The sequence below is a fragment of the Microbispora hainanensis genome, assembly GCF_006874475.1.
Lineage (GTDB): Bacteria > Actinomycetota > Actinomycetes > Streptosporangiales > Streptosporangiaceae > Microbispora > Microbispora hainanensis.
Window position 1 is genome coordinate 114873 of record NZ_VIRM01000003.1, and the last position, 111123, is coordinate 225995.

Genomic DNA, 111123 nt, shown 5'->3' on the forward strand with positions numbered 1-111123 from the left:
GCCGCCAGATGGGCCGACACGTAGCGGTCCGCGGGGGTGGGCCCGACGGTGGCGTCCGCGAGGCATGCCCTGGCGTCCGCGAGGTGTGCCAGAACCGCCTGCGAGAGCCGGGGCCCGCTCTTCTGATCGTCGTTCTGCTCAGTCATGCCCGCCTCCTTGAGTCGTGGCACTCCGGCGAAGGTTGCCGGTGACCTCACAGTCGCAGACCGCACCGACAATTTCGCCGGCCGGAGATCCCGCGAACCGCTCGAGATCGCCCGGCGCTTTCCCAGGCTCCCGTGGGCGGCCGGACGAGGAGCTTCCCCTCTCCCCGTCCGGCCCACGCCGCGGGCCGTGCCGCATTCGTCTCCGCCGACGACGAAGGCACGAATCCAACGGGGTGGGCGCGAGCCGCGAGTCCCACGCCCACTCCATCGAACATAGATTCGATCATGTCCCCTGTCAAGGCTGTCAACGAAAACATGTTCGAGGACCGCGTTCGAAACGGGAGCCGGCAGACGACGGAGGGGCCCCGCGCGACCATCTCGCGCGGGGCCCCTCCATAAAGGGAATCAGCGCCGGAAGGCGCCCCTGACGTGCACCGGAACGCCCTTGCCGAGCATGCGCGGCAGGATCTCGGCCACGCTCATGGGCAGACGTACGCAGCCGTGCGAGGCCGGATAGAGCGGCACCGACAGCGCGCCGTGGAGCGCGATGCCGCCGTTGAAGAAGATGGGGTTGTAGAGCTGCCCCAGGTAGGACCGGTGCCAGCCCTTGACCCGCCAGGTGGTCCTGTAGTCGCCGGTCGGCGTGCGGGCGCTGCCGGAGAACCGCTGCCGCTTGCCGTTCCAGGTGGCGTACTCGGTGTAGGGGATGCCACTGCCGCTGGAGATGTGGCTGATCAGCACCGGCACGCCGCCCCGATACAGAACCATCACCTGCTTGGTCAGGTTCACCTCGACGCGGCTCGCCCTGCCCCTGGGCACCAGGACCTTGGGCGCCCGGGGGTTCTCGAGCGCCCTCCAGGTGCGGGCGGCGATCGTGCTGGTCGGCGTGATCCCCTGCACCTTCTGGAACGCCCAGACCGCCATCAGCGTGGCCCCGCCATACCGGCCGTCGACGCTGCCGGGCACATACCCGAGCTCCTTGAGGCGGGCCTGCAGCGCCTTGACGGCGGAGCCCTTGGCGCCGAGCTTGAGCGTCTTGCCCGGGGCGGTGAACGGCGCGTAACCGGCGGCACGTGCGGGGACGGCGCCCCGCGCCGGAAGCGCCGCAATCGCCGGGAGCGCCGGGAGCGCCGAGGACGGCGAGAACGCAGGAAGCGCCCCAAGCACGGCCCCCGTGGTCACGGCCCTCGCGGGCACGACGGTGCCCGCCTGCGCGGTGCCTGCGGCGCCGGTCGCCGCGAAGGCCGTCGCGAACGTCACGACCCCGGCCGCGACGAGCAGTCTCCGTCGACCCCTCATCATGACCAACCCCCTCATAAGCCGGTTTCTCGATCAAAGGACTCACCTTACGGTCCGATTGTGAGCCGCGTGATCGTAAGTGGCCATAATCCGCCGCGCATGTCCTGGCAATCCGTTTAGAGTGACCGGGTGGCAGAAAAGTTGCATCCGAACGTCGTCCGGGTTCAGGAGGCCCTGCGGGCCCACGCGGTGACGGGCGAGGTCGTCGTGCTCGACGAGGCCGCGCCGACGGCCGCCACGGCGGCGGCCCAGCTCGGCTGCGAGGTCGGCGCGATCGCCAACAGCCTGATCTTCGACGCGGACGGCGCGCCGCTGCTGGTGCTGACCAGCGGGGCCCACCGTGTGAACACCGATCTGATCGCGCGCCTCGTGGGCGCGGCGAAGGTGCGGCGGGCCACGCCGGAGTTCGTCCGCGAGCACACCGGGCAGCCCATCGGCGGCGTCGCCCCGGTCGGCCACCCCGCGCCCGTACGGACGCTGGTGGACACCTGGCTGAGCAAGCACGACGTGGTCTGGGCCGCCGCCGGGCACCCCCACACCGTCTTCCCGACGTCCTATGACGAGCTGCTGCGCATCACCGGGGGCACGGCCGCGGACGTGGAGTGACGCCTGCCGAACCGGCCCGGCGTCGTTTTGCTAGTGTGCGACGAGTGATCCGACTGCGACGGGTGGGGCCCGACGAGTTCAGGGCCGTGCTGGACACCGTGCTGGAGATCTACACGGTCGCCATGCGCCCGCCGTCGGACCAGCTCGCGGGGCGCATGGCGATCATGCGCAACCACGCCACCTATCCCGACTTCGACTGTGTGCTCGCCGAGGACGCGCAGGCCTCCGTCATCGCCGGCTTCGCGTACGGCTTCCACGGCGGCCAGGGGCAGTGGTGGCACGACGTCGTGCGGGGGGCGCTGCAGGACCGGGCCGGGCCGCTGGTGGCGGACGACTGGTTCGGCGACGCCCTGGAGATCGCCGAGATCCACGTGCGCCCCGAATATCAGGGCCGGGGCGTCGGCCGGCGGATGATCCACGCGCTGTGCGAGGGCCGCCCGGAGCGTACGGCCGTGCTGTCGACGCACGACGCCCCCACGGTGGCCAGGCATCTCTACCGGGACGTCGGGTTCGCCGACCTGATGACCCGGTTCGTCTTCCCCGGCGGCTACGAGGAGTACGTCATCGCCGGCGTGCGGCTGCCACTGGCCGTGCGCGAAGCCTCCAGGGCCGGGGAAGGCTGACGGGACCGGCCGGCTCAGCCGGCCACGGCGGCGGGCACGCTGTGCAGCGCCTGGAACACCTCGCGGGTCGCGCTCGACCGGTTGAAGGTGATGAAGTGGATGCCGGGCGCGCCCTCGTCGAGGAGCTTGCGGCACAGCTCGACGGCGTGCTCGATGCCGAGGCGGCGGACCGCGGCCGGGTCGTCGGCGACGGCCTCGAACCGCTCGGCCACCTCGGGCGGGAACGGCGCGCCGGACAGCTGCTCCGACCTGGCGATCGTGCTCATCTGCGTGACGGGCATGATCCCGGGGATGATCGGGGTGTCGCACCCGTGGGCCGCCACGCGGTCACGCAGCCGCAGGTAGTCCTCCGCCCTGAAGAACATCTGGGTGATCGCGTAGTCCGCGCCGGCCCGGCACTTCTGCACGAAATACTTCGTGTCCGACTCGATGGTCGCCGACCTGGGGTGCTTGTACGGGAAGGCCGCCACCCCCACGCAGAAGTCGCCCGCCTGGCGGATCAGCCGCACCAGCTCCTCGGCGTACAGCACGCCCTCCGGGTGCTTGACCCACTCGTCCAGGGGGTTGCCGCCGCGCGGGTCGCCGCGTACGGCGAGGATGTTGCGCACGCCCGCGTCGGCGAACCTGCCGACGAGGTGGCGCAGCTCGCGGATCGAGTGGTCGACCGCGGTGAAGTGGGCGACGGGGGTCAGCGTGGTCTCGTGCGCCAGCCGCTCGACGATGTCCACCGTGCGGTCCCGGGTCGAGCCGCCGGCGCCGTAGGTCACGGAGACGAACGTCGGGCGCAGGCCCTCCAGCTCACGGATCGCCCGCCACAGCTGCCGCTCCCCCTCGTCGGTCTTCGGCGGCATGAACTCGAACGAGAACGAGCGCTCACCCGCGGCCAGCAGTTCGCGGACCGTCGGGACGCGATCAGGAAGCCGCGAGGGCAGACCGAGAGCCATACCGGCAAGGGTACAGCGATGGTGGTTTTGACGGCCGTCACAGTCTTGCAATGTGGACATTTGCCCTATCAGAGCGAGATGACACGCTTGGAGGGGATCTGCTGATGGGTGTCTGGATCAACCCCGGTTAGTCTCGGAACATGACCGCTTCCGCCGCCTCGCTCGATTCCATCCGTACGGAGGTGGACCTCGCACTCCGGGAGTTCCTCGACCGGCAGCGACCACACTTCGGTGACCCTCATCTGGCCGCCCTGCTGTCCGCCGCGGAGGACTTCCTGGCCGGCGGCAAAAGGCTGCGGCCCGCCTTCTGTTACTGGGGCTGGCGCGCCGCCGGAGGAGGCGACGAGCCGGGGCTGCGCTTCGCCGCCGCCTCGCTGGAACTCCTCCAGGCCAGCGCGCTCATCCACGATGACGTCATGGACGCGAGCGACGTGCGCCGGGGCATGCCGTCGGCGCACCGCCGGTTCGAACGCATGCACGCCGAGGCGGGCTGGCACGGCTCGGCGCCGCAGTTCGGCGAGGGCACGGCCGTGCTGCTGGGCAACCTGCTGCTGGTGTGGTCCGGGGAGATGTGGCGCACCAGCGGCCTTGCGCCCGAGGCGATCGCCGCCGCCCAGCCGATGCACGACTACATGCTCACCGAGCTGATGTGCGGGCAGTATCTGGACCTGCTCGAACAGGCACAGGGGGAGAGCACGTTCGACAGCGCGCTGCGGGTGGCGCTGTACAAGAGCGGGAAATACTCGGTCGAGCAGCCGCTCCGGCTCGGGCTCGTCCTCGCCGCCCGGGCCCGCCACGCCTGGATCGACCGGCTCTGCGTGCAGTACGGCCAGCAGGTGGGCATCGCCTTCCAGCTCCGCGACGACATCCTCGGCGTGTTCGGCGACCCGGCGGAGACCGGCAAGCCCGCCGGTGACGACCTTCGCGAGGGCAAGCGGACCGTCCTGATCGCGCGTGCGCTCGCCTCGGCCACCCCCGCCCAGACGGAGGTCGTACGGTCCCTGCTCGGCGACCCCGAGCTGGACGCCGAGGGGATCGGGCGGCTGCGCACGGTGATCGAGGAGACCGGTGCGCTGACGGCGTGCGAGGACATGATCAAGCGCTACCTCGACGACGCGCTGCACGCCCTCGACCAGGCGCCGATCGAGGACGAGGCACGCGCCGCACTGGCCGCACTGGCCGTGGCGGCCACCTCCCGCCGCACCTGACGACGGGCATTCCTCACCTGGCGCGGGCGTTCCGCCCCACCGGACGGCGAGCCTCCCGCTCCGCCTGACGCGGACGTTCCGCCGCGGGTGACGGGCGGGCGGCTCGCCGTGCCCGACGGCGGGCGCTGCGCTCAGAGCGGGACGGCGGACAGCCGTGCCTTGAGCTCGGCGGCGGCGGCGCCCGGATCGTCGGCCTCGGTGATCGCGCGGACGACCACGGCGCGGCGCACGCCGTGCGCCATGACCTCGTCGAGGTTGCCCAGGTCGATGCCGCCGATGCCGAACCACGGCCGGTCGGCGCCCAGGCTCGCGGCGTGCTCCAGCAGCGCGGGGCCGGGCGCCGGGCGGCCGGGCTTGGTGGGCGTGGGCCAGATCGGCCCGCAGCAGAAGTAGTCCACGCCCGGCTCCACGGCGGCGGCCGACGCCTCGGCCGCCGAGTGCGTCGACCTGCCGATGAGCACGCCGGGGCCGAGGATCTCCCGCGCCACCGGGACCGGGAGGTCGTCCTGGCCGAGGTGCAGGATGTCGGGCCGGGCCGCGTAGGCCACATCCGCCCGGTCGTTCACCGCCAGCAGCGCACCGTGCCTGTCGCAGGCCGCGCGGAAGACCTCGAGCAGCTCCAGCTCCTCGCGCGCCTCCAGGCCCTTCTCCCTGAGCTGCACGATGTCCACCCCGCCGGACAGGACCGCGTCGAGGAACTTCTCCAGATCGCCGCGGTCCCTCCTGCCGTCAGTGCAGAGGTAGAGCCTGGCCTGCGCGAGCCGCTGTCGCCGGATGTCGTCCACCCGACCACAATGCCATGCGACGGCGGGGTCAGAAGCCCAGGGCCTGGGCCCTGCGCTTGACCTCCGTGTGCCGGCCCTTCACGATCGCGTCGATCGGGGCCCCGGGCAGCGAGTCGTCCGGGGTGAACAGCCACCGGATCGACTCCACCTCGTCGTATCCGGCGTCGGACAGGACCGTGAGCGTGCCGGGCAGGCCCTTGAGCACCTCACCGTCCGCGATGAACACCGCCGGGATCTGCGGCTCGCCGCCGCCCCGCCGGACGCCGACGAGCTTCTTGTCCTTGAGGAGTTGCTTGGCGCGGCCGACGCTGAGCCCCAGCTTCTTGGCGGCCTCCGAGATGGGGAGCCACTCCCCTACGAGCTGGTCGGTCTCCCGGTCGATCTGCGCAACAGTAAGCGTCACGGAACCACCATTACCACAGGCGGGCCGCCAGGAAACACCTCGGCTACGCCATAATGCAGTCGCGTAGCGGCTGGGCCGAATCCGCCACCCGCAGGGAATCGAGCCGCCGGCCGCTCTCAATGATCTTCCGGCCCTGCACCACGTCGCGCGGGCGGTCGACGGTGAGCACCGCGGCGAGCCGGTCGTCGGCCGTCAGCCAGCACACCGCCCACTTCGCGTCCCTGCGCGGGTCGCCGCGCAGCACCATGCGGTCACCGGCCTCCCGATGACCGGCGAACTGCACCATGTGACCGAACTGCTCCGACCAGAAGTACGGCACCGGGTCGTAGACCGCCTCCTCGCCCAGCAGGGTGGCGGCGGCCACGTCGGGGGCCTGCAGCGCGGTGTCCCAGTGCTCGACGCGCAGCCGGGTGCCGAACCTGCGCGACCACCAGCTCGCGCAGTCGCCCACCGCGACCACGTTGGACAGCGACGTGCGCAGGTGCTCGTCGACCACGACCCCGTCGTCGACCCGGACCGCCGACCCCTTCAGCCAGTCGACGGCCGGGCGCACCCCGACGCCGGTGACGACCACGTCGGCCGGCACCCGGGCGCCGGACATGAGCGTGAGGCCGTCGGGGTCCACGGTGCCGACCAGCGCCCCGAGGCGCAGCTCGACGCCCGCCCGCGCGTACCAGCCGGTGGTGTGGCTGCCCACCTCGGGCCCGAGGGCCACGGCGAGGGGGCTCTCCCCCGCCTCCACCACGGTCACCGCGCACCCGGCCCTGGCCGCCGCGGTGGCGACCTCGGCGCCGATCCAGCCGGCCCCGACGACGGCCACGCGGGTGCCGGGGACCAGTCGCTCGCGCAGTGCGAGCGCGTCCTCGATCGTGCGCAGCACGTGCTGACGGCCCTCGCCGCGCAGGCGGATCGGGGTGGCGCCGGTGGCGATCACCAGGCCGTCGTACTCCAGCTCTCCCTCGGTCGTCTCCAGCACGCCCTCGCGCAGGCCCTTGGCCGCCGTGCCGAGGCACAGCCGTACGTCGAGGGCGTCGAGATCGGAGTCGACCACGGTGGAGTCGGTCTCTCCGAGCAGCACCGCCTTCGACAGCGGCGGCCGGTCATAGGGGCGATGGTGTTCCTCGCCGATGAGCGTGATGCGTCCGGTGAACCCACGGAACCTCAACGCCTCGATGCTTCGCACGCCGGCCAGGCCGGCACCCACCACCACGACGTGATCCACAGCTCGACCATAGATTGCCGACAGGGGCCCTGGCCAACGGGGCCCCCATAACGAGTTGGGCAATTGACGCGCACTCGAACAGGCCCGCGTTGTGAGGCCCACAAGCGCCCTCCGCCGGACTCATCGGTCCGCCGATCGGCCGTTGCGGGCGGCGTACTACCCTTGGGGACGTAAGACGCGCGGGAGCCCGGCGGACCGGGCTGAGAGGAGAGCGTGAGGCTCTCGACCGCCCCGACCTGATCCGGGTAATGCCGGCGAAGGGAGCGCTGTGTCCCGCACACCGCCACCCGGCGTCCAGTCCGGCTACGACGTCGTGATCGTGGGCGGCGGGGTGGAGGGCCTGGCCTCGGCCTGGCGCACCGTCCGGCGCGGCCTGTCGGTCGCGGTGGTCGACCCCTCGCCCGGAGGCGGCGCCACCCACGCGTCGGCGGGGATGCTCGCGCCGGTCAGCGAGGTGACCTACACGGAGGAGCCGCTGCTGCGGCTCGGTCTCGCGTCGCTGGCGGCGTGGCCGGCGTTCCGGGCGGAGCTGGAGGACGAGACCGGCGCCGACCTCGACTACCGGACCGAGGGCACGCTGGAGGTCGCCCGCGGCGCGGACGACATGGCCGTCCTCGACGACCTCGCGGCCTTCGAGCAGACGCTCGGCCTGCGGGTCGAGCGGCTCACCGGGCGCGAGTGCCGCTCCTTCGAGCCGATGCTCTCCCCCTCCGTACGCGGTGGGCTGCTGGCCCGCGACGACGCCTGGGTCAACCCCCGCAGGGTCGTGCGCGCCCTGCTCACGGCGTTCGAGAAGGCGGGCGGCACGCTGGTCGCCGAGCGCGTCACCGGGATCGACGCCCCGGAGACGGGCAGGCCGTCCGTACGGCTGGAGTCCGGCGAGACCGTCGCGGCCGGGCAGGTGGTCGTGGCGGCCGGGTCGTGGTCGGCGTCCCTGCTGCCCGGCCTGCCGGTGCGCCCGGTCAAGGGCGAGATCCTCCGGCTGCGCGGGCCCCGGGGCTTCCTCACCCGGTGCGTCAGGGGGCTGGTGCACGGCTCCCCCGCCTACCTGGTCCCGCGGGGCGACGGAGAGATCACGCTGGGCGCCACCACCCAGGAGACGGGGTACGACGCGCGGGTCACCGCCGGAGGCGTCTACGAGCTGCTGCGCGACGCCCGCGAACTGGTGCCCGGCATCACCGAGCTCGAACTGGCCGAGACGACGACCGGCTTCCGCCCGGGCACGCCCGACAACCTGCCGCTCATCGGCCCCGCCGGGCCGCCCGGCGTGCTGGCGGCGACCGGGCACGGGCGCAACGGGGTGCTGCTGTCCCCGGTCACGGCCGACGCCGTCGCCGCGTTCCTCACCGGCGACGAGGTGCCCCCGGTCGCCCGGTTCTGCGATCCAGGGAGATTCAGCCGATGAAAGTCACGATCAACGGAGGCGCGGCCGAGCTGCCGGACGGCGCCACGGTCGGCGACGCCGTACGGACCCTCACGGCCCTGACGTCGGGGGTCGCGGTGGCGCTGAACGGCGAAGTCGTCAGCCGGAGCGCCTGGGACTCCACCCAGGTCGCCGACGGCGACGGCGTCGAAGTGCTCACGGCCGTGCAGGGAGGGTGAGCATGACCGACGACGTCCTCGTGCTGGGCGGGGAGAAGTTCACCTCGCGGCTCATCATGGGCACCGGCGGCGCGCCGTCGCTCGAGGTGCTCGACCAGGCGCTCGAGGCGTCCGGCACCGAGCTGACGACCGTTGCGATGCGCAGGCTCGACCCGCGGTCGCGCGGCTCGGTGCTCGACCTGCTGCGCGCCCGCGGCATCAAGGTGCTGCCGAACACGGCGGGCTGCTTCACCGCCGGGGAGGCGGTGCTGACCGCCCGCCTGGCCCGCGAGGCGCTGGAGACCGACTGGGTGAAGCTGGAGGTCATCGCGGACGAGCGGACCCTGCTACCCGACCCGATCGAGACCTTCGACGCCGCCGAGCGGCTGGTCGCCGACGGCTTCGTGGTGCTGCCGTACATCGGCGACGATCCGGCGCTGGCCCGCAGGCTCCAGGACGCCGGGTGCGCGGCCGTGATGCCGCTCGGCGCCCCGATCGGCTCCGGGCTGGGCATCCGCAACCCGCACAGCATCGAGCTGATCGTCGAGGCGGCCACGGTGCCGGTGATCCTCGACGCCGGCATCGGCACGGCCAGCGACGCCGCGCTCGCGATGGAGCTGGGCTGCGACGCCGTGCTGCTGGCCAGCGCCGTGACGCGGGCGCACCGGCCGGACCTGATGGCGGCGGCCATGCGGCAGGCGGTCACGGCCGGGCGGACGGCCCGCCTCGCCGGGCGCATCCCGCGCCGCCGCTACGCCGAGGCGTCCTCGCCCGCCCGCGCGTCCTGAAGTCCGCCACACAGTCCGGCACCGCGGTCCGGCCGCCACAGTCCGGCCGCCACGGTCCGGCAGCGCCGCGACCAGCCGTCCTCCCCTCGCCCGCCGGTCCCGGAACGTCCGCGCGGGCGGGGCGGACGGCGGCCGATTCCGCGTCCGGTAAGCCTGCTTTTCGGAATCGGTATGGCTTTTCGGACGGCGCGCGAGGCTGCCGAATAGATCTCGGTTTGGGATTCGGGAACACGCCCGGCGGCAAATCACCCGTAAACTCTGGCGAGTGGACACGACGCTAACCGACCCGCTCGTGGGGCAGTTGCTCGACGGGCGCTACCGCGTCGAGTCCCGGATCGCCCGGGGTGGCATGGCCTCCGTATACCTGGCTCTGGACGTCCGGCTCGACCGCACGGTCGCCGTCAAGGTGATGCACCGCTCGCTGGCCGAGGACCCGCAGTTCGTGCGGCGTTTCATCGGCGAGGCCAAGTCGGTGGCCAGCCTCTCGCACCCCAACATCGTGCAGGTCTTCGACCAGGGCACCGACGGGGCGCACGTCTACCTGTCCATGGAGTACGTCCCCGGCCGTACGCTGCGCGACGTGCTGCGCCGGCGCGGCCACCTCCCGGCCCGCGAGGCCCTGGAGATGGTCATCCCGGTGCTCGCCGCCCTCGGCGCGGCCCATCACGCCGGGCTCATCCACCGCGACGTCAAGCCCGAAAACGTGCTGCTCGCCGACGACGGCCGGGTGAAGGTCGTGGACTTCGGCCTGGCCCGCGCGATCGAGGCGACCAACCAGACCAAGACCGGCATGATGATCGGCACGATCGGATACATGTCGCCGGAGCAGGTCACCACTGGCAACGCCGACGCGCGCAGCGACGTGTACGCCGCCGGGATCATGCTGTTCGAGCTGATCACCGGGCGGCAGCCTTATTCGGGTGAGACGCCGATGTCGGTCGCCTACCGGCACGTGCACGAGACCGTGCCCGCGCCGTCGTCGATCGTGCCCGACGTGCCACCGGTGATCGACGCGCTCGTCGCCGCGGCCACCGACAAGGACCCCGCCGCACGCCCGTCGGACGCGACCGCCATGCTCGTCGCCGCCGTCGAGATCCACCGTACGCTGCCGAAGACCGGGCACACCGGCGCGCACGCCTCCCGCCACGGGGCCCCGGACACCGGCGCCCACACCGGCGCCCACACCGGCGCCCACAGCGGCGTGCGTACGGGCGCCCACCGGACCATCCCGCCGGCCGGCGGGGCCTCGTCGTTCGGCACCGGGTCGCATGGCACGGGGTCGCACGGCACCGGCTCTCCTGTCACGGGGTCTCCTGGCACCGGGTCGTTCGGCAGCGGGTCGTTCGGCATGGGGTCGCACGCGCTCGCCGAGCCCGAGTCGCCGCTCGGCCACACGATGATCCAGCCGCGCTCGGAACTGCTGACCGACCGGGCCGAGACGGGACGGCGCAGGGGACGCGGCGGGATCAGGCCCGTCTGGTTCGTCGCCGTGCTGGCCCTCGTCATGCTGGCGGGCGTCGCGTTCACCGGCTGGTGGTTCTCCCAGGGCCGCTACACGAAGGTCCCCGACCTGGTGAACAAGCCCGTCACCGTGGCCAGGCAGATGGCGCAGCAGGCCGGCTTCGAGGTGCGGATCGGCCAGGCGCGGTTCGACGACAAGGCGCCGAAGGACATCGTTCTCGACACCGAGCCGGGGCTGGGCGCCGAGGTGGTCAAGGGCTCGGTGCTCACCCTCATACCGTCGGCCGGCCCGGAACTGGTCGCTGTGCCGCTGGTCGAGAAGCTCAGCCTGGCGGACGCCCGGGCGAAGATCGCCGATGCCGGGCTCACCCCCGGGCGGGTGAGCAAGAGCGCGAGCGACACCGTCCCCCGCGACCAGGTCATCCGCACCAACCCGCCGGTGGGCAAGCGCGTCAAGAAGGGCAGCACGGTCAACTTCGTCGTCAGCGCCGGACTGCTGATGCCGGACGTCACGCAGATGATGCGCGACCAGGCGGAGAAGTTCCTGCGTGAGAAGGGCTTCAACGTCCAGATCGACGAGACCACCGACGACGCCCCGCCGGGCACGGTGATCGCCCAGGACCCGGCCGGCGGCGCCGAGGTAGTGGCCGGGGCGACCGTCCACCTGACCGCCTCACGCGGCCCGGACCAGGGCTTCCACTGGCCGTGGGAGGTCAACCCCGCCGATCCCGGCCAGACCCCGCCCGTCGTCGTGAACGTCCCCAACGTGATGTTCAAGTCCGTCAAGGACGCGGCCAACGAGCTGAAGCAGGCCGGTTTCAAGGTCAACGTCCGCAAGGTGATGGGCACCGACCGCGTGGTCGGTGAGAATCCGCTCGGCCAGCAGCCGCCGGGCACCACCATCACCATCTGGCACTGACGTCCTCGCCGGGCCTCCGGTCGCCTGCGTGCACCGGGGTGCGCAGGCTCAGGGGATGAGGGTGCCGAGGAGGCGGAGGCGGGCGAGGCCGCCGTCAGGGTAGATGTCGAGCCGGGCGTGGGTGATCCGGCGGTCGTCGTCGAGGCGGAAGCGGTGGCGGGTGTCGGGCTGCAGGCGCGTTCTGGGCAGCAGCGGGAACCAGGCGTCCTCGTCCTCCAGCGGCGCGCGGTCCGCGTCCGCGCCCTTCAGCGACGCCCAGCCGGGGGCGTTGAACACCAGGTTGGTCGTGTCGATCTCGGCGACGGCCACCCGGCCGGGCCCGGCCAGGGCGACGACGAGCCAGTCGTTGCCGCCGTCGCGGCGGCGGGCGGTCTCCCAGCCCTCGGACTGGTTGCGGGCCAGGCCAGGCGCGATGACGTTGTTCGGCGAGGAGTAGAACTCGTTGGAGCACGCCGCGACCAGGCCGCCGTTCTCCAGCGCGGCGAGGTCGATGGTGAGTCCCTCCAGGAACGCCCGGTCGGGCACGACCCGCCCGTGGACCCGCAGCCGTGCGACGCCGCCGTCGGGGAAGATGTTCAGCCGCACGTGGGTGAAGCGGCGGGGATCGGTCACGGCGAACTCGTGGACCGCGTCGCCCTTCAGCGGGCTCTTCGGCACGATCTCCACCCAGCCGTCCAGCTCCTCCGGCGAGGGGTGGCCCTCGACCGCGCACGCCTCGACCGACGCGTACGGCGGGTAGTTGCCGCGGAACCACGCCGTGTCCACCACGACGCCGTGGACGACCCCCGGCATGCCGAGCCGGACGATCGCCCAGTCGTGGCCGGGCTCGCGCCGCCGCCGGGTCTCCCAGCCGTCGTAGACCTGGCCCTTGGCCCCGAAGGTGTGGGGCCGGAACTCGGCCGGTCCCGGCCGGATCAGGGCCTCCCGTGCGGCGAACGACTCGTCGTTGGCGGCCACGACCGACCCGCCGTACGTACGGAGGGCGAGGTCGGGCAGGCGGGTGAAGCCGGTCATCGGGATCCTCTCGTCAGCAGCCTGCCGCGCGGGGTGGCGAAGTCGACGGGCGTGCCGCGCAGCCAGGTGGTGCGCACCACGCCCGCGAGCCGCGCGCCGTGGTAGGGAGACACGGGGTTGCGGTGGTGGAGCTCCGCGACGTCCACGGTGAACTCGGCGTCGGGGTCGAAGGCGACGAGGTCGGCGTCGTTGCCCTCCCGGATCGCCCCCTTGCCGGGCAGGCCCGCCAGGCGGGCCGGTCCCTCGGCCATCCAGCGCGCCACATCGGCCAGGCCGTGGCCGCGGGCGCGCGCGGCGCTCCACACGACGGGCAGGCCGACCTGGAGCGAGGAGATCCCGCCCCAGGCGGCGGCGAAGTCGGGCACCTTGAGGTCGGGCGTCGACGGGGAGTGGTCGGAGACGATCCCCATGAGCACGCCGTCGGCGAGCGCCCGCCACAGGGCGTCGCGGTTGGCGGCCTCCCGGATGGGCGGGCAGCACTTGTAGGCGGGCCCGGTGACCTGCTCGGCCGCCAGGGTCAGGTAGTGAGGGCAGGTCTCGGCGGTGACGCGCACCCCGGACGACCGGGCGGCGCGCAGCGGTTCGACGCAGGCGGCGGCCGACACGTGCACGATGTGCGCCCGCGCGCCCGTCTCCGCCGCGAGCGCGATCACCTGCTCGACGGCCCTGCGCTCGGCCTCCTGCGGGCGCGACCCGAGGAAGTCGCCGTACGCGGGACCGCCGGGCTCGGTCAGCAGCCGGGGGTCCTCGGCGTGGGCGATCAGCAGGCCGTCGAACGCCGCCACCTCGGCCAGCGCGGCCCGCAGCCCGTCGCGGTCGAGCGCGGGGAACTCGTCCACGCCGGACGGCGACAGGAAGCACTTGACGCCCGTCACGCCGGCCTCGTGCAGGGGCCGCAGATCGGCGAGGTTGCCGGGGATCGCCCCGCCCCAGAAGGCCACGTCCACGTGGCACCGGCCCTCGGCGGCCTTCCGCTTGACCTCGAGCGCCGCCACGTCCACGGTCGGCGGCAGCGAGTTGAGCGGCATGTCCACGATCGTGGTCACGCCCCCGGCCGCCGCCGCCCTGGTGGCGGTCGCGAAGCCCTCCCAGTGGGTGCGGCCGGGCTCGTTGACGTGCACGTGGGAGTCGACCAGCCCGGGCAGCAGCGGCAGGTCGCCGAGGTCGGCCGACTCCTCGGCCGCCGGCGGCTCGTCGTAGGGGCGCAGGGCCGCGATCACGCCGCCGCGCACGGCGACGGCCAGCGGCCGCTCCCCCTCCGGGGTCACGGTCCGCCGGGACCTCACCACCACGTCGTACGGTTCTCCCACGCGCCGCTCCTCATGTCATGAGATGTCCGGCGGCAATCCGCGCCGCCAGCCGCTCCAGCAGCGGCGCGGCCTCGGCCATGCACCGCCGCACGTCGGGCTCGATATCGGTCAGCGCGTACGCCGCGTCGATGCCGGCCGCCCTCAGCTCGTCGTCGCCGACGGTGCGCCGCCCGCAGACGGCCACGACCGGCACGCCGTGCTTGGCCGCGGCGGCGGCGACGCCCACCGGGGCCTTGCCGCGCAGGGTCTGCTCGTCGATCGAGCCCTCACCCGTGATCACCAGGCGGGCGCCCTCCAGGTGGCGGTCGAACTCCACGAGGTCGAGCAGGTAGCCGATGCCGGGCCGGGTCTCCGCGCCGAGGAACGTCAGCGCGCCGAAGCCCACCCCTCCTGCGGCGCCCGCCCCCGGCCGCCCGGCCACGCCCATCGCCCGCACCACGCCGTCGTGCTCGGCGGCGCCCGCCAGGCCGTGGGTGTGCGCGGCGACGGCCGCCAGCCGGGCCAGCCCGGCCTCCAGCACGGCCACGTCCTGCGGGCTCGCCCCCTTCTGCGGGCCGTACACCGCCGCCGCGCCGTACGGCCCGAGCAGCGGGTTGTCCACGTCGCTCGCCACGATCACCTCGAACCCCCGCAGGAGGCCGGAGGCGTCGATGGTGTGCAGGTCGCGCAGCGCGGCCCCGCCCGGGGGCAGGTCGTTTCCGGCCGCGTCCAGCAGCCGCACGCCGAGGGCCTGGACCATGCCCGCGCCGCCGTCGGTGCAGGCGCTGCCGCCCAGGCCGAGCACGATCCGCGTAGCGCCGTGCCGTACGGCGTGGGCGATCAGCTCGCCGGTGCCGCGGCTGGTGGCGGTCAGTGGCACCGCGTCGCCCGGCAGCCGGCGCAGGCCCGAGGCCTCGGCCAGTTCGATCACGGCGACCCGGGCGCCGGGCTCGTCGCGCACGGCGTAGCTCGCCGTGACCGGATCGCCGGCCGGCCCGGTCACCTCCGTCTCGACCCGGGTGAACCCGCTCGCCACGACCGCGTCCACGGTGCCGTCGCCTCCGTCGGCCACCGGCAGCCGGACGACGGGAACGTCCCCCGACCCTGCGGCGCGCAGCCCGGCGGCCACGTGCGCGGCGACCTCGGGTGAGGTGAGCGAGCCGCGGAACTTGTCCGGTGCGATGACGACGTGTCCTGTCATGGTGTGGCTCACCTGTGGCCCTTCGATCGTGTCCGGGAACGCCTCAGACATGATCCATCGTGGTGAGCCTGCGGTGGGCGGCGACCCCGGCCCGCGCGGCCTCCTCCCCCGGGACGGTGCGCAGCTCGCCGTCGTCCACGACGGTCCGGCCGCCCACGAGCAGCCGGGCGAGCGGCGGGGTCGCGCCGAACGCGAACGCGATCACGGGATCGTCGATCGCGGCGTGGAAGCCGCCGAGCCGCCACAGCGCGACGTCGGCGAGCTTGCCGCGCTCCAGCGAGCCGATCTCGGCCTCCCTGCCGAGGCAGCGGGCGCCGCCGAGCGTGGCCATCTCCAGGGCCTGGCGGGCGGTCAGCGCGCGCGGGCCGTAGCGGGCCCGCTGCATGAGCACGGCCATGCGGATCTCCCCGGCCAGCGGGGTCATCTCGCTGGACGCCGCCCCGTCGACGCCGAGCCCGACCGGCGCGCCCGCGGCCAGCAGGTGGGAGATGCGGGCGATGCCCGCGCCGAGGCGTCCGTTGGACGACGGGCAGTGGGCCGTGCCGGTGCCGGTCTCGCCGAAGCGCCGCACGTCCTTGTCGGTGAGGTGGACGCAGTGGGCCAGCCACACGTCGGGGCCCAGCCAGCCGAGCCGGTCGAGGTATTCGACGGGCAGCACGCCGAACTGCTCCCTGCAGTGCTCGTCCTCGTCGGCCGTCTCCGCCACGTGCGTGTGCAGCCGTACGCCGTGGGAGCGGGCGAGCTCGGCCGAGCGGGTCATGAGCTCGCCGCTGACCGAGAACGGCGAGCAGGGAGCGACCGCGACGCGCAGCATCGACCCGAACGACGGATCATGATATTTCCGGATCGCGTCGTCGGTGGCCCGGAGGATCTCGTCGATGTCCTCCACGACCTCGTCCGGCGGCAGGCCGCCCTGTGAGGCGCCCCGGTCCATCGACCCCCGGCAGGGGTGGAAACGCAGCCCGACCCGCCGCGCGGCCTCGATCTCCGCCTCGAAGAGGTCTCCCCTGCCCTTGGGGAAGACGTAGTGGTGGTCGGTGGAGGTGGTGCAGCCCGACAGGGCCAGCCAGGCCAGCCCGGCCGTCGCGGCGCCCGCCACCACCTCGGCGTCCATCCGGGCCCACAGCCGATAGCTGGCCACCAGCCACTCGAACAGCGTGCCGTCCGGGGTCACCCCCTGGGACGCCCACTGGTAGAGGTGGTGATGGGTGTTGACCAGGCCGGGGGTGGCCAGGCAGCCGGAGCCGTCGACGCGTTCCGCCCCCTCCGGCATGGCCGGAGCGGGGCCGGGGCCGACCGCGGTGATCAGGCCGTCCTCCACGACGACGTGGCCGGACGGGATCTCCTCCCCGGCGACCGGGGCGACGTAGGCGTTCTCGATGACCACGGGATGCGGTTTCTCAGGCAACGGGACCCCCGTACGCGGACAGTTCGGACGCCGCCCCTCGCGGATCGCCACCCACGCACGACAGCCCCGGGGCGTCCCGGAGAGCGTGGCGGGTCGTCCGCGACGCCGGCAGGACACCCCACGGATCATGCGGCGCCCTCGCGGCGTGAACACGGCGGGTCACGCGCGGGAGCCGCTTTCCGCGCGGCGGGCGGCGGCCAGGCGGACCGCGTCGAGGATCTTCTCGTATCCGGTGCAGCGGCACAGGTTGCCGGCCAGGGCCTCGCGGATGTCGGCGTCCGGCGGCACCCCGTCGGAGCCCGCGAGCAGCGCGTGGGCCTGGACGACGAGACCGGGAGTGCAGAAGCCGCACTGCACGGCCCCCGCGTCCACGAACGCGCGCTGCACCTCGTCCAGCCCGCCGCCGAGCTCACCGTCGGACCCCCCATCGGGGACCGCCAGGCCCTCGACCGTCACCACCTCGCGCCCTTCCGCCTGCCCCGCGGCGACGAGGCAGGCGCAGACCGGGGTGCCGTCGAGATAGACCGTGCAGGAGCCGCATTCGCCCTGTTCGCAGGCGTTCTTGGCGCCCGGCAGGCCGAGCCGCTCGCGCAGGACGTAGAGCAGGCTCTCGCCCTCCCACACGTCGTCGGCCGTCATCGGGCGGCCGTTCACGGTCACGTTGACCCTCATCACGCGCTCCCCCTGAGGTCGTCCCATGCCCAGCCGAGCGCGCGGCGCGCCATCACGGCCAGCGCGTGCGTGCGGTAGGCGGCGCGGCCCCGCACGTCGTCGATGGGCGCGGCGGACGCGGCCACGAGCTCGCCGAAGCGGCGCGCGACGCCGGGGTCGAGCGGGCCCTGGCCGTCCCAGTCCAGTCTCTCCGACGCGAAGTCCTCGGCCTGGGGGGCGTGGCGCGGGGTCGGCGCGGCCGAGCCGATGCCGGCGCCCACCCGCCGCCCGCCCGGGTCGAGAGCGACCGCGAACGAGCACACCGCGATCACCATCGCGTTCCTGGTGCCGATCTTCGAGAAATACTGCGGGCCGGTGGCGGCCGGGACGCGTACGGCGCGGATCAGCTCGTCGGGGGCGAGGGCGTTGCGCTTCACCCCGGTATAGAACTCCCCGATCGGGATCAGCCGGGTGCCGCGCACCGACTCGGCCTCCACGACCGCGCCGCCGGCCAGCAACGGCGGATGGCTGTCGCCGGCGGGCGAGGCCGCGCCGAGGTTGCCGGCGACCGTGCCCCGGTTGCGGATCTGCGGCGACCCGACCGTGCGGGACGCCTGGGCCAGCCCGGGCAGCTCGGTGCCGAGCTCGGCGATCAGCCGGGAGTAGGTCACGCCCGCGCCCACGCGGATCTCGCCGCCCTCCCGCGACCAGTCCCGCAGCTCGGGGATCGCGGTGAGGTCGAGCAGGGCGGCCGGGCGGCCCTTGTCGAGGTTGATCTCCACCATGACGTCGGTGCCGCCCTGGATCGGCGTGGCCTCGGGCCGCTCGGCTTTCATCGCGAGGGCGTCCGGCCAGGCCGTCGGTCGCAGGAAGTCCATCGGCTACTCCCAGGCCGGGCCGGCGGCGGGCGCGTCCTCGCGCAGCACCGTGCCCTCGATCAGCCCGTACGGCCGGTCGGCGGCGAAGAAGACCTCACCGTCGTTGTCCAGCCCGAAGGGCGCGAGATCCACCAGGAAGTGGTGCTTGTTGGGCAGCGACAACCGCACCTCGCAGACCCCCGGGCACTCGGCCAGCACCCGGGTGCCCATGGCGTACAGGGTCTGCTGCAGCGACAGGCTGTAGGTGTCGGCGAAGGCCGCGAGCAGGGCGGCCCGCGCGTTCTCGTAGGTCTTGTCCCAGTCCTGTGTCACGTCCGGGGACGCGTCCGCGTGCCGCCACGCCGCGTCCACGGCGGTGGCCAGGACGCGGTCGCGGGTCTCGGGCAGCGTCGTGAACTCGTCCTTGGCGAAGCCCCAGAACTCGGAATTGGTCGTGTTGAGCACGACGAGGTCGCGCAGCCCGGAGACCACCCACGAGGCCGTCCCGTCGTAGTGGGCCACGCAGGTGCGGACCTCCCGGCCCGAGCGGACGAACGAGTGGCCGAACGCGCCGTTGCGTTCCCAGGAATGCTCCTCGACGGCGACCCTCGCGTGGTGGATCGCGGGCTGGGAGTCCGTGAAGTGACGCGCCAGCAGCAGCGCGAAGTCCTCGATCGCCCCGACGCCGTGCTTCTTCGCGAACGCGAAGACCGTGTTCTTCTGCGTGTCGGTGGGCAGGACGGCGGAGTTGTCCCCGGTCAGGTGCACCTCGGTCATGTCGCCCGACAGCGACGTGCTGACCGTGAGGTCCTTGATCCGGTGGGCGTCGCCGTGCCGGGTCACCCGAACGACCCTCGTCTCGGCCTTGCCATACCTGTTCGGCCCCAGAACGGCCATCTCAGCTCCCCCGGTAGGTCGAATAGGCGAACGGGCTCAGCAGCAGCGGCACGTGGTAGTGCTCGCCGGCCTCCCGGATGGCGAACACGACGCTCACCTCGGGGAAGAACGCCTCGTCCCCCAGGTAGGCGCCGGTGTCGAACACGAGCCGGTAGGCCCCCGGGCGCGGATCCTCGGCCGGGTCCCATTCCCGGCCCAGCGGGGTCCACTCGCGGATGCGGCCGTCGCCGTCGGTGCGGCCCTCCGCCACCGGCACGAACCCGTGTGCGGCGCGCCGCGACAGCCGTACGAACAGGTCCTTGACCGGCCGCCCGGCGGCGGTGTCGAGCACGTGCGTCGAAAGGCTCACCGGCCCTCCCAGAGCTTGGCCAGCCGCAACGCGACGATCTTCCACAGTTCGTCTCTGACGACCTTGCGCTCGGTCTCCTCGTCGTTGCCGAGCCGGTCGCGCAGCAGCGCCAGCAGTTCGCCGGCCTCCCGGCCCGTCGCGCAGACCAGGTAGACGTGGCCGAACCGGCTCTCGTAGGCGGCGTTGCCCTCGCGGAGCGCGCCGAGCACGTCCCGGCCGGCGTCCGCGGTGCCGGACTGCTCGGACCGCGACCACGCGGCCTCGCGTCCCAGGCCGTCAGGACGCTCGCCGATCCGCGGGTGCGCCGCCAGCGCCTCCAGCACGTCGTCCCAGGTCAGCTCGGCCAGAGCGGCCTCGCTCGCGCGCCGGAGCCCGTCGAGGTCGCCGAACGGCCCACGCGCGGCGACCGCCTCCGCCCACCTGGCGGAGGCGCAGCAGGCCCGCAGGTCCTCCCGGCTGAGTTCGCGCATGCCCGTCAGTCAACCGCCGGGCCCGGGGCGAATCCAGCGGTGCGAAGTCCGAACCGCGCGCCCCGCTCCGGGGGCCGCTTTGTACGTTGTGACAAAGGGGGCGGCAACAGCCTGCGCCGATGCCCTGTGCCACTACTCCGCGCCACTACCCGGTGCCAATACTCTTGGGAGCATCATGACTCCTTCCAATCTCATCGGCGGACACGTCTTCGTCACCGGAGGCCTCGCCAAGGGCGGGCTGAAGTACGCGGCCGACATCGGCGCGGAAGTGATCCAGGTCTTCGTCACCAACCCCCGGGGTTGGGCGCTCAGCGAGGGAAACCCGGCGGAGGACGCCAAGCTCCGCGAGTCGGGCATGCCCGTCTTCGTGCACGCCGCCTATCTCGTGAACTTCGGGTCGCCGACGCCGGAGACCCTGGAGAACTCGATCGCGGTGACCCGCCACACCCTGCGCAGGGGCAGGGAGATCGGCGCGCTCGGCGTGGTCGTCCACACCGGCTCGGCCGTGAACCAGCCGCGGGAGGCCGCGTTGCGCCAGGTCCACGAGCGCCTGCTGCCGGTGCTGGACGAGCTTCCGGACGACGGCCCCGACCTGCTGCTCGAACCGATGGCGGGCCAGGGCCAGATGCTCTGCGCGACCGTGCAGGACCTCGGCCCCTATCTGGAGGCCCTCGACCATCACCCCAAGGTCGGCGTGTGCCTCGACACCTGCCACGCCTTCGCCGCGGGACACGACCTGGCCGCGCCGGGCGGGGTCAAGGAGACGATGGGCGCGCTGAACGACGTCGCCCCCGGCCGGCTCAAGCTCATCCACGCCAACGACTCGAAGGACCCCTGCGGCTCCAAGCGGGACCGGCACGAGAACATCGGGGCCGGGCACATCGGCGTCCAGCCGTTCGGCGACCTGATGCGCCACCCCACGGCCGCGGGGGTGCCCATCTGCATCGAGACGCCCGGCAAGGCGGACAAGCACCGCGAGGACATCGAACTGCTCAAGAAGCTGCGCGGCGGCTGACCGGCGCGTTCCCGGTGCCCGCCGGTCCACCGCGTCACAGCGGGAACAGTGGGTTCCGGGGTGAGCGGTTTCCGGGTGACCGGCTCTCCCGAGGTGAGCAGCGCTCTTCCGGGGTGAGCGGGGATGGGGCGTTCGCGGCGATCCGGCGCCCCCGTATGGCCGGATCGCCGCGCACCCCCCGATACGCGTGGGCGGGGCCCTTCCCCCCCGAGTAGGGCCCCGCTAGGTAACCACTCGGTGACAACCTGCTCACTTTGTGATTACCCCGCGTGTCTTGCGACGTGCGAAAGACTACGAGGTGTAGTCGGGTGGCGGGATGGCCCTTCGGTCGAGCGGTCTCTAGTTAGCGCCATGCGGCCCGCTCCCGCACGACGAGCGGGCCGCGGGAGACGACGAGCGGTAGATCGGGGCGCACGAAGACGCCCCCGGTCCAGCCGCGCGCACGACGAAGGTGTTGGCCGGCATCGTGAGCGGCAGCAGCGGCAGCCAGGCCGCGCTCACCGCCTCAGGGGTGAGCCACCAGCCCGAGGTAGATCCCCACCCGGACGAGCGCGAAGCGCAGCAGGAGGAGCAGGCCCACGGCGGCCATGGCGTGGCCGATCCCCCGGTGCCAGCTCCATCCTGCGACCAGGCCGCACGCGAGCAGGATCAGCAGTTCGAGCACCGAGTTGGCGATGTCGGCGAAGGCGCGGCCGAGCACCACGCCGGGCCGCGAGATCGGCATCGAACGGTAACGGTCCGTCACCCCGCGGGCGGTCTGCAGGCTGACCACCGTCATCGTGGTCATCACCCCCATCGCCATCGTCTGGGAGAACATGCCCGGCATCAGGAACTCGCGGTAGTCGCCGCCGCCCGCGACGTTCATCGCGCTGCCGAAGACGTAGCCGAACAGCACGACCATGACGATCGGATACAACGTCAGGTTGAGGACCGGACCGCGGCCGGGTTGCGGACCCAGTGCCTGAGGTTGGTGCGGGCGATGACCGAGGCGTCCGACAGCGTCCAGCGCAGCCGCTCGCCCCACCCGGGCGGCGCGTCCGGGGTGGCGAGGGCGCTCATGCGGCCGCCTCCGCCGTCAGGCTGAGGAACACCTCGTCCAGCGTCGGACGCCGCAGGGAGACGTCCTCGACCTCGATGCCGCGCCGCTCCAGCTCCCGTACGACCGTGGTGAGCGCCCGACCCGGTCGCGCACGGGGGCGGTCAGGCGGCGCGCGTCCGCGTCGGCCACGGGCTCGGCCTGCGCGACGCCCCCGAGGACCGCGGCGGCGTCGCCGAGGCGGGCGGGATCGCGCACCACGAGGTCGAGGTGATCGCCGCCGATCAGCGACTTCAGGCGCTCGGGAGTGTCGTCCGCGATCACCCTCCCGCCGTCGATCACCGCTATCTGCCGGGCGAGCTGGTCGGCCTCGAAGAGGTACTGCGTCGTCATGAGCACGGTGCTGCCGGCGTCGGCGAGCCCGCGCACGGCGCGCCAGACCTCCGTACGGCTGCGGGGGTCGAGCCCGGTGGTCGGCTCGTCGAGGAACAGCACGCGCGGGGCCTGGATGAACGCGGCGGCCAGGTCGAGACGGCGCCGCATGCCGACGGAGTAGCTCTTGACCCGCCGGTCGGCCGCCTCGGACAGTCCGAACCGCTCCAGGACTCGACGGCGCGGCGGCGCGCCACAGTGCCCGCGAGATGGTGGAGCCGCCCCCACATCTCGAGGTTCTCCCGCCCGGTGAGGATCTCGTCCACAGCCGCCTCCTGCCCGGCCACGCCGATGCGGCGGCGCATCTCGGCCGGGTGCCGCGCGACGTCGAACCCGGCCACGCTCGCGCGGCCCGAGCCGGGCCGCGCGAGCGTGGCCGGCACACGGACGGCGGTGGTCTTGCCCGCGCCGTTCATCGCCGAAGCCGCCCAGATCGGCCGCAGCACACTGCACCGCTACTTCTCGGACCGGAAGGACCTGATGAACGCGGCCGTCGTCGACTCCTTCCGGGTGGTGGAGGAATCGACGGCAGGGGCGGCCATCGATCAGGGCCCGCCGCTCGAGGCGATGCGCAGACTGATCGCCGCCCTGGTGGACGCCGGAGACCGCCTGGCGTTCCTGTTCGGCGACCCCCGGGTCCTGGAGGAGTTCACGGCCTGTTTCGAGCCCGATCTGTCGGTGCCGACCACCGTCGGCCTCATCGAGCGCGGACAGGCCGAGGGCGTGTTCGACGCCGGCGTCAGCGCCGAGTGGATCCAGCAGGTGCTGTGGGCCCTCACCTACACCGGCTGGGAGGCGGCCGAGAAGGGGCTGCTCCCCCGTCACGGCGTCGCCGCCGCCGTTACCCGCGCTTTCGAGAGCGGCATGGTCGTGTCCCCGGCCCGCCCCTGACATGCCTTACCGCGTGGGTGGCGCCCGGCGGGTTCACGGACGGAACTGGCGCACGAGCTGCTCGCGCACCTGCCGGGTGTGCCGCCGGCTCACCGGGAGCGTCTCGCCGCCCACCTGCAGGACCACCCGCCCCGCGTCGAAGCGGAGCTCGCTGACGTGCCGCGCGTTGACCAGGGTGCTGCGGTGCGCCCGGACGAACCCTGCGCCCGCCCAGCGCCGTTCCAGCGCCGCGAGGGACATCCGTACGAGATAGACGGCCTCGGCCGTGTGCAGGCGGACGTAGTCGCCGTGGGCCTCGGCGTAGCACACGTCCTGCCGCGCCACGAACTTCGTGCGGCCCCCGAGCTCGACCGGGATCGTCTCCAGGTCCTCCCCCTCGGCGCCGGGAGGCGCGACGGCGGCCGAGAGCCGGCGCACGGCCTCCGCCAGCCGCTCCGGGCGTACGGGCTTGAGCAGGTAGTCGACGGCCTCCAGCTCGAACGCCTGGACCGCGCAGTCGTGCGCGCTGACGAAGACCAGGCGGGGAGGCATGGGGAACCCGCCGATGAGCCGGGCGAGGTCGAGGCCGTCGAGACCCGGCATGCGCACGTCCAGGAAGACGCCGTCGAGGCGCACCCCGTCGGCGATCATCTGCACCATGTCGTGCAGGGCGGCCCCGCCGTCGGTCGCCGTGCTCACGTGCTCCACCCGGGCGTCCTGGCGGAGCAGGAAGGCGAGCTCGGACAGGGCGGGGACCTCGTCGTCCACCGCGAGGACACGCAGCATGGCGTCCACCGTGCCGCGTGCCCGGCCCTCCGCGCAAGGGGTGACCGAACGGTAAGTCACATTCCCGATACTCTCCGCCACCATCGCGGCGCGGCCCGAGGCAAGTTTCCCGCCAAGACATGGTAGAACTATCGGCCTTTGGGCGTCTAACAGGACTTTTGTCCGCCAGGGCTGCTTACCGTTGACAATACGACCAGGCCCACCGAGGAACTTCCATGCGCATCAGGCCCGGCACGTTCCTTCCCCTCGCCAACTCCATCCAGGCGCGTGTGACACTGACCGTGGCGGCGGTGTCCGTGCTCGTCGTCACGGTGATCGGCACCGGCCTGTGCCCGCTGATCCGCCACCGGCTGGAATCCGAGATCTACCGGGAGACCCACCGGGTCGCGACCGAGTGGGTCGGCATGATGGAGCACGGGCAGGTTCCGCCGCCGACGCCGACCGCGCGGGTCCCCCTCGTCCAGCTCGTCGACTCGCGCGGCCGGGTGGTGGCGGCCGGGCCCATGGCCGGAGATCGGCCGCTCAGCACGGTCAAGCCGAGCGCGAACAACCGTATCGACGACGTGACCGAGTGTCCCGAGGGCAAGCCGTGCATCATGCTCACCGCCGCCCGGGTTCCGGCCTTTCAGTCCCGGGAGTTCTGGCAGGGCGAGCCCCACTTCGTCTACGCCGGCACCGACCAGCCGCCCGCCCTGCGCGGACGGCGGCTGGAGCTCCTCACCGGCGTCGGCGGGGTGCTGCTGGTGGCTCTGTGGACGTGGACGACCTGGCGGGCGACGGGCCGCATCCTGCATCCCATAAAGACCATCAGGCAGCGGATGTCCGAGATCACCGCCAACGACCTGTCCCTGCGGGTGCCGCAGCCGTCCGGCCAGGACGAGATCGCCCGGCTGGCCCGCACCGCGAACGAGACGCTCGACCGGCTGGAGTCGGCGGTCACGCGGCAGCGGGAGTTCGCCGCCGTCGTGTCCCATGAGCTCAAGTCGCCGCTCGCCGGTCTGCGGACGGGGCTGGAAGAGGCGCTGCTCTTCCCGGAGATCGACCCACGGCAGGCGATCGCGAGGTCGCTGCCGTCCGCCGACCGCATGCAGAAGATCATCGACGAGCTGCTCACCTTCGCCCGGCTGCGCAACACGCCGTGCTCGCTCGAGCCGGTCGACCTCGGAGCGCTCGTACGCGCCGAGGCGGCGGCGCGCACCACGGGAACGCCGGTGCGCACCAGGACCCAGCCCGACCTGCTGGTCCTCGGCAACCGCGTGCAACTGGGCAGCGTCGTGACGAACCTGCTGGTGAACGCGCAGCGTCATGCGAGCCGCCAGGTGGAGGTGAGCGCCGAGCGCGCCGGAGCCCAGGCGCAGGTGGTCGTGCAGGACGACGGCGACGGTATCGACGAGAAGGACAGGGAGCGCGTCTTCGAACCCTTCACCCGCCTGGAGGCGGGACGGCGGCTCGATCCCCACGGCAGCGGCCTCGGCCTGGCCCTGTGCCGGGCGATCGCCGTGGCGCACGAGGGCAGCCTGTGCGTCGAGGACTCCCCGCGCGGCGCCCGGTTCGTCCTCCGGCTCCCGCTCCTGACCGGCTGAGCCCCGGCCGGCCCGCTCCCCCGCCTGGACGGGCAACCGCGCCGCCGCGGTCAACTCCCTCACGGCGCTGATCGGGCCGGGACCTGCTCGCGGCGGAGGCAAGCCCCGGACGCGGTGGCATCGACGGGCGGACGACCGTGACCCCTGGCGGGTTCAGGTGCGGGCCGGGACGGGACGGGGGCGGGTCTTGGGAATGCGCAGCCGGATGCGGGTCCCCTTGCCGGGCGCCGTCTCGACCATGAGCCCGTAGTCCTGGCCGTAGAGGTGGCGCATGCGCAGGTCCACGTTGCTCAGCCCGATCCCGCTGCTCTCCTCGGCGAGCGCGGCCCGCAGATGTTCGGGGTCCATGCCGACGCCGTCGTCCTCGACCCAGATGTGCGCCTCCGGCCCGGCGTCCCTGATCACGACCCGGACCTCCCCTGGCATGCCGTGCTTGATGGCGTTCTCCACCAGCGGTTGCAGGCACAGGAACGGCACGTCGACCCGCAGCACCTCGGGAGCGACCTGGACGGTGAAACGCAGCCGGTCGCCGAACCTCGCCTGCTCGAGCAGCAGGTAGCGGTCGACGCAGCTCAGCTCGTCGGCGAGCGAGGTGAAGTCGGCCGCCCGGCGCAGCGCGTAGCGGATGAAGTCGGCGAAGTCGAGCAGCAGCTCGCGGGCGCGCTCGGGATCGGTCCGGACGAACGAGGCGATCGTGGTCAGCGAGTTGTGCACGAAATGGGGCGAGATCTGCGCGCGCAGCGCCCGCGCCTCCGCCTCCAGGGTGCGCCTGCGGGATGCGTCGAGCTCGGCGAGTTCGAGCTGGCCGGACATCCAGCGGCCCACCTCGGCCGCCGTCCGCATCAGACCGGTGCCGATCTCGGTGTCGTACGCCGCGAGCGCGCCGAACGCCCGGCCCTCCACGATCAGGGGGACGACCACACCGTGCCGGTCGCCGTCCGCGGCGGAGGCGCGGCGCGGCCTGCCGCCCGCCATGGTCGCGCGCACCTCCGCGAGGACCGCCTCGTCGGCCGGCACGCCCGTGCCGTTCCTGGCCAGGACGCGGTCGCCCGTGGCGACCACCAAACCGGCGGTGCCGAGCAACGTCCGCAGGTGCCGCGCGGCGCGACGGGCGGAGCCGCGGGTGAGCCCGGCGCGCAGCGAGCCCGCCGCCAGCCCGGCGACGCGCAGGGCGAGGAACATCGCCTCCCCGGGCAGTTCGCCGGGTGCCGGCCCGCGGCCGGCGAGGGCGCGGCCCAGCGCGCCGCCGCAGACCCCGCAGAGCGCGCACAGCGTGACCCAGACGGCTGAAGACACGCCGGACACCGTAGCCGCTCGGCGGCCTCACGGTGGGCCGTCGCCCGGGTCCTCCTGGTATGAGTAGCGCTGTTCCTTCCAGGGATCGGCCACGTTGTGATAGCCGCGTTCCTCCCAGAAGCCGCGCCGGTCCTCGGTCAGGTATTCGATAGCGCGCACCCATTTCACGCTCTTCCAGGCGTACAGGTGCGGCACCACGATCCGTACGGGATAGCCGCGCTCGGGAGACAGCGGGTTCCCGTCGAGGTGTGTGGCGAACAGCGTGGCCGGCCGGTCGAAGTCGGACATGCGCACGTTGGCGCTGAAGCCGTACTCGGCCCACACCATGACGTGACGCACGCCGGGCGCCGGAGGCACGCGGTCGAGCAGCACCGACGTGGAGACGCCGCCCCACTCGTTGCCCATGAGGGAGAACTTGGTGACGCAGTGGAAATCGGCGACGACGGTCGTCGTGGGCAGCGCGGAGAACTCCTCCCACGAGAAGTCGTGGACCCGGCCCGAGGCCGTGGCGCCGAACACCTGGAACCGCCACGTCTCGGGGCGGAACGCCGGGACCCGCCCGTAGTGGACGACAGGCCGTCCACGTGGGACGTACTGGCCCGGCGGCAGGCGCGTCTCCTCCTCAGGGTTCTCCGGCACGCACGCCATCCTGCCATCCGCCCGGAGGACGGCCACACCGGCCCCCGGGGGGTGGGGATGCGGCACGATCAAGGGGGCGTGCGCTATATTGCGTCACATGCGCACCGCTTGGTCGTTTTGGTATGGCGACGGACCCGTGAGGACCGATCGCCTCCATGCGCTGCGCTGACAGCCACGGCGAACGAAGGCCCCGGGTCCACACGGACCCGGGGCCTTCGTCGTTTTTCCCCGACCCGCACGATTCACAGCGACAGGAGTCATCATGGTCATCGTCATGGCCCCCGAGGCCACGCAGGACGACGTCGAGGCGATCGCCGACGTCGTGGCCGCCGCCGGAGGGGAGGCGTTCGCGAGCCGCGGCGTGAACCGCACGATCATCGGCCTCATCGGCGACGTCGAGCAGTTCGCCGCGCTGAACCTGCGCGCCATGCCGGGCGTCGCCGACGTCGTGCGGGTCTCCACGCAGTACAAGCTCGTGAGCAGGGAGAACCACCCGCAGCGCTCCACGGTGACCGTGCGCGGCGTCCCGATCGGCCCGGACACCGTCACCCTGATCGCCGGCCCGTGCGCCGTCGAGACGCCGGAGCAGACGCTGGAGGCCGCGCTGATGGCCAAGGCGGCGGGCGCGACGCTGCTGCGCGGCGGCGCCTACAAGCCGCGCACCTCGCCGTACGCCTTCCAGGGGCTGGGCGAGAAGGGCCTGCGCATCCTGGCCGACGTACGCGAGCAGACCGGTCTGCCGATCGTCACCGAGGTCGTGGACGCCCACGACGTGGCGCTCGTCGCGTCGTACGCCGACATGCTGCAGGTCGGCACCCGCAACGCGCAGAACTTCGCGCTGCTGCAGGCCGTGGGCGCGGCGGGCAAGCCGGTCATGCTGAAGCGGGGCATGACGGCGACCATCGAGGAGTGGCTCATGGCGGCCGAATACGTCGCCCAGCGCGGCAACCTCGACATCGTGCTGTGCGAGCGCGGCATCCGCACCTACGAGCCCGCCACCCGCAACACGCTCGACATCTCGGCGGTCCCGGTCGTCCAGCGCCTGTCGCACCTGCCGGTGATCGTGGACCCGTCGCACTCCGGCGGCCGGCGCGACCTCGTGCTGCCGCTGTCGCGGGCCGCCGTCGCGGTCGGGGCGGACGGCCTGATCGTCGACGTCCACCCCCACCCGGAGCAGGCCCTGTGCGACGGCCCGCAGGCCCTGGTGAACGGCGACCTGGACGCCCTCGCGGCGGTCATGCGCGACTTCCCCCCGCTGGTCGGCCGCACCGCCACCACCGGCGCGACGACGCCGTCCGCGATCTCCGCCTGAACCCTCGGCTGGGGCCGGGGAGCGCGTTGCGCGGTCCCCGGCTTCTGGCGGGCCGACCGGGGCTCAGACGTCGAGCTTGTACGGCTGGATCGAGTCGGCGAGCTGGGCGGCGAGGTCCTCGGCGTCGAGCCGCTTCTCGATCTGCTTGAGGTCCTCGATCTTCGCGCGGGTCTCGGCCTGCCGGGGCGCGAGCAGCGTGCAGCAGTCCTCGTCGGGCAGCTCGGAGATCTCCAGCGTCCCGATCCTGCGCGCCTCGGCCATGATCTCGGTCTTGTCCAGGCCGATCAGCGGACGCAGGATCGGCAGGTCCACGGCGTGGTCCTGGGCCGTGATGTTGGCGAGGGTCTGCGAGGAGACCTGGCCGAGGCTGTCGCCGGTGACCAGCGCCTCGGCGTGGATGCGGTGGGCGACCTCCTCGGCCGTCTTGAGCATCAGCCGCCGCTGCGCGATCACCGCGAGCCGGTCCTGGCCGGAGTTCCTGATCGACTGCTGCGCCTTGCCGAACGGCACCACCCACAGCCGCGACTTGCCCTGGAACTTGTCCAGGTTGCGCACCAGCGCGTACGCCTTGTAGATCGACTCGGAGGTGGTGAACGGGATGCCGGAGAAGTGCAGGAAGTCCACCCGCAGGCCGCGCCGCATCATGCGGTAGGCGGCGACCGGGGAGTCGATGCCGCCGGACAGCAGCGCCAGCGCCCGGCCGCTGGAGCCGACCGGCAGGCCGCCCTGACCCGGCCGGCCTCCGGTGAACAGGAACGCCTCGTCCTTGTCCACCTCGATGTGCACGGTCAGCTCCGGGTTGCTCAGGTCGACCGGCAGCCCGTAGGTGTCGTTGATCGCCCCGCCGACCACGCGGTCGAGCTCGTTCGACCGCAACGGGAAGCGCTTGTCACGACGCCGCGACCGTACGGCGAAGCGCGCCTTGCGGGCCACCTCGTCGCTGTCCCTGATCAGCTCGATCGCGGCCTTGGTGATCGCGTCCGTGTCCTTCGCCACCCGCCAGGCCAGGTGGACCAGCACGATGCCGGGCACGTCGGCCACGCGGGCCGCCACGGCCTCCGCCTCCTCCACCTCGGTCCCCGCGGGCAGGAACAGGGCGATCACCCCGTGCCGCTGGCGGATGTCGACCCGGTGGTCCTTGAGAGCGTGCTTGATGTTCGCACGCAGGCGCATCTCGAAGATCTCGCGGTTCCGGCCCTTCAGAACCACCTCGCCTAACTTGAGCAGCACCGAGGGCTCTCCGAGGGCGGTCATGGTCATCTGTGGAAACCTCCGGAACGGACATGGACGGCCGTCACGCCGGGGAGGGCTGCGGCCAGGGGACGTTCGCCATGGACAACGCGTCGCGGCGATGCAGGCTTCCCACTGTAATGCCGCCGCCGCGACAGCGCCGATCAGCACCCGGTGCCCCGCCATTCTTTGCCCTGCCGCGTCGTCGCCCGGGGGCGTCCAGGAACCCGGGCCGGTCACCGCTCCGGAAGGAACCTCCGTCGGTGGACCCCGCGCTAGTCGAGCTCGGCCAGGCCCTTCTCTATCGCGTAGCGGACCAGTTCGACGCGGTTGTGGAGCTGGAGCTTGCTCAGCGTGTTCTGCACGTGGTTCTGCACGGTGCGATGCGACAGCACCAGGCGCTCGGCGATCTGCCGATAGGTCAGGCCCTTGGCGACCATGCGCAGCACCTCGGTCTCCCGGTCGGTCAGCCGGGGGCCGTCCTGCGCGGCGTCGCGGTCCGGGCCGGCCGTCCGGTGGGCCAGCCTGCGATACTCCCCAAGCACCAGCCCGGCCAGGCCGGGGGTGAAGACGGCGTCGCCCTCGGCGGTGCGCCGTACGGCGTCCAGGAACTCCTCCCGGCTCGCCGATTTCACGAGATAGCCGGAGGCGCCCGCCTTGACCGCTTCCAGCACGTCCGCCTCCTCGGCGCTGGCCGACAGGACGAGCACGCGCGGCGGGGCGGCGGACGCCCCGAACCCCCGGGCCACCTCGACCCCCGGCAGGTCCGGCAGCCGCAGGTCCAGCACCACCACGTCGGGCCGCACCGCCGCCGCCACGCGCAGCGCCTGACGGCCCTCCCCGGTGGTGGCGACGACGTCGTACCCGGCCTCGGCCAGTCGCGGGCGACCGCCTCCCGCCACATCGGGTGGTCGTCCACCACCATGACCCGCACCCGCGGGCGTTCCCGGCCGCCGGCCGCCGGGCCGTCGTCGGCCCCCGCACCGGTGGCCGGGCCCGGGGGATCGTCCGCACGCAGCCGTTCGTCTCCGCTCACGACCGCTTCCCGCTCCCTTCGTCCGCCCGCACCTTGTCCGCGCTCATTGGGACCGACAGCTCGATCTCCGTTCCCGTACGCGACGAGGTGATCGCCACCGTGCCGCCGAGGTCGGCCACGCGGCCCCGGATCGAGCGGGCCACGCCCATGCGCCCCTCGCGGGCCGCCTGCTCCAACCGGCCCTCGGGGATGCCCGGCCCGTCGTCGCGCACGGTGACGACGACCGCGCCATCGTCCTCCTCCGCGAGTATCCACGCGCGGGTGCCCTCGGGACAGTGCCGGGCGACGTTGTCGAGGGCCGCGCCGACGGCCGCCGCCACCTCCCGCGCGCTCCCGTCCGGCAGCCGCAGCGGTGTCGCGGGCGCGGACACCGTCACCCGGGAGGTGCCGTACGGCCGCAGCAGCTCGCGCAGGTCGGCATCGGGTTCCGCCGCGCCGGTCCCCGTGGAACCAGGAGATGCGTGGGCGAGGCGGCGGCGCTGCCACACCGGAGGCCGGAGACCGGGCGGCGGGGCGGGATCCGGCTCCTCCGCCACGGGCGGGGCCTGCACCAGCGCCCGCAGCGCCGCCTCCTGCTCCCCCGCCAGCCTGCCCAGCTCGGCCGCCTCGCCGCCGATCTCCGCGCCCCTGCGCTGCACCAGGGCCAGCACCTGGAGCACCGAGTCGTGGATGCCGCGGGCGAGCCGCTCCCGCTCGCGGCCGACCGCCTCGATCCGCGCGGCGCGCCGCATGCGCTCCTCGGCCTCCCGCGCGAGCCGGGCGACGTGCCCGACGACCACTCCGGCCATGAACATGAGCACGGCGCCGTTCACCGGGATCGAGGCGAGGTCGACCCCGTTGCCGCTGCGCAGCCACAGGTCGGCCGCCGACATGACCGCGGCGGCGACCGCACCGGCACGGCGTCCCCGCGCCACGCCGTACGCGAGGACGGGCCCGGCCACCCAGGTCGCCGTGACCGGGATCGCCCCGGCCACCATGTCGTCGCGGCTCTGCGCGTACGGCGCGGCCAGCAGGCATGCCGCCGTGACGACGAGGTCGGCGGCCAGCAACGGCCCCCGCCGTGCGGCGGGAGGCTGGACGAGCATGACGACGGTCCAGACGGCCATCACGCCGACGACGGCCCAGGCCACGGCGGGACGGGCGTAGCCGCCCGCCCTGAGCACGAGCAGCGCCGCGTACGCGAGCGACGCCACGCGGAAGACCGCGATCGCCCGCCAGAACGGTCCCTCGATGCCCATCGCGCGGCGCCCTCTCCTGATCGAGCCGGGGAGGGCCGGGCCCTCCGCTCACATACTCGGGCAATCGCCGCGCCCAGGGGACTCACTTCGTGCGGTTCGGGGCCTGGCATGCGTACGGCTCCCGCGGGGCGACGCGGGAGCCGTACAGGATCGTGCGCGGGCCGCGGTGACGGGCCCGCGACCGATCAGCCGAAGAAGACCTCGGCCTCCTCGTAGCGGGAGGCCGGCACGGTCTTGAGCTCGGCGGTCGCCTCGGCGAGCTCGACGCGGACGATGTCGGTGCCGCGCAGCGCGATCATCTTGCCGTAGTCGCCCTCGTGCACCGCGTCGATCGCACCCAGCCCGAAGCGGGTCGCGAGCACGCGGTCGTAGGCGGTCGGGGTGCCGCCGCGCTGGATGTGGCCGAGGACCGTGGTGCGGGCCTCCTTGCCGGTGCGCTTCTCGATCTCCTTGGCGAGGACCTCGCCGATGCCGCCGAGACGCACGTGGCCGAACGCGTCGAGCTCGCCCGCCTGCAGCGCCATCTGGCCCTCAAGCGGGTGGGCGCCCTCGGCGACGACGATGATCGGCGCGTAGCGGGTCTTGAACCGCGACTCGACGTAGGCGCAGACCTTCTCGATGTCGAACGGCTTCTCCGGGATGAGGATGACGTTGGCGCCGGCGGCCATGCCCGCGTGCAGCGCGATCCAGCCCGCGTGGCGGCCCATGACCTCGCAGATCAGCGCGCGGTGGTGCGACTCGGCGGTCGTGTGGAGCCGGTCGATGGCCTCCATCGCGATGTTGACCGCGGTGTCGAAGCCGAAGGTGTAGTCGGTGGCGTTGAGGTCGTTGTCGATCGTCTTGGGCACGCCGACGACCTTCACGCCGCGGTCGAACAGCTGCTTGGCCACGCCCAGCGTGTCCTCACCGCCGATGGCGATGAGCGCGTCGACGCCCTGCGCGGCGAGGTTCTCCTTGATCCGCTCGACGCCGCCCTCGATCTTGATCGGGTTCGTGCGGGAGGAACCGAGAATGGTGCCGCCGCGCGGGAGGATGCCCCGGACGGCCTGGATGTCGAGCGGCATGGTGTCGCCCTCCAGAGGGCCACGCCAGCCGTCGCGGAATCCGACGAACTCGTGCCCGTACACGCCGACGCCCTTGCGGACGACGCCGCGGATCACCGCGTTCAGCCCGGGGCAGTCGCCGCCTCCGGTCAGGACTCCAATACGCATGACGGGTTCTTCCTCCATCTGGGATTACGCGTGGAATGGCGCGGCCGGCCCGACGCAGACCCCGGCACTCCACCGCACCGCATTCTGCCTGAGCCTATCTCAATGGTCTAGACCAAAAGGAGAGGCTACGCCACCCGGCCGACCAGACCAACTCAGTCTCGCACGACGAGACCGCGCTCGTCGTGAGAGGCGTCTTCCCAACGGGCCGCCGCGGTCCTATCTTTGACTTCGTCAATCATTTCCTTGAGATAGGCAAGGGAAAAATGGACATCGTTTCCGAAGTCCGTGCCTTCAACCGCTTCTACACGTCCGTCATCGGCGTGCTCGGGTCGGGAATGCACGACACCCCCTACTCCCTTACCGAGGCGCGGGTGCTGTTCGAGCTCGGCACCAGGGACGCCGCCGACACCGCCGACGTCAGGGCCATGCTCGGCCTCGACCCCGGCTACCTGAGCCGGATCCTCACCAGGTTCGAAGGCGACGGGCTCGTGTCCCGGGAGCGGTCGGCCGAGGACGCCCGCCGCCAGGTCGTTCGGCTCACCCCCAAGGGCCGCGACACCTTCGCCCTTCTCGACCGGCGTTCGGCCGTCGAGATCGAGACCCTGCTGGCGAAGCTGACCGATCCGGAACGCCGCCGGCTCGTCACCGCGATGGGCACCGTACGCAGCCTGCTGGAGCCCGACGATCGGCGCGAGCCGTACGTGATCAGGCCCCCGCGGGCGGGCGACCTCGGCTGGGTGGTGCACCGGCACGGGGCCCTCTACAGCGAGGAGTACGGCTGGGGCGCCGCGTTCGAGGCCCTGGTCGCGCGGATCGTCGCCGAGTACGTCGAGGACCAGGACCCCCGCCGGGAGGCGGCCTGGATCGCCGAGGTGCGCGGCGATCCGGTGGGATGCATCTTCTGCGTGCGCAAGGACGACACGACGGCCCAGCTCCGCCTGCTGCTGGTCGAGCCGTCCGCCCGCGGCATGGGCATCGGCGGGCGCCTGGTCGACGAGTGCCTGCGCTTCGCCGCGGCGGCCGGCTACCGGCGGATCGTGCTCTGGACCCGCGACGTGCTCGTCAGCGCGCGCCGGATCTACCAGGCCGCCGGATTCGAGCTGGTGGAGCAGTATCCGAGCGAGGAGTCGGGCATCCCCGTCACCGACCAGGTATGGGCCAAGGACCTGTGACCCTCCCGGCCGGCCCGTACCATGATCTTCGTGGTGAGACTGGTGCGGCGGGCCGTGAGAACGCCGCGAGAGAGCGTCGCGCTCGCGATGTGCGTGGCGGTGCTCGCGGGAGCGGGCGCGGCGGGGTGTGCGGGCGCACGTGAGCCCGCGCGGCCCGCCGCCCCCACGGCGCAGGTCACGGCGCAGGTCACGGCGCAGGTCACGGCGCAGGTCACGGCCATGTCCGAAGCCGCGCACAGCGTGGTCCGGATCCGGGGTTACGCCTCCTCCTGCCGGAAACCGCTGGAGGCGACCGGATTCGTCTACGCACCCGAGAGGGTCATGGTCAACGCGCACACCGTGGCAGGAGTGGACCGCGACCTGGAAGTCGTCCTCGGCGACGGGCGGCGGTTCGCCGCACGGGTGGTCGCCTTCGACCCGGAGGCCGACGCCGCCGTCCTGCGGGTGCCCGGGCTGACCGCCCGGCCGCTGCGGCTCACGGAAACCTCGATCACCTCCGCCGTGGTCGTCGGCTATCGCAAGGGCGCGACCGTCCCGGTCGAGCTGCCCGCCAGGGTGCGGCCGGACCAGACCGCCGAGTCGTACGACATATACGGCCGCGTGCGAGTCTCGCTGCGGATCCATCGCTTCCACGGTGCGGCCATCACGCCCGGCATGTCGGGCGCTCCGCTGGTCGCCGACGGAGATCGGGTGGCGGGGATGGTCTTCGCGGTGGACACGGACAAGGCCGACGTCGGCTACGCGCTCACCACGGCACAGTTCAGAGCGGTCGCCACGGCCGGCAGGAGGGCCACCTCCGCCGTGCCGCACGACCCCTGCGACTGACAGCCCTCGTACGCCGGCGGCTGCGGTCCGCCGGGCGAGTGGGCCGGCGCGCGGCGAAGTCCGGCCTATTCGTATCGTCCGACCTCGCGAGACCATGGCCGGTTCAGGCCCGGACAAGATCATGGACGAGATCACGGACGAGATCGTGGAACGGCCCGCGGACCTCGACGGTCACGGCGGCCGGGGCGGGCCGCCCGTTCTGGGACGGACGGCAGGAGAAGTAGAGCCGGTCGCCGTCCCGCGACATCGCGGGGCCCGTCACGGTCCAGCCGCCCGTGAGGCGCAGGAACGGCGCCGCCCGGTCACCGGCGACGAGGGTGATCTCGCCGTCCGCACCGCCGCCCGGCGCCCCGGCCGTTTCGTGCAGCACCGCCAGGCACTCGCGGACGGTGTCGTACGCCCACACCCGGCCGTCGCCCTCGGTGACGAACCACACCAGGCCGTCGGAAAAGTGACAGGCGCCGCCGCCCGCGAACCTCCTGGCCCCTTTCACCTGCTCACGCAGGGGCACATGGTCGGGGAGCGCCGGGATCGGCACCCGTTCCCAGGTCACCGGCTCCTCGCCGGGGTCGCCGACCAGCACCTCCAGCACGCCCGTCGTGAGGTCGCCCCGGTCGTCCGGCAGGAACCGATACAGGCATCCGTCCGGCTCCCCCTCCGTGAGGTAGACGACGCCCCGGCCGGGATCACAGGCCACACCGGCATGGGTGAACAGGCCCATCGCGAGCCGGGGCATGGGGGCGCGCAGGCCGTACGGGTCGCATTCGAAGACCCGGCCGTACGGCGTCCGCTCGCCCGAGATCCAGGTGTGCCACGGTGTCTCTGCGCCGGGCCCGCAGCGGTCGGCGCCGGACAGGATGCGATATCCGCCCCGCAGGGTTCCGTCCGGGGCGAAACGCAGCGCCGTCGCACCGCCGAGCAACGGCAGCGCGCAGTTGGACACGTATATCCAGCCGTCCTCGTCGGGGAACCACCCGCCGCCGTCAGGGGCCGCGTGCCAGACCACTCCCCCGGCACGCTCTCCCGACCGCGCCACGATCCGGGCGGCGAAACCCGGCGGCAGGGCCCTCAGCACGCCCGCCGGGAAGGGGCCGTCCGGATCTCCCGCGGCGTACGGCTCGCGGCCGGGCGGCTCACCTCCGTCGTCAGGCCGTGCGCACGTCGCGCGCCACAACGATCCGGGCAGCGCCGAGAGCGCCGCCGATCGGACGGAAGTACCCTGCACCGCTGACCGCCTCCTCGACCTGCCCCTGGTCATGCCGGCCGCCCACCGACGGCCGTTCGCTCGTTTCCGCGCCGCCGCCCCGCGTTTTCCCGCCCCGCGTTCTCCTGTCCCTCGGCGGCACGTGGCACACGTCGCTCCACCCAGTCGATCCGTTTCGTGTGAACGGCGGGAGAAGCGGCGTTCCTCGCCGAGACGAACTCTTCGAAAACCATGACGCCGCATGACGGAAACGATATTGACAGTGTCATTGTGACAGTGTCATCGTGGAGGCATGAGCGACACCTGGACGATCGGCGAACTGGCGGAGCGGGCGGCGGACCTGCTCAGCCAGGAGCGGCGCGTCCACGGCCGGGATCCAGGCGGAAACGATCCGGAGTCAGACGCCAAGGGCCAGGAGCCACAGGTCAGCCGTCCCGGGCCGCGAGCCGACGGCCCCGACCCGCGCGCCAACCGCCCTGAGCCCCGCACCAACCGCCCTGAGCCCCGCGCCAACCGCCCTGAGCCCCGCGCCAATGGCAGGGTGCGCGAGGTGCCGAACGAACGGCTCATCCGCTGGTACACGACGATCGGGCTCCTCGACCCCCCGCTGGGCCGGCGTGGCCGGGTGGCCCTCTATGGCCGCCGTCATCTGCTCCAGCTCGTGGCCGTGAAGCGCCGCCAGGCGGACGGCCTGTCCATCGCCGACATCCAGGCGGAGCTGGCGGGGGCGACCGACGCGATGCTTATGCGCGTCGCCGGGCTCGCCGAGCCGTTGTCAGGACCGGCCCCCCGGCCGCTCTCCTCGCCCCCTCCGTTGTCCCCGCCCCCTCCGTTGTCCCCGCCCCCTCCACTTTCCCCGCCCCCTCCGCACAGCCCGGCGGTCCCGGCCCCGGCGAGCCCCGCGGACCGCCTTTTCGGCCCGCCGGACACCGCGACACCGCCTGCGCCCGATTGGTACGGGGCGAGCCCGGAAACCGACGCCCAGCCCGCCATGCCGGACGTCGCACGGCCGGCGGCCCGCGACCGCTTCTGGGCACACCCAGCCTCATCGGCCACCACGGCCGGCTCCGGCCACTACGTGACCCCGAACGGGGACACCACGCACAGAGACGCCCCACACGGGAACACCACCCGCGGGAACAGCACGGACAGAGACACCACGCACGGCGACATCCCACTCGGGGACGCCGTGCCGGTGAACAACGTGCCCGTGAACACAGCGCCCGTTGACGCCACGCCCGCGCGCACCGCGCCCGTGAACACGGTGCCCCCCGACGCCGTGCTCCCCGACGCCGTGCTCCCCGACGCCGTGCTCCCCGACGTCGTGCTCCCGGACGTCGTGCTCCCGGACGTCGTGCACGGCGTACGACTCGCACCCGGGGTGACGGTCCTGCTCGACCGCGCCCATCGGGTCCCGGACGGGCACGAGGTGGCGGCGCTGCGCCGGGCCGCGGCCCCGCTTCTCGCGGCCCTCGCCACGCTCGGTCTGGCCGGGTCGTTCGACAGCGCCCGTGACCCCCACAACGCCTCGGCACTCGATCCACACGCTTCCGACACGTCCGACCCGCTGGAGGGATGACGCCATGACCGTTCCCATCACACCTCTGCGGCCGGAGGAGTGCCGGCCTGTGCCGGACGCCGGGTTCGGAGCGCTGGAGACCGAGAAGGGCAACCTTCCCCTGGAGAGTGTGGACGTCAGCGCCCACCTCACCGGACTGGTGGCGGGCGTCGAGGTCGTCCAGACCTTCCGCAACGCCTTCGACGTGTCGCTGGAGGCCACGTACGTCTTCCCGCTGCCGCCGCGGGCCGCGGTCACCGCCTTCCGGATGGAGGCGGACGACCGGGTGATCGAGGGCGTGCTCAAGGAGCGTGGGCAGGCACGGGCCGACTACGACCGCGCGCTCACCGAGGGGAGGCGCGCGGCGATCGCCGAGGAGGACCGGCCCGACGTGTTCACGATCAGGGTCGGCAACATCGTCCCCGGGGAGCGCGTGGTGGTCCGCCTCACGCTGAGCCAGCCGCTTCCCTACGAGGACGGCGCGGCCGAGTTCCGCTTCCCGCTGGTCGTGGCGCCCCGCTACATCCCCGGGGCTCCGTTGTCCGGCCCGCCGGCCGGTGGTGGCGTGGCACCCGACACCGACGCCGTGCCCGACGCCTCCCGGATCACGCCACCCGTCCTGCTTCCCAACTTTCCCTATCCCGTACGGCTGTCGCTCGCGGCGACGATCGACCCCACCGGGCTCGACCTGCGCGAGGTCCGCTCCAGCCTGCACGAGGTCGATCGGGAGGGCGACACGATCAGGCTGCGGCCCGGCGAGCGGCTCGACCGCGACTTCATCCTGCGCCTGGCGTTCGACGCCTCCTCGTCGCTCGCGCTCGTCCCTGACGACGCGGCGGACGCCGGCTCGCCCGGCGATGACATGGCCGCGGGCAGCGGCGCGGCCGACGGCGGCGGCAGCGGCTCCGCGAAGGGCACACCGGATGACACGGCGAGGGACACGGCGAGGGACACAGCACAGGACCCGGCCGACGCCGAGGGAACCTTCCTGCTGACCCTGCTGCCGCCGCCGGAGGACGCCACCCGGACCGCGCCCCGTGACGTCGTCCTGCTGCTCGACCGGTCCGGCAGCATGACGGGCTGGAAGATGGTCGCCGCACGGCGCGCCGCCGCACGGATCGTCGACACGCTCACCCCGCGTGACCGGTTCGCCGTGCTCGCGTTCGATTCGGTCGTGGAGCGTGCCTTCTCCGACGGCCTGGTGGAGGCGACCGACCGCAACCGATACCGCGCCGTCGAGCACCTGTCCCGCCTCGACGCACGCGGGGGCACGGAGATGCTCGCTCCTCTGGAGGAGGCCCTGCGGCTGCTCGACGGCGACAACGCGCCCGCACCGGGGGCGGCCACCGACCCCGGCCGGTCGGGTGAGGACGGCGGGCACGGCGGATCCGGCCCGTCCCGCGAGCAGGCGCGCGACCGGGTGCTCGTCCTGGTGACCGACGGCCAGGTGGGCAACGAGGACCAGATCCTCGAACGCATCGGCACGAGGCTGCAGGGCATCCGGGTGCACACCGTGGGCATCGACAGGGCGGTGAACGCGGGGTTCCTTGGACGGCTGGCCCTGGCCGGCTCGGGCCGGTGCGAGCTGGTCGAGTCGGAGGACCGCCTCGACGCGGCGATGGAGCACATCCACCGCCGCATCGGCTCACCGCTGGTGACGGACATCGCGCTGAAGGCGGAAGGCGTGGACCTTGTGGCGGACACCGTCACGCATGCCGGCTCGCTCTACCCCGGCGTCCCCCTGGTCGTGAGCGGGCGTTACCGGGGGCGGCGGCCGGCCGGAGCCATCACGGTGCAGGGCCGCAGGGCCGACGGCCGTCCCTGGGAGGAGCGGATCGAGGGCCGTCCCGTCCGCAACCCGGCGATCCGGGCCGTGTGGGCACGGGCATATCTGCGCGCTCTGGAAGACCGATACGCCATGGGCGACCACTCCCTCGAACAGCGGATCATCGATGTCTCACTGCGTTTCGGTGTGCTGTGCCGGTTCACCGCCTTCGTGGCCGTCGACACCCGCGTCAGCGGCGAGGGCGGCCCGGAGCACCGGGTGATCCAGCCGGTCGAACCTCCGAGCGGCTGGGAGATGCCGGCCGCGATGCCGATGACGGCACCCGGCGCTCCGATGATGGCGAGGATGGCCGCGTTCACCACGGCCGGCCCTGAGATGCCTTTCGCTTCTGCGGCGGAAGGGCCCATCGCAGCGGCTCCGCCGCCCGGCGCGCCCCCGGCAGTGCCCCCTGTCGTGCCCCCTGTCGTGCCTCCTGTCGTGTCTCCCGCCCCGCCTTATGCCGGCGCGCCCGCACCGGCTCGGAGACGGGCCTCTCGCGGGTTCTCCATCGGTCGTTTCCTTCCGCGTCCCGGCGAGGGGATCGCCCCTGCCACGGATTTCGAGGGCATCCGGCCGCTGCTCGCCGAGGAGCTCGCGAAGCTGGGCGAGGCGGAGTCGCTGCCCGAGCGGGAGCGGCGGCGCTATCTGGCGGATCTGGCCAGCCGCCTGCGCGTCCTCGCGCAGATGGCGGGTGGTCCTCCGGATCTCATCGCACTCGCCGCCGACCTGGAGAGGGCCGAGTGGGCCGAGGTCTCGCTCGACGACCTCTGGCGGCGGACGGTCGCCCTGCTGACCATCCTGACCGGCGGCCCCGGCTCCGCCTCAGCGGGACCAGCGTCCCCCGGGTTGGCGACCCCCGGGTCCGCGTTCCCGGGCTCCCTCGGTTCCCCGGGCTCGGCGCCCGGAGCGAAGGAGGGCCGGCGTCCCTTCTGGAAGCGATCGTGAGACGGCATCCGGAAGAGACCGCCACACGACAGGGGTGAAGCGAGCGCGGCCGGGACACCGGCGGGGAAGCCGGGACCCGGCCGCATCGGCGCGGGTTCCGCTGTGAGCGGAGCTCCTACGAGGGTTCTGGTAGGCGAATGACATCGGACGGCGGGGTGGGTGTGGGACGCCGCGGCTCCCTCACCCCTCCCGTGTCAGGCCGATCGTCGCGTCCACCTGCGGGGACGGGAGACCGGCGGCGCAGCAACCGATTGAGAAGCCCTTTCAGCCCCATATGCCGCCAACGCCTGGGATTGTCGATCGGTTCCTCGCCGCGGAGGTCGGCCGTCAGAGTGGCGGAGGCGGGTGGAGGCTGCCGCACCGGCCATCGCGCGGGCATTCCGGAGACCGCCGTATTGGTGATCGGCAGATCCGCCGGCCCGGGCCCGCGTCCGATCGGCATGCGCCGCCGGTGACTGGCGGCACCCGCTTCGGGTAACCGTCACGACGTTAGGCTTTCGAACTTGCTCGAAATGGATACGCAGGCGAGATCCAAGCCCGCTCACCCGGAACCGGAGGAGGGCCTGAGCATCGCCGAAGCCGCCCGCCGCACCGGTCTCAGCGTGCACACGTTGCGCTACTACGAACGCGCCGGCCTGGTCGTCACCCCCGTCGGCCGTACCACCGGGGGTCCGCGGCGTTACCACGGGGTCGACCTCAAGTGGATCGTCATCTGCACGAAGATGCGGGCCACCGGCATGCCCTACGGCCTCGCTCCTCCACCGCATGCGGCGGGCCCCTCGCGCATCCCCTGCACGCGGCAGACTGCCGCGCCTCCACCGGCTCAGCGGGCCGGCCGGAAGCGACGGAGCCTCGGTCCGTCCGGCGACGAGGCCGCCACGCCGGTTCCCCGCGTGAGCACGTAGTGTTGCCCGGTATGAACCCAATCGTCCTCGACGGCGGTCTCGCCACGCACCTGGAGACACTCGGCTGTGACCTGAGCGACGACCTGTGGTCGGCACGACTGCTCACCGATGATCCCCGCGTCATCCGTCAGGCGCACCTCGACTACTTCAGGGCCGGGGCCGATGTCGCCACCACGGCCAGCTACCAGGCGAGCATCCCCGGGTTCGTACGGCACGGCCTCACCTCTCAGGAGGCCCGCGACCTCATCCGGCTGTCGGTGACGCTTGCCGTACAGGCGAGGGACGAGGCCGGGCACGGGCTCGTCGCCGCGAGCGTGGGGCCCTACGGCGCCTACCTGGCCAACGGCGCGGAGTACACCGGCGACTACGACCTGGACGAGGACGGCCTCACCGAGTGGCATCGGGAGCGGTTCGAGATCCTCGCCGACGCGGGGGCCGACCTGCTGGCATGCGAGACGATCCCCTCGCAGGCAGAGGCGCGGGCGCTCGCGAGGCTCCTGCGCGAGACGCCGTCTGTGAAGGCGTGGGTCACCTTCTCCTGCCGGGACGGCGAGCACATCAGCGACGGAACGCCGTTCGAGGAGTCGGCGGCGATCTTCGCGGACCTCCCTCAGGTGGTCGCCGTGGGCGTGAACTGCACCGCGCCGCGCTTCATCCCGGATCTGATCAAGCGCGGAGCCTCGATCGTCTACCCCAACTCCGGGGAGACATGGGACGCCGCGAACCGGCGCTGGCTGGGGCTCGCGGATCCCGTCGAGTTCGGCAGGGCGGCGGCCGGGTGGGCCTCGCTCGGCGCCCGTTATGTGGGCGGCTGCTGCCGCACCACCCCGGCCCACATCCGCGAGATCCGCTCCCAGCTCACCTGAGCCCGCCTCCAGGCCGCACACGAGAGGCGCGAGACGCCGGGAGCTGTCTATGAGACCGGCTCGTCACGCCGGCGGCGAACCGCCCCGGGCGTACCCCGCCGCCGGCTGCGTGCGGGGTCAGCCCACGGCGGCCGGGCCGTCGGTGCTCCGGGCGGCGAGCGGGATCTCCTTGAGGAAGAAGGCCACGACCAGCGCGAGGGCGACGAAGGGCAGGCTGGCGAGGAACACGTCGTCGATGGCGTTGGTGAACGCGACCAGCACGTGGTCCTTGACCGGCTGCGGCAACTGCTGGATCGCCTGCACGTTGTTGGCGTCCACGCGCCCCGGCGGCATCCTGCCGCCGAACTCGACGGTCAGGTAGTGGGTGAGCCGGTTGGTGAGGACCGCACCCATGATCGCCGTGCCGATGGCGGCGCCCATCATCCGGAAGAACGTCGCCGAGCTCGTCGCCACGCCCATGTCGGCGCGCTCCACCGCGTTCTGGATGGCCGTGACGATCGTCTGCATGGTGAACCCGAGTCCGGCGCCGAAGAGGTAGGCGTAGACCGCCACCTGCCAGTACGGCGTGTCCACCTTGATCGTGGACAGCAGCCACATGGCCACCAGGAGGACCGCCCCGCCCAGGATCGGGAAGATCTTGTATCGGCCGGTCCTGCTCATGATCTGGCCGGAGGTGATGGACGTGGAGAAGATGCCGAAGACCGCGGGCAGCAGCGCCAGGCCGGACACGGTCGGCGACATGCCCTGGACGGCCTGGAGGTAGACCGGCAGGAAGATCATGCCGCCGAACATCGCCAGGCCCGCGAGGAAGCTGAAGGCGTTGCCCACACTGAAGATCTTGTTGCGGAACAGCCGCATCGGCAGGATCGGCTCGGCCGCCCGCAGTTCGACGAACACGAACAGGGCCGCGAACCCCACGAACCCGGTCAGCAGGGCCAGGGAGCCGGGGGCCGTCCAGCCGATATCACCGCCCGCCCAGTCGAGGTAGAGCAGGAAGCACGACACCCCGGCCACGATCAGCGCCGCGCCCAGGTAGTCGATGCGGTGACTGCGGCGGGTGAAGGGGATCCGCAGCGCCATCGAGGTCACGACGAGCGAGATCAACCCGATGGGCAGGTTGATCCAGAAGATCCACCGCCAGCCGGGACCGTCGGTGAAGAAGCCGCCGAGCAGCGGCCCGGCGACGCTGGAGGTGCCCCACACGGCGCCGAAGTAGCCCTGGTATCGGCCGCGCTCGCGCGGCGGGATGACGTCGCCGATGATGCTGAACGCCAGCGCCATCAGCCCGCCGCCGCCCAGGCCCTGGATCGCCCGGAAGCCGATGAGCTGGCCGATGTCCTGGCTCAGCCCGGCGAGCACCGAGCCGAGCAGGAAGATGCCGATGGCGGCCTGGAAGATGATCCGCCTGCCGTACAGGTCGGAGATCTTGCCCCACAGCGGGGTCGCCGCGGTCGAGGTGAGCAGGTAGGCGGTGACCACCCACGACAGCTTGTCAAGACCGCCGAGCTCGCTGACGATGCGCGGCAGGGCCGTGCCGACGATGCTCTGGTCGAGCGCGGCCAGCAGCATTCCGGCCGCCACTCCGGAGAGCACGATCAGGATCTGGCGGTGCGGCAGATATCCGGTGTCGGTCTGCTGCTCCTCGCGGACGCTCATGCGGGACACCCGCGAGCGGCGACTCCGGCGGCGGCGGGCCCGCTCGCCGGGGTCGTGGACGGGCCGTCCAATCCGTCGCCCGCGCCGTCACCCGCTCCGTGCCTCGCGGCGCCGGGCTCGGCCCATGTGCGGTGCCTGCGTGCTGGCATGCTCCTACGCCTTCCGATCCGAACGTGTCTGAACGTCCCCAGGTGCGCGGCGAACACCGCAACGTTACCCGTCCGGTCCGGAAGTATTAGGAATTCTCGCGAGCCGCCCCGGTCGTTTCCGTCTTGGCCGCCGCCGCGTACTTGCCGGCGTACTCCTGGCCCGGCAGCTCCGTCAGCGCGTACATGAGCGCGCGGGAGGACCGGCGGGCGGCCCGCGGAGTCCGCCGCCGGCCGCCCGCCCGGAGTGGTTCCACCCGCGTCCGCCGTACGGCTTCACCAGCGCAGCGGCCCGTTGACGTCGAAGTAGCCGCCGGTCGGGCCGTCGGGGCCGATCTCCGCCATCCGGACGATGATCTCGGCCGCCTCTTCGACGGTCTGCGTGCCCGTGTTGCCGTTCAGGTCCGTCTTGGTGAAGCCGGGCTCGACGGCGTTGATCCGCATCTGCGGGAACGCCTTGGCGTACTGCACGGTGAGCATGTTGACCGCCGTCTTCGACGCCGGGTAGGCGAGGCCCGGGTAGAAGTGCGCATGGTGGGCGGGGTCGGACAGGGCGGCCAGCGAGGCCAGGCCGCTGCTGACGTTGACCACGACCGGCGCGGCCGAGCGCTTGAGCAGCGGCAGGAACGCGTGGGTGACGCGGACCATGCCGAAGACGTTCGTCTCGAAGACGGCGCGCACCTGGTCGGCGGTCGTGGACTCGGGGGTGGGGATGGCGTTGCCCTCGACGCGGGGCTCGACGCCCGCGTTGTTGATCAGTACGTCGAGCCCGCCGTCCGCCTCGATGGTCTTGACCGCAGCCTCGACTGTGGCGTCGTCGGTGACATCGAGGAGGACGAACCGCGCGCCCAGCTCCTGGGCGGCCCGGCGGCCGCGCTCGGCGTTGCGGGCGCCCACATACACGGTGTGACCCGCGGCGACGAGCCGGCGGGCGGTCTCGCGGCCGATGCCCTTGTTCGCTCCGGTGATCAGTGTTGTCGTCATGCGTCCACCCTCCGGCACGGCGCGGCGGGCAGCCAGACGTCCCTGCTTCCTGGGACTGCCGGTACCAGGCGCGGGCCCGGGCCCGGGATGTCGGCTGGGGGCATGTCGGCGACGGAACTCGGCAGGGTTCCGGGGCGCCGGCGCGACCGGGTCACCCCGGAGACGGTGGGGCTGCCCTCCGTCGGCCGGACGGGCCGTCCGGCCGGAAAAATCAGGAATTCTCGCGAGCCGCCCGGGTCGTTTCCGTCTTGGCCGCCGCCGCGTACTTGTCGACGTACTCCTGGCCGGACAGCTCCATCAGCGCGTACATGATCTCGTCGGTGACCGCCCGGAGCACGAGGCGGTCGTTCTCCATGCCGTAGTAACGGGAGAAGTCGAGCGGCTTGCCATAGCGGACGCCGGGGCGGATGCCGAACCTGGGGATCGGCCGGCCGGGGGGCATCATCTCGAACGTGTTGACCATCGCCCACGGGATCACCGGCGCCCGGGACTCCAGCGCGAGCCGGGCCACGCCCGTCTTGCCCTTGTAGAGACGGCCGTCGGGCGAGCGGGTGCCCTCGGGGTAGATGCCGAGCACCTGCCGCTCCCTGAGGATGCGCAGGCCGGTGCGGAGCGCCGCCTCGCTCGCCTTGCCGCCGGAACGGTCGATCGGGACGGTGCCGACGCCCGAGAAGAAAGCGCGGCTCACCACGCCTTTGAGCCCGCGACCGGTGAAATATTCGGCCTTGCCCAGGGAAATCACCTTGCGCGGCAGGAATCCGGCCCCGAAGAAGTGGTCGGCGAACGACAGGTGGTTGCCGGCCAGGATGACCGGGCCCTCCTTCGGCACGTTCTCCACCCCCTCGGCCCAGGGGCGGAACACGAAGCGGAGGATCGGCCAGAGGATGGCCTTCACCACCCAATAAAACACGTGGGCACCCCCTCGGCTCGGATGTGCAGTCATCTTCGCACGCCCAGCCCTCTCGCACTAACGCTGACCAACGTGCGAGTATCGGGCGGAACACGCCGCCGTTTCACGGAGGTCACCCATGCCAGTGCTGCCCGGTGCGGAGCCGTACCACCATGAGGGCGGCGACATCGGCGTCCTGCTCTGTCACGGATTCACCGGCTCGCCGCAGTCGCTGCGGCCCTGGGGTGAACACCTGGCGGAGGCGGGGCTGACGGTGTCCCTGCCGCGTCTGCCAGGACACGGGACGACGTGGCAGGAGATGAGCCGCACCCGCTGGGAGGACTGGTACGCCGAGCTGGACAAGGCGTTCGCCGACCTGCGCGGACGGTGCGCGGAGGCGTTCGTGATGGGCCTGTCCCTCGGCGGCTGCATGGCGCTGCGCCTGGCCGAGGTGCACGGTGACGCCGTCGCGGGCGTCGTGGTGGTCAACCCGTCCGTGGTCAACGACGTGCCGCTGCTGTGGCTGGCCCCGGCGCTCAAGTACGTCGTACGCTCGACCCCGGGGGTGGCGGGCGACATCAAGAAGGAGGGCATGAGCGAGCTCGGCTATCTGCGCACGCCCGTCCGGGCCGCCGCCACGCTGCCCCGGCTGTGGAAGCTCGTCCAGTCCGACATCGCCAAGGTGACCCAGCCGGTGCTGGTGTTCCACAGCAGGAACGACCACGTGGTAAAGCCGGGGAGCGTCGCGTTCCTGCAGGCGAGAATGCGAAACAATCTGGAGGTCAGAGAGCTGGCGAACAGCTATCACGTGGCCACTCTCGACAACGACGCGCCTGTGATCTTCGAAGGGAGTCTGGAGTTCATCCGCTCCCACGCCTCGGTACCCTTGACGAAGGACTTGTGACCCGGGATCGACGTGACGCCGCAAAGTGACGAGGACGAGGTCTGGCGCCAGATCGTCGCCTCGTTCAACGAGACAGCCGAGGACGCCTCGGCCGAACAACCATGGCCTGACCGGGAGAACGTCACCGAGGAGACCGACGCGGGCGACGACGCCCCCGGCGGGGGTGCCTCCGGCGGCGTGGCCCTCGGCGACGACGCTCCCGGCGACGGGGTCCGGGACGACGACCGGACCGCTGAGGAACAGGCTCCCACCCCCGGCGACGACGATCATTACATCCCGCCGCCCCCTCCGCCGCTTCCGCACGGCGACACCCTCAGCCGGCTCTCCTGGCTGGCGCTGTTCGGCGGCCCCGCCTACCTGCTCCTGGCCGCTCTGCTGGAGTGGCCCATGGACGGCTGGATCGTGTTCGCCGCGGTGTCGGCGTTCATCGCGGGATTCGTGATCCTCGTCGTGCGCATGGGCGACGGCCCGCCCGCCGACTCCGGCTGGGACGACGGCGCGGTCGTCTGACCGGGCTCTCTGACCGGGCTCTCTGACCGGGCTCTCTGATCGGGCGCTCTGACTGGGCCGCTCTGACTGGGCCGCTCTGGCTAGGGCGCTCTGACCGGGGCTCCGTCGTCTGACCGGGGCTGTACGACGGCGCACGCCCCGGCCGGTCCGGGCCCCACCGTGCCCGCCTTCATTCGGTCTCGCCGGCCGCCTTCACGGTGTGGCTGTCGGCGGGGGGCGGTCCGAACCGCTCCACGAGGTCGGTGTAGCGGCCCTTGTCGTCCAGGGTGTGGCCGACCGCCATGGTGAGATCGCCGACGTGCGCGACCGCCTGCAGCCGCACCGTCCGGTCGTCGGCCGGTTTCGGGCCCCGCAGCGTGGTCCAGCGCGCTCCGTCGTATCGGAGCAGGAACCCCTCGCCCTCGTGCTTCCGGTCGTACCCCGAGATCCAGAACTCGCCGTCACCGTCCCCCGTGACGCCGTACAGCTCGGCGCGCCGCTCCGGCGGCGTCACCCGCTTCCACTGCTTGCCGTCCCAGTCGAGCACCAGTGGGGCGATGCCGCCGTCGCTCTGGTAGACGCCGCCGACCGCGACCGCGCGCTTGCGGCCGTCGGCGTACACGTCCCGCAGGAAGCCGCCCTTGATCGCCGGAAGGTCGGCCTGTTTCCACCCGCTGCCGGTCAGGTGCATGGCCAGCGGGCCGGAGCCGGTGTCGCCCACCGCCCAGCCGTCCGACCTGCTCGCGAACGCCACGCCGTACATCGCGCCCACGGGGCCCTGGACGGTCTTCCAGGTCGTGCCCTTGGCGGAGCCACCGCTGCTCAGCAGGAACGCCTTGCCGTCCCGGCTGCCGACCGCGACCACCCGCCCGGAGGAGGCCGCGACCCCGCCGAGCCAGTCGCCGGTGCGCAGCTGCGGCACGCCGACGCGGTCGAACCCGTCACGCGAGCCCTTCGCGACGTACGGCAGGCCGTCGTGGCCGTCGCCGACGGCCCAGACCTCGGAGGCGGAGGCGGCGGCGACCGACCGCAGGTGGCCGGCCCCGGTGGCGTCGCCCCTGATCGGCACCTCGCTCCAGGAGGAGCCGTTCCAATGGGTGATGATCCCCTGGTTGCGCCAGAAGTCCCAGGCGTTCTGCTGGCCCACGGCCCAGACGTCCGTGGCCGACAGGCCGGCGACGTCCGACAGCGAGCCGTCGGGCTGGAGCCGTCCGGTGGAGGAGCCCGCGTCCTGGGCGACCTCGTCCCCCGACGGGCCGCGCTCCACCTGGGCGCGGACGATCCCTGCGTACGCGTGCGCGACCGATGTGGCGCACGGGAGGAGTCCGGCCAGCAGGCCGGCGGAGAGCACACACAACGGCACCGCACGCCGAGTGAGGCGGCGGGTCATGAAACGATCGTACGGGTGACCGGGCACTCCCCGTCACACAGGTCGCGAATCCGGTCACCCGAGATGCGGAAACGCGGCCGTGCCGGCCGTCTCCGCGCCCGCCGGAAGCCGCGGCACCGCCGCCCGGCCCACCCTGGCCCGGCCCACCGTGGCCCGGCCCGCCGGGGCCGTTTCAGCCGCGAAGGCGCTCCCGGCCGCGTCAGGCTCCGGCGGACGCCCTGAAGGCGCTTCCGGCCGGGTCAGGCTCCGGCGGACGGCGTCACGGCGATCTCGGCGACGACCGGCAGGTGGTCGCTCGCGACAGGCAGGTCCTCGGCCCGGACGTCCGCGCCGCCGTACGACACGACGGTCAGGCAGGGACCCGCGAAGATCGCGTCGATGCGCGCGCGGGGGTCGCGGGCGGGGAACGTCGCACCGGCACGGTCGTCGTCTCCGCCCGCCCCGATGCCTGCCCCGATGCCTGCCGCGATGCCTGCCGCGATCCGCGGCGCGGCGTCCCGCGCGGCGGTGAAGCAGTCCGTGTAGCGCGACTCGAGAAGACGCCAGACCGGGGAGCCGGGGACCTCGTTGAGGTCCCCGGCGAGCACCGGCGCGGCCCCGGACTGCCGGGCCTCGCGCTCCAGGATCGGCATGATCTGGGCGGCGTGGCTCAGCCGCGCCCCCGCCTGGAGGTCGAGGTGGGCCGAGCACACGGCATACCTCTCCCGGTCCTTCTCGGCCGTCTTCTCCACGACGGCCAGCGCGACGGACCGCCACTCCAGCCCGGGGAACCACCGCAGGCGGTGCCCACGCCCACGCAGGAGCCGTACGGCCGGGGAGATCAAAACGGCGGTCCCGCCCACGCGGCCTCCGGCGGCCACGGACAGACCGGCCGCGCGGGCCAGCGCCCGCCGCTCCCGCCGCCAGCCGGGCAGGCGGGGCGCCTCCTGCAGGCACAGCACGTCGGGCCGCAGTGCGCGGATCACCCGGACCAGCGCCCTGCGGTCGTCCTTCAGTCCCCGGACGTTGTAGGTCGCGACCCTCAGCACGCCGTCAGCGGAGCCGGGCCAGGTCTCCGGCGCCCACCAGCCCCGCCGACGGGCCCATCTCGGCCACCCTGATCTCGGCGAGCGGGCGGTGGCCCCGGCCGGTCAGCCGCGCGGCGAACTCCTCGCGCACCCGGTCGATGAACAGGTCCGCCGCGCCGGAGACGCCGCCGCCGATGATGAAGCACCCGGGGTCGAGGATCGCCGCCATGTCGGCCAGCCCCTGGGCGAGCCATTGGGCGAGCGACTCGAAGGCGGCCAGCGCCGCCCGGTCGCCCTGGCGTGCCGCCTCGGTCACGTGCTCGCCCTGGATGCCCTCGGCCGAGCCGCCGCCGAGCCGCAGCAGGTGCACGGCGCCCTCCGGGTCGGCCTGCGCGTTGTTCCGCGCGTCCATCAGCAGCGACGTGCCGCTGGCGTACCGCTCCCAGCAGCCCTTGTTGCCGCAGCCGCAGGGGCGGCCGTCCGGCACCGCCTGCATGTGGCCCAGCTCGGCGCCCATCCCCCACCGTCCGCGGTAGAGCTGGCCGCCGAGCACGATGCCGCCGCCGATGCCGGTGCCCACGGTCACGCACACGACGTGGCTCTCGCCCCGGCCCGCGCCGAACCGGTATTCGCCCCAGGCCATCGCGTTGGCGTCGTTCTCGACGACGACCGGCAGGCCGACCAGATCGGCCACCTTGTCGCGCAGCGGCTCCTCGCGCCAGGCGAGGTTGGGGGCGAAGCGGATGACCGAGCGGGTCTCGTCGACGAAGCCCGCCGCGCCGATGCCGACGGCCTCGACCGCGTGCCGGGCCGCGAGCTCGGTCACCGCATCGGCGATCGTGAGCGCCATCTTCTCGGGACTGCCCGCCGGGCTGTTCCGCAGGCCGCGCTCGATGATGGCGCCGTGTTCGTCGACGACGCCATACGCGATCTTGGTACCGCCCACGTCCACGCCGATGGTCAGCGCCATTCGTCATCCTTCCACCCGGTCCGGTTCTCACCCGGATCCGCTTCGCGGCCGACGTCCGCTTCGCGCCCGGATCCGTTTCCGGTCCAGGCTGCTACGGCCCGAGCCTTCACGCCGCGCCGATTGAAGCCGATCAGACCGGGTTGTGGCAATCCCGACGCCGCCCGCCCTCGGCCGGCCCGTCACCCCAGGTCGATGTGCTCGACCTTCGAGTCGCCGGGCCGCCGCTCCCCGTCCGGGCGTTCCCTGCCGCCCGTCATGGGGCGTTGCAGGGCGTCGACCGCCTCCCGGAACGCCGCGAACAGCTCTCCGCCCGCCGCGATCAGGTGGCCGGTGACGTCGCCGCCCGCCTCGCGGCGTGCCGCGATGACCCGGCACACCGGGCAGGCCCGGCAGACGTACTCGTCGTGGTCCTCCGCGACGGCCTCGCTCCAGACGTCGTCGCTCCGGCCGCCCGCCCCGGCGCCGCCGAAGGCGGATCCGAAGCCGCTCACACCGCCCTTCACGAGCCCCTTGCCGAACTCCCGGCCCATCCGCCGCTGCACGGCGTCCAGCAGCTTCATCGCCTCCTCGGCCGCCGACCCGAGCGGGTCCTGGCGACGGGGAGTGGTGTCGTTGGAATCCGTCATTTCGCCCCTCCTGCCTGGAACCGTACCCGGAGCCGACCGTCCCGGAGCGCCGCCGAGGAGATCTCACGCCGGGCGAGTGCGGCGGGCAGGGTGATGACGCGCCGGTAGGACCCGGCGGTGACGATGATGTCGTCCCCCTTGCGGGCGAGGTCGAGGTCGTCGCGGTCGGCCAGCGGAAGCGACAGCGCCAGCTCGTCGGCGGTGAACCTCAGCGGCGGCTCGACGCCGGGACGCGCGAAGGGGTCCCGGTCTCCGTACATCCGCGCGGCGAGGTCCGAGAGAGCGGCGGTGCCGACCGGCTCCGCCGGGAGATAGGGGACGGTGAGGACGGGCAGCGGCGCGAACGACTCGTGCACCGCGGCGAGCTGCCTGGTCTGGGCCTCCACCCATCCCAGCCGCCACTCGTCGGCGCCCTCCGCCGGGAAGACCCGGTTGGCGATCACCGCGTCGACGCGGTAGCCGTACAGGCTGAGCGAGGTGAGGGTGCGCCGGGCCTCGGCGACGACCACCGCCTCGGGGGTCAGCACGAGCCGTACGGACGCGTCGTCGCCGGTCAGCAGCGCGCGCACCTCCAGCAGGCCGCGGTGCAGCCGCTCCCCCGCCGACACGACCTCGCCCTCGGGCACGCTCACCTTGGCGACGTGCCGGATCACCGGCGACAGCGCCCTGAGCATCCGCCTGCCCGTGGGAAGCAGGCGGTTGACGTGCCAGTCGAGCGCCTCCGGCAGGGCGAGCAGGCGCAGCGTCTCGGCGGTCGGCGCGCAGTCGACGACGATCACGTCCCAGCGGCCGGTGCGGGCCTGCTCGCGCAGTTCGAGCAGCGCGAGGATCTCCTCCGCGCCGGGCAGCACGGTGATCTCCTCGGCGGTGACCTCGTCGAGGCCGAGCTCGGCCAGCACGTTGCCGGCGTAGTCGCGTAACTCGCCCCAGTGCCGCTCGAGCGACCGCTGGGTGTCCACCTGCTGCAGGTGCAGCCCGGGCGCGGCCTCGACCGGCTCCGGCGAGGGCGGCACGCCGAGCGCGTCGGCGAGCGAGTGCGCGGTGTCGGTGGACACGACCAGCGTCTTGTTGCCCCGCCCGGCGGCGAGCGTGGCGGTCGCGGCGGCCGCCGTGGTCTTGCCGACCCCGCCCTTCCCCGTGAAGAGGAGGATCCTCATCGGTTCTCGACGCGCCGCTTGAGCCCTTTCAGCGCGGTGTCGACGATGACCTTCTCGGCCTTGCGCTTGATCATGCCGATCATCGGGACCTTCAGGTCCACGGCGAGGTCGTAGGTGACCTCGGTGCCGCCGCCGTTCTCGGCCAGGCGGTAGCTGCCGGTCAGGCCCGACAGCATCTTCCCCGCCTCGACCATCCGCCAGGTCACGCCCGCGTCCTCGTCCCAGTCGTACCCGAGGACGTAGTCGTCGCTGATCACGCCCGCGTCGAGGACGAAGCGGACCCGGGTGGCGCGGCCGTCCGCGCCCGTCTCCAGGACCTCGGCCTTCTTCACCTGGCCGGCCCACTCCGGATAGGCGGGGAAGTCGGCGATGACGGCCATGATTGTCGACCGGCCGGCGCCGATCGTGATGCTCGACGAAGTGCGATCAGCCATGCGCCAACCGTACTTCACCACTCCAGGGCGAAAGGCGTGCCACGGCCGCGGAAATGGCCGACGTTGACGCACTCCGTGCGACCCACGCGGGTGCGGCCGACCAACGGCTGGTGGACGTGGCCGAACAGTGCGAAGCGCGGCTGCGTCCTCCTGATCGCCTCCAGCGTGGCCTCGCTCCCTCGTTCGAACCGCCGGGCCACCACGTCGTAGAGCAGGTCGGGGATGGCGGGCGGGATGTGGCAGCACAACACGTCCACCTCGCCCACCGCCTCGACCTTGCGCGCGTACTCCTCGTCGTCGATCTCGTACGGCGTGCGATACCTGGTGCGCAGGCCGCCGCCGACGAACCCGAAGGTCAGCCCGCCGATCTCGACCACCTCGCCGTCCAGGACCCGCTGGCCGGGCCGCAGATGGTCGGCCCACAGGCGCGGCATGTCCACGTTGCCGTACGTGAGGTAGGCCGGCGTCGGCATGGCGGTGAAGATCTGCTCGTACTGGCGGCGGACGGCCGCCTCGATGAGCTCGCGAGGATCGTCGTCGAGGGAGGCCCACAGCCCGGCCGACAGTCGCCGCGCCTCGTCGAAGCGGCCCGCCGTGCGCAGTCCCACGTATTCGCTCGCCCTCTCCGCGCCGAACAGGTCGGGGAAGATGCCCTGCGAGTGGTCGGCGTAGTCGATGAACAGGAGCAGGTCGCCGAGGCAGATCAGGGCGTCGGCCCCGTCGCCCGCACGGGCGAGCGCGTCGGCCCGGCCGTGGACGTCGCTGACGACGTGGATGCGCATGCCGACATGGTAACGGCCGCTTTACCTAGCATCCGCTTGGGTAACGGAAAGGTGCCGGGCCCACCGGGCGGGGGACACTGATAGCGTCCGCGTGCCCCCGGATAACGCCTGGGTGACGGACCTACCCATGCGTAACATCGCACGGTAGCGTCCGGTGAGACACGAAGAGTTATGCCCGCAACGCGGTTCCCGCCCTCCGCCGGGGATCGCGTGGCCGTGCGCGAAGGAGTGACCCGTGCGCGAGTTCAGCGTTCCCGTGCTGGTGGACGTGCCGCTGTCCGCGAACTGCACCGACGTGGTGTTCCAGCGCGGTGTGGACGAGCCGGACGCCGTCGTCATCCGCCACAAGGAGAGCGAGGATCCGGCCGCGCCGTGGACGCCGGTCACCGCCGCGCGGTTCAGGGATCAGGTGGCGGCCGTCGCCAAGGGGCTGATCGCCGCCGGGATCGAGCCCGGCGACCGGGTCGGCCTGATGTCGCGCACCCGCTACGAGTGGACGGTCGCCGACTACGCCATCTGGGCGGCCGGCGCGGTCGGGGTGCCGATCTACGAGACCTCCTTCGCCGACCAGGTGAAGTGGATCCTGACCGACAGCGGCGCCAAGGCCGCGTTCGTGGAGACGGCCGCGCACGAGGAGACCGTCCGCGAGGCGGTGCCCGAGCTGCCGCTGCTGTGGCGCATCGACGGCGGCGCGTTCGCCGAGCTGGAGCGCCTCGGGGCCGACGTGTCCAACGACACGCTCGCCGAGCGCAGGGCGAGCCGGGGCGGGCGCGACCTCGCCACGATCATCTACACCTCGGGCACCACCGGCATGCCGAAGGGCTGCCGCCTGACCCACGACAACCTGCTGTTCACGGCGCGCAACGTCTCCCGTGGGCCGCTGGAGTCGATGTTCGACGTGGAGGGGCGGGCCGCGCTGCTCTTCCTCCCCCTGGCGCACAGCTTCGCCCGGATCATCCAGGTCGTCCTGATCGAGACCGGCACGGTGCTGGCACACAGCCCGAACATGAAGAACGTGGCTCCCGACCTGCGGGAGTTCAAGCCCACGTTCCTGCTGGGCGTGCCGCGCGTGTTCGAGAAGGTCTACAACGCCGCCGAGCAGAAGGCCAACGCGGAGGGCAAGGGCAAGATCTTCCACGCCGCCGTACGTGCCGCGATCGAGTGGAGCAAGGCCGAGAGCTCCGGCGGGGCCGGCCTCGGCGCCCGGCTCAAGCACGCGGCCTTCGACAAGCTCGTGTACGGCAAGCTGCGGGCGGCCACGGGCGGCGCGCTGACGGCGGCCGTCTCCGGCGGCTCGGCCCTCGGCGAGCGGCTCGGCCACTTCTTCCGCGGCGTGGGCATCGAGGTGTTCGAGGGCTGGGGGCTCACCGAGACCAGCGCGCCCTCGACCGTCAACATCCCGGGCGCCAACAAGATCGGCACGGTCGGCAAGCCGTTCCCCGGCGTGAGCATCCGGATCGCCGACGACGGCGAGATCCTGGTGAAGGGCCGGCACGTCTTCGACGGCTACTGGAACAACGAGCGCGCCACCAAGGAGGCGATCGACCCGGAGGGCTGGTTCCACACCGGGGACGTCGGTCAGCTCGACGAACACGGCTACCTGAGCATCACCGGCCGCAAGAAGGAGATCCTCGTCACCGCGGGCGGCAAGAACGTCGCCCCGGCGCCGCTTGAGGACGCCATCCGGGCGCACCGCCTGATCAGTCAGGTCATGGTCGTCGGCGACGGCAAGCCGTTCATCGGGGCGATCGTCACCCTCGACCACGAGGCGATGGAGCAGTGGAAGGAGGCCAACGGCCGCTCCGGCGCGTCCATGGCCGAGCTGTGCTCCGACCCGGCCGTCGTCGCCGAGGTGCAGCAGGCGGTGGACGACGCCAACCGGATGGTCTCCAAGGCCGAGCAGATCAAGAAGTTCAGCATCCTCGACATCGAGCTGAGCGAGGAGAGCGGCCACGTCACGCCGAAGCAGTCGATCAAGCGGCACGTCGTGGCCCGCGACTTCGCCAAGCAGATCGACGAGCTGTACGGCGGCTGAGCGGGACGACGCGGAGGTGCGCCGGACCCGCCGGTGGAACTCTTGAAAGTTTCATCGGCGTCGGCGCACCCTCCGGACGACGCGGGACGCCGCCGGGCGACGGGACCGGGACGGCCCTGGACACGCGGTGATCAGGACAACCGGATCCCCCCTATAGGAGTGGATCTTCTTCGTCGCCGATGATGGACCACCTGCGACGACGCCGCGCCGGCCCCGTGGGCCACCGGAAATATCGTCGCCGTCCCGCAATGTCGCACTTCGCTTGGTTATGCTCCAAACGAATCCATGATCGTTGGGGAAGGGCGGGCGATGGGCAACAGGGCCGGCAGCTGGAACTGGACGCACCGCGATCCCGACTATCTCCCCCCGGAGATCGACACCACGAAGCCCAGCATCGCGCGTGTGTACGACGCGTTCCTCGGCGGCAAGGACAACTTCGCGGTGGACCGCGCGGTCGCCACGGAGGGCATGCGGCACTTCCCCGACCGCGGCGAGGGCGCCCGCAACAACCGGGCCATGCTGTTCCGCGGTGTGAAGTACATGGCCGAGCAGGGCATCGACCAGTTCCTCGACATCGGCTCGGGTCTGCCCACGATGGACAACACCCACTCGGTCGCGCAACGGATCAATCCCGCCGCGAAGGTCGTCTACGTGGACAACGACCCCATCGTGCTGGCCCACGCGCGGGCGATCCTGCAGACCGACGCGCGCACCCGCGTGATCACCGCGGACATGCGCGAGCCCGAGGTGATCCTCAACCACCCCGAGGTCGAGGGCTTCCTCGACTTCTCCCGCCCCATCGGCCTGCTGCTGGTGGCCGTGGTCCACCACCTCGCCGACGCGGAGGACCCGGACGGCCTCGTGGACACCTACAAGGCCCGCCTGGCCCCGGGCAGCTACATGCAGCTCACCCACTTCTGCTCCTGCGCGCCCGAGATGCGCGAGCTTGAGGCGGTGCTGCTGCAGATGCTCGGCACCGGCCGCGCCCGGGACATGCCCGAGATCGTGCGGTTCTTCGACGGCCTCGAACTGATCGAGCCCGGCGTGGTGCACGTGCCCGAGTGGCGTCCCGAGAAGCCCGTGCACCACCCCCTCGACCTCGGCGGCATCTGCGTCGCCGGCGGCGTCGGCCGCAAGCCCTGACCAGCCGGAACAGCGTCCTCTTCGCGGGCGTGCCCACCGGCTGAGGCGGTTCACAGCAGCGCGGCGAACCGGGCCGCGACGAGGTCCCAGCGCCACTCCTCCTCGATCCAGGCCCGGCCCCGCTCGCCCATCGCGCGGGCTCGGGCCGGGTCGGCCAGCAGATCGCCCAGGGCGCCGGCCACCGCCGTGTGCGACGTGCCGTCGACCACCAGGCCCGTCTCGCCGTGCCGTACGGCGTCGGGGGCGCCGCCGGAGGAGCCCGCGACCACGGGCAGCCCGGTGGCCGACGCCTCCAGGTAGACGATGCCGAGGCCCTCGACGTCGAGCCCGCCGAACCTGCTGCGGCAGGGCATGGCGAACACGTCGCCCGCGTCGTAGTAGGCCGGGAGGGACGCCCACGGGACGGACCCGGTGACGACCACCGAATCGCGCAGGCCTGACCCGGCCGCCGTCCGTTCCAGCGACCGCCGCAGGGGGCCGCCGCCGACCAGGAGCAGGACCGCGCCGGGCACCCGCCGCAGAACGAGCGGCCAGGCCCGCAGCAGCACGTCCTGGCCCTTGCGCGGCACCAGCCGGGAGACGCAGACGACCACCGGCCGGTCACCCAGGCCGAGGGACGCGCGGACCCGGTCGCCGCCCGCCCCCGGACGATAGAGGGTCGTGTCCACCCCGGGCGCGAGCCGTACGAGCCGGGAGGCGGGGACGACCCGGGCGATCCGGCGGCGGGTGTACTCGCCGAGGTAGGTCACGACGTCGGCTCCCGCCCCGATGCGGCGCAGCAGGGCGCGCGCGCCCGGCAGGCGGGCCCACGACGCCTCGTGCCCGTGGGTCAGCATGACGATCCGGCCCGCGCCCGCGGCGCGCAGGACGGGAGCGAGCAGCCCCAGCGGCGCCGCCGCGCCGAAGACGACGGTCGCGCCGTCCTCCACCAGCGCCGCCGCCCGTCTCGCCACCGCGCGCGTCGGCAGCATCAGCGAGGAGGGATGGCGGACCACCTCGTACGGCTGGCGGGCGTCGAACTCCTCGCACCCCTTCCAGCGCGGGGCGTACACGACCACGGAGCCGGGCGGCCTGCGCGCGGCGAGGCCGTGCACGAACGCCTGGATGCCGCCCGGTCTGGGCGGGAAGTCGTTCGTGACGATCAGCGTCCGCTTCGTCATCCTCACCCCCGCTGCCGGCGTGATCACGCGGTCCGCCCGCGCCGCCCCGAGAACGCATTGTCGCAGTCCCGGCCGGGCCGGCGCGGTGCGACGATCAGGGCCGGGCGAGTCGCTCGCGCGCCCACGACCGCCAGGCGCGCGTCAGTTCGTCGGCGGTCAGCCCGAGCTCCTCGCGCAGGGCGGCGCCGATCTCCTCGCGCAGCGCGGCGCGATAGAGGGCGACCAGCCTCGGCTCGCCGAACCGGGCCGCGATGTAACGGCAGGCGAGCCACGCCTCCTCGTACGCCTGGGCGGGCCTGGCAGCGAAGTCGGCGGGCCCCGGCAGACCGCCGAGCGCCGCTCTCCCGGCCGCGACGTCGGCGGCCAGCTCGGCGGCGACCGTACGGACCGGCAGCCCGCTGTCCAGGTAGCCCACGTAGTCGGCGAAGCCCTCCATGAGCCACATCGGCACCGCGCGGGGGCCGGCGGTCGCGACGTGCGTCAGCTCGTGGGTCACGACGACCAGGCGGCCGGTCGCGGACAGGCGGGCGAAGGCGGCCGGCTGCACGATCACGCGGCCGCCGGTGGCGAGGGCCGCCAGGCCCTCCACCTTCGCCGGCGCGGCCAGCACGGCGGCCTGCTCCTCGGTGCGCGGCACGAGGACCACCGCGCCGCCGCGACCGCCCCAGACCCTCGTGACCGTACGGCCCGCGCGGCCGGCCAGCGCGGCGATCTCGGCGACCAGCGGCCGGGGCGACCCGACGACGACGGCCCGCTCGCCCCTGGCGACCGAGGCGCCGGTCCACATGCCCGGATGCTCACGTACGGCGGCGCGGGCGTCCAGCCGCAGGGCGCGCAGCGGGTCGGGCGGCGCCGCGGCGGCGGGCCCGGCCAGCAGCGCGGCCAGCGCGACGGCCACGGCCGCGATCCTGCGGGGAGGGACCCCCTGGGGCGCGGCTTCGGGCCCGCGCCGGTCGGCTCCGGCGCGCACGCTCGGCACGCCCGCGGGCACGCCGCTCGTGACAGTCACGCCGTGCATGCTAGCCAGCACATGTCACGGCCCCGTCCACCTCGGCGAGGTGAACGGGGCCGTAAGGACGGCGCAGGTCGAGGGGGCTTGGTGACCGGTGCCCGTCAGACGCCCGGACGGACGGCACCCACGAAGGTGCTCCTCCGGTAGGCGTCCAGCTTGTCGATCCTGACCCGCGTGCCGCTGTGCGGGGCGTGGATCATCCTGTTGTGCCCGACGTACATGCCGACGTGGCCGCCGCCGCTGGTGAAGATGAGGTCACCGGGCTCGAAGTGCCCCCAGGACACCTTCTTCCTGACCGCGCCGCGGATGGACCACGTGGTGCGCGGCAGCCGTACGCCGGCCTTGCGCCAGGCGTACTGGACCAGGCCCGAGCAGTCGAACGCGCCCGGTCCCGTGGCTCCGTAGCGGTAGGGGTCGCCGATCTGCTTCTCGGCGGCCTTCACCGCGCGGCGGGCCTTGGCCCGCTGGAGCGAGGCCCTGCTGATCTTCCGCTTGGACGTGTGCTTCTTGGTCCGCTTCTTCGCGGCGGCGTTGCGGGCGGCGGTCTTCGCGCTCTCCTCGGCGCCCGTCTTCGTGGCCGTCTTCGTGGCCGTCTTCGTGGCCGTCTTCGTCGCCGTGGCCGTCTTGACGACCGTGACCGTCACCGGATCGGCCGCCGTGCCGGCCGCCGTGCCGGCCGCCGCCGGAGGTGCTCCGACGACCCCTACGGATGCCGTCAACGCGGCACCACTAACGGCAATTCGGGCAAGACGGGACAGACTGGGGGTGGTAGACAGGATCTCTCCTCGGGTCTTCCGCTCACGCCTACCGGGTTAGCTGACGGGTTCGGGCGGGGAAGTCGCCCTACGGCGCGCGATGCGCCGATTCACCCCGGACCTTCGTGTGAAGGTCGATGGTTCCCCGGCTCCGTGCCTCCTGACTGCACGGACTCGGCTGGTCATCGGCGTCGGGGGGATCCCGCGAGGGGGAGGGTGATGAAGGACGCCGATGCCGGTGGATGACTGCGACCGGCCGGCCGGACCGGGACGCGTGGCGGCGAGGCGTGCTCGCCGCGGCCCAGAAGCTACCGAGGACTCGCGGCGTTCGGCAAAGCGCTCCGGCCGGATAAAGATCGCATAACGAAGGTCGTGGAGAAGAAATCGCAGCGTACCCACACCGCGAATGCCTCAAATGTGACTCTGCTCACAATCTAGACAACAAGCGCCGATGGGGTCACATTTGCCACATCAGTCACAGATCATCGCGGAGACGGCCGGGCCCTCAGGGGCGTACGGCTCCGATCGCGTGATACTCGGCGAGTGTGACGACTTTCACAACATCGCCGGTCTGCGGGGCGTGGACGACCTTCCCGTCGCCGGCGTAGATGCCGACGTGCCCATATCCGGCGTGCCAGAGCAGGTCGCCCGGCTGGAGGTCGTCGAGCGAGACCCGGCGGCTGGCGCCCCAGGCCCACTGCTCGTAGCTCGTCCGGGGCAGCCGCACACCCGCCGCCTCCCACGCGGCCTGCACGAGCCCGGAGCAGTCCCAGGCGCCCGGCCCGGTGCCCCCGTAGCGGTAGGGCTTGCCGATCTGCTTGTAGGCGAACTGGAGGGCGGCCAGCGCGTTGCCTGACGCCGGCCCGTTGTAGACGACGCCGGCGCTGTTGGGGTTGCCGGGGTTGAACGTCCCGAGCGAGCGCAGCAGCTTCATCTGCTCCCGGACGAGCTTGTCGACCTTCTCCTTCTCGTCCGCTAACTCGTCCTTGACGTCAGCGGCCTCCTGGTAGACCGCCTTGCTCTGGTTGCGGCGGTCCTTGAGGTCCTTGATGGCGCCCTCGTACTGCTTGAGCCGCCCGGCCCGCTCGGCCGACATGTGGTTGAGCGTGGCGAGGCCGCTGAGCATGGCGTCGGGGTTGGAGCTGTAGAAGACGCCGCCCCACGACCCCATGTCGCCGACCTGGTAGCTGCTGACCGCCATCGAGACCAGCCCGGAGCGCAGCGACTCGACCCGGGCGTTCTGCTTCTTGTAGTCCTCGTTGATCGTGAGGTACTTCTGGCGGGCCTTCTTCCACTTCTCGTTGGCCGCGTTATAGCGGTCCACGAGCTGGTCGGCCTGCGCGTTGAGCTTGCTCAGCTTCGCTTTGGCCTGCGCGACGGTGGGCTTCGGATCCGCCTGCGCGCCCGTCATCGGAGTGAGCAGGACCACGGCGGCCAGACCGGCGGCCACCGGCACACGCCCTCGCACTGAGCCCCCTTGAGGATGAACCTCTTAGATCGACGAAACCTGCGGCGCGACTCTATCTAGGCGATCTTGAAGCTTCAACCTATTCGCAGGTATTCGCGGCACTCGTCACCTACTGTGACGCCGCAGGTCCGGGGCGTGCGCGGAGGGCGTCAGCCGCGGCCGAGACGGCGCAGCAGCAGGAGCGAGGGCACCGGCCGGGCGCCCATGCGGCGCACCGACTCGGCCACCTCCCGGTCGGAGGAGACCACCGCGATGGCCCGCCCCGGCGGCTCCGCCCGCACCAGCGTGCGGATGAGGTCGTCGGCGATCTCCCCGGGCGCGCTGAACATCACCCGCACCCCGCGCGGCGCGGACACCTGGACGGGCCCGTTCAGCTCGGCGCCGTCGAACACGCACGTCACCTCCGCCCGCGTCTGCACGGCGAGCCCGCCGAGCCCGGTCAGCAGCCGGGCCCGCTGGTCGGCCAGGGTCAGCGAGGGATAACCGGTCTTGGTCACGTTGTAGCCGTCGACGATCAGATGCAGGTGAGGGATGGCCAGGAGCTGGTCGAGGAGCTGCGGATCGTCGTTGGCCAGCGCCCGCGCGGGCACGGCCGACACGCCCGGCTCGCCGGGCAGCACCGCGTTCACGTAGTCGGCCGGCCTGCTGATCGTCGTGGGCAGGCCGAGCTCCTTGCGCAGCCCGGAGGCGGCGTCCTGGAGCGCGTCCAGCAGCACCCGCACCCGGGCGTCCTCGATGCTGCGGCCCTCGCGGGCGGCTCTGCGGCTTGCCTCGAGCTGGCGCTCGGCGTCCGCCAGGCGCTCCTTGAGCCGGCGCAGCTCGGTCTCGGCCGCGCCGTTGGCGCTCGCGGCCCTGGCCCGCGCCTCGGCCGTCTCGGCCTCCAGCTCGGCCGCCCTGGCCTCGGCGGCCCTGACCCGCTCGCGGGCGTCGTGCAGCTTGCGCCGCAGGTCGGAGTTCTCCGCGCGGGCCGCCTTGAGCTGCTCGCGCACCCGGTCGATCTCCTCCTTGGCGGAGGCACGCTGCGCCGCGAGCTGCTCGCGCAGCCGCGTCTCCGCCTGCTCCCGCTGGGTGCCCGCGGCGGCGGCCTGCTCCAGGTCGGTCCGCGCCTGCTCGACCAGGTCCGGCCAGCCGGGCGGGCGGGTCAGGTAGGCCGCCGCCGCGACCAGCACCGGCTCGGCCGCGGGGGGCACCGTGCCCTCGGCCAGGCTCCCCACCAGCTCGGGCCAGGCGGTCTCCACCGCCTCGGCCACCCGCTCGCGGAACTCCTTGTCGTTCTCCAGCTGGGCCGCGATCGGCGCGCTGCCCAGACGGGCGCGCTTGCGCGGGTCGAACCTGGCGATGTTGCGCAACGGCGGCGGCACGGCCGCGGCGGGCATCGAGCCCAGCACCTGCGCGGCGACCTCCACCACGTGTAAACGGACCTGCTCGGGCAACGGACGAGACAGGCCTTCTCCGGCTGAACTCATCTCGTCGCTCCTCGGCCGTGTCCTACAGATCTTCTGCCCACTGCGGTCGCCCCGGCGGCGCCTCGCGGTGCTGTCGCCCCCGAATGCGAGAACGTCCCGATGTCCGGCGTCCCCGAGGCGTGAGCCTCACGGCGCGCCCACCGGACCGCCCTCACACGGCAAGATCTGCGAGACACTCCCATGTTCCTGTCTTCTTTCAAGGGTACGGCCGTCACACCGTGACCATGTCGCGTTCATGATCCGTGACGGCGTCCCGCACCGCCGGGGCCGGGCGACGCACAACCCCTTCGCGGGCGGCCCGATTCCCGTCCGTACGCTTGTCGCCGTGTTCACACCGCCCTACCCGATAACGACTCCCCGCCTGGCCCTGCGCCCCTTCGCCGAGACCGACCTCGACGACCTGTACGCCTTCCACTCCCTGCCCGAGGTCACCCGATATCTCTACTGGGACGCCCGTACGCGGGAGGAGACGAAGGCCGCGCTCGACCGGAAGATCGCCTGCGCGTCGCTCGGAGAGGACGGCGACGTGCTCAGCGTGGCCGCCGCACTGGCCGGCGGCGGGCCCGTGATCGGGGACCTCACGCTGTTCCTGCGCAGCCGCGAGCACCGCCAGGGCGAGATCGGCTTCGTCTTCAACCCCGCCTACCAGGGCCGCGGCCTGGCCACCGAGGCGGCCCGCGAGATCCTGCGCATCGGGTTCGAGGGCCTCGGCCTGCACCGGATCCACGGCAACTGCGACGCGCGCAACACCGCCTCCGCCCGCCTCATGGAACGGCTCGGCATGCGGCTGGAGGCCCATCTGGTGGAGAACGAGTTCTTCGCCGGGGCCTGGAGCGACGAACTGGTCTACGCGATGCTGGCCCGCGAATGGCGCGCCGGAGCGGCCTCCGCGCAGCCGCCCGCCTGACCGTCGCTTGACCTCCGCATGGGGTGGGGGCGGCAATTGTCGGTCGGGACTTCTATGGTCATGGGCGTGGATGCGGTACAGGGCACGCTGGACGAGCTCGGCACTCCCCTGCGGGAGGTGACGTTCGTCGTCTTCGACCTGGAGACCACGGGCGGATCGTCCGCGGAGCACGCCATCACGGAGATCGGCGCGGTGAAGGTGCGCGGCGGCGAAGTGATCGGCGAGTTCGCCACGCTGGTCGACCCCGGCGGCCCGATCCCGCCGTTCATCTCCGTGCTGACCGGCATCACCGACGCGATGGTCGTGGCCGCGCCGAAGTTCTCCGAGGTGCTGCCGAGCTTCCTGGAGTTCATCGCCGGCGCCGCGCTGGTGGCGCACAACGCGCCGTTCGACATGTCGTTCCTCAAAGCGGCGTGCCAGGTCAACGGCTACCCGCCCCCGGCCAACCCCGTGGTGGACACCGCCGACCTCGCGCGCCGCGTGCTGACCCGCGACGAGACGCCCAACTGCAAGCTGGCCACCCTCGCCCGGGTCTTCCGCAGCTCCACCGAGCCCTGCCACCGGGCGCTGGCGGACGCGAAGGCCACGGTCGACGTGCTGCACGGCCTCATCGCGCGGGTCGGGTCGCTCGGCGTGCACACGCTGGAAGACCTGCGCGGCTTCGTGCGCGCTCCCACCCCGGAGCAGCAGCGCAAACGCCACCTCGCCGACGGGGTTCCCGGCGTGCCCGGCGTCTACATCTTCGAGGACGCCAGGGGGGAGGCGCTCTACATCGGCAAGAGCTCCAACCTGCGCAACCGCGTGCGCAGCTACTTCACGGCGAGCGAGACCCGCTCCCGCGTCCGCGAGATGGTCGGCATCGCGGAGCGGGTCAGGACGATCGTCTGCGCCACCGCGCTGGAGGCGGAGATCCGCGAACTGCGGATGATCGGAGCCACCAAGCCGCGCTACAACAGGCGGTCCCGCTTCCCCGAGCGGGTGGTCTGGCTCAAGCTGACCGACGAGGCGTTCCCGCGGCTCAGCGTCGTGCGCGAGGTGAAGGACGACGGCGCGACCTATCTCGGCCCGTTCGGCAGCAGCCGCACCGCCGACGACGCGCGGACCGCCATGCACGAGGCGTTGCCGCTGCGCCAGTGCACCGAACGGCTGTCGCCCCGCGTGCGCCGCCCCGCCTGCGCGCTCGCCGAGATCGGCCGGTGCGGCGCGCCGTGCGAGGGCCGCGAGAGCGAGGAGAGCTACGCCCGCCACGTCCGCCGTGCGCGGCACGCGATGGAGCTCGACGCGGAGGCGGTCTTCTCGGCGATGGAGGCGCGCATGAGCCGCCTGTCGGCCGAGCAGCGATACGAGGAGGCGGCCGTCGACAGGGACCGGCTCGCGGCCTATGTCAGGACCGCCGCGCGCATGCAGCGCCTGCGCTCCCTGACCGGCATCCCGCAGATGGTCGCGGCCAGCCCCGCCTTCGACGGCGGCTGGGACATCCACGTCATCCGGCACGGCAGGCTCGCCGCGGCCGGTGTGATGCCCCGGGGCGCCCATCCCACGCCCTACGTGGACGCGCTGGTCGCCACGGCGGAGACGGTCGTCCCCGGTCCCGGGCCCACCCCGGCCGCCAGCGCCGAGGAGACCGAGTGCGTGCTGCGCTGGCTCGACTCCCCCGGCGTGCGCCTCGTCCAGGTCGACGGCACCTGGAGCCTTCCGGCGTACGGCGCGGGGCGGCTGGTCGAGCGCATCGAGCGCGCCTACCGGCACCAGCGCGGCGACCGCCGTGAGGGACGGCCCCTGCGGTGAGGCCGCGGGGGTGGCACTAAGGTCGGGGGCGACAGACCCGAGCCGCGAGACAGCAGGAGAGACGCGCATGGTCACCGCGATCGTCCACATCAAGGCGGACGTCGACAGGATCCCCGAGGTCGCCCAGGCCATCGCCGAGATCGAGGGCGTCAGCGAGGTGTATTCGATCACCGGCGAGTTCGACCTGCTGGCCATGGTCAGGGTCGGCCGCTACGACGAGGTGGCCGAGGTCGTGCCCGGCCGCGTCAACAAGGTGCCGGGCGTGCGGCACACCGAGACGCACATCGCCTTCCGCACCTACTCCCGTCACGACCTGGAGGCGGCCTTCTCCATCGGCCTCGCCGACGCCGACTGACCCCGCCCGGCGGCGGCGAGGCGCCGGTTTCGAGGCGGCCCGAGCGCGCGGGGGATCAGGCGGCGGATCAGGCCGGACGCAGCAGCCGGACGCGGACCTCGAACCCGCCGGGGAGCGGGTGCGCGGCGACCGAGCCGCCGAACAGCGCCGCGCGCTCCCAGGTGCCGACGAGCCGGTCACGCGGCAGCCCGTCGTCGTGGACGACCACCTCGAGGAGGGCGGGCAGCCACCGCAGCGTGACCGTCGCCGAGCGGGCCGTGCCGTACCACAGGGCGCCGCCCAGCGCCTCCTCCACGATGCGGTAGGCCGACAGCTCCAGCGTCGGGCCGCTCCCCCGGGCGCCGACCTCGGTGAGCGAGACGGCGAGCCCGCTCGCACGGAAGTCGTCGAGCAGCCGCGGCAGGTCTCCGAGGCCCGGCTGGGGGCCGCGGCGCTGCCCGTCCATGCGCAGCAGGCCCATCAGCCGGCGCAGGTCGGACAGGACGCGACGGCCCGACTCCTCGGCCTCGCGGAAGGTCTGCCGCGCCCGTTCCGGATCCTTGTCCATGATCACCCGGCCCGCTCCCACGCCCAGCGTGATCACGCTGAGGTCGTGGGCCACCAGGTCGTGCAGTTCCGAGGCGATCCGCAGGCGTTCCCTGACGACGTCGGCCCCGGCGGCGAGGCTGGTGGGACTGAGGTGGGCGGGCCTCCCGGGCCGTACGCCGACCGCGCCGTCCGTGCTCTCGGCCCGGGCCTGCCGGCCGCCCCTGGCGCCGTCCCGTCTCCGGCAGACCGCGCCGAGGCGGCGTTCGGCGGAGGGCGCACCGCGGAGACCGGCGGCGAGCAGGGCCATCGCACCGCGGGCCGACGCGGCCCAGCGGTGGATGGCGCGAAGGGCGAGCAGGCGCATCATGGCCCGAACGGTACGGCTCAGGCCGAACCCGGCACGTCCCCATCACGGCGGACGGCCGATCCCTCCCGCGGTGGAGGTGATCGGGATCAGAAGCGCGATCAGGCCTTTCCGCCGAGCGCGCGGCTGATCTCGATCCAGCGCTCCAGCGTCTGCGCGGCCCTGCCCGAGTCGACCGCCTCGACCGCGCGGGCGTACGCCGCGCGCAGGTCACCGGTCAGGTCGTCGCCCGGGCCGTCGTAGGCGACCAGGCCGGCCGCGGCGTTCAGCAGCACCGCGTCGCGCACCGGCCCCGTCTTGCCGCGCAGCAGGTCGCGCACCGCCGCCGCGTTGAACTCGACGTCGCCGCCGCGCAGGTCGCCGGGCTGGGAGCGCGGGATGCCGAGGTCGGCCGGGTCGATCGTGGTCTGGGTCGCGGTGCCGTCGCGGACGACGAAGACCGTCGACGGGGCCGCGGTGGACAGCTCGTCCAGGCCGTCGTCGCCCCGGAAGACCAGCGCCGACACGCCGCGCTCGGCGAAGACCCCGGCCATGACCGGCAGCATGCGCGCGTCGAACACGCCGATCGCCTGGGCGGCGGGGCGCGCGGGGTTGGCCAGCGGCCCGAGGAAGTTGAACACCGTCGGCACGCCGATCTCCTTGCGCGGCGGGCCGGTGAAGCGCAGCGCGGGGTGGTAGACGGGCGCGAAGCAGAAGGCGATGCCGGCCTCCACCGCGACCCTGGCGGTGGTCTCCGGCGACAGGTCGAGGGCGACGCCCAGGTGTTCGAGCACGTCGGCCGCGCCGCACAGCGAGGAGGCGGCCCGGTTGCCGTGCTTGACGACCCGGGCCCCGGCCGCCGCCGCGACGATCGCGGCCATGGTCGAGACGTTGACGGTGTGCGCCCGGTCGCCGCCGGTGCCGACGATGTCGACCACCCGCCCTTCGACCGTGAGCGGGGTCGCGCGCTCGAACATGGTGCGGACGAGGCCCGTCACCTCGGCGACGGTCTCGCCCTTGGCCCGCAGGGCGACGGCGAAGGCCGCGATCTGCGCCGGGGTGGCCGACCCCGACATGATCTCCCCCATTACCCAGGCCGTCTCGTCGGCCGTCAGGTTCTCGCCCGCCAGCAGGGCGTTCAGCGTGGAGGGCCAGGTGGTGCGCGTGTCCATGGTGGGCTCCGCGGATTCGATGTGGAGTCGGGTCGGCGTGTCGGCTGTGCGGCGCGGCCGGGAGGCCGGGACGCGGGGCCGGGCGCGACGGCGCCCGGCGTCCAGGTGCGCCCCGGCTCAGGGCGCGCGGTTCAGGGCGCCCGGTTCAGGGCGCCCGGTTCAGTGCGCCCGGTTCAGTGCGCCTTGGTGAGGCTGAGACGGCGCCGCATGAGGTCGGCCACGGCCTCGGCCAGGACGACGGGGTCGATGGGCTGCGCGACGACGGCGTCGGCACGGGACCAGTTGGCCAGCCAGCGATCGTCCCTGCGGGCGATCAGCAGCAGGATCGGGGGGCAGTTGTGCACCTCGTCCTTGGCCTGCCGGCTGACCCCCATCCCGCCGGCCGGCTGCGCCTCGCCGTCGAGGACGGCGATGTCGATGTCGCCGGAGTCGAGGTGCTTGATCACGGCCGGCTGGGTCGCGCACTCGACGATCTCGACGAGGGGCACGTCCGCGGCGGGGCGCCGCCCGATGGCCAGCCGCACCTTCTCCCGGGTGCTTGCGTCGTCGCTGTAGACGAGAACCCTCATTTCACGCTCACTGTCGAATCGCGGGGTATGGTCATCGTGATGCTACCGGCGCGGCTGCAGGGCTCGCAGCCCCGGGGCGATTGCGATGACATGCCCGTTTCGCAGGCGCAGATGGACCCTAGCGGGGGGTCGTGGGGCGACCCGACCTGGGGAGCCGCAATAATGCTGGGCGTGGCGACAGCATCCGCAATTACTACGACGACGAGACCGCACGGTTCCAGCCGGCCGAACCTGGTTCAGGTCGGCACCATCGTGTGGTTGTCCTCTGAGCTCATGTTCTTCGCGGCGCTGTTCGCGATGTACTTCACCATCCGGTCGGTCAGCCTGGGGCAGGGCACTCACTGGCCCGAGGCGGACCTCAACGTCCCGTTCGCGACCTTCAACACGACCGTCCTGGTTCTGTCGAGCGTCACGTGCCAGCTGGGCGTGTGGGCCGTCGAGAAAGGCCAGGTCAAGAAGCTGCGATTCTGGTATGTCGTAAGCTTCCTGATGGGTGCGTTCTTCGTGGGCGGACAGCTCTGGGAGTACGGGCACCTGGCGGAGGAGGGTCACATCCTCTCGCACTCTCCGTACGACTCGGTGTTCTACCTGACCACGGGCTTCCATGGCTTGCACGTGACGGGTGGTCTGATCGCGTTCCTGTTCATCCTGGGACGCACGTACGCCGCGAAGCGCTTGACGTATGAGCAGCAGACCAGCGCGATCGTCGTGTCCTACTACTGGCACTTCGTCGACGTGGTCTGGATCGGCCTTTTCGCGACCATCTACATCATCAAATGATCGGAACGGGGATTTCGGTGAACTCCATCACCGCCCGACGGCGCCATCCCCTCGCGCGAGTCGCCGTCGTGGCGCTCGCGCTGGGCCTGCTCGGCGGCGGCTACGCGCTCGCGGCGCCGAACGGCAGCACCGCGGACGCCGCGATCGCGTCCGGCAAGGCCGACGACGTGGCGCAGGGCAAGAGCCTGTTCGTGGCGCACTGCGCGAGCTGCCACGGCATGAACGCCGAGGGCACCAACAAGGCTCCGACGCTCATCGGCGTCGGAGCCGCCGCCGTGAACTTCCAGGTGAGCAGCGGCCGCATGCCGGCCGCCGACGCGGGTCCCCAGGCTCCGCGCAAGCCGCGCCCCGAGTGGGCGACCGACCAGGCCGTCGACCAGCTCGCGGCGTACGTCCAGTCGCTGGGCGGCGGCCCGACGGTGCCCAGCGCCGAGCAGGTCGACCCGGCCAAGGGCGACCCGGCCAAGGGCGGCGAGCTCTTCCGCGCCAACTGCATCCAGTGCCACAACTTCGTGGGCGCCGGCGGGGCGCTGACCTACGGCAAGTACGCGCCGCCGCTGAACCCGGCGACGCCGACGCAGATCTACGAGGCGATGGCCACCGGCCCGCAGGCGATGCCGGTGTTCAACGACTCGACGATCACGCCGGAGCAGAAGCGTGACATGATCGCGTACATCACCCACGTGCGGTCGCAGGTCGACCCGGGCGGTTCGGGTCTGGGCCGTATCGGCCCCGTCACCGAGGGCCTTGTAGCGTGGGTCGTGGGTCTCAGCCTCCTGATCCTGGCCTCCATCTGGATCACAGCGAAGAAGCGACGTGCGGCATGACAGAGCAGAACGAGTTCCCCGAGAGCGGCCGGGTGCCCACGCGCGTCCTCGGCACACCGCCCGCGGACGCGCCGATCGTCGACTCCGACCCGGTCCACGCGCCCGAGGGCGTTCCCGGTGTGATCCCGCAGGACCCGGTCCAGGCCCGCAAGGCCGAGCGCATCGTCGCTCTGCTGTTCCTGGTCACCTTCCTGGCCGGGGCCGGCTTCATCGCCTCGTACGTGATCTTCCAGGTCGGCACGATCGACAGGACGGCCACGTCGAACCTCGCGCTCGGCGGCACCCTGACCCTGGCCCTGCTCTCGCTGGCCGCGGGGCTCACGGTCTGGGTGCGGCGGATCATGCCGAAGTACAACCTCGTCCAGGAACGCCACGAGATGCGTTCCGACGACGAGACGCGTGAGTACGTCCGGGAGACCTTCCTCCAGGGCGCCGAGGAGAGCGGGTTCGTCAAGCACCGGCTGCTGCGCCGCACGCTGCTGCTGGCCGCCGCTCCGCTGGGCCTGGCCCCGCTGGTGCTGCTGAAGGACCTCGGCCCGCTGCCCGGGACCTCGCTCAGGCACACCGTCTGGGGCGAGCCCACCAAGGACGGCAAGCCGCGCCGCCTCGTGGTCGAGGGCTCCGGCCAGCCGATCCGCGCGGCCGACTTCAACTCGCCCGGCGGCATCCTCTCCGTGGTCCCCGAGGGCTACGAGGAGGACCTGAACGCCCTGGCCAAGGCGACGCTGATCCTGCTCAAGTTCCGTCCGGAGGAGCTCAAGTCCGGCACGAACCTGAACTGGACGCACGACGGCATCGTCGCCTACTCCAAGATCTGCACCCACGTGGGCTGTCCGGCGGCGCTCTACGAGCAGACGACGCACCACATCCTGTGCCCGTGCCACCAGTCGACCTTCGACGCGGCGGACGGGGCGAAGGTCGTCTTCGGCCCCGCCGCGCGGCCACTGCCGCAGCTCCCCATCGGAATCGACGAGGAGGGCTACCTCGTCGCGAAGTCCGACTTCGACGTCCCCGTCGGTCCCAGCTTCTGGGAGCGCGGCGACGCCGAAGCCGAAGTTAGGGAGAAAGCATCATGAACGCTCCCCCGAAGGCCATTACAGGCGTCTCGACGTTCGTCGACGACCGCATCGGCGCGGGGAACTTCCTCAAGCGCAACCTGAGGAAGATCTTCCCCGACCACTGGTCGTTCCTCCTGGGGGAGATCGCGCTCTACTCGTTCGTCATCCTGCTGCTGACCGGTACGTTCCTGACGTTCTGGTTCAAGCCGGGTATGGCCGAGACCACGTACACGGGCAGCTACGCCCCGCTGTACGGCGTGAAGATGTCGGAGGCCTACGCCTCGGCGCTGAACATCAGCTTCGACGTCCGCGGCGGTCTGCTCATGCGGCAGATCCACCACTGGGCGGCGCTGCTGTTCGTGGCCGGCATGACGGTGCACATGCTCCGGGTCTTCTTCACCGGCGCGTACCGCAAGCCTCGCGAGCTCAACTGGATCATCGGCATCCTCCTGCTCTCGCTGGCGCTCCTTGAGGGCCTCACCGGCTACTCCCTCCCCGACGACCTGCTCTCCGGCGCCGGTCTGCGGATCACCGAGGGCGTCATGCTGGCGATCCCGATCGTGGGCACCTACCTCCAGTTCTTCCTGTTCGGCGGCGAGTATCCGGGCCACGACGTCATCTCGCGGTTCTACTCGATCCACATCCTGCTGATCCCGGGCATCCTGCTCGCGCTCGTCTCGGCCCACATGATCCTGATGTGGGTGCAGAAGCACACGCAGATGCCGGGCAAGGGCAGGACCGAGAAGAACGTGGTGGGCGCCCCGTTCTATCCGGCCTTCATGATCAAGGCGGGCGCGTTCTTCCTGTTCACGTTCGGCGTCATCGCGCTGCTCGGCACGTTCGCCCAGATCAACCCGATCTGGCTGTTCGGGCCGTACACGCCGGCGGACATCTCGGCCGGTTCCCAGCCCGACTGGTACATGGGCTTCCTGGAGGGCGCGCTGCGTCTCATGCCGGCCTGGGAGATCAACTTCCTCGGCCACACGGTGACGTTCAGCGTGCTGATCCCGGCGCTGGTGCCACTGGGCATCGTCATGACGGGCCTGGCGCTCTATCCGTTCCTGGAGCAGTGGGTCACGGGCGACCGCCGCGAGCACCACGTCGCCGACCGGCCGCGCAACAACCCGCACCGTACGGCCATCGGCATCTCGGGCATCACCTTCTACGGCATCCTGTGGCTGCTGGGCGCCAACGACGAGATCTCGGCGAACTTCCACATCAGCCTGTACACGACGACCTGGTTCGGACGGATCGCGATCTTCGTCGGCCCGGCCATCGCCTACTGGATCACCTACCGGATGTGCATCGGCCTTCAGCGCAAGGACGCCGAGGTGCTGTCCCACGGCGTGGAGTCCGGCGTCATCAAGCGGATGCCGAACGGCCAGTACATCGAGGTCCACACCCCGCCGGCGGAGGACATCGCCGAGCACATCCGCGGCAAGAAGGAGATCCCGGTGCTCGAGAGCGCCGAGGACGGCGAGGGCATCCCGCCCAAGGGCGCCCGCAGCGCCCTCGGCCGGCTCCGGGCCAAGATGAGCGAGGCGTACGGCACCGACCACGTGCCGCTGACCGACGGCCACCACGAGGAGGGCCACGAGGGGGAGCACGCGGGCGTCGGCGCCGGCGACCGCAAGGAGCTCCACTGACGGGCGCCTGACCTACCGGCACGAAGCGGCCCGGCAGGGGGAACCACTCCCCCGCCGGGCCGTTGCGTTTTGCGGCTCAGGGGGCCGGGGTGACGAGGCCGGCCTCGTAGGCGATGATGACGAGCCGCACGCGGTCGCGGGCGCCGAGCTTGGCGAGCAGCCGCGTCACGTACGTCTTCACGGTGGCGGCGCTGATGAACAGCTCGGCGGCGATCTCCGCGTTGGACAGGCCGCGCCCGACGAGGGTCAGCACCTCGGCCTCCCGCTCGGTGAGCCCCAGGCCCGGCCGGGTCCTTGTGCCGGGCCTGGGGCCGGGCGCGGGACGGCCCGCGAACTCCTCGATCAGCCGGCGGGTCACGCGCGGCGCGATCAGGGCCTCCCCGGCGGCGACCACCCGGATCGCGGCGAGGATGTCGTCCAGCGCCATGTCCTTGACGAGGAACCCGGACGCCCCGGCGCGCAGCGCGCCGTAGACGTACTCGTCGTCGTCGAAGGTCGTCAGGACGAGCACCTGGGCGCCGCAGCCCTCGGTGATCAGCCGGGTGGCCTCGATCCCGTCCATGCCGGGCATGCGGATGTCCATCACGACGACGTCGGGACCGAGCTCCTCCGCCATCCGCACCGCCTCGGCGCCGGTGCCCGCCTCCCCGGCCATGCCGAGGCCGGGCGCGTCGGCGATGACCATCTGCAGGGCGGCGCGGATCAGCGGCTGGTCGTCGGCGAGCAGCACGCGGACGGTCATCGCACTCCCGCCGGAACGGGCAGCCGAGCCTCGACCCGGAAGCCTCCCTCGGGACGCGGCCCGGCGGCGAAGGTCCCGTGCAGGACGCCGACCCGCTCGCGCATCCCGATCAGGCCGTACCCTCCCCCGGTGTCGCCGCCGCGCCCGTCGTCGAGCACCTCGATGCGCACCTCGTCGTCCCGGTAGTCGATCGACACCCGGCACGACGCCGTGCCCGCGTGACGCACCACGTTGGTGACGGCCTCCTGGACGATGCGGTAGGCCGACACGTCGATCTCCGGCGGCAGTGGACGAGGCTCTCCCAGCCGGCGCACGTCGACCCGTACGCCCGCCTGCGTGGTCGCGGCGGCCAGCCGGTCGACGTCGGCGAGGCCGGACCCCCTTTCCAAGGATGCGGTCTCCAGCGCTCCCGGTGACGCCGGACGCCCCTGCTCGGAGCCGCGCAGTCCGCCGAGCATCCGGCGCAGCCCCGACAGCGTCTGGCGGCCGGCCGTCTCGATCTCGCCGAGCGCGTCCCGTGCCCGCTCCGGCCGGGTGTCGATGACCCGCCGCGCGGCGCCTGCCTGCAGGGCGATGACGCCGATGCTGTGGGCGACCATGTCGTGCAGGTCACGGGCGATCCTGAGCCGCTCGTCGCTGACCGCCTGGGCCGCCGCGCGGGCGCGCAGCTCCTCGGCGTGCTCGCGCGACTCACGCACCGAGTCGCCGAGCAGCCAGGCGATGACGGTCGTGAGGGCCACGGCGGTCTCGGACGACACCCCGATCGGCCACCCGCACAGCAGCCGCACCGCCAGATAGCCGCCCAGCGTGGCGATGGCCATGACGACTGCGGCGAGGCCGGTTCCGCGCGGCCGCTCGGCGGCGATGAAGAACACCGCGACCTCGGCCGCGAGGAACTGCGCCAGCGGAATCTCCGCCTCGCCCAGGGGCAGCGTCCCGAGAGCGGACGCGGCGAGCACCAGCACCAGGGCCGGCACCGGGCGGCGGCGCAGCAGGGCGCCGCAGGCCAGCGCGAGTGCGGTGGCCATCGCCATGTTGACCAGGCCGTCCCAGCGGAAGAACTGGGCCGCGGGGCGCGCGGCGGGATACCACTCTCCGGGCAGCTGCAGTCGCATCAGGAACGTGAACGCCATGCCCCCGAACCAGGCGAGGACCACCCATGCTCCGGGAGGCAGCCGCTTCAACAGGGGGCTCGGGGGTGCGACCGGCATGCCCAGAGCGTAACCGAGTGTCCGATTCACCGGCATCCGACCAGGGGTTTACATCCACGGTCTGACCAGTGCCGCGGCGAATGTCACTGACCGTCCGATGTGGTGCGGCCTCACCTCACGGCACCGTGAACCGGGTGATCGACACCATCCAGTCTGCGGACGCCGACGACCGGCCGCCGGCGCCTCTCGCCCACGGCGGCACGGGCGAACGCCGCCGCCCGCTCGCACGCCTCCACCGTGGCCCGCGCGCGCTCTTCCGCCCCGGCCCGGCCTGGGGGCGGCTGCGCCGGGGGCTGCTCGCCGCGATCGCCGCCGCCGCGATCGCCGTCCCGGTGACCGGCGCGGCGCGCCCCGAGGCGGTCTCCGCGCCCGCCCCGCCCCGCCTGGCCCCACTGCGGGCCGTGACCGCCGCGAGCCTGGCCGAGCGATACACCGCCACCCGCGGCGCGATCGAGACGGCGATGCGGACCGCCACGGCCGCCGGTCACCGATGGCGGGCCGCGATGCTGCGGGCGATGGCCGACCCCGCCCGGCGCTTCCTGTCCTTCGACGGCCGCGACGGCGGCCGGACCGCCGAGGTGTTCGGCGACCTGGCGACGGCCGACCGGATCGCGGTGATCGTCCCCGGTTCCGGCACCGGCCTCGACACGTACGGGCTCCTGCGGGGCGGCTCGATGCGGCTGCAGCGGGCGCTCGGCGACCGGGGTGCCGTCGTCGCCTGGCTCGGCTACCGGCCCCCGAGCGTCGTCAGTCTCCAGGCGCTGACTCCCGGCCGTGCCGACGAGGCCGTTCCCGCGCTGCGCGCCTTCGTCCGCGAGCTGGCCCGGCTCAGGCCCGCCGCCCGCATCGGCCTGCTGTGTCACTCGTACGGAAGCGTGCTGTGCGGCCGGGCCGCGCCCGGGCTGGAGGTCGCGGACATCATCCTGTGCGGCAGCCCCGGCGCGGGCGTGGACGACGTGGCGGCGATGCGCACCCCGGCGGCGGTGTGGGCCGCACGCGGCACCGGAGACTGGGTCGCCGATCTGCCGCACGCGGCGGTGCGCCTGCCCTTCGGCACGATCGGGCTCGGCGAGGATCCCCTGGCCCCCCGGTTCGGCGCCCGGATCTTCGCCGCGGGCGACGGCGGTCACAGCGACTATCTGGTTGACGGATCGCCCGCGCTGGCGAACATCGCCCGGGTCCTGTCGGGGCATGCTCCCACCGGAGTGAGCCATGCTTCGTGACCTCGTCCAGCGCGTCGAGGAGGCGACACCCGCCGGGCGCGACCGGGCCGTCGACGCGCTGCGCGCCCTCGCCATCGCCGGTGTGGTGGCCGGACACTGGCTGGTGACCGCCCCCGTCGCCGACAGCGGCGTGCTGCGCGTCACCAGCCCGTTGAAGTACATGCCGCAGCTCGCGCCCGTCTCCTGGCTGTTCCAGACCATGGCCGTGTTCTTCTTCGTGGGCGGGCGGGTGGCCGTCGAGAGCCATGTCCGTGTGCGGGCCCGGGGCGAGGGCCACGGGCGGTGGGCCGCCGCCCGGATGGCCCGCCTGTTCCGCCCGGTGGTGCCCCTGGTGGGGGTGTGGAGCGCGGCGGCGGTGGCGATGCTCGCGTGGGGGGCAGATCCGGGGACCGTCTACGCGCTGGTCAAGCTGGTGTGGTCGCCGATGTGGTTCCTGCTGGTCTTCGCCGCGCTGACGGCGGCGACCCCGCTCGCCGCCCGGCTGCACCCGGTGTGGCCGCTCGCCGCCGTCGCGCTGGCCGACCTCGTCAGGTTCGGCCTGGACGGGCCCTCCTGGACGCAGGAAGTGGGCTGGATCAACGTGGGGACCGGCTGGCTGGTGCCGTACTGTCTGGGCGCCCTGTGGGCGCGCGGGCGGCTGGACGGCCGCCTGACAGGGTGGGCGCTGCTGCTCGGCGGGGCCGCCGCCACGGCCGTTCTCGTCGTATGGGCCGCCTATCCGGCGTCCATGGTCGGCGTGCCGGGCGCGCCGGTCTCCAACCAGTCCCCGCCCACGCTCGCGGCCGCCGCGTTCGGGCTCGCCCAGTGCGGGGCGGCCCTGCTGCTGGCCGGGCCGCTGCGGGGGCTTCTGCGCCGCCCCGCCGCCTGGGCGCTGGTGGCGGTGGCCAACCTCTCCGCGATGACGATCTTTCTGTGGCACCAGACCGCGATGATCGTGGTGACCGTGACGGCCCTGCGGCTCGCGGGCGGCCCGCTGACCGGGCTGCACACCGTCCCCGCCGATCCCGGCTGGGTGGTCGCACGGCTGGCGTGGCTGCCGGCGTTCGCGGCGGCCCTGGCCGTGTGCGTGGCGGCCTTCCGCCGCCACGAGAGGCGCCGCCCGTACGGCCGTGCGGTCAGAGGCTCTCGGCGGGAGCGGCACGCAGGCGGCTCCGCTTGAGCCACTGCGGCCAGGAGTCCTGCCAGTAGCTCCAGCCGTTGGTCGCCTCCAGCCTGCGCGGCGTCCCCGTCACGATGACCGGGTCGCCGATCAGAGTGTTGTTCTTGAACCACTTGGCGTTCTCCGGGCTGACGTTCACGCAGCCGTGGCTGACGTTGGAGTTGCCCTGGTCGCCGACGGACCACGGAGCGCCGTGGACGTACTCGCCGGTGTTGGAGATGCGGACGCTGTTGTACACCGTCGTCTGGTAGTAGCCGGCCTGTCCGGGGCCCGCGTCCGGCGACGTCATGACCGTGACGTCCTCCCTGGACATCGCCACGTGGATGCCGCTGGTGGTGTGGTGGCGAAGCACGTCGCCCATGCCCGCGCTGATCGGCATGTTCTTGATCTGCTTGCCGTCCCGCTCGATCTTCATGTGGTGCGTCTGGGTGTTGGCGACGCTGATCTGCGAGCGGCCGATCTCGAAGTCCCTGACGTAGTCCTGCTTGCCGTACATGCCCTCGCCGCCCCTGACGCCGGCCAGGCGCGCGGTGACGCGGACCTTCGTGTACGTCGGCCAGTACTTCTCCGGACGGAAGACCACGTTCTTGTCGTCGAGCCAGTGCCAGGCGCCCTCGATGGGCTTGGACGCCCGCACGATCAGGTTGCGCTCGACGGACACCCGGTCGGTGACCGGCTTGTCGAAGGTGATGATGATCGGCATGCCGACGCCGACCGTCAGGCCTGTGTCCTGCTTGTCGGGCAGCAGGGTGGAGATGCCGAAGGTCTTGGCGGCCTGCTTCGTGGTGAAGCGGACGGTCCTGGTCGTCGAGCCGCCGGGGCCCGCCGCCTTCGCCTCGACGCTGTAGGCCGTCCCCGGGGCCATGGAGCGCTCGCTGCGCCACTGGGTGCGGTCGGGGCTGAAGACGCCCGCGACGGGCTTTCCCCCGGCCTGTACGGCCACATGGGTGAGCGTGCCGCCCGCCGTGCCGATCAGGATCGGCAGCTCGGGCGGCAGGCCGGCCGCGCCGTCGAGCGGGCTGATGCTGATCGCCGTCCGTGGACCTTGGTCCTCGTCCCGCCCGCTCGACATGGAACATCCGGCAACCATCACGAGAAGGGCCAGCGCCCCCGCCCCAGCACGCACGTCCGTCCCCCTAGCGTCGCTTTCCGGGGGTTATTCCCTGATGACGTACCGTTCGGGCAGTCCGGGGACCGCATGGCGGCAAAGAACGCGGACGGCCGGCCGGCGAGATCGCCGACCGGCCGTCAGAGGCGTTTCACGCGCTCAGTGCGAGAAGTTGCCCCGGTAGTACTGGAACACGAACCCGATCATGCTCATGACGGTGCAGAACACGCCGATGAAGAACAGCCACCAGCCGACCGCGAAGCCGAAGAACGTGAGCGCGGCCGACAGGCACACGAACAGCGGCCACCAGCTGTGCGGGCTGTAGAAGCCGATCTCGCCCGCGCCGTCGCTGATCTCGGCCTCCTTGTTGTCCTCCGGCTGGTCGCCGATGCGGCGCGCCGTGAACAGCAGGTAGTAGCCGATCATGAAGGCCAGGCCGACGGAGATCGCCATGGCGGTGGTGCCGGTCGGCTCCTTGGACCAGAACCAGTAGACCACGTCCGCGGCGGCGAAGAAGAGGCCGCAGAGCAGGAACATCCATCCCTGGATCTTCATCGGGACTCCTCCACCAGCTCAGGCTTGGCGGTGATGTGCGGGTACTTGAGGTCGAACGCCGGGCGCTCGGACCGGATCCGAGGCAGCGACGTGAAGTTGTGCCGCGGCGGCGGGCAGGAGGTCGCCCACTCGAGCGAACCGCCGAAGCCCCAGGGGTCGTCCACCGTGACCTTCGGCGCCTTCCGCCACGTCACCCACACGTTGTAGAAGAACGGCAGGGTGGACAGGCCGAGCAGGAGCGCGCCGGCCGAGGAGACCATGTTCAGGTCGGTGAAGCCGTCGCTCGCCGAGTAGTCGGCGTAGCGCCGGGGGAAGCCGATGACGCCCAGCCAGTGCTGCACCAGGAAGGTCAGGTGGAAGCCGAAGAACAGCAGCCAGAAGTGGAGCTTGCCGATCTTGTCGTTCAGCATCTTGCCGGTGAACTTGGGCCACCAGAAGTAGAACCCGGCGAACATCGCGAACACCACGGTGCCGAAGACCACGTAGTGGAAGTGGGCCACGACGAAGTAGGTGTCGCTGATGTGGAAGTCCAGCGGCGGCGACGCCAGGATGACGCCGGTCAGACCGCCGAACAGGAAGGTCACCAGGAAGCCGACCGCGAACAGCATCGGCGACTCGAACGACAGGTGTCCCCGCCACATGGTGCCGATCCAGTTGAAGAACTTCACACCGGTCGGCACGGCGATGAGGAACGTCATGAACGAGAAGAACGGCAGCAGCACCTGCCCGGTCACGAACATGTGGTGGGCCCACACGGTGACCGACAGGCCCGCGATGGCGATGGTCGCGCCAACCAGGCCGATGTAACCGAAGATCGGCTTGCGGCTGAAGACCGGAAGGATCTCGGTGATGATGCCGAAGAACGGCAGCGCGATGATGTAGACCTCGGGGTGACCGAAGAACCAGAACAGGTGCTGCCACAGCATCGCCCCGCCCGTGGGCGAGTCGAAGATGTGCGCGCCCAGCTTGCGGTCGGCCTCAAGGGCGAGCAGCGCGGCCGCCAGGACCGGGAAGGCCAGCAGCACCAGGATGCTGGTCAGCAGGATGTTCCAGGTGAAGATCGGCATCCGGAACATCGTCATGCCGGGGGCCCGCATGGTCAGGATCGTGGTGATGAAGTTCACCGCGCCGAGGATCGTGCCCAGACCGGACATCGCCAGGCCCAGGACCCACAGGTCGCTGCCGAGGCCCGGCGAGGTCACCGCGTTCGACAGCGGCGCGTACGCCGTCCAGCCGAACGACGCGGACCCGTTCGGGGTGAAGAAGCCGGAGACGGCGATCACGCTGCCGAACAGGTAGAGCCAGTAGCTCACCATGTTCAGGCGGGGGAACGCCACGTCGGGCGCGCCGATCTGCAGCGGCATCAGCTCGTTGGCGAAGCCGGCGAACAGCGGCGTCGCGAACATGAGCAGCATGATCGTGCCGTGCATCGTGAACAGCTGGTTGAACTGCTCGTTGGACACCATCTGCAGCCCGGGCTGCGCGAGCTCGGCCCGCATCACCAACGCCATGAGGCCGCCGATGAGGAAGAACACGAACGACGTGATCAGGTAGAGGTGCCCGATCACCTTGTGGTCGGTCGAGGACAGCCATTTGGCGATGACCGTGCCCTTGCGGTACGGCCGCGCGGCGAGGCCGACCGGTTGCTGGATGGCGGTCACTGCGCACTCCCCGCCTGGCTCTTGATGTACTGGTCGAACTCGGCCTGCGGGACGAGCTTCACGGAGAACAGCATCTTGCTGTGGTCGGTGCCGCAGAGCTCGGCGCATCGGCCGACGAAGACGCCCGTCTTGTCGAGCGTCGTGATCTGGAACTTGTTGTGCACGTTGCCCGGGAAGACGTCCTGCTTGAACAGGAACGCCGGCACCCAGAACGAGTGGATGACGTCGGGCGAGTGCAGGTCGAACTGGACCTGGGTGTTGACCGGCAGCACGAGCTGCGGACCCTGCGGGTTCTCCGCGCTCTGCTTGCTGAGGTCGACCGGCACGCCCGCGACCACGGCCTTCTGGCCCTGGTATTCGGTCGTGAACCGCCAGCTCCACTGGTAGCCCTCGACGGCCACCTTGACCGGGGCGTCCTTGGTGATCCGCGTGATCTCGGTCTCGTCACGGGCCGTGAAGTAGAAGAAGACCGCGACCATGATGACCGGGACCACCGTGTAGAGGATCTCGATCGGCAGGTTGTAGCGCACCTGCGGAGGCAGCTGATCGGGGCTGTTCTTCTTCTTCCGATGGAAGATGCACGCCCACAGGATCAGTCCCCAGACGACCACACCGGTGGCGAGAGCCGCGATCCAGCTCCCGTTCCAGAGCGTCTGGACGATGCCGGCCTGCTTGGTGACACCTTCCGGCATGCCCCCACGGGACCACTGATCGATCGCCTGGTTGCTACACGCCGTCCCGGACGCCACCAGCAGCGCCAGGGCGGCGGCTCCGGGCAACCGGCGGCGTGCCCACGGTCGCCGTGTCGTACGGCGGGTCGGACTCACGGATCGCCTACCCCACAGATGAAGCCCAAGAGTTCCTCTCCTGGGCGGTTTTTCCAATTGACCATTGGGTGAGACCTGCGCCAACCTTGCGGCCGGTCTGCCCTTTACTTGGTTGAGTTCACGCTGGGGGACACATTAGCGCGGACCGGCGCCGCCCCTCTGAGCAGCCCCCGTTAATGTCCTAACTGTGGCCTACCTGGACGCGGCTTCGACCGAACCTCTCCATCCCGCGGCCCGTGACGCCTTGCTGGCGGCGATCGACGCCGGTTGGGCCGATCCCGCCCGCCTGTACGGCACGGCGCGCCGGGCCCAGATGTTACTGGAGCGCGCGCGGGCAGAGGTAGCCGAACTGATCGGCGCCCGGCCCGACGAAGTGTCGTTCACCGCCTCGGGGACGCAGGCGGTGCACCTCGGCGTGCTCGGCACGCTGGCCGGCCGCCGCCGGACCGGGACCCGCCTGGTGGCGGGCGCCGTCGAGCACTCCAGCGTCCTGCACGCGGGCGCCCTCCACGAGCGCGACGGCGGGGAGCTGGAGATCGTGGGCGTGAGCCGTACGGGCCGGGTGGACGCGGACGCCTTCGCCGAGGCCGTCGCGCGCCCCGGCACGGCCCTGGCGTGCCTGCAGACGGCCAACCACGAGGTGGGGACCCTCCAGCCGGTCGAGGAGGCGGCGCGGGCCTGCCGGGAGGCGGGCGTGCCGCTGCTGGTCGACGCCGCGCAGTCGGTGGGCCGCCTGCCGGTCCCCGAGGGCTGGTCGGTCCTGACCGCGAGCGCGCACAAGTGGGGCGGCCCGGCCGGGGTGGGCGTGCTGGCGCTGCGCAAGGGCGTGCGGTGGCGCTCTCCCCTGCCCGAGGACGAGCGCGAACGGCGGCGCGTGCCGGGGTTCGAGAACGTGCCCGCGATCGTGGCCGCCGCCGCGGCGCTGCGCGCCCGGGCCGAGGAGGCGGAGGCCGAGGGACGCCGGCTGTCCGCCCTGGTCGACAAGATCCGCACCGAGGTGCCCCGCCGGGTGCCCGATGTGGAGGTCGTCGGCGACGCGGTCCTGCGGCTGCCGCACATCGTCACCTTCTCCTGCCTGTACGTCGAGGGCGAGGCGCTGCTGACCGAGCTCGACAAGGCCGGTTTCGCCGTCTCGTCCGGGAGCTCCTGCACGGCGAGTACGCTTCGTCCATCGCATGTTCTGGAGGCAATGGGCGTGCTTACGCATGGGAATGTGCGGGTATCGCTGCCCCGTGGCGCGTCCGAGGACGACGTCGATCGTTTCCTCGCGGTGCTTCCGGACATCGTGCGGCGGATCCGGTCGAGCTTGGGGGTGCACTGATGTGGCGCAGACGGACGGGCGGCGCCCGGCGGTCTCCTGAGGCGGCTGCGGCCGAGCCCGCCCCGCCGGTCCAGCCGGCGGAGCCGCCCGCGCTGACGATCGACGCGCTCGGCCGCAAGTGCCCGATTCCGATCATCATGCTGGCCGAGCGGATCAACCAGGTGGCGATGGGCGGCGTGGTCGCCGTGCTGGCCGACGACCCCGCCGCGTTCACCGACGTCCCGGCCTGGTGCCGGTTGAAGTCACACGAGCACGTGGGGAGCTACGAGCTGCCGCAGGGCGGCTGGTCCATCCACGTGCGCCGCAACTACTGAGCGCCCGCCGTCAGGCGTAATGGCAGCGGGCGTGCCGGCCCACCTCGCCGGCCGCGTCGGCGCCGTACGCCGCGGCGAAGCGCTCCAGGAAGACGCGCTGGCTCAGCTCGTACTCCTGGCAGCCGACCTGCTCCAGCACGTGGGTGGCGGTGAGGTTGCCGATCTGGCCGCAGCGCTCCAGCGACAGCCCCCAGGCGAGGCCCGCGAGGAACCCGGCGCGGAAGGCGTCGCCGACGCCGGTCGGGTCGGCCTTGCCCAGCTCGGGGGCCGGCGAGATGTGCAGCGACGGCTCGCCCTTCCGGTCGATCCTGGCGCCCTTGGGCCCGAGAGTGGTCACCCGGACGCCGACCCGGTCGAGAATCTCCTCGCCCGACCAGCCGGTCTTCTGCTCGATCAGCCCGAGCTCGTAGTCGTTGCTGAACAGATACGCCGCGCCCTCCACGAGCTGGCGGATCTCCTCGCCCGGCATGCGGGCGAGCTGCTGCGACGGGTCGGCGGCGAACGGGATGCCCCGCTGCCGCGCCTCGTCGGTGTGCCGCAGCATCGCCGCCGGGTCGTTGGGGCTGATCAGGACGAGGTCGAGCCCGCCCAGACGGTCGGCGATCGGGCCCAGCTCGATCTCCCGCGCCTCCGCCATCGCGCCGGTGTAGAACGAGGCGATCTGGTTGTGCTCCTCGTCCGTGGTGCACAGGAAGCGCGCCGTGTGGTGCAGCTCGGAGACGTGCACCGATGCGCAGTCGACGCCGTGGCGCTCCAGCCAGGAGCGGTAGTCGGCGAAGTCGGTGCCCACGGCGCCGACGAGGACCGGGGTGAGCCCCAGGCAGCCCATGCCGAACGCGATGTTGGCCGCGCATCCGCCACGGCGGATCTGCAGTTCGTCGACGAGGAACGACAACGACACCCGGTCGAGCTGCTCGGCGATGAGCTGGTCGCCGAAGCGGCCGGGGAACGTCATCAGATGGTCGGTGGCGATGGAGCCGGTGACGGCGATGCGCACGGGGTCATTCTCCTCGTTGTCAGCATCAGGGAGACAGGGGCGGGGACGTTGATCCCGCCGAACCTACTGAGCGTACCGTCTCCGACATGACGACGCCCCGCACGGAAGCGATCCGTACGGGGCGCTCGACCCACCCTCTGGCGCGGCACGACCCGGCGCCCGCCGGGCACGCGCTCGCCGTCAGTTGAACGAGTCGCCGCAGGCGCACGACCCCGTCGCGTTGGGGTTGTCGATGGTGAAGCCCTGCTTCTCAATCGTGTCGACGAAGTCGACCGTGGCCCCGATGAGGTACGGCGCGCTCATCCGGTCGGTGACGACGTTCACGCCGCCGAAGGTGGAGACCACGTCGCCGTCCATCGACCGGTCGTCGAAGAAGAGCTGGTAACGCAGGCCGGAACAGCCACCCGGCTGGACGGCCACCCGGAGCTGCAGCCCTTCCTCGCCCTGCTGCTCGAGCAGGCTCTTGACCTTGGCCGCGGCCGCGTCAGTCAGGATCAGGCCCTGCTGCGTGGTCTCGCTGCTCTCAACCGTCATGTGCTGACTCCCGCGTCTGCGCCAACCGCCCTTCGGGGCGGTTCGATTGGTTCTGACGTCCTACCTAGACGCTACCAACACCTGTGCAGCCCTACACATTCCAGATCCCTCACAGGCGACCGCGCGACGAAGCAGGCGACGTGATGTGTAATGATTAGTCGTCAGTTAGACGATAAGTCCCCGAGGGGGTGTGGTCGTGACGATCACCGAGACCGGCCTTCCGCTCTTCATCCTCGGCCGGGGCACCGACCCGCACAGCGAACGCGGCGTCGACTGCCCGGGCGAGCTGCCTCCCGCGTCCGATCCGACCCTCGTGGAGCGCGCCCGCGTCGCCAAGGAACGGCTCGGCGACCGGCTGTTCGTGCTCGGTCACCACTACCAGCGTGACGAGGTCATCCAGTTCGCCGACGTGACCGGCGACTCGTTCAAGCTCGCCCGCGAGGCCGCCGCCCGGCCCGAGGCGGAGTACATCGTGTTCTGCGGTGTCCACTTCATGGCCGAGTCGGCCGACATCCTGACCAGGGACACGCAGAAGGTGGTGCTCCCCGACCTGGCCGCCGGCTGCTCGATGGCCGACATGGCGACCTTCACCCAGGTCGAGGACTGCTGGGACGCCCTGGAGGACGCCGGCATCGCCGACCAGGTGGTGCCGATCACGTACATGAACTCCAGCGCCGACATCAAGGCGTTCTGCGGACGGCACGGCGGCGCCGTGTGCACCTCCTCGAACGCCAAGCGGGCGCTCGACTGGGCCTTCGAGCAGGGCGAGAAGGTGCTGTTCCTGCCCGACCAGCACCTGGGCCGCAACACGGCCGTGCTGGAGCTGGGGCTGTCGCTGGACGACTGCGTGGTCTACAACCCGCACCGCCCGAACGGCGGCCTCACCCGGGAGCAGCTGGAGAACGCGAAGATGATCCTGTGGAAGGGCCACTGCTCGGTCCACGGGCGTTTCTCCGCCGCCTGCGTGGACGAGGTGCGGGAGCGCATCCCCGGGGTGAACGTGCTCGTGCACCCCGAGTGCCGCCACGAGGTCGTGACCAAGGCGGACTATGTCGGCTCGACCGAATACATCATCCGCAAGCTGGAGGAGGCCCCGGCCGGGTCCTCCTGGGCCGTCGGCACCGAGCTGAACCTGGTGCGCCGGCTGGCGAACCGGTTCCCCGACAAGACCATCACGTTCCTCGACCGGACCGTGTGCTACTGCTCCACCATGAACCGCATCGACCTGCCGCACCTGGTCTGGGCGCTGGAGTCGCTGGCCGACGGCGAGGTCGTCAACCAGATCACCGTCGACGCGGACACCACCCACTGGGCCAAGGTCGCCCTCGACCGCATGCTGGCCCTGCCGTAACGGCGGCCCCGTGACGCAGGGCGCCCCCGGATCTCCCGGGGGCGCCCTGCGTTTTCCAGGTCTTTCCGGGGTTTTCCAGGTCTTGGCTTCAGATCTTGGCGCGCTCGCGCCACCAGTCCAGCAGGGCCGTGTCGCCCTCGACCGCGCCGGGCTCGCGCCGTCCCCACAAGGTCAGCATCAGGTCGCCGGTCGTCTCCGCGCGCACGGTGACGTCCGCGGTGACGTCCGCTATAACGTCCGCTATGACGTCCGCGGCCACGGCATCCGGGGCGCCGGACCGCTCGTACGCGAACCCCTCGGGCGTGAGCCGCACGAGCCAGGCCCTTCCCGTCTCCGTCCGCCAGGAGATCGTCTCCCCGTCGCCCTTCAGCTCGGCGATCAGGGGCCGCCACCGGGCGTGCGGGAGCATGTCGAAGAACTCCGCCACCCCGTCGGCCGCGACGTCCTCGTCCACCTCTGGGGCGATCCCGAGGGCGATCTCGGCGTCGGCGCGGTGGACGACGGTCTCGTGGAGCTGGCGGCGCGACCAGAACCGGGCGGTGCGGTTCGGCGTCCAGTTCCACACCTCGGTCTCCGGGTCGCGGCCCTTCAGCGCCTCGGCGAGCGGTGCGGCGCCTGCCTCCAGCCAGTCGGCGTGGCCCGCGAAGTCCTCCGGGAAGCCGTGGTCCATCGCGGCGCGGTCATACCGGCGGACGGCGGCGTCGCGCACCATCGCGGCGGCCCACCGGTGGATGGCCCCCGTGTGCTCGACCAGCTCCCTGAGGTCCCATCCCGGGCAGGTCGGCACAGGTGTGGTCCCGTCCCGTCCCCGTACGGCCTCGGCCATCCGGCCGATCTCCACGGCCGCGGCCTCGGTGTGCCGCAGGTGGGTCCACTCGGTCATGGGGCTCCCGAAGGGTCAGAGGCCGGGGGCGCCCCAGACGGGAAACCAGCTCGCGAGTTCGGGTTCGATCGGGAGCTCTCGGTCCAGGACGCCGCGCACCTGCAGTTCCAGCGCGTTGTCGCGGCGCGGTTCGCCCGTGGGGGCGAAAGGGTAGAACGTGCCGCGCTTGTAGAGATACACGATCGCCAGCTTCCGGTGCGAGGGGTCGGCGAAGGTGACGAGCGAGCACAGCAGCGACGGCCCGAACCCGGCCGACTCCAGGGACGAGTTGGCGGCGTGCAGGTCGGTCACGAGCCCGGCCACGTCGGGGTTGCGCACCTGCAGCCACGTGTAGCCGTAGGAGTCCCGGGAGATCTCGACCCTGCCCATCAGGGCCTCGATGTCCTGTTCGAGCCGGGCGAAGGCGCCGCCTTCGGCGGCTCGGAAGCACACCGAGCCGGTGCCCGCCGGGGCGAAGCCGGTGGCGGCCTGCAGCATGACGGCGGCCGACGGCAGGGCGAACAACGCGTCCAGGTCGGGCCTGGCGGGCTTGGAGCGGCCGAGCAGCGAGTCGAACCAGCCCATCAGCGTCCCCCCATCAGCGGCCCAGCTCGGCGGAGATCCTGGCGAGCTGCTCCAGCCGGCGCTCCAGCGGGGGGTGGGTCGACAGCAGCGAGGCGATGCTCTGACCCGACACGGCGGGCACGAAGAAGAAGGCGTTGAACGGCTGCGCCTCGCGCAGGTCCCTGGTCGGGATCCTGCCGATCTCGCCGCTGATCTTGACCAGGGCGCTGGCCAGGGCGCTCGGCTGCTGCGTCAGCAGCGCGCCCGCGCGGTCGGCGGCCAGCTCGCGGTAGCGCGACAGCGCCCGCGTCAGCAGGAAGCTGACCGCGTAGACCAGGCCGGAGACCGCGAAGATGATCAGGCCGATCGGGGGTCCGTTGTCGTTCCTCCGGCCGCCCAGACCGGTGTAGAGCGCGAAGCGCGTCATCAGACCGGCCACGATCCCCAGGAACGAGGCGATCGTCATCACGGCCACGTCGCGGTGGGCCACATGGGACATCTCGTGGGCCAGCACGCCTTCGAGCTCCCGCGCGTCGAGCCTGCGCAGGATCCCGGTGGTCACGCAGACCACCGAGTTCTTCTGGTTGCGTCCGGTGGCGAACGCGTTGGGGAGGTCGGAGTCGGCGATCGCCACGCGCGGCTTCGGCATCCCCGCCATCGCGCTCAGCCGGTCGATGATCCCGTGCAGCTCGGGAGCCTCCTGCGGGGAGACCTCCCGCCCGTGCATCGCGAACAGCGCGATCTTGTCGGACAGGAAGTACTGCACCAGCAGGAGACCCCCGGCGATCACGAGCACGGTGACCGCACGTACGCCCATCGCGATCAGGACGGCCACGAACGCGACGTAGAGCAGGCCGAGCAGGAACATCGTCACGGTCATCCGGACGGTGAGGCCGCGATCTGGGGCGAAGCGCGTGGAGGACATCAGCCAGGGATGAGCCCGGTGTCCCCGAGCATCTCCCGCACTTCCTCGATCGAGGCGTCGGCCGGCGGCAGGATCAGCTCGGACGGCTCCAGCGAGTCGTCCGGCAGGGCCTTGCCGACGTGCCGCACCTTGTCGAGGAGCGCGTGCAGCTTGGTGCGGAACTCGGTCTCGTCGCCCGACTCGATCGCGGCTTCCAGCTCGCTGTCGAGCTCGTTGAGGACGTCGATGTCGGCGGCGCCGATCTCGACCTGTCCCTCGCCCATGATTCTGACGATCACAGTCCCTCCCCCGGCTGGCGCAGCTGCTGCGTCTGCTGCTGGCTGGATGGGGCGGCCTGACCCTGCTGGCCCTGCTCGATCGCGCTCCTGGGCGCCGGGCCCTGGCCGAGCTCGGCCTTCATCCTGGCGAGCTCCAGCTCGATGTCCGAGCCGGCGCCCATGCGGTCGAGCTCCGCCTGGATGTCGTCGCGCTGCCCGGTGAAGTCGTCGAGTGCGCCGCTGGCGAGCAGCTCGTCGATCGCGCCCGCACGCGCCTGCATCTGCGCGGTCTTGTCCTCGGCCCGCTGGATGGCCAGACCGACGTCGCCCATCTCCTCGGAGATGCCGGAGAACGCCTCGTTGATCCGCGTCTGGGCCTCGGCCGCCGTATAGGTGGCCTTGAGGGTCTCCTTCTTCGTACGGAAGGAGTCGACCTTGGCCTGGAGCCGCTGGCTGGCGAGGGTGAGCTTCTCCTCCTCGCCCTGCAGGTTGTTGTACTGGAGGCGCAGGTCGGCGATCTGGGCGTTGAGACCGTTGCGGCGGGTCAGCGCCTCACGGGCCAGATCCTCGCGCCCGGCCGACAGGGCCTGCCTGCTCTGGTTCTCCAGCTTCGCGGCCTGCCCTTCGAGCTGGTTGATCTGCAGCTCCACCCGCTTGCGGCTGGTGGCCACGTCGGCCACGCCCCGGCGGACCTTCTGCAGCAGCTCAAGCTGGCGCTGATAGGAATAGTCCAGCGTCTCCCGCGGATCCTCCATCTTGTCCAGGGCCTTGTTGGCCTTGGACTTGAAGATCATGGAAAGTCTCTTCATCACGCTCATGCGCGTCGGCCGTCCCCTTCTCCAAGGTTGTGCGTGGGTGACCCCAGCCGTCTCAAACCCCTTGTCAGGCGGCGTTGCCGCCTGGGTTCACCCTACGCATAACGCGCGAGGGCGTCACTAAGTTGCACTCCCGGTAGGCTGGGCGACGTGTTCCGACGTCGCACTCAGACCTCTGCGGAGGACTCCCCCGTCCCTGTAGAGGATCCTAAGCCCCACGGCACCCCGGGTAAGGGCCGTCCTACCCCGAAGCGGAGCGAGGCGCAGGGCCGCCGCCGCTCCCCGGTGACCGCTCCGGCCAACCGCAAGGAGGCCTACCGCCTGGCACGCGAGCGCGACAAGGCGCTGCGCGCCAAGCAGCGCGACGCCATGCTGCGCGGCGACGAGCGCGCGCTTCCGGCACGCGACCGCGGCCCGGTGCGCAAGTTCGCGCGCGACTGGGTCGACTCGCGGCGGCTGCCGGGGCAGTACTTCCTGCCCGTCGTGTTCGTCATCATGCTGCTGTCGATGGTGCCGTTCCCGATCCCGGTCCGTTCGGCCGTCATGCTGCTTTACACGCTGTCCCTGCCGGTCGTGATGGTGCTCGTGCTGGCGAGCTCCTTCTACGTGGCCGGGAGGGTGAAGAAGGAGGCGGCGGCGAAGTTCCCGGGCGAGGACCTCAAGGGCGTGGGCTTCTACGCCGCGATGCGCTCGTCCCAGATGCGCCGCCTGCGCTTCCCGAAGCCGACCGTCCTGCCCGGCGGTCTGCCGGTCGCCCTCAAGAACACGGCCGACACGGCCGGCGCGAAGAAGTGACCCGCACGGCCGCCTGATCCGCGCCATCGGATTCGGGCTGTCCTACCCGGAGTGCCCAGGTCGCCCGGCCTGGGCCACCCGGGTCTGTCCGGCCCGCCCGACCTGTTTGTCCGGTCTGGGCCGCCTGGGCCGTCCGGCCTGCCCCATGCGGGTAGTCCGGCCTGTTCCATGCGGCCGCCAGGCTCACTTCCAGCAGGCTCACTTCCAGTCGAGGACGCCCCCGCGCACCACGGGGATCCACCCGCCCACCGGGCCGCCCTCCGCGAGGCCGTCCGCCGTGGCCTTGAGCAGCGCGTAGTACGACGGCCACTCGTCCTCGAAGTAGGGCGTCTCCCAGTCCGCCGAGCCCACCCCGCCGGTCGCGGAGTTCGTCACCAGGTAGTCGCCGGCGTCGGAGCCGTAGGCGAAGGGGATGCCGCCGCCCATCCGGCACGCCTCGGGCCAGGAGGAGACCAGCCCGCGGGCGCCCATGATCTCGTAATAGGGCGAGAACCGGAATCCGGCCGTTCCCCGGGCTCCGTTGTGGCGCAGCAGCGAGGCTCGCAGCGAGTCGGGGATAGGCGTCCCCATCCGCGCCTCGGCCGACGCCACCAGCCGCCGCGTGGCCGGGCCGTTCAGGGAGGCGTACGTCCTGGGCGCGTGCGCCTTCAGCCACCTCTCTATCCGCCGCCACTGCCGGTTCACCGCCGTCGTCACGCGCCGGGAGATCGGCCGTACGACAGGAGTCGCGGATGCCCTCCGGACCACGCACTTGGGAGCGGGGGACGGCGCCTGTGACACGGCCTCCGCGCCCACGGGAGCGGTGGACGGCACGACGTCGCGGGCCACGCCGCACGCGTCCGCGAGGCAGGGCTCGGCATGCTCCTCCACGTACCCCTCCCCCACCGTCTCACCGCCGGAAGGCACGAGGTTTCCCGCCATCGGGCAACCGTCCGCGAGGCAGGGGCCGGCGGGGTCTCCCGCGTACGCCGTCAGGCCGGACGGCGCCCCGCGCCGCGTGCCGAACACGGCGCTTTCCAGCACCTGCGACGTGAGCACGAGCAGGCCGAGCGCGACGAGCGCGGCCGTCCAGCGGCGTGCCTTCCGCCCGTGCGGACTCCGGATCCGGGCGAGCCCCTCGAGGAGACGCGCGACCGGCGCGCCGGCCTCCGGCCGGTCGTACCTCGCGAGGTCCTCGCTCGTGGGCCGGCCGAGCACGGGCTCGGGCCCGCGCGCGGCCGGCTCTCCCGCCTCCTGCGGCGAGGCGGCCGGCCGCGAAGCCGGCGGGACGGAGCGAGGAGCGGCCTGTACGGCGATACGGCGGCGGCGGACGGCGACGAGCCCTATGGCGACACCGGCGACCAGCGCGACGGCCAGAGCCAGCCGCACAGGGCGAGAAACGATCAACCGGCGCACGCCGGGCACCCTACCGTGAACCACCCGGAAGAGTGACGCGGTGTCGTGATCTAAGGTCGGACCATGGAATATCGTCATCTTGGCCGCAGCGGCCTCGTGGTCAGCGAGATCAGCTACGGCAACTGGATCACCCATGGGTCGCAGGTGGAGGAGGACGCCGCCGTCGAGTGCGTCCGCGCGGCTCTCGACGAGGGCATCACGACCTTCGACACCGCCGACGTCTACGCCGGGACCAGGGCCGAGGAGGTCCTCGGCCGGGCGCTGAAGGGCATCCGCCGCGAGTCGCTGGAGATCTTCACCAAGGTCTACTGGCCGACCGGCGAGGGCAAGAACGACCGGGGCCTGTCCCGCAAGCACATCATGGAGTCGATCAACGGGTCGCTCCGCCGGCTGCAGACCGACTACGTCGACCTCTACCAGGCGCATCGCTTCGACGTCGAGACGCCGCTGGAGGAGACCCTGCGGGCCTTCGACGACCTCGTACGGCAGGGCAAGGTGCTCTACGTCGGGGTCAGCGAGTGGACGGCCGACCAGATCGCCCGGGCCTTGAAGATCGCCGACGAGATGGGCTTCGACCGCCTGGTGTCCAACCAGCCGCAATACTCGATGCTCTGGCGGGTCATCGAGGCCGAGGTCGTGCCGCTGTGCGAGAAGGAGGGCCTGGGCCAGATCGTCTGGTCGCCGATCGCCCAGGGCGTGCTGACCGGCAAGTACCTGCCCGGCCAGCCGCCGCCGGCCGGCTCCCGCGCCACCGACGCGTCCGGCTCGGGCTTCATCGGCCGGCTGATGGACGACGAGCTGCTGCGCCGGGTGCAGGACCTCAAGCCCATCGCGGCCGACCTCGGGCTCTCGATGGCCCAGCTCGCCGTGGCGTGGGTGCTGCAGAACCCCAACGTGTCGTCGGCCATCATCGGGGCCACCAAGCCCGAGCAGGTGCGCGACAACGTCAAGGCCGCGGGTGTGAAGCTCGACGCCGAGGTGCTCAAGAAGATCGACGACGTGCTCGGCCCGGTCGTGGAGCGCGACCCGGCCAAGACCATCAGCCCGTCGGCGCGTCCCTGACGCCGTCGCGGTCCTGCCGGATCGGCAGTCGCCGCGGGGGTCGGGCCACGCTCGTCGTGGTCCCGGCCCCCGCGCGGCTCACTCGGCGCGCAGGGACATCCCCGAGTATTCGACCCGCTCGTCCTCCATCAGCGTGACCTGCTCGACACCGGCCTCGAGCAGCTCGCGCCAGCTCTCCCCCAGCCACGACTCCGCGTCCGACTGGCTGGAGAAGATCTCCCGGGGCAGCGGCCGGTCCGTGACCTCGCCGCCGTTCGCGTCCTCGTAACGCCACCGCCAAATCATGCGCACCCGCTCCTTCGGTTCCTCGCCGCCCCGCGCCGGGACTTCACGCCGGGGCCGGTGCGGCACAAAGACCGTGCAGCCGGACCCTATCCTCTCTTCCCGGCATCCTCTCTTACCTGCGTCCAACCTCCGCCGGCTCGGGGCCGCCCGGCGACACGGACGCGGAAAGGCAGCGGCATGGAGGTCCGCCTGGAGGGAACCGGCGGCCCGGAGGGCTGGCCCGTCCCCGGCTGTCCCTGCGCGTCCTGCGGCCGGCTCGCCCCCGGCCACCGGCGTCCGTCCTCGATCGTTCTCGACGGCCGCGTACGGCTGGCGGAGGCCCGCCCGGCCGCCGGGTACGTGATCCGCGAGACGGCCGACGGGCGCGAGGTCACCGGGCCCGACGGCGGCCGCCTGCTGTACGCCGCGGGACCCGCGACCGGCTCACCCCGCCGGGACGCGGACGCGCCCTTCGACGTGGTGCTCATGGACCTGCCCGACCGTCCGGAACGGCTGGGCGACCTGCGCCGCCGCGGACGCGTCACGCCCGCGACGCGGATCATCGCGGTGCATCTCGACCACCGCGTCCCCGCGGAGAGCGAGCTGGCCCGCCGGCTCGGTTTCTGGGGCGCGGCGGCCGTCCCCGACGGGACCGTCGTGCACACCGCGAGCGCGGAGGCGCCCCCGTGGGTGCGGCCCCGGCGGACGCTGCTGCTGGGCGGGTCGCGGTCGGGCAAGTCCGAGGAGGCCGAGCTCCGCCTGGCCGCCGAACCCGAGGTGACCTATGTCGCCACCGGCCCCTCGGGCGGTGACGACCCGGCCTGGCTCGCCCGCGTGCGCGCCCACCGTGAACGGCGCCCGGCGCACTGGCAGACGATCGAGACGACCGACCTCGTGTCCGTCCTGTCCTGCGGTCCGCGGACGCTGCTCGTCGACGGGATCGGCACCTGGCTCGCCGCCGTGTTCGACGAGTGCGCCGCCTGGCCGGACGGCACGGCCTCGACCGGCCACCGCGCCGCCCTCGACCGGGTGGCGGAGCGGTGCGACGCGCTGACGGCCGCCTGGCGCGGCACCCGCGCCCGGGTGGTGGCGGTGAGCGACGAGGTGGGCCTCGGGGTGATCCCGGCCACCCCGGCGGGACGGCTGTTCCGCGACGCGCTCGGCCGCCTCAACCAGGCTCTCGCCCGCGAGTCCGAGGACGTGGCCCTGGTGGTCTCCGGCCGGGTCGTCCCGCTGCCCCTCTGACAACTACGATCTGCCCTCGTGCCCGGCGAATCCTCCCCCGTACGCGGCCCCGGCGCGGCCTGGCGGCTCGCGGTCGGGACCCTCACCGTCCTCCCCGTACGCCCGGTGGAGGTCGACCGCGCCGTCGCGGGACGCGCGATGTCGCTCGCGCCGTTCGTCGGCCTGCTGCTCGGCCTGGCCGCCACCGTGGTGCTCGTGGTCGCCGGGGGGCTGTCGGGCTCGCAGGTGCTCGGCGCCGTCCTCGCCGTGGGCATGCTGGCGTGGCTGACCCGGGCCCTGCACCTGGACGGCCTCGCGGACCTGGCCGACGGTCTCGGCAGCGGCAAGCCGGCCGACGGCGCGCTCGACGTGATGAAGCGCTCCGACATCGGCCCGTTCGGCGTGGTCACCCTCGTGATCACCCTGCTCGTTCAGGTGGCCGTGCTGGCGCGGGACGACACGGCCGCCTGGGTCGCGCTCGTGGCGGCCACGGCGACCGGCAGGCTGGCCGTCACCTGGGCCTGCCGCGACGGCGTGCCCGCCGCCCGGCCCACCGGCCTCGGCGCGCTCGTCGCCGGCACCGTACGGCGGGGCGCCGCGATCGGGGCCACCGCCGCGACGGCGGCCGTCGTGGTGGTGCTCGCCCTCGTGGCGGCCTCCGGCCCGTCGCTGCTGGAGTATTGCCGGCCGTTCGATTCGACGGCCGCCTTCGGCTACACCAGCTATTCCACCCCGCCCCCCGGAATCATCTACGAGCACTTCGCCGGCACGGACCTGCGGCCCGGCGGGCTGCTGCACCGCCTGTCGGACGATCCATACCTGATCACGGCGGCCGGGCTGCTGCTCGCGATGGCCGCCGGGCTGGGGGCGGCCGCGCTGCTGCGCCGCCGGGCCGTACGCCGGCTGGGCGGCGTCACCGGCGACGTGCTCGGCGCCCTGGTGGAGACGGCCACGACCGTCACGCTGCTGGTCGCCGCCCTGCTGCTGTGAGAGCCGCGGACGCGCCGGTCAGCGCGGCACGGCGACGGGGCGCAGCCGATAGACGGCGAGGACGACGGCCGCGAGCAGCACCCAGCCGACGATCCCGGTGATCCCGGCGAGCGCCGCGTTCGGCGGGGCGTCCGCGTCGCCGAGGAGCAGCGCCTGGCCCGCCACGGCGTTGATCGAGCCGTGCGCGATGACCGCGGGCCACACGCTGCGCGAGCGCAGCCGCAGCCAGCCGAGCAGTGCGCCGAAGATGACGCAGAAGCCGATGAACAGCACCGCCGCCCAGGCGCCGAGCGCCGGGTAGTTGTAGCCCTTGAGCGTGAGGGGGGCGTGCCAGAGGCCCCAGATCACCCCCGACAGCACCAGCGCCGGCCACACCGGGGCGGGCCACACCGGGGCGGGCCGCCGCTCCCCCGGGCCGGTCATGCCCGCGGACGAGCCGCCCGGCACCTGCGCGACCGCGGGGACGGATCCGGCCGCGGGCACAGATCCGACCTGATGCACGGGGGCGACCGCCGGGTCGCCGAGCAGGCGCGGCAGCAGCCAGCCCCGCCAGCCCCACTCCTCTCCGAACGCGGGGATCGCGTTGATGAAGGGGGCGATCAGCACGGCCTGCACGATCTGCAGGGCGTACATGACCTGCGGGTCCAGCGGCACCTTGTCGAGGGCCGCGCCCAGCTGCTCGCGGTAGAGGCTCAGCCCGGCGACGTCGAGGCTCACGGCGCCGACGGCGGCGCTGGCGAGGAGGGCGACGGCCACGAGCACCGGCACGCCGAGCAGCGCCGCCACCAGGAGCGGGGCCGTCGTGCTCCGGTCGGGCCCGAGCGTGAGGCCGGTCGCCCGCGCCCATTCCTTGAACGGCGTGCCGCGCCGCCGGATGAGCCACACGGCCAGCACGCCCAGGGACGGCGTGAACATCATCACCATGCCGACGAGCTGGAAGGCGCCCGGGCTGAAGGGGCCCGTCCACAGAGGCAGCGCGATCAGCCACGAGGCCCCGAACGCGACGAGGAGGAAGAGCCAGACGTCGGAGTGGCGCCGGATCACGGGCATCACCTTTCACCAGAGCTCGGAGGGGGTTCGGACGAGGATGCGCGCGGCGCTCGGGCACGCGGGTCAGGGCGATCGGGTGCCGCGGTGGGCGACGAGCGCGTTGAGCAGGGCGGCGCCGCGCTCGGCGTCGTCCACGCTGATGGCGAGCTGCCCGCCGGAGGTGTAGCGCACGACCAGGCACGCGCCGCCGCGGACCATGATCGTGGCCCGTCCGGGGAGGCCGCGGTAGCCCCATCCGCCCACCTGGGACGGATAGCGCTCCTCCACCCAGGCGCGGTCGATCCGGTCGAGCGGCACCCGCCGCGCGGGCCACCGCAGCGGGCCGAACGCCACCCGCATGCCCTCGGAGCTCACCCTGACCGAGACGGTCGAGAGCGCGAACCCGGCGAGGCCGACGACGGCCAGCACGGCGGCCGTGTGCCAGGTGCGGTCGGACAGGCCCATGAGCCGGAGCACGGCGAACGCGACGGACGCGGCCAGCGCGGCGCCGGAGAGCACAAGGAGCAGCGGGGCCGACGCCGACGACAGCCACACCACCCGCCGCCCCAGTGCGAGGCCGGGGACGGCCGCGTCCGGCGCGGGCGGCGGCGGCTCGTCCGGCCCACGGCGCGCCGCCCACCCCGCGAGCATGGCGCACGCGACGGCCACGGCGACGACGAGAATCGCCTGCCAGGTGATCGGAGCCGCCTCCTGCCAGCGGGACCTGCCGAGGTTGGCGGCGATCGACACGGCCTGCACCCCGATCAGGAAGATCCCGGTCCAGGCGAGACCGGCGACGATCCCGGCCCGGCCGGCTCGCGAGGCGACGAGGCGCCGCCGCCCGAAGGCGAGGAACGACACCGCGAGCACCACCCAGAGCGCCAGGGGGACGGCCGTGAGGAAGACGGCCGGAGCGGAGCCGTCGGGCGCGCCGGACGGACCCCAATGGGTGGCCACCGGGTCCGGCAGGCGATCGGAGAACACCAGTGGCACCGCCACGAGCACGGCGGCCACCAGGATGAACCAGGCCCCGCCGGCCAGGAGGAATCGGGTGCGGAAGCCGGTCGTGGAGATGTCCTGCGTGTCTGTCATGCCATTTCCTTGCCGACGTCCCTGACCAGGGCAACGACGTCATCGGGGGTGAGGCCATACCGGGCGGCCTCGTCGAGCAGGTCGCGCGCACGCGTCCGCAGCGCCGCGCGGCCGTCCGGCCGCCGCAGCACGGACACGCCGCGCCCACGGCGGAACTCCAGCAGGCCCTCGTCGCGCAGGTCGCGCAGCGAGCGCAGCACGGTGTTCGCGTTGACGCCCAGCGCGTGGGCGAGATCGCGGGCCGGCGGGAGCCGATCGCCGGGGGCGATGTCCCCGGCTCCGATCGCGCGCCGTATGGCGGCGGCCACCTGCTCGTGCAGGGGCCGCGGATCGTTGAGATCGAGCGTGAGCAACATAGTGCTAGTGACATTAGCACCATAAGCCGGAAAGGCCTAGATGGTGCTACTTTCATTGGCACCATCGGGATTACCGATAGGTAGGATGAACCCTCGTTTATGCGTAGCCGAGTCAGCCCAGCTAGCATCGGCTCACGTGACCACAGTGCGCATAAACGCATCTGACGCGGTCTCCATCGAGACCAGTGCTCTCATAATCGGCGTCCACACGACCCCGGAGGGTCCACGCCCGGCTCCCGGAGGCGAAGGCCTCGATCAGGCCCTGGACGGACGACTCGCCGAGATCCTCACCACAATGGGATTCAGCGGCAAGGCCGAAGAGGTCGTCAAGATCCCCACTCTCGGGGCGCTGCCCGCGCCCGTCGCCGTCGCCGTGGGCCTCGGCGACGCGCCGCAGGACGGCGCCGAGGGCGGCTACGACCTGGAAACCCTGCGCCGGGCGGCCGGGGCGGCCGTCCGCTCGCTCGCAGGCACGGCGTCCGCCGCGCTCGCCCTGCCCGCCCGTACGGCCGCCGAGGCCGAGGCCGTGGCGCTGGGCGGCCTGCTCGGCGCCTACGACTTCACGCGCTACCGCACCAACGGCGACCTCAAGCCGCCCGTCGGCGAGCTGACCGTGCTGTCCGGCGCGGCCGGGGCCGAGGAGGCCGTCGCGCACGCGACGACGCTCGCCGGCTCGGTCACGCTCGTCCGCGACCTGGTGAACACGCCGCCGTCCGACCTGTGGCCCGCGCGCTTCGCCGAGATCGCCCAGGAGACCGGCGGCGAGGCCGGCCTGTCGGTCGAGGTGCTCGACGAGGTCAGGCTCAAGGAGGACGGCTACGGCGGCATCATCGGCGTCGGCCAGGGCTCGATCAACCCGCCCCGCCTGGTCCGCGTCGCCTATAGCCACCCCGAGGCCACCCGGAAGGTCGCGTTCGTCGGCAAGGGCATCACCTTCGACTCCGGCGGCCTGTCGCTCAAGCCCTCCGCGTCCATGGACTGGATGAAGTCGGACATGGGCGGAGCGGGAGCGGTGTTCGGTGCGCTCCTCGCGATCGCACGGCTGGGCCTGCCCGTCAACGCGGTCGGCTACCTCTGCCTCGCGGAGAACATGCCCTCGGGCAGCGCCCAGCGCCCCTCCGACGTCCTGCACACCTACAGCGGCAAGACCGTCGAGGTGCTCGACACCGACGCCGAGGGCCGCCTGGTGCTGATCGACGGCATCGCCCGCGCCGCCGAGGACGAGCCCGACGTGATCATCGACGTCGCCACCCTGACCGGCGCCCAGATCGTGGCGCTCGGGTGGCGTACGGCCGGCGTGATGTCCAACGACGACGACCTCCGCGAGGAGATCGTCCGCATCGCCGGCGAACAGGGCGAGGCCGCCTGGGGCATGCCGCTGCCCGCCGAGCTGCGCAAGGGGCTCGACTCCGCGGTCGCCGACATCGCCAACCTCCAGCCCGAGCGGTGGGGCAGCATGCTCGCCGCGGGCATCTTCCTGCGGGAGTTCGTCCCCGCGGGCGTCCGCTGGGCGCACGTGGACATGGCCGGGCCGGCGTTCAACAAGGGCGAGCCGCACGGCTACACGCCCAAGGGCGGCACCGGCGCGCTGACCCGCACGCTCGTCGCCGTCGCCGAGCGCTACGCGGGGAACGGCACGTCCGCGCAGGCTGTTTAAACGAGAAAGAGCCCGTGGGCTGCCGGAAGAAGGAAGCCGGCCCCGCCGCGGCGTGCCCGCGCGGGCCAGGGCCGGGGCCACGATCTTCCAGGACAAGTGAAAAGATGCTGCCGGGTCCACCCGGCGGTGCGAATACGACCAAGGAGCATTCCAGTGGCTGATGGCAGCGGCCCCTACGACATCGTCGTCCTAGGTGGCGGTAGCGGTGGATACGCCTGTGCCCTGCGGGCGGCCGAGCTCGGCATGAACGTCGTCCTCATCGAGAAGGACAAGGTCGGGGGCACGTGCCTGCACCGCGGCTGCATCCCCACCAAGGCGCTGCTGCACGCGGCCGAGCTCGCCGACCAGGCTCGCGAGGGCGAGTCGTTCGGCGTCCGCACCCGGCTGGAGGGCATCGACGTCCCCGGCGTCCACGCGTACAAGGACAAGGTGATCGGGGGCCTCTACAAGGGCCTCGCCGGGCTCATCAAGAGCAAGAAGATCACCGTGGTCGAGGGCGAGGGCCGCCTGGCCGGCCCCGGCCGCGTCGTGGTCGGCGACCAGGTCTACGAGGGCCGCAACGTCGTGCTGGCGACCGGCTCGGTGCCCAAGTCGCTGCCCGGCCTCGACATCGACGGCGAGAAGGTGATCAGCAGCGACCACGCGCTGGTCCTCGACCGCGTCCCGTCCTCGGTCGTCATCCTGGGCGGCGGCGTCATCGGCGTCGAGTTCGCCAGTGTGTGGCGCTCGTTCGGCGCCGAGGTCACCATCGTCGAGGCGCTGCCGCACCTGCTGCCGCTGGAGGACGAGTCCAGCTCCAAGCTGCTGGAGCGCGCCTTCCGCCGCCGCGGCATCAAGTACGAGCTGGGCGCCCGGTTCGAGAGCGTCAAGACCACCGACACCGGGGTCGTCGTCTCCCTGGAGAACGGCAAGACCCTCGACGCCGAGATCATGCTCGTCGCCGTCGGCCGCGGCCCGGTCTCGGCCGGCCTCGGCTACGAGGAGAACGGCGTCGCGATGGAGCGCGGCTACGTGCTGGTCAACGAGTTCTGCCAGACCAGCGTGCCGGGCGTGTACGCCGTGGGCGACCTGATCCCCACGCTGCAGCTCGCCCACGTCGGCTTCGCCGAGGGCATCCTGGTCGCCGAGCACATCGCCGGGCTCAACCCGGTGCCGATCGACTACGACGGCGTGCCGCGCATCACCTACTCCGAGCCCGAGGTCGCGTCGGTGGGCATCGCCACGTCGGTCGCCCGCGAGCGCGGTCACGACGTCGTCGAGCTGAGCTACAACCTCGCCGGCAACGGCAGGAGCAAGATCCTGCAGACCCAGGGCGAGGTCAAGGTCGTCGCCGAGCGCGACGGCCGGGTGCTCGGCGTGCACATGGTCGGCAGCCGGGTGGGCGAGCTGATCGCGGAAGCCCAGCTGATCTTCAACTGGGAGGCCACGCCCGTCGACGTCGCCCAGCTCATCCACCCGCACCCGACCCAGTCCGAGGCTCTCGGCGAGGCCATGCTGGCCCTGGCCGGCAAGCCGCTGCACGTCCACAACTGAAGCCCTCCTAGCGAACGCGAGAGAAGACACACCATGCCGGTCTCCGTAACCATGCCCCAGCTCGGCGAGAGCGTTACCGAGGGCACCGTCACCCGTTGGCTGAAGAAGGAAGGCGACCGCGTCGAGGCCGACGAGCCGCTCCTCGAGGTGTCGACCGACAAGGTCGACACCGAGATCCCGTCGCCGTCCGCCGGCTACCTGACCAAGATCATCGTCGGTGAGGACGAGACGGTCGAGGTCGGCGCCGAGCTCGCCCTGATCGACTCCGAGGCGGGCGCCGCTCCGGCCGCCGCCGAGCCGGCGGCTCCGGCTCCCGCTCCGCAGCCCGAGCCGGAACCCGCTCCGGCCCCCGCGCAGGCGGCGGCGCCCGAGCCCGCTCCGGCCGCGCCGATCTCGTCGATCCCGCAGCCCGCGCCCGCCGTGGTGACGCCGCAGCAGGCGCCCCCGGCGCCCGCCCCGGCCCCGCAGGCCCCGGCCCCGCAGCCGCCCGCCCCGGCCGCGCAGCCGAGCGAGCCGACCCCGCTGCCCTCGTCCGGTGAGGGCCCGTACGTCACGCCGCTGGTCCGCAAGCTCGCCGCCGAGCACGGCGTCGACCTCGACTCGCTGACCGGCACCGGTGTCGGCGGCCGGATCCGCAAGCAGGACGTGATCGAGGCCGCCCGCGTCCAGCGCGAGCAGGCCACCGCCGCTCCGGCCCCGCAGGCGGCGCCCGCCCAGGCGCCCGCCGCCCCGGCCGCCGCCGCGCCCGCCGCCTCGGAGGTGCGGGTGGACACCACGCTGCGCGGCCGTACGGAGAAGATGTCGCGCCTGCGTCAGACCATCGCCAAGCGCATGGTGGAGTCGCTGCAGGTCTCGGCCCAGCTCACCACCGTGGTCGAGGTCGACGTCACCCGCATCGCCCGCCTGCGCGACCGGGCCAAGGACGAGTTCCTGCGGCGCGAGGGCGTGAAGCTGTCGTTCATGCCGTTCTTCGCGATGGCCACGGTCGAGGCGCTCAAGCAGCACCCGAAGCTGAACGCGACGATCAACAGTGAGACCAACGAGGTCACCTACTTCGACGCCGAGCACCTGGCCTTCGCGACCGACACCGAGCGCGGCCTGATCGTCCCGGTGATCAAGAACGCCGGCGACCTCAACATCGCCGGGCTCGCCCGGAAGATCGCCGACCTGGCCGAGCGCACCCGCACCAACAAGGTGAGCCCCGACGAGCTGACCGGCGGCACGTTCACGCTGACCAACACCGGCAGCCGGGGCGCGCTGTTCGACACGCCGATCCTCAACCAGCCGCAGGTCGGCATGCTGGGCACCGGCGCGGTCGTCAAGCGCCCGGTCGTCGTCGACACCCCGGAGGGCGAGGTCATCGCGGTCCGCTCGATGGTGTACCTCGCGCTCAGCTACGACCACCGCCTGGTCGACGGCGCCGACGCGGCCCGCTTCCTCACGACGATCAAGCACCGTCTCGAGGAGGGCCGCTTCGAGGCCCAGCTCGGCCTGGCGTAGCCGTACGCCGGGGGCGGCGCGAGCCGCACTCCCGGACACCACAGGGCCGTCCCGCGCTCGGCGGGGCGGCCCCGTTCGTTTCCGGGTAATGATCTGTGCGTGGAGACGATGACGACAGTGGTGACAGGCTCCTCGGGGCTGCTCGGAACGGCCCTGGTGAGCGCGCTGCGCGCCGAGGGACACGAGGTGCGCCGTCTCGTACGACGCGCACCCGCCGGGCCCGACGAGTGCTTCTGGGACCCGGAGGGCGACGTGCTCGACCCCGCGGCGCTTGAAGGCGCGGACGCGGTCGTCCACCTGGCCGGCGCCGGCATCGGCGAGCGCCGGTGGACCGAGGCGTACAAGCGGGAGCTGGTGAACAGCCGCGTCAGCGGCACGCACATCCTCGCCGCCGCGATGGCCCGCGCCGAGCGCGGGCCGCGGGTGCTGCTGTCCTCCTCCGCGATCGGCTTCTACGGCGACACCGGGGATCGTGCCGTGGACGAGTCAGCGCCGGCCGGCACGGGCTTCCTCGCCGATCTCGCGCGCGCCTGGGAGGCCGCCACCGCGCCCGCCGAAGAGGCGGGCGTGCGAGTGACGCTGCTGCGCAGCGGAATGGTGCTCAGCGGCCGGGGCGGCGCGCTCGCCCGGCTGCTGCCGATCTTCAAGATGGGCGCGGGCGCCGTGCTCGGCAGCGGCAGGCAGTACGTCTCGTGGATCTCGCTGCCCGACTGGGTCGACGCGGTCCGTTTCCTGCTCGCGCACGAGCTCGCGGGGCCGGTGAACCTCACGGCTCCCGAGCCGGTGACCAACGCCGAATACACGGCCGCGCTCGCCGAGGCGGTGCGGCGCCCGACGATGCCGCTGCCGGCCCCGCGCTTCGCGCTGCGCCTGGCGCTCGGGGAGTTCGCGGAGGAGGCACTGCTCGCGGGCCCGCGGGTGCTCCCCCGGCGGCTGCTCGACGCGGGTCACCGGTTCGCCCATCCCACCGTCGGCGAGGCGCTCGCCGCCGTACTCTGAAGAGTCACTCGATCCGGGAACAGGAGTGTGGGCATGAGCCGCATCGGGCAGTCGCACATCGTCGCCATCGGAGGCGGATCGTTCCGGCAGACGGAGCGATACGGGTTCATCGAGCCGACCGCCCTGCTGCGTTACGTCCTCGACCTGACCGGTCAGGACCGCCCCAAGCTCGGCCTGCTCGCCACCGCCACCGGCGACGACGCCGACTGGCTGCTCAAGATGTACGGCGCGTTCGCCCGCTGGGACGTCGAGGTGAGCCACCTGACGGTCTTCCCCATGCCGAACGTCGAGGACCCCCGCGAGTGGATTCTGGAGCAGGACGCGATCTACGTGAGCGGCGGCAGCGTCGCCAACCTCGCCGCGCTGTGGCGGCTGCACGGCCTGGACGAGGCGTTCGCCGAGGCCTGGCGGGCGGGCATCGTGCTGTCCGGGCAGAGCGCCGGCGCGCTGTGCTGGCACGTCGGCGGCAACACCGACTCGTTCGGGCCGGCGCTGCGTCCCTGGGCCGAGGGCCTGGGCCTGCTGCCCTACTCGTGCGGCGTCCACTACAACTCCGACCCCCAGCGGCGGGCGCTGCTGCACGAGTCGGTCGCGTCGGGCGAGCTGCCCGAGGGGTACGCCGCCGACGAGGGCGTGGCACTGCACTACGTGGGCACCGAGTTCATCCAGGCCGTGACCACCGACCCCCAGGGGTACGCCTACCGGATCGAGCGGGACGGGTCCGCAGTGAAGGAGCTGCGTATCGAGCCCCGGCTGCTGACCTCTACGCTGTGAACGTGAAGGGCGATGGGAACGTGAAGGGCGTGGCCATCGTCCGCCTCGGCGTCGACGTACCGTACGAGCAGGCGTGGACCCTGCAGCGGCGGCTGCACGCCCGGCGGGCGGCCGACGAGATCTCCGACCTCTGCCTCATGCTGGAGCACGCCCCCGTCTACACGGCGGGCAAGCGGACGCTGCCGCACGAGCGGCCGGTCGACGGCACCCCGGTCATCGACGTCGACCGGGGCGGGAAGATCACCTGGCACGGTCCGGGGCAGCTCGTCTGCTACCCCATCATCCGCATCGGCGACGTGACCTCCTACATCCGCCTGCTGGAGGAGGTCCTGATCCAGGTTTGCGCCGACTTCGGGCTGACGGCGCGCCGGGTGGAGGGCGCCGGCGGGGTGTGGGTGCCCGGCGACCCCGCGCACGGGCTGCCCGACCGCAGGATCGGCACGATCGGCATCCGCGTGTCCGGCGGGGTCACCATGCACGGCTTCGCGCTCAACTGCGTCAACGACCTGAGCTGGTACACCCGCATCGCCGGCGACGACGCCGGGGTCACCTCGCTGGCGGCCGAGACCGGCCGGCGGATCATGGTCGACGAGGTCATCCCGTTCGCCGGCAAGCGCCTCGCCGAGGCCCTGGGCGAGGAGCCGTACGACCTGTACGAGGAGGACCTCGCCTGACGCCTACGCGCCGCGGCCCTTCCGGCGGATCTTGATCTGCCGCATGTCGGTCACCGCGAGGTGCAGGATCTCGTACGGGTGCCCGTGCGCGTCCAGCGCGGCCATCGCCCCCAGCGCGGCCTCGTCCTCGCCGTCGTCCGGCCCGGCGGGCACCTGGCAGCGGAAGGTGAAGGCGGACACGCTCGCGTCGTGGGTGAACGTGCCGCCCTCGGTGTAGCCCACGCCGCCCGCCGCCGTCACCGCCGCCGTCACCGCCGCCCGCCCGGCGTCGTCGAGCCCGGCGAACTTCCCTCTGATCGTCACTCTGAACACGGTGATCCCTCTCGTACGGCATAGGCGCGGACGCGCTCGCCCAAGACGCTCTCCGCGACGTCGAGCAGCTCCAGCACCGCCGCCGCGATGGCGTCCGGGCTCTCCCCCGCCGTCGTACGCCGCCCGATCTCGGCGTACACCAGCGAGTGGAGGCAGCCGATGTGCCAGGCGACCAGGCGCGGCAGCGGATCACCGGCGTCCGCGCCGGTCTCCTCGGCCAGCTCGGCCGCCAGCTCGTCGGTCATCCGGCGGCCGAGGTCCTCCAGGCGGGCGGTCAGCGTGGGGGCGGCCCGCATCATCTCCAGCACGCGCCCGAATCCCGCGCTCAGCCCGACCGAGCGTTCGCGTCCGCGGATCTCCCGGCGCAGGCGCTCCAGCACCGCGCCAACCGCGGACTGCCCCGGCGGCCGCTCCCGCACGATGTCGGCCAGCCTCCGCGGCGACGCCTCCTCCGGCGGGAGGACGAGGTCCTCCTTTGCCTGGAAGTAGTTGTAGACGGTGTTCACCGACACCTCGGCGGCCTGCGCGACCTCGGCCATCGTGACGTTGTCGAAGCCGCGCTCCACGAACAGCCCGACCGCCACCTCGGCGATGCGCTGCCGGGTCCGCCGCTTCTTCCGCTCCCGCAGTCCCTCGGCCATTGCTGGACTCTACTGCAAACTTGCAATGCATTGCAGTTTTTTGTGTCTCGCCTAATGAGACGGCCTCGGACATACTCGCGGCATGAACCTCTCCTCACCCCCCGAAGAGGTCCGTACCGATCCGCTCCCCCGCGACACCAGGAGGCGGTTCCTGCGGCTGCGGGGCCGGCGACTGGACCGGCCCGGCCACACGGCCGCCAAACTGGCCGCTCTCGCCCTGTCGGCCGTCGTCCACGCGGTGACCGCCGCCTTCCTGGCCGCCGGCGTGTTCATCGTCACCGGCTGGCGAGGGAACGTGATCGGCTGGCTGTGCGGCAGCGTTCCCATCGCCATCGCGATCTGGACCAGACCCCGGACGATCCGGCTCCCGGACGGCGCCGAAGAGGTCACCGGAGCCGAGGCACCGGCCCTGTTCGAGGCGGCCGGCCGGATCGCGGGCGCCGTCGGGGCGGCGCCACCCGCCGCGGTCTATGTGCACGACCGTCTCTATCGATGCGCCTACCTGCGGCCGGGGCTGCGGCGGCGGCCCGTGCTGCTCGTCGGCCTTCCGCTGCTGCTCGCCCTGACACCGCGCGAGCGCGCCGGCATGCTCGCGGCGGAGCTCGCGCGCGACGTCAGCGGCGACCCCCGCCGCGGCCTGCTCGTCCCGTCGGCGCTCGCCACCGTGGGAGAGTGGCGGCGCGCCCTGACGGGCATGCGGGTGGAGGGCTACCGCGACTACGGCGACCCCCTGCTGGAGGCCAACAGCGCCGTCAAGGGAGGCAGGATGGCGTCCCAGGCGATCGGCAAGGTCACCGGCTGGATCCTGGCGTGGCCGCTGTTCCTCGCCGAGCTCGCGCTGCGCCGGCTCGTCTCCGCCCGGTCGCAGCACGCCGTCTACTTCGCCGACCAGGTCGCGGCCCGTGCCGTCTCCTCGCGGGCCGTCGTCGAGTATGCCGACGCGCTGCTCATGGCGGAAAGCCGCCTCACCCCCGTGATGGCCGCGGCCAGGCGCGGGGAGACGGCCGAGGAGATCCGCCGCGCCGTGCTCTCCAGGGACCCCGGCACGGCCCTGGTGGCCGCGCGCCGGGAGGACTCCCTCGCCGGACAGTCCCCCTGGCAGGCGGAGCCGCCGGCGGCGCTGCGGGCCCTGCTCCTCGAATCCGCCGGCGTCGAGGAGGGCACGGCGGGCATCGGCTCGGGCGAGTCCGACCGGATCGACGCCGAGCTGTCCCGTCACCTCGCCCGCACGATCAGGGAGCTGTCCCGGATCACCTGAACGCAGGTAATAAGCTGGGTTCGTGAACGAGCGTTCCGACAGGCACGCAGGCCCGCGTACGGCGCAGGGCCGCGTGCTCCCGCTCGGACCCCGGGCCCGCGGCCCGCTACCGCGGAGTGCTGCGAAGGAAGTCGCATGACCGTCGCTCCTGAAGGCCGAAAGCTCCTCCGCCTGGAGGTGCGCAACAGCCAGACCCCCATCGAGAAGAAGCCGCCGTGGATCAAGACGCGGCTGCACAACGGCCCCAACTTCAACGAGATCAAGTCGTTGGTGAAGGGCGCGGGGCTGCACACGGTGTGCCAGGAAGCGGGCTGTCCCAACATCTCCGAATGCTGGGAGGACCGCGAGGCCACCTTCCTCATCGGCGGCGACCAGTGCACCCGGCGCTGCGACTTCTGCCAGATCGACACCGGCAAGCCGGCCGAGTATGACCGGGACGAGCCGCGCCGCGTCGCCGAGTCGGTGCGCCAGATGGGCCTGCGCTACGCCACGGTGACCGGTGTCGCCCGCGACGACCTGCCCGACGGCGGCTCCTGGCTGTACGCGGAGACCGCCCGGCAGATCCACGAGACGGTGCCCGGTTGCGGCGTCGAGCTCCTGGTGCCGGACTTCAACGGCGACCGCGACCAGCTGGAGGAGGTCTTCTCCAGCAGGCCCGAGGTCTTCGCGCACAACATCGAGACCGTCCCGCGGATCTTCAAGCGGATCCGGCCCGCCTTCCGCTACGAGCGCTCGCTGCGGGTCATCGGCCTGGCCCGCGAGGCGGGGCTGGTCACCAAGTCGAACCTCATCCTCGGCATGGGCGAGGAGCGCGAGGAGATCACCCAGGCGCTGCGCGACCTGCACGAGGCCGGGTGCGACCTGGTGACCATCACGCAGTATCTGCGCCCCACCCCGCGCCACCACCCGGTGGACCGCTGGGTCAAGCCCGAGGAGTTCGTGGAGCTCCAGCAGGAGGCCGAGGAGATCGGCTTCGCCGGCGTCATGTCCGGGCCGCTGGTGCGCTCGTCCTACCGGGCCGGACGCCTGTACCAGCAGGCGATCGCCGCCCGCGTGGGCGAGTCTCGTTTTCATTAAGTCAGCTCGACGTTTGTATCCTTCAGACCATGGCGAAAGACGCAGCGTCTCCGGGGCGCCTCAAGCAGCTCCGGATGGTCGCACAGATCATTCAGCAGGCGAACCCCAAGGGCATGCCGATCGTCTACGCGTCGGCTCTGGGCACGTTCGTCCTGTTCGTCGTCATCGGCGTGATCTTCGGCTGGACGTGGATCGTGTTCGGCGTCTTCGCCGCGGTACTGGTGGGGATGATCGTCTTCAGCCGGCTGGCGCAGAAGGCGCAATACTCGATGCTCCACGGGCAGCCGGGGGCGACGTACGCGATCCTGCAGAGCCTGCGCGGCACCTGGTATGTCGAGGAGAAGCCGGTCGCGGTCAACCGCGACCAGGACCTCGTCTTCCGGGTCGTCGGATACCCCGGGGTCATCCTGGTCTCCGAGGGCCCGCCCAACCGGGTGCAGCGCATGCTCGTCGCGGAGAAGAAGCGTGTGCAGCGCGTCGCGGTCGACGTTCCGGTGTACGACATCCAGTGCGGTGACGCGGAGGGTCAGATCCCCCTGGCCAAGCTCCAGCGGCACATGATGAAGCTGCCGCGCAACCTGAAGAAGGGCGCGGTGTCCGAGGTCAACAACCGGATGCGCGCCCTTACCCCGGCCATCCCGATGCCGAAGGGCCCCATCCCCAAGGGCACCCGGATGCCGCGCGGCCCCAAGATGCGCTGACGACGTTGGACTTCGTGGGAAGGCGGCCGGTCTCCCGGTCGCAGACCTCCCGGGCCAACCGCGACTGGTGGGACGGCGCGGCCGACGACTACCAGACCGAGCACGGCGGGTTCCTGCGCGACGACGGCTTCGTGTGGTGCCCCGAGGGCCTGGACGAGGCCGACGCCCGGCTGCTCGGCGGCGTCGCCGGGCGCCGGGTCCTGGAGATCGGGTGCGGCGCCGGCCAGTGTGGCCGGTGGCTGCTGGGACAGGGCGCGACGGTCGCCGCCGTCGACCTGTCCTACCGGCAGTTGCAGCACTCCCGGCGGATCGACATGTCCGCCGGGGTGACCCTGCCCGTCGTCCAGGCCGACGCCGAGACGCTGCCGTTCGCGGACGAGTCGTTCGACCTCGCGTGCTCGGCCTACGGTGCGCTGCCGTTCGTGGCGGACGCCGGGGCGGTGCTCGCCGAGGTGCGCCGGGTGCTGCGGCCGGGCGGCCGGTTCGTGTTCTCCGTCAGCCACCCCGTGCGGTGGGCCTTCCCCGACGATCCCGGCCCGCGCGGCCTGACCGCCGACCGGCCCTACTTCGACCGCTCGCCGTACGTCGAGTTCGGCGAGGACGGCGAGCCGTCATACGTGGAGCACCACCGGACGATGGGCGACTGGGTGGGGTTGATCGCCGCCTCCGGTCTCGTCCTGACCGGCCTGACCGAGCCGGAGTGGCCGCCGGATCACGACCGCACGTGGGGCGGCTGGAGCCCGCTGCGCGGCCGGCTGCTCCCCGGCACGGCGATCTTCCGGTGCGTCAGGGCCGCGTCGTAGCACCCGGCGAGGGGCGGCTCGCGTTCCCCGCTCCGGCCGCCCGCTCGTCGCTCGCGCGCGTCAGACGAAGTAGCGCAGCCAGACGTACACCCAGGCCATCGTGATGCTCAGCGCGGTGACGAAGATGCCATAGCGGGTGAACTGCCAGAAGCCGATGCGATGGCCGGTCCTGGCGGCGATGCCGACGGCCACGACGTTCGCGCTCGCGGCCACCGCGGTGCCGTTGCCGCTGAAGTCGGCCCCCAGCGCGAAGGACCACCACAGCGCCTGCCCGGTCTTCGCGTCCGGCGTCTGGGCGACCATCTCCTCGACGACGGGCACCATCGTGGCGACGTAGGGGATGTTGTCGAAGAACGCGCCGAGCACGCCCGAACCGAAGAGCAGCGCCGTGGCCGACAGGAAGTGGTCGCCGCCGAGCGCGCCGACGGCCCAGCCGCCCATCGTGGCGATGACGCCCGTGTTCACCAGGCCGGCGACCAGGACGAACAGGCCCATGAAGAAGACCAGGGTGCCCCACTCGACCTCGCGCAGGACGTCGGACACGTCGGCGCGGGACACCAGGAGCATCACCCCGGCGCCCACCAGGGCGACGATCGACGGCTCCACGTGCAGCACGGGGTGCAGGCAGAACGCGGCGACGACCCCGCCGAGCACGATCATGCATCGCGTGAGCAGGCGCGGGTCGGTGATCGCCCGCCGTTCCTGCAGCGCCATCACCGCGGCCACCCGTTCCGGCGCGTAGCGGAACGACTTGCGGAACAGCACCCGGGTGAGCAGCACGAACACGACGAAGACGACGACCACGATCGGCGCCATGTGGACCAGGAAGTCGTTGAACGTCAGCCCGGCGCGGCTGCCGATGATGATGTTGGGCGGGTCGCCGATGAGCGTCGCCGCGCCGCCGATGTTGGACGCGAGGACCTCGGCGATGAGGTAGGGCTGAGCCGGGATGCCGAGCCGGTTGCAGACGACCACGGTGACCGGTGCGACCAGCATGATCGTGGTGACGT

111 protein-coding genes, 2 pseudogenes and 2 riboswitches (2 of these 115 running past the window's edge) are annotated in these 111123 nt (G+C 72.3%); of the genes and pseudogenes, 47 read left to right on the forward strand and 66 right to left on the reverse strand.

Features of this window, described 5'->3' with window-relative positions; translation table 11 throughout:
• On the reverse strand, nucleotides 1–146 hold the beginning of the coding sequence (locus FLX08_RS03460; RefSeq protein ID WP_076432068.1) for an SAV_6107 family HEPN domain-containing protein. 292 nt of this gene lie to the left of the window's left edge; 146 of the gene's 438 nt are visible here — the first part of the coding sequence; it begins with the start codon at nucleotides 144–146; its stop codon lies beyond the left edge, outside the window.
• A 405-nt stretch (nucleotides 147–551) separates the two neighbouring features.
• Nucleotides 552–1448, reverse strand: coding sequence for a L,D-transpeptidase family protein (locus FLX08_RS03465; protein ID WP_244312330.1), 897 nt, complete (start codon nucleotides 1446–1448; stop codon nucleotides 552–554).
• A gap of 126 nt (nucleotides 1449–1574) precedes the next feature.
• On the opposite strand from FLX08_RS03465, the gene FLX08_RS03470 reads away from it, so the two are divergent.
• Nucleotides 1575–2051: a YbaK/EbsC family protein gene (locus tag FLX08_RS03470; protein WP_142616716.1), complete on the forward strand. Its 477-nt coding sequence runs from the start codon at nucleotides 1575–1577 to the stop codon at nucleotides 2049–2051.
• Nucleotides 2052–2095: 44 nt separating this feature from the next.
• On the forward strand, nucleotides 2096–2674 hold the full coding sequence (locus tag FLX08_RS03475; protein WP_244312331.1) for a GNAT family N-acetyltransferase: 579 nt from the start codon (nucleotides 2096–2098) through the stop codon (nucleotides 2672–2674).
• 14 nt (nucleotides 2675–2688) lie between these two features.
• Here the strand turns inward: FLX08_RS03475 and metF are convergent, their stop codons facing one another.
• Nucleotides 2689–3618 (reverse strand): methylenetetrahydrofolate reductase [NAD(P)H], encoded by a 930-nt coding sequence (gene metF, locus FLX08_RS03480; RefSeq protein ID WP_142616717.1) that lies wholly within the window; start codon nucleotides 3616–3618, stop codon nucleotides 2689–2691.
• A gap of 140 nt (nucleotides 3619–3758) precedes the next feature.
• Here metF and FLX08_RS03485 point away from each other — a divergent pair, with 140 nt between their 5' ends.
• Nucleotides 3759–4826 (forward strand): polyprenyl synthetase family protein, encoded by a 1068-nt coding sequence (locus FLX08_RS03485; RefSeq protein ID WP_142616718.1) that lies wholly within the window; start codon nucleotides 3759–3761, stop codon nucleotides 4824–4826.
• A gap of 131 nt (nucleotides 4827–4957) precedes the next feature.
• Here FLX08_RS03485 and thiE read toward each other — a convergent pair whose 3' ends face one another.
• From thiE to FLX08_RS03500, 3 genes are read right to left on the reverse strand one after another with little or no spacing between them, the layout of a single operon-like run.
• Nucleotides 4958–5611, reverse strand: coding sequence for a thiamine phosphate synthase (gene thiE / locus FLX08_RS03490; protein WP_425280609.1), 654 nt, complete (start codon nucleotides 5609–5611; stop codon nucleotides 4958–4960).
• A 28-nt stretch (nucleotides 5612–5639) separates the two neighbouring features.
• Nucleotides 5640–6014, reverse strand: coding sequence for an Rv2175c family DNA-binding protein (locus tag FLX08_RS03495; RefSeq protein ID WP_142616719.1), 375 nt, complete (start codon nucleotides 6012–6014; stop codon nucleotides 5640–5642).
• A gap of 43 nt (nucleotides 6015–6057) precedes the next feature.
• A complete protein-coding gene (locus tag FLX08_RS03500; RefSeq protein ID WP_142616720.1) occupies nucleotides 6058–7236 on the reverse strand; it encodes an NAD(P)/FAD-dependent oxidoreductase in 1179 nt (392 codons plus the stop codon).
• Nucleotides 7237–7405: 169 nt separating this feature from the next.
• Nucleotides 7406–7516, forward strand: a riboswitch (TPP riboswitch).
• Here FLX08_RS03500 and thiO point away from each other — a divergent pair.
• From thiO to pknB, 4 genes are all read left to right on the forward strand, one after another.
• Nucleotides 7505–8641, forward strand: coding sequence for a glycine oxidase ThiO (gene thiO, locus FLX08_RS03505; RefSeq protein ID WP_142616721.1), 1137 nt, complete (start codon nucleotides 7505–7507; stop codon nucleotides 8639–8641). Its footprint overlaps the riboswitch before it by 12 nt.
• Nucleotides 8638–8838 (forward strand): sulfur carrier protein ThiS, encoded by a 201-nt coding sequence (thiS, locus tag FLX08_RS03510; protein WP_079320013.1) that lies wholly within the window; start codon nucleotides 8638–8640, stop codon nucleotides 8836–8838. The genes thiO and thiS overlap by 4 nt, the downstream gene beginning before the upstream one ends.
• Before the next feature lie 2 nt (nucleotides 8839–8840).
• Nucleotides 8841–9605, forward strand: coding sequence for a thiazole synthase (locus tag FLX08_RS03515; RefSeq protein WP_142616722.1), 765 nt, complete (start codon nucleotides 8841–8843; stop codon nucleotides 9603–9605).
• Between the two features lie 265 nt (nucleotides 9606–9870).
• Nucleotides 9871–11985: a Stk1 family PASTA domain-containing Ser/Thr kinase gene (gene pknB / locus FLX08_RS03520; RefSeq protein WP_244312333.1), complete on the forward strand. Its 2115-nt coding sequence runs from the start codon at nucleotides 9871–9873 to the stop codon at nucleotides 11983–11985.
• 48 nt (nucleotides 11986–12033) lie between these two features.
• On the opposite strand, the gene alc is transcribed toward pknB, so the two are convergent.
• The 9 genes from alc to uraD form a co-directional block, all read right to left on the reverse strand.
• A complete protein-coding gene (alc, locus tag FLX08_RS03525) occupies nucleotides 12034–12999 on the reverse strand; it encodes an allantoicase (RefSeq protein ID WP_142616723.1) in 966 nt (321 codons plus the stop codon).
• On the reverse strand, nucleotides 12996–14309 hold the full coding sequence (allB, locus tag FLX08_RS03530; protein WP_142616724.1) for an allantoinase AllB: 1314 nt from the start codon (nucleotides 14307–14309) through the stop codon (nucleotides 12996–12998). Before allB ends, alc begins: the two co-directional genes overlap by 4 nt.
• 10 nt (nucleotides 14310–14319) lie before the next feature.
• Nucleotides 14320–15489: a glycerate kinase gene (locus FLX08_RS03535; protein WP_208761240.1), complete on the reverse strand. Its 1170-nt coding sequence runs from the start codon at nucleotides 15487–15489 to the stop codon at nucleotides 14320–14322.
• A gap of 43 nt (nucleotides 15490–15532) precedes the next feature.
• Nucleotides 15533–16897, reverse strand: coding sequence for an 8-oxoguanine deaminase (locus FLX08_RS03540; RefSeq protein ID WP_244312335.1), 1365 nt, complete (start codon nucleotides 16895–16897; stop codon nucleotides 15533–15535).
• A gap of 159 nt (nucleotides 16898–17056) precedes the next feature.
• Nucleotides 17057–17569, reverse strand: a complete 513-nt coding sequence (locus tag FLX08_RS03545) for a (2Fe-2S)-binding protein (protein ID WP_142616727.1) — start codon at nucleotides 17567–17569, stop codon at nucleotides 17057–17059.
• Nucleotides 17569–18426, reverse strand: coding sequence for an FAD binding domain-containing protein (locus FLX08_RS03550; protein ID WP_142616728.1), 858 nt, complete (start codon nucleotides 18424–18426; stop codon nucleotides 17569–17571). Before FLX08_RS03550 ends, FLX08_RS03545 begins: the two co-directional genes overlap by 1 nt.
• Before the next feature lie 3 nt (nucleotides 18427–18429).
• Nucleotides 18430–19302 (reverse strand): factor-independent urate hydroxylase, encoded by an 873-nt coding sequence (pucL, locus tag FLX08_RS03555; RefSeq protein ID WP_142616729.1) that lies wholly within the window; start codon nucleotides 19300–19302, stop codon nucleotides 18430–18432.
• 1 nt (nucleotide 19303) lies between these two features.
• Entirely contained in the window at nucleotides 19304–19651 is a 348-nt protein-coding gene (uraH, locus tag FLX08_RS03560) for a hydroxyisourate hydrolase (RefSeq protein WP_142616730.1), read from the reverse strand.
• Nucleotides 19648–20121, reverse strand: coding sequence for a 2-oxo-4-hydroxy-4-carboxy-5-ureidoimidazoline decarboxylase (gene uraD / locus FLX08_RS03565; RefSeq protein ID WP_142616731.1), 474 nt, complete (start codon nucleotides 20119–20121; stop codon nucleotides 19648–19650). The genes uraH and uraD overlap by 4 nt, the downstream gene beginning before the upstream one ends.
• A gap of 175 nt (nucleotides 20122–20296) precedes the next feature.
• Here uraD and FLX08_RS03570 point away from each other — a divergent pair, with 175 nt between their 5' ends.
• Nucleotides 20297–21136 carry a deoxyribonuclease IV gene (locus FLX08_RS03570; RefSeq protein WP_142616732.1) on the forward strand — a complete coding sequence of 280 codons (840 nt, stop codon included), beginning with the start codon at nucleotides 20297–20299 and terminating at the stop codon, nucleotides 21134–21136.
• Between the two features lie 505 nt (nucleotides 21137–21641).
• On the opposite strand, the gene FLX08_RS03575 is transcribed toward FLX08_RS03570, so the two are convergent.
• The 3 genes and pseudogenes from FLX08_RS03575 to FLX08_RS03580 all read right to left on the reverse strand — a co-directional run.
• Entirely contained in the window at nucleotides 21642–22037 is a 396-nt protein-coding gene (locus FLX08_RS03575) for an ABC transporter permease (RefSeq protein ID WP_142616733.1), read from the reverse strand.
• Between the two features lie 17 nt (nucleotides 22038–22054).
• Entirely contained in the window at nucleotides 22055–22195 is a 141-nt protein-coding gene (locus FLX08_RS40375; RefSeq protein WP_167530258.1) for a hypothetical protein, read from the reverse strand.
• A pseudogene (locus FLX08_RS03580) lies at nucleotides 22192–23017 on the reverse strand (ATP-binding cassette domain-containing protein); the annotation flags it as partial. The pseudogene FLX08_RS03580 and the gene FLX08_RS40375, both read right to left, overlap by 4 nt.
• Here FLX08_RS03580 and FLX08_RS03585 point away from each other — a divergent pair.
• Nucleotides 22908–23495 carry a TetR/AcrR family transcriptional regulator gene (locus FLX08_RS03585; protein ID WP_244312403.1) on the forward strand — a complete coding sequence of 196 codons (588 nt, stop codon included), beginning with the start codon at nucleotides 22908–22910 and terminating at the stop codon, nucleotides 23493–23495. The pseudogene FLX08_RS03580 and the gene FLX08_RS03585 overlap by 110 nt on opposite strands.
• Nucleotides 23496–23528: 33 nt before the next feature.
• On the opposite strand, the gene FLX08_RS03590 is transcribed toward FLX08_RS03585, so the two are convergent.
• A complete protein-coding gene (locus FLX08_RS03590) occupies nucleotides 23529–24260 on the reverse strand; it encodes a LytR/AlgR family response regulator transcription factor (protein WP_142616875.1) in 732 nt (243 codons plus the stop codon).
• A gap of 215 nt (nucleotides 24261–24475) precedes the next feature.
• On the opposite strand from FLX08_RS03590, the gene FLX08_RS03595 reads away from it, so the two are divergent.
• Complete coding sequence (locus FLX08_RS03595) at nucleotides 24476–25843, forward strand: sensor histidine kinase (protein WP_142616735.1); 1368 nt, start codon at nucleotides 24476–24478, stop codon at nucleotides 25841–25843.
• A 153-nt stretch (nucleotides 25844–25996) separates the two neighbouring features.
• Here the strand turns inward: FLX08_RS03595 and FLX08_RS03600 are convergent, their stop codons facing one another.
• Together FLX08_RS03600 and FLX08_RS03605 are read right to left on the reverse strand one after the other, a co-directional pair.
• Nucleotides 25997–27139 carry a sensor histidine kinase gene (locus FLX08_RS03600; protein WP_244312337.1) on the reverse strand — a complete coding sequence of 381 codons (1143 nt, stop codon included), beginning with the start codon at nucleotides 27137–27139 and terminating at the stop codon, nucleotides 25997–25999.
• A 27-nt stretch (nucleotides 27140–27166) separates the two neighbouring features.
• Nucleotides 27167–27787, reverse strand: coding sequence for a sulfite oxidase-like oxidoreductase (locus FLX08_RS03605; RefSeq protein WP_142616736.1), 621 nt, complete (start codon nucleotides 27785–27787; stop codon nucleotides 27167–27169).
• Between the two features lie 253 nt (nucleotides 27788–28040).
• Between FLX08_RS03605 and aroF the strand changes: the two genes are divergently transcribed.
• A complete protein-coding gene (aroF, locus tag FLX08_RS03610; RefSeq protein WP_142616737.1) occupies nucleotides 28041–29090 on the forward strand; it encodes a 3-deoxy-7-phosphoheptulonate synthase in 1050 nt (349 codons plus the stop codon).
• A 63-nt stretch (nucleotides 29091–29153) separates the two neighbouring features.
• On the opposite strand, the gene thiI is transcribed toward aroF, so the two are convergent.
• The 4 genes and pseudogenes from thiI to FLX08_RS03630 all read right to left on the reverse strand — a co-directional run bounded on the left by thiI (nucleotide 29154) and on the right by FLX08_RS03630 (nucleotide 33805).
• Nucleotides 29154–30350: a tRNA uracil 4-sulfurtransferase ThiI gene (gene thiI, locus FLX08_RS03615; RefSeq protein WP_142616738.1), complete on the reverse strand. Its 1197-nt coding sequence runs from the start codon at nucleotides 30348–30350 to the stop codon at nucleotides 29154–29156.
• Between the two features lie 245 nt (nucleotides 30351–30595).
• A pseudogene (locus tag FLX08_RS03620) lies at nucleotides 30596–31245 on the reverse strand (response regulator).
• Nucleotides 31246–31352: 107 nt separating this feature from the next.
• Entirely contained in the window at nucleotides 31353–32594 is a 1242-nt protein-coding gene (gene macS / locus FLX08_RS03625; RefSeq protein WP_142616739.1) for a MacS family sensor histidine kinase, read from the reverse strand.
• A gap of 185 nt (nucleotides 32595–32779) precedes the next feature.
• Nucleotides 32780–33805 (reverse strand): 6-phosphofructokinase, encoded by a 1026-nt coding sequence (locus tag FLX08_RS03630; protein WP_142616740.1) that lies wholly within the window; start codon nucleotides 33803–33805, stop codon nucleotides 32780–32782.
• Nucleotides 33806–34068: 263 nt separating this feature from the next.
• Here FLX08_RS03630 and FLX08_RS03635 point away from each other — a divergent pair, with 263 nt between their 5' ends.
• Both FLX08_RS03635 and FLX08_RS03640 read left to right on the forward strand, forming a co-directional pair.
• Nucleotides 34069–34977, forward strand: a complete 909-nt coding sequence (locus FLX08_RS03635) for a bifunctional helix-turn-helix transcriptional regulator/GNAT family N-acetyltransferase (RefSeq protein WP_142616741.1) — start codon at nucleotides 34069–34071, stop codon at nucleotides 34975–34977.
• A gap of 30 nt (nucleotides 34978–35007) precedes the next feature.
• Nucleotides 35008–35802, forward strand: coding sequence for a trypsin-like peptidase domain-containing protein (locus FLX08_RS03640; RefSeq protein ID WP_167530259.1), 795 nt, complete (start codon nucleotides 35008–35010; stop codon nucleotides 35800–35802).
• A gap of 103 nt (nucleotides 35803–35905) precedes the next feature.
• On the opposite strand, the gene FLX08_RS03645 is transcribed toward FLX08_RS03640, so the two are convergent.
• Nucleotides 35906–37027, reverse strand: a complete 1122-nt coding sequence (locus tag FLX08_RS03645; RefSeq protein WP_244312338.1) for an alkaline phosphatase PhoX — start codon at nucleotides 37025–37027, stop codon at nucleotides 35906–35908.
• Nucleotides 37028–37298: 271 nt separating this feature from the next.
• Here FLX08_RS03645 and FLX08_RS41870 point away from each other — a divergent pair, with 271 nt between their 5' ends.
• From FLX08_RS41870 to mmuM, 4 genes are all read left to right on the forward strand, one after another.
• Nucleotides 37299–38585 (forward strand): helix-turn-helix domain-containing protein, encoded by a 1287-nt coding sequence (locus FLX08_RS41870; protein WP_244312339.1) that lies wholly within the window; start codon nucleotides 37299–37301, stop codon nucleotides 38583–38585.
• Nucleotides 38586–38589: 4 nt separating this feature from the next.
• Nucleotides 38590–41334 (forward strand): VIT domain-containing protein, encoded by a 2745-nt coding sequence (locus FLX08_RS03655; RefSeq protein WP_142616744.1) that lies wholly within the window; start codon nucleotides 38590–38592, stop codon nucleotides 41332–41334.
• Between the two features lie 512 nt (nucleotides 41335–41846).
• A complete protein-coding gene (locus FLX08_RS03660) occupies nucleotides 41847–42239 on the forward strand; it encodes a MerR family transcriptional regulator (RefSeq protein ID WP_142616877.1) in 393 nt (130 codons plus the stop codon).
• A gap of 11 nt (nucleotides 42240–42250) precedes the next feature.
• Nucleotides 42251–43105: a homocysteine S-methyltransferase gene (gene mmuM, locus FLX08_RS03665; protein WP_142616745.1), complete on the forward strand. Its 855-nt coding sequence runs from the start codon at nucleotides 42251–42253 to the stop codon at nucleotides 43103–43105.
• A gap of 117 nt (nucleotides 43106–43222) precedes the next feature.
• Here the strand turns inward: mmuM and FLX08_RS03670 are convergent, their stop codons facing one another.
• From FLX08_RS03670 to FLX08_RS03680, 4 genes are all read right to left on the reverse strand, one after another.
• The gene (locus tag FLX08_RS03670) at nucleotides 43223–44761 is read right to left on the reverse strand and encodes an MDR family MFS transporter (RefSeq protein WP_142616746.1); all 1539 of its coding nucleotides are present in this window, start codon (nucleotides 44759–44761) and stop codon (nucleotides 43223–43225) included.
• A gap of 235 nt (nucleotides 44762–44996) precedes the next feature.
• The gene (locus tag FLX08_RS40380; RefSeq protein ID WP_167530260.1) at nucleotides 44997–45164 is read right to left on the reverse strand and encodes a hypothetical protein; all 168 of its coding nucleotides are present in this window, start codon (nucleotides 45162–45164) and stop codon (nucleotides 44997–44999) included.
• A 19-nt stretch (nucleotides 45165–45183) separates the two neighbouring features.
• Complete coding sequence (locus tag FLX08_RS03675) at nucleotides 45184–45891, reverse strand: SDR family NAD(P)-dependent oxidoreductase (RefSeq protein ID WP_142616747.1); 708 nt, start codon at nucleotides 45889–45891, stop codon at nucleotides 45184–45186.
• 211 nt (nucleotides 45892–46102) lie between these two features.
• Nucleotides 46103–46801: a lysophospholipid acyltransferase family protein gene (locus FLX08_RS03680; RefSeq protein ID WP_142616748.1), complete on the reverse strand. Its 699-nt coding sequence runs from the start codon at nucleotides 46799–46801 to the stop codon at nucleotides 46103–46105.
• Nucleotides 46802–46919: 118 nt separating this feature from the next.
• Here FLX08_RS03680 and FLX08_RS03685 point away from each other — a divergent pair, with 118 nt between their 5' ends.
• Both FLX08_RS03685 and FLX08_RS03690 read left to right on the forward strand, forming a co-directional pair.
• Complete coding sequence (locus FLX08_RS03685; protein WP_142616749.1) at nucleotides 46920–47684, forward strand: alpha/beta hydrolase; 765 nt, start codon at nucleotides 46920–46922, stop codon at nucleotides 47682–47684.
• Between the two features lie 12 nt (nucleotides 47685–47696).
• Nucleotides 47697–48194 carry a hypothetical protein gene (locus FLX08_RS03690; RefSeq protein WP_142616750.1) on the forward strand — a complete coding sequence of 166 codons (498 nt, stop codon included), beginning with the start codon at nucleotides 47697–47699 and terminating at the stop codon, nucleotides 48192–48194.
• A gap of 169 nt (nucleotides 48195–48363) precedes the next feature.
• On the opposite strand, the gene FLX08_RS03695 is transcribed toward FLX08_RS03690, so the two are convergent.
• The 7 genes from FLX08_RS03695 to FLX08_RS03725 all read right to left on the reverse strand — a co-directional run bounded on the left by FLX08_RS03695 (nucleotide 48364) and on the right by FLX08_RS03725 (nucleotide 54539).
• The gene (locus FLX08_RS03695; RefSeq protein ID WP_142616751.1) at nucleotides 48364–49563 is read right to left on the reverse strand and encodes a hypothetical protein; all 1200 of its coding nucleotides are present in this window, start codon (nucleotides 49561–49563) and stop codon (nucleotides 48364–48366) included.
• Between the two features lie 239 nt (nucleotides 49564–49802).
• Nucleotides 49803–50591 (reverse strand): endonuclease/exonuclease/phosphatase family protein, encoded by a 789-nt coding sequence (locus tag FLX08_RS03700; RefSeq protein WP_142616752.1) that lies wholly within the window; start codon nucleotides 50589–50591, stop codon nucleotides 49803–49805.
• Between the two features lie 4 nt (nucleotides 50592–50595).
• On the reverse strand, nucleotides 50596–51540 hold the full coding sequence (locus tag FLX08_RS03705; RefSeq protein WP_142616753.1) for an ROK family glucokinase: 945 nt from the start codon (nucleotides 51538–51540) through the stop codon (nucleotides 50596–50598).
• Between the two features lie 179 nt (nucleotides 51541–51719).
• Nucleotides 51720–52166, reverse strand: a complete 447-nt coding sequence (locus FLX08_RS03710) for a DUF5304 family protein (RefSeq protein WP_142616754.1) — start codon at nucleotides 52164–52166, stop codon at nucleotides 51720–51722.
• Entirely contained in the window at nucleotides 52163–53323 is a 1161-nt protein-coding gene (locus tag FLX08_RS03715; protein WP_142616755.1) for an ArsA family ATPase, read from the reverse strand. The genes FLX08_RS03710 and FLX08_RS03715 overlap by 4 nt, the downstream gene beginning before the upstream one ends.
• On the reverse strand, nucleotides 53320–53757 hold the full coding sequence (locus FLX08_RS03720) for an SRPBCC family protein (RefSeq protein WP_142616756.1): 438 nt from the start codon (nucleotides 53755–53757) through the stop codon (nucleotides 53320–53322). The genes FLX08_RS03715 and FLX08_RS03720 overlap by 4 nt, the downstream gene beginning before the upstream one ends.
• A gap of 14 nt (nucleotides 53758–53771) precedes the next feature.
• Nucleotides 53772–54539 carry a metallophosphoesterase family protein gene (locus FLX08_RS03725; protein WP_142616757.1) on the reverse strand — a complete coding sequence of 256 codons (768 nt, stop codon included), beginning with the start codon at nucleotides 54537–54539 and terminating at the stop codon, nucleotides 53772–53774.
• A gap of 235 nt (nucleotides 54540–54774) precedes the next feature.
• On the opposite strand from FLX08_RS03725, the gene FLX08_RS03730 reads away from it, so the two are divergent.
• Both FLX08_RS03730 and FLX08_RS03735 read left to right on the forward strand, forming a co-directional pair.
• On the forward strand, nucleotides 54775–56574 hold the full coding sequence (locus FLX08_RS03730) for an AMP-dependent synthetase/ligase (RefSeq protein WP_142616758.1): 1800 nt from the start codon (nucleotides 54775–54777) through the stop codon (nucleotides 56572–56574).
• 285 nt (nucleotides 56575–56859) lie between these two features.
• Nucleotides 56860–57717, forward strand: coding sequence for an SAM-dependent methyltransferase (locus tag FLX08_RS03735; RefSeq protein WP_244312345.1), 858 nt, complete (start codon nucleotides 56860–56862; stop codon nucleotides 57715–57717).
• A 50-nt stretch (nucleotides 57718–57767) separates the two neighbouring features.
• On the opposite strand, the gene FLX08_RS03740 is transcribed toward FLX08_RS03735, so the two are convergent.
• The 5 genes from FLX08_RS03740 to FLX08_RS03760 all read right to left on the reverse strand — a co-directional run bounded on the left by FLX08_RS03740 (nucleotide 57768) and on the right by FLX08_RS03760 (nucleotide 63578).
• Nucleotides 57768–58877 carry a glycosyltransferase family 4 protein gene (locus FLX08_RS03740; RefSeq protein ID WP_142616759.1) on the reverse strand — a complete coding sequence of 370 codons (1110 nt, stop codon included), beginning with the start codon at nucleotides 58875–58877 and terminating at the stop codon, nucleotides 57768–57770.
• Between the two features lie 94 nt (nucleotides 58878–58971).
• The gene (locus FLX08_RS03745) at nucleotides 58972–59886 is read right to left on the reverse strand and encodes a hypothetical protein (protein ID WP_142616760.1); all 915 of its coding nucleotides are present in this window, start codon (nucleotides 59884–59886) and stop codon (nucleotides 58972–58974) included.
• Nucleotides 59887–59990: 104 nt separating this feature from the next.
• Nucleotides 59991–60608, reverse strand: a complete 618-nt coding sequence (locus tag FLX08_RS03750) for a C40 family peptidase (RefSeq protein WP_244312347.1) — start codon at nucleotides 60606–60608, stop codon at nucleotides 59991–59993.
• A gap of 71 nt (nucleotides 60609–60679) precedes the next feature.
• Nucleotides 60680–60834, reverse strand: a riboswitch (cyclic di-AMP (ydaO/yuaA leader).
• A 315-nt stretch (nucleotides 60835–61149) separates the two neighbouring features.
• Nucleotides 61150–62112, reverse strand: a complete 963-nt coding sequence (locus FLX08_RS03755; RefSeq protein WP_142616761.1) for a C40 family peptidase — start codon at nucleotides 62110–62112, stop codon at nucleotides 61150–61152.
• A 149-nt stretch (nucleotides 62113–62261) separates the two neighbouring features.
• On the reverse strand, nucleotides 62262–63578 hold the full coding sequence (locus FLX08_RS03760) for an NYN domain-containing protein (RefSeq protein WP_142616762.1): 1317 nt from the start codon (nucleotides 63576–63578) through the stop codon (nucleotides 62262–62264).
• A 235-nt stretch (nucleotides 63579–63813) separates the two neighbouring features.
• On the opposite strand from FLX08_RS03760, the gene FLX08_RS03765 reads away from it, so the two are divergent.
• From FLX08_RS03765 to FLX08_RS03775, 3 genes are all read left to right on the forward strand, one after another.
• Nucleotides 63814–64485: a GNAT family N-acetyltransferase gene (locus FLX08_RS03765; protein WP_244312349.1), complete on the forward strand. Its 672-nt coding sequence runs from the start codon at nucleotides 63814–63816 to the stop codon at nucleotides 64483–64485.
• A 60-nt stretch (nucleotides 64486–64545) separates the two neighbouring features.
• A complete protein-coding gene (locus FLX08_RS03770) occupies nucleotides 64546–66273 on the forward strand; it encodes a DEDD exonuclease domain-containing protein (protein ID WP_167530261.1) in 1728 nt (575 codons plus the stop codon).
• Nucleotides 66274–66340: 67 nt separating this feature from the next.
• The gene (locus FLX08_RS03775) at nucleotides 66341–66628 is read left to right on the forward strand and encodes an Lrp/AsnC family transcriptional regulator (RefSeq protein WP_142616764.1); all 288 of its coding nucleotides are present in this window, start codon (nucleotides 66341–66343) and stop codon (nucleotides 66626–66628) included.
• Nucleotides 66629–66695: 67 nt separating this feature from the next.
• Here FLX08_RS03775 and FLX08_RS03780 read toward each other — a convergent pair whose 3' ends face one another.
• The 3 genes from FLX08_RS03780 to FLX08_RS03790 all read right to left on the reverse strand — a co-directional run bounded on the left by FLX08_RS03780 (nucleotide 66696) and on the right by FLX08_RS03790 (nucleotide 69240).
• Nucleotides 66696–67523, reverse strand: coding sequence for a sensor histidine kinase (locus tag FLX08_RS03780; protein ID WP_142616765.1), 828 nt, complete (start codon nucleotides 67521–67523; stop codon nucleotides 66696–66698).
• Nucleotides 67524–67621: 98 nt separating this feature from the next.
• The gene (gene trpD, locus FLX08_RS03785) at nucleotides 67622–68671 is read right to left on the reverse strand and encodes an anthranilate phosphoribosyltransferase (protein ID WP_142616766.1); all 1050 of its coding nucleotides are present in this window, start codon (nucleotides 68669–68671) and stop codon (nucleotides 67622–67624) included.
• A 173-nt stretch (nucleotides 68672–68844) separates the two neighbouring features.
• Entirely contained in the window at nucleotides 68845–69240 is a 396-nt protein-coding gene (locus FLX08_RS03790; protein ID WP_142616767.1) for a response regulator transcription factor, read from the reverse strand.
• 162 nt (nucleotides 69241–69402) lie between these two features.
• Between FLX08_RS03790 and ctaE the strand changes: the two genes are divergently transcribed.
• The 4 genes from ctaE to qcrB are packed head-to-tail and all read left to right on the forward strand — an operon-like array spanning nucleotide 69403 to nucleotide 73551.
• On the forward strand, nucleotides 69403–70020 hold the full coding sequence (ctaE, locus tag FLX08_RS03795; RefSeq protein ID WP_030508904.1) for an aa3-type cytochrome oxidase subunit III: 618 nt from the start codon (nucleotides 69403–69405) through the stop codon (nucleotides 70018–70020).
• A 17-nt stretch (nucleotides 70021–70037) separates the two neighbouring features.
• On the forward strand, nucleotides 70038–70847 hold the full coding sequence (gene qcrC / locus FLX08_RS03800) for a cytochrome bc1 complex diheme cytochrome c subunit (RefSeq protein WP_142616768.1): 810 nt from the start codon (nucleotides 70038–70040) through the stop codon (nucleotides 70845–70847).
• The gene (gene qcrA / locus FLX08_RS03805; RefSeq protein ID WP_142616769.1) at nucleotides 70844–71923 is read left to right on the forward strand and encodes a cytochrome bc1 complex Rieske iron-sulfur subunit; all 1080 of its coding nucleotides are present in this window, start codon (nucleotides 70844–70846) and stop codon (nucleotides 71921–71923) included. The genes qcrC and qcrA overlap by 4 nt, the downstream gene beginning before the upstream one ends.
• Nucleotides 71920–73551 carry a cytochrome bc1 complex cytochrome b subunit gene (qcrB, locus tag FLX08_RS03810; RefSeq protein ID WP_142616770.1) on the forward strand — a complete coding sequence of 544 codons (1632 nt, stop codon included), beginning with the start codon at nucleotides 71920–71922 and terminating at the stop codon, nucleotides 73549–73551. Before qcrA ends, qcrB begins: the two co-directional genes overlap by 4 nt.
• A 76-nt stretch (nucleotides 73552–73627) precedes the next feature.
• On the opposite strand, the gene FLX08_RS03815 is transcribed toward qcrB, so the two are convergent.
• Both FLX08_RS03815 and FLX08_RS03820 read right to left on the reverse strand, forming a co-directional pair.
• Nucleotides 73628–74293 (reverse strand): response regulator, encoded by a 666-nt coding sequence (locus FLX08_RS03815; RefSeq protein WP_142616771.1) that lies wholly within the window; start codon nucleotides 74291–74293, stop codon nucleotides 73628–73630.
• The gene (locus tag FLX08_RS03820) at nucleotides 74290–75504 is read right to left on the reverse strand and encodes a sensor histidine kinase (protein WP_142616772.1); all 1215 of its coding nucleotides are present in this window, start codon (nucleotides 75502–75504) and stop codon (nucleotides 74290–74292) included. The genes FLX08_RS03815 and FLX08_RS03820 overlap by 4 nt, the downstream gene beginning before the upstream one ends.
• A gap of 134 nt (nucleotides 75505–75638) precedes the next feature.
• On the opposite strand from FLX08_RS03820, the gene FLX08_RS03825 reads away from it, so the two are divergent.
• Complete coding sequence (locus FLX08_RS03825) at nucleotides 75639–76727, forward strand: alpha/beta hydrolase (RefSeq protein ID WP_244312351.1); 1089 nt, start codon at nucleotides 75639–75641, stop codon at nucleotides 76725–76727.
• Nucleotides 76717–77886, forward strand: coding sequence for an acyltransferase family protein (locus FLX08_RS03830; protein WP_142616774.1), 1170 nt, complete (start codon nucleotides 76717–76719; stop codon nucleotides 77884–77886). Before FLX08_RS03825 ends, FLX08_RS03830 begins: the two co-directional genes overlap by 11 nt.
• Here FLX08_RS03830 and FLX08_RS03835 read toward each other — a convergent pair.
• The 4 genes from FLX08_RS03835 to ctaC all read right to left on the reverse strand — a co-directional run bounded on the left by FLX08_RS03835 (nucleotide 77843) and on the right by ctaC (nucleotide 82037).
• The gene (locus FLX08_RS03835) at nucleotides 77843–78958 is read right to left on the reverse strand and encodes a L,D-transpeptidase (protein ID WP_244312353.1); all 1116 of its coding nucleotides are present in this window, start codon (nucleotides 78956–78958) and stop codon (nucleotides 77843–77845) included. The genes FLX08_RS03830 and FLX08_RS03835 overlap by 44 nt on opposite strands.
• 195 nt (nucleotides 78959–79153) lie before the next feature.
• Entirely contained in the window at nucleotides 79154–79549 is a 396-nt protein-coding gene (locus FLX08_RS03840) for a cytochrome c oxidase subunit 4 (RefSeq protein WP_142616776.1), read from the reverse strand.
• Complete coding sequence (ctaD, locus tag FLX08_RS03845; RefSeq protein ID WP_244312355.1) at nucleotides 79546–81210, reverse strand: aa3-type cytochrome oxidase subunit I; 1665 nt, start codon at nucleotides 81208–81210, stop codon at nucleotides 79546–79548. The genes FLX08_RS03840 and ctaD overlap by 4 nt, the downstream gene beginning before the upstream one ends.
• A complete protein-coding gene (ctaC, locus tag FLX08_RS03850; protein ID WP_142616778.1) occupies nucleotides 81207–82037 on the reverse strand; it encodes an aa3-type cytochrome oxidase subunit II in 831 nt (276 codons plus the stop codon). The genes ctaD and ctaC overlap by 4 nt, the downstream gene beginning before the upstream one ends.
• Nucleotides 82038–82224: 187 nt before the next feature.
• On the opposite strand from ctaC, the gene FLX08_RS03855 reads away from it, so the two are divergent.
• Both FLX08_RS03855 and FLX08_RS40385 read left to right on the forward strand, forming a co-directional pair.
• On the forward strand, nucleotides 82225–83358 hold the full coding sequence (locus FLX08_RS03855) for a cysteine desulfurase family protein (protein ID WP_142616779.1): 1134 nt from the start codon (nucleotides 82225–82227) through the stop codon (nucleotides 83356–83358).
• Nucleotides 83358–83672: a sulfurtransferase TusA family protein gene (locus tag FLX08_RS40385; protein ID WP_167530262.1), complete on the forward strand. Its 315-nt coding sequence runs from the start codon at nucleotides 83358–83360 to the stop codon at nucleotides 83670–83672. Before FLX08_RS03855 ends, FLX08_RS40385 begins: the two co-directional genes overlap by 1 nt.
• A gap of 10 nt (nucleotides 83673–83682) precedes the next feature.
• Here the strand turns inward: FLX08_RS40385 and FLX08_RS03865 are convergent, their stop codons facing one another.
• Entirely contained in the window at nucleotides 83683–84669 is a 987-nt protein-coding gene (locus tag FLX08_RS03865; RefSeq protein WP_142616780.1) for a carbohydrate kinase family protein, read from the reverse strand.
• Between the two features lie 180 nt (nucleotides 84670–84849).
• The gene (gene erpA / locus FLX08_RS03870) at nucleotides 84850–85203 is read right to left on the reverse strand and encodes an iron-sulfur cluster insertion protein ErpA (RefSeq protein WP_079313357.1); all 354 of its coding nucleotides are present in this window, start codon (nucleotides 85201–85203) and stop codon (nucleotides 84850–84852) included.
• Nucleotides 85204–85399: 196 nt separating this feature from the next.
• Here erpA and nadA point away from each other — a divergent pair, with 196 nt between their 5' ends.
• Nucleotides 85400–86554: a quinolinate synthase NadA gene (nadA, locus tag FLX08_RS03875; RefSeq protein WP_208761242.1), complete on the forward strand. Its 1155-nt coding sequence runs from the start codon at nucleotides 85400–85402 to the stop codon at nucleotides 86552–86554.
• An 88-nt stretch (nucleotides 86555–86642) separates the two neighbouring features.
• Here nadA and FLX08_RS03880 read toward each other — a convergent pair whose 3' ends face one another.
• From FLX08_RS03880 to FLX08_RS03900, 5 genes are read right to left on the reverse strand one after another with little or no spacing between them, the layout of a single operon-like run.
• Entirely contained in the window at nucleotides 86643–87437 is a 795-nt protein-coding gene (locus FLX08_RS03880) for a maleylpyruvate isomerase family mycothiol-dependent enzyme (RefSeq protein ID WP_142616782.1), read from the reverse strand.
• A 15-nt stretch (nucleotides 87438–87452) separates the two neighbouring features.
• On the reverse strand, nucleotides 87453–88001 hold the full coding sequence (gene pspAB, locus FLX08_RS03885; protein ID WP_142616783.1) for a PspA-associated protein PspAB: 549 nt from the start codon (nucleotides 87999–88001) through the stop codon (nucleotides 87453–87455).
• 13 nt (nucleotides 88002–88014) lie between these two features.
• Nucleotides 88015–88905, reverse strand: coding sequence for a zinc metalloprotease HtpX (htpX, locus tag FLX08_RS03890; protein ID WP_142616784.1), 891 nt, complete (start codon nucleotides 88903–88905; stop codon nucleotides 88015–88017).
• Nucleotides 88905–89183 (reverse strand): PspA-associated protein PspAA, encoded by a 279-nt coding sequence (gene pspAA / locus FLX08_RS03895; protein ID WP_142616785.1) that lies wholly within the window; start codon nucleotides 89181–89183, stop codon nucleotides 88905–88907. The genes htpX and pspAA overlap by 1 nt, the downstream gene beginning before the upstream one ends.
• Nucleotides 89180–89980 carry a PspA/IM30 family protein gene (locus FLX08_RS03900; protein ID WP_142616786.1) on the reverse strand — a complete coding sequence of 267 codons (801 nt, stop codon included), beginning with the start codon at nucleotides 89978–89980 and terminating at the stop codon, nucleotides 89180–89182. The genes pspAA and FLX08_RS03900 overlap by 4 nt, the downstream gene beginning before the upstream one ends.
• Nucleotides 89981–90127: 147 nt before the next feature.
• Between FLX08_RS03900 and FLX08_RS03905 the strand changes: the two genes are divergently transcribed.
• Entirely contained in the window at nucleotides 90128–90772 is a 645-nt protein-coding gene (locus FLX08_RS03905) for a DUF3043 domain-containing protein (protein WP_142616787.1), read from the forward strand.
• 198 nt (nucleotides 90773–90970) lie between these two features.
• On the opposite strand, the gene FLX08_RS03910 is transcribed toward FLX08_RS03905, so the two are convergent.
• A complete protein-coding gene (locus FLX08_RS03910; protein ID WP_142616788.1) occupies nucleotides 90971–92167 on the reverse strand; it encodes an SMI1/KNR4 family protein in 1197 nt (398 codons plus the stop codon).
• A gap of 63 nt (nucleotides 92168–92230) precedes the next feature.
• On the opposite strand from FLX08_RS03910, the gene FLX08_RS03915 reads away from it, so the two are divergent.
• Nucleotides 92231–93229, forward strand: coding sequence for an aldo/keto reductase family protein (locus tag FLX08_RS03915; RefSeq protein ID WP_142616789.1), 999 nt, complete (start codon nucleotides 92231–92233; stop codon nucleotides 93227–93229).
• Between the two features lie 78 nt (nucleotides 93230–93307).
• On the opposite strand, the gene FLX08_RS03920 is transcribed toward FLX08_RS03915, so the two are convergent.
• Nucleotides 93308–93514 carry a hypothetical protein gene (locus FLX08_RS03920; protein WP_079313380.1) on the reverse strand — a complete coding sequence of 69 codons (207 nt, stop codon included), beginning with the start codon at nucleotides 93512–93514 and terminating at the stop codon, nucleotides 93308–93310.
• Between the two features lie 177 nt (nucleotides 93515–93691).
• On the opposite strand from FLX08_RS03920, the gene FLX08_RS03925 reads away from it, so the two are divergent.
• Both FLX08_RS03925 and FLX08_RS03930 read left to right on the forward strand, forming a co-directional pair.
• On the forward strand, nucleotides 93692–94738 hold the full coding sequence (locus FLX08_RS03925) for a bifunctional adenosylcobinamide kinase/adenosylcobinamide-phosphate guanylyltransferase (protein WP_142616790.1): 1047 nt from the start codon (nucleotides 93692–93694) through the stop codon (nucleotides 94736–94738).
• An 18-nt stretch (nucleotides 94739–94756) separates the two neighbouring features.
• Nucleotides 94757–95707 (forward strand): adenosylcobinamide-GDP ribazoletransferase, encoded by a 951-nt coding sequence (locus FLX08_RS03930; RefSeq protein ID WP_142616791.1) that lies wholly within the window; start codon nucleotides 94757–94759, stop codon nucleotides 95705–95707.
• A gap of 18 nt (nucleotides 95708–95725) precedes the next feature.
• Here FLX08_RS03930 and FLX08_RS03935 read toward each other — a convergent pair whose 3' ends face one another.
• From FLX08_RS03935 to FLX08_RS03945, 3 genes are all read right to left on the reverse strand, one after another.
• Nucleotides 95726–96751: a CPBP family intramembrane glutamic endopeptidase gene (locus FLX08_RS03935; RefSeq protein ID WP_341874306.1), complete on the reverse strand. Its 1026-nt coding sequence runs from the start codon at nucleotides 96749–96751 to the stop codon at nucleotides 95726–95728.
• A gap of 69 nt (nucleotides 96752–96820) precedes the next feature.
• Complete coding sequence (locus FLX08_RS03940) at nucleotides 96821–97828, reverse strand: DUF1648 domain-containing protein (protein ID WP_142616793.1); 1008 nt, start codon at nucleotides 97826–97828, stop codon at nucleotides 96821–96823.
• A complete protein-coding gene (locus tag FLX08_RS03945; protein ID WP_142616794.1) occupies nucleotides 97825–98184 on the reverse strand; it encodes a GntR family transcriptional regulator in 360 nt (119 codons plus the stop codon). Before FLX08_RS03945 ends, FLX08_RS03940 begins: the two co-directional genes overlap by 4 nt.
• Nucleotides 98185–98269: 85 nt before the next feature.
• On the opposite strand from FLX08_RS03945, the gene FLX08_RS03950 reads away from it, so the two are divergent.
• The 6 genes from FLX08_RS03950 (at nucleotide 98270) to lipB (ending at nucleotide 105321) form a co-directional block, all read left to right on the forward strand.
• The gene (locus tag FLX08_RS03950) at nucleotides 98270–99841 is read left to right on the forward strand and encodes a leucyl aminopeptidase (protein WP_142616795.1); all 1572 of its coding nucleotides are present in this window, start codon (nucleotides 98270–98272) and stop codon (nucleotides 99839–99841) included.
• A gap of 153 nt (nucleotides 99842–99994) precedes the next feature.
• On the forward strand, nucleotides 99995–101374 hold the full coding sequence (lpdA, locus tag FLX08_RS03955) for a dihydrolipoyl dehydrogenase (protein ID WP_142616796.1): 1380 nt from the start codon (nucleotides 99995–99997) through the stop codon (nucleotides 101372–101374).
• 33 nt (nucleotides 101375–101407) lie between these two features.
• Entirely contained in the window at nucleotides 101408–102874 is a 1467-nt protein-coding gene (gene sucB, locus FLX08_RS03960; RefSeq protein ID WP_142616797.1) for a 2-oxoglutarate dehydrogenase, E2 component, dihydrolipoamide succinyltransferase, read from the forward strand.
• Nucleotides 102875–102982: 108 nt separating this feature from the next.
• Entirely contained in the window at nucleotides 102983–103873 is an 891-nt protein-coding gene (locus tag FLX08_RS03965) for a TIGR01777 family oxidoreductase (RefSeq protein ID WP_142616798.1), read from the forward strand.
• A gap of 33 nt (nucleotides 103874–103906) precedes the next feature.
• Nucleotides 103907–104647, forward strand: a complete 741-nt coding sequence (locus FLX08_RS03970; protein WP_142616799.1) for a Type 1 glutamine amidotransferase-like domain-containing protein — start codon at nucleotides 103907–103909, stop codon at nucleotides 104645–104647.
• 2 nt (nucleotides 104648–104649) lie between these two features.
• A complete protein-coding gene (gene lipB, locus FLX08_RS03975; protein WP_244312369.1) occupies nucleotides 104650–105321 on the forward strand; it encodes a lipoyl(octanoyl) transferase LipB in 672 nt (223 codons plus the stop codon).
• Nucleotides 105322–105324: 3 nt separating this feature from the next.
• Here lipB and FLX08_RS03980 read toward each other — a convergent pair whose 3' ends face one another.
• Nucleotides 105325–105624, reverse strand: coding sequence for a DUF6204 family protein (locus tag FLX08_RS03980; protein ID WP_244312376.1), 300 nt, complete (start codon nucleotides 105622–105624; stop codon nucleotides 105325–105327).
• Nucleotides 105621–106274 carry a TetR/AcrR family transcriptional regulator gene (locus FLX08_RS03985; protein WP_142616801.1) on the reverse strand — a complete coding sequence of 218 codons (654 nt, stop codon included), beginning with the start codon at nucleotides 106272–106274 and terminating at the stop codon, nucleotides 105621–105623. The genes FLX08_RS03980 and FLX08_RS03985 overlap by 4 nt, the downstream gene beginning before the upstream one ends.
• Before the next feature lie 82 nt (nucleotides 106275–106356).
• Between FLX08_RS03985 and FLX08_RS03990 the strand changes: the two genes are divergently transcribed.
• The 4 genes from FLX08_RS03990 (at nucleotide 106357) to FLX08_RS04005 (ending at nucleotide 110113) form a co-directional block, all read left to right on the forward strand.
• Nucleotides 106357–107532 carry a hypothetical protein gene (locus tag FLX08_RS03990; RefSeq protein WP_142616802.1) on the forward strand — a complete coding sequence of 392 codons (1176 nt, stop codon included), beginning with the start codon at nucleotides 106357–106359 and terminating at the stop codon, nucleotides 107530–107532.
• Between the two features lie 135 nt (nucleotides 107533–107667).
• Nucleotides 107668–108609, forward strand: coding sequence for a lipoyl synthase (gene lipA / locus FLX08_RS03995; protein ID WP_142616803.1), 942 nt, complete (start codon nucleotides 107668–107670; stop codon nucleotides 108607–108609).
• 29 nt (nucleotides 108610–108638) lie between these two features.
• Nucleotides 108639–109310: a DUF4191 domain-containing protein gene (locus FLX08_RS04000; RefSeq protein ID WP_142616804.1), complete on the forward strand. Its 672-nt coding sequence runs from the start codon at nucleotides 108639–108641 to the stop codon at nucleotides 109308–109310.
• A 5-nt stretch (nucleotides 109311–109315) separates the two neighbouring features.
• Nucleotides 109316–110113 (forward strand): class I SAM-dependent methyltransferase, encoded by a 798-nt coding sequence (locus FLX08_RS04005; RefSeq protein WP_142616805.1) that lies wholly within the window; start codon nucleotides 109316–109318, stop codon nucleotides 110111–110113.
• Nucleotides 110114–110173: 60 nt separating this feature from the next.
• Here FLX08_RS04005 and FLX08_RS04010 read toward each other — a convergent pair whose 3' ends face one another.
• A protein-coding gene (locus FLX08_RS04010; RefSeq protein ID WP_142616806.1) for an ArsB/NhaD family transporter crosses the window boundary here: on the reverse strand, nucleotides 110174–111123 show its 3' portion. The gene runs 337 nt beyond the window's last position; only the last 950 of its 1287 coding nucleotides appear in the window; the start codon falls outside the window, past its right edge; the stop codon is at nucleotides 110174–110176.

What these genes read in the sequence shown, in the direction of transcription:
- FLX08_RS03575 (WP_142616733.1), bottom strand. Translation starts at nt 22,037, where the DNA reads ATGGTCGTGCTGTTCGGCTACGTCTTCGGCAGCGCGATGAACGTCGCG.
- qcrA (WP_142616769.1), top strand. Translation starts at nt 70,844, where the DNA reads ATGACAGAGCAGAACGAGTTCCCCGAGAGCGGCCGGGTGCCCACGCGC.
- thiS (WP_079320013.1), top strand. Translation starts at nt 8,638, where the DNA reads ATGAAAGTCACGATCAACGGAGGCGCGGCCGAGCTGCCGGACGGCGCC.
- FLX08_RS03655 (WP_142616744.1), top strand. Translation starts at nt 38,590, where the DNA reads ATGACCGTTCCCATCACACCTCTGCGGCCGGAGGAGTGCCGGCCTGTG.
- FLX08_RS03970 (WP_142616799.1), top strand. Translation starts at nt 103,907, where the DNA reads ATGAGCCGCATCGGGCAGTCGCACATCGTCGCCATCGGAGGCGGATCG.
- FLX08_RS41870 (WP_244312339.1), top strand. Translation starts at nt 37,299, where the DNA reads ATGAGCGACACCTGGACGATCGGCGAACTGGCGGAGCGGGCGGCGGAC.
- FLX08_RS03630 (WP_142616740.1), bottom strand. Translation starts at nt 33,805, where the DNA reads ATGCGTATTGGAGTCCTGACCGGAGGCGGCGACTGCCCCGGGCTGAAC.
- FLX08_RS03550 (WP_142616728.1), bottom strand. Translation starts at nt 18,426, where the DNA reads ATGGACTTCCTGCGACCGACGGCCTGGCCGGACGCCCTCGCGATGAAA.
- FLX08_RS03840 (WP_142616776.1), bottom strand. Translation starts at nt 79,549, where the DNA reads ATGAAGATCCAGGGATGGATGTTCCTGCTCTGCGGCCTCTTCTTCGCC.
- htpX (WP_142616784.1), bottom strand. Translation starts at nt 88,905, where the DNA reads ATGTCCTCCACGCGCTTCGCCCCAGATCGCGGCCTCACCGTCCGGATG.
- trpD (WP_142616766.1), bottom strand. Translation starts at nt 68,671, where the DNA reads ATGGACACGCGCACCACCTGGCCCTCCACGCTGAACGCCCTGCTGGCG.
- FLX08_RS03605 (WP_142616736.1), bottom strand. Translation starts at nt 27,787, where the DNA reads ATGGCGTGCGTGCCGGAGAACCCTGAGGAGGAGACGCGCCTGCCGCCG.
- FLX08_RS03920 (WP_079313380.1), bottom strand. Translation starts at nt 93,514, where the DNA reads ATGATTTGGCGGTGGCGTTACGAGGACGCGAACGGCGGCGAGGTCACG.
- FLX08_RS03515 (WP_142616722.1), top strand. Translation starts at nt 8,841, where the DNA reads ATGACCGACGACGTCCTCGTGCTGGGCGGGGAGAAGTTCACCTCGCGG.
- mmuM (WP_142616745.1), top strand. Translation starts at nt 42,251, where the DNA reads ATGAACCCAATCGTCCTCGACGGCGGTCTCGCCACGCACCTGGAGACA.
- FLX08_RS03915 (WP_142616789.1), top strand. Translation starts at nt 92,231, where the DNA reads ATGGAATATCGTCATCTTGGCCGCAGCGGCCTCGTGGTCAGCGAGATC.
- FLX08_RS03945 (WP_142616794.1), bottom strand. Translation starts at nt 98,184, where the DNA reads ATGTTGCTCACGCTCGATCTCAACGATCCGCGGCCCCTGCACGAGCAG.
- pucL (WP_142616729.1), bottom strand. Translation starts at nt 19,302, where the DNA reads ATGGCCGTTCTGGGGCCGAACAGGTATGGCAAGGCCGAGACGAGGGTC.
- erpA (WP_079313357.1), bottom strand. Translation starts at nt 85,203, where the DNA reads ATGACGGTTGAGAGCAGCGAGACCACGCAGCAGGGCCTGATCCTGACT.
- FLX08_RS40385 (WP_167530262.1), top strand. Translation starts at nt 83,358, where the DNA reads ATGTGGCGCAGACGGACGGGCGGCGCCCGGCGGTCTCCTGAGGCGGCT.
- thiI (WP_142616738.1), bottom strand. Translation starts at nt 30,350, where the DNA reads ATGACCATGACCGCCCTCGGAGAGCCCTCGGTGCTGCTCAAGTTAGGC.
- FLX08_RS03735 (WP_244312345.1), top strand. Translation starts at nt 56,860, where the DNA reads ATGATCGTTGGGGAAGGGCGGGCGATGGGCAACAGGGCCGGCAGCTGG.
- sucB (WP_142616797.1), top strand. Translation starts at nt 101,408, where the DNA reads ATGCCGGTCTCCGTAACCATGCCCCAGCTCGGCGAGAGCGTTACCGAG.
- FLX08_RS03595 (WP_142616735.1), top strand. Translation starts at nt 24,476, where the DNA reads ATGCGCATCAGGCCCGGCACGTTCCTTCCCCTCGCCAACTCCATCCAG.
- FLX08_RS03675 (WP_142616747.1), bottom strand. Translation starts at nt 45,891, where the DNA reads ATGACGACAACACTGATCACCGGAGCGAACAAGGGCATCGGCCGCGAG.
- FLX08_RS03790 (WP_142616767.1), bottom strand. Translation starts at nt 69,240, where the DNA reads ATGAGGGTTCTCGTCTACAGCGACGACGCAAGCACCCGGGAGAAGGTG.
- FLX08_RS03770 (WP_167530261.1), top strand. Translation starts at nt 64,546, where the DNA reads ATGGGCGTGGATGCGGTACAGGGCACGCTGGACGAGCTCGGCACTCCC.
- FLX08_RS03635 (WP_142616741.1), top strand. Translation starts at nt 34,069, where the DNA reads ATGGACATCGTTTCCGAAGTCCGTGCCTTCAACCGCTTCTACACGTCC.
- FLX08_RS03465 (WP_244312330.1), bottom strand. Translation starts at nt 1,448, where the DNA reads ATGATGAGGGGTCGACGGAGACTGCTCGTCGCGGCCGGGGTCGTGACG.
- FLX08_RS03590 (WP_142616875.1), bottom strand. Translation starts at nt 24,260, where the DNA reads ATGCTGCGTGTCCTCGCGGTGGACGACGAGGTCCCCGCCCTGTCCGAG.
- FLX08_RS03695 (WP_142616751.1), bottom strand. Translation starts at nt 49,563, where the DNA reads ATGACCCGCCGCCTCACTCGGCGTGCGGTGCCGTTGTGTGTGCTCTCC.
- FLX08_RS03965 (WP_142616798.1), top strand. Translation starts at nt 102,983, where the DNA reads ATGACGACAGTGGTGACAGGCTCCTCGGGGCTGCTCGGAACGGCCCTG.
- FLX08_RS03705 (WP_142616753.1), bottom strand. Translation starts at nt 51,540, where the DNA reads ATGGCGCTGACCATCGGCGTGGACGTGGGCGGTACCAAGATCGCGTAT.
- FLX08_RS03720 (WP_142616756.1), bottom strand. Translation starts at nt 53,757, where the DNA reads ATGGCTGATCGCACTTCGTCGAGCATCACGATCGGCGCCGGCCGGTCG.
- FLX08_RS03760 (WP_142616762.1), bottom strand. Translation starts at nt 63,578, where the DNA reads ATGAGTTCAGCCGGAGAAGGCCTGTCTCGTCCGTTGCCCGAGCAGGTC.
- lipA (WP_142616803.1), top strand. Translation starts at nt 107,668, where the DNA reads ATGACCGTCGCTCCTGAAGGCCGAAAGCTCCTCCGCCTGGAGGTGCGC.
- FLX08_RS03880 (WP_142616782.1), bottom strand. Translation starts at nt 87,437, where the DNA reads ATGACCGAGTGGACCCACCTGCGGCACACCGAGGCCGCGGCCGTGGAG.
- FLX08_RS03765 (WP_244312349.1), top strand. Translation starts at nt 63,814, where the DNA reads ATGATCCGTGACGGCGTCCCGCACCGCCGGGGCCGGGCGACGCACAAC.
- FLX08_RS03775 (WP_142616764.1), top strand. Translation starts at nt 66,341, where the DNA reads ATGGTCACCGCGATCGTCCACATCAAGGCGGACGTCGACAGGATCCCC.
- uraD (WP_142616731.1), bottom strand. Translation starts at nt 20,121, where the DNA reads ATGCGCGAACTCAGCCGGGAGGACCTGCGGGCCTGCTGCGCCTCCGCC.
- ctaE (WP_030508904.1), top strand. Translation starts at nt 69,403, where the DNA reads ATGCTGGGCGTGGCGACAGCATCCGCAATTACTACGACGACGAGACCG.
- FLX08_RS03985 (WP_142616801.1), bottom strand. Translation starts at nt 106,274, where the DNA reads ATGGCCGAGGGACTGCGGGAGCGGAAGAAGCGGCGGACCCGGCAGCGC.
- FLX08_RS03535 (WP_208761240.1), bottom strand. Translation starts at nt 15,489, where the DNA reads ATGACAGGACACGTCGTCATCGCACCGGACAAGTTCCGCGGCTCGCTC.
- FLX08_RS03900 (WP_142616786.1), bottom strand. Translation starts at nt 89,980, where the DNA reads ATGAGCGTGATGAAGAGACTTTCCATGATCTTCAAGTCCAAGGCCAAC.
- FLX08_RS40375 (WP_167530258.1), bottom strand. Translation starts at nt 22,195, where the DNA reads ATGAGCGCCCTCGCCACCCCGGACGCGCCGCCCGGGTGGGGCGAGCGG.
- alc (WP_142616723.1), bottom strand. Translation starts at nt 12,999, where the DNA reads ATGACCGGCTTCACCCGCCTGCCCGACCTCGCCCTCCGTACGTACGGC.
- FLX08_RS03485 (WP_142616718.1), top strand. Translation starts at nt 3,759, where the DNA reads ATGACCGCTTCCGCCGCCTCGCTCGATTCCATCCGTACGGAGGTGGAC.
- FLX08_RS03950 (WP_142616795.1), top strand. Translation starts at nt 98,270, where the DNA reads ATGAACCCTCGTTTATGCGTAGCCGAGTCAGCCCAGCTAGCATCGGCT.
- aroF (WP_142616737.1), top strand. Translation starts at nt 28,041, where the DNA reads ATGGTCATCGTCATGGCCCCCGAGGCCACGCAGGACGACGTCGAGGCG.
- FLX08_RS03725 (WP_142616757.1), bottom strand. Translation starts at nt 54,539, where the DNA reads ATGCGCATCCACGTCGTCAGCGACGTCCACGGCCGGGCCGACGCGCTC.
- FLX08_RS03940 (WP_142616793.1), bottom strand. Translation starts at nt 97,828, where the DNA reads ATGACAGACACGCAGGACATCTCCACGACCGGCTTCCGCACCCGATTC.
- qcrB (WP_142616770.1), top strand. Translation starts at nt 71,920, where the DNA reads ATGAACGCTCCCCCGAAGGCCATTACAGGCGTCTCGACGTTCGTCGAC.
- FLX08_RS03925 (WP_142616790.1), top strand. Translation starts at nt 93,692, where the DNA reads ATGGAGGTCCGCCTGGAGGGAACCGGCGGCCCGGAGGGCTGGCCCGTC.
- FLX08_RS03780 (WP_142616765.1), bottom strand. Translation starts at nt 67,523, where the DNA reads ATGATGCGCCTGCTCGCCCTTCGCGCCATCCACCGCTGGGCCGCGTCG.
- FLX08_RS03670 (WP_142616746.1), bottom strand. Translation starts at nt 44,761, where the DNA reads ATGAGCGTCCGCGAGGAGCAGCAGACCGACACCGGATATCTGCCGCAC.
- FLX08_RS03820 (WP_142616772.1), bottom strand. Translation starts at nt 75,504, where the DNA reads ATGCCGGTCGCACCCCCGAGCCCCCTGTTGAAGCGGCTGCCTCCCGGA.
- FLX08_RS03835 (WP_244312353.1), bottom strand. Translation starts at nt 78,958, where the DNA reads ATGTCGAGCGGGCGGGACGAGGACCAAGGTCCACGGACGGCGATCAGC.
- FLX08_RS03710 (WP_142616754.1), bottom strand. Translation starts at nt 52,166, where the DNA reads ATGACGGATTCCAACGACACCACTCCCCGTCGCCAGGACCCGCTCGGG.
- FLX08_RS03740 (WP_142616759.1), bottom strand. Translation starts at nt 58,877, where the DNA reads ATGACGAAGCGGACGCTGATCGTCACGAACGACTTCCCGCCCAGACCG.
- FLX08_RS04000 (WP_142616804.1), top strand. Translation starts at nt 108,639, where the DNA reads ATGGCGAAAGACGCAGCGTCTCCGGGGCGCCTCAAGCAGCTCCGGATG.
- macS (WP_142616739.1), bottom strand. Translation starts at nt 32,594, where the DNA reads ATGGGCATCGAGGGACCGTTCTGGCGGGCGATCGCGGTCTTCCGCGTG.
- FLX08_RS03715 (WP_142616755.1), bottom strand. Translation starts at nt 53,323, where the DNA reads ATGAGGATCCTCCTCTTCACGGGGAAGGGCGGGGTCGGCAAGACCACG.
- FLX08_RS03815 (WP_142616771.1), bottom strand. Translation starts at nt 74,293, where the DNA reads ATGACCGTCCGCGTGCTGCTCGCCGACGACCAGCCGCTGATCCGCGCC.
- metF (WP_142616717.1), bottom strand. Translation starts at nt 3,618, where the DNA reads ATGGCTCTCGGTCTGCCCTCGCGGCTTCCTGATCGCGTCCCGACGGTC.
- FLX08_RS03545 (WP_142616727.1), bottom strand. Translation starts at nt 17,569, where the DNA reads ATGAGGGTCAACGTGACCGTGAACGGCCGCCCGATGACGGCCGACGAC.
- FLX08_RS03660 (WP_142616877.1), top strand. Translation starts at nt 41,847, where the DNA reads ATGGATACGCAGGCGAGATCCAAGCCCGCTCACCCGGAACCGGAGGAG.
- FLX08_RS03570 (WP_142616732.1), top strand. Translation starts at nt 20,297, where the DNA reads ATGACTCCTTCCAATCTCATCGGCGGACACGTCTTCGTCACCGGAGGC.
- FLX08_RS03990 (WP_142616802.1), top strand. Translation starts at nt 106,357, where the DNA reads ATGAACCTCTCCTCACCCCCCGAAGAGGTCCGTACCGATCCGCTCCCC.
- pspAB (WP_142616783.1), bottom strand. Translation starts at nt 88,001, where the DNA reads ATGGGCTGGTTCGACTCGCTGCTCGGCCGCTCCAAGCCCGCCAGGCCC.
- FLX08_RS03685 (WP_142616749.1), top strand. Translation starts at nt 46,920, where the DNA reads ATGCCAGTGCTGCCCGGTGCGGAGCCGTACCACCATGAGGGCGGCGAC.
- FLX08_RS03830 (WP_142616774.1), top strand. Translation starts at nt 76,717, where the DNA reads ATGCTTCGTGACCTCGTCCAGCGCGTCGAGGAGGCGACACCCGCCGGG.